Raw genomic sequence first — 91,461 nt, forward strand, 5'->3', positions numbered from 1 at the left:
GGAATCAACAAGGAGGTTTCCGGAGAGGCCGCGCCCGGCAAAAACGCGATGGATGCCGTCTCGCGGAGAGCCGCCCCGTTTACCGTTGCCGTTACTGTTCCACTTCCGGCTGTCCGGGGAGCCGTCAACACCGCGGTGTAAACGCCATTCCCCAGATCGGCGATTTGGCTGACGCCGCCGGCCGTCGTTTGAAAAGCAACGTGATCGCCGCCTTTGACTAAAGCATTACCATAGGCATCCTTCAATCGAACGGTGAGGGCGGTGGAGCTGATCCCATCGGCCGTCAGCGCGGCAGTTCCGACGGACAATTCCGATGTCGCCGAGGAAGCCTGGCCGGCCACGAACGTGACTTCCGCCACTTGCGATACCTTCGTACCGTTCAGCACGGCGCTTACGGTCGCCTTGCCCGCTTGCGTGGATGACGTCAAGGTCGCCGTATAAGTTCCGTCCCCGTGGTCCGTTACTTTGGACAACGTCCCACCGGTGGTTTCCAAGGCAACCCTGTCGCCTCCTTGCGTAATCGGGTTGCCGTACGCGTCCCTGGCTTGGACCGTCACCGTCGCCGAGCTTACGCCGTCCGCGGTAATGGCGTCCGGGCCCGACAACACGGACGTGGCGGCGGGCGAAGCCGAGCCGGGCACGAAGGAGACGGTGGCCTTGCTTGCCAAAGCCCTCCCCCCGATGCTGCCCGTCACCGTTGCCGCTCCGGCCGCCGTCGGCGCCGTCCAGGTCGCGGAATAAGTTCCGTCGCCCCGATCGGTCACCGCGCTTAGCGTTCCGGCCGTCGCAGACAGCAGGACTTTCCCCGCCGAAGCCGTCAACGGATTGCCGTACGCGTCCTTCAGACAGACGGTGACGGTGGCCTTACTCGTCCCGTTGGCCGGAAGTGTCCCCGCGTCAACGTTGATTACGGACGTCGCTTCCGACACGGGGCCGGGAACGACGCTCAACTCCACCGTTTGCCGAAGCTTCACGCCGTTGACCGCTCCGGAGACCGAGACGGTGCCGGCGTTCCGGGGGGCGGTCAGGGCGGCCGTATAGGTCCCGTCGCCTTTATCGGCCACAGCGCCAAGCGTGCCGCCGGTCGTCTGCAAAGTGACCGCGTCCCCGCCGGTGGTCAAAGCATTACCGTGGGTATCTTTCAGCTTCACGGTCAACATGGTTTTTCCCGTTCCTGCCGCAAGGGTGCTGCTGTCGGCGGACAGTACGGATTGGTCGGCCGACGCGGCTCCCGGTATAAACGCGACTTGAACGGTTTGCTTAAAGCTCAACCCCATCCTGGCGGATACGGTAGCCGCGCCTGTAACGGAGCTCGAAAATAGCCTAGCCGTATAGCTTCCGTTCCCGTGGTCCGTTACCGCCGAAAGAGCGCCGGCTGTAGTGGATAATGTTGGTTTTCCGGCACGGTTTGACAGGAAATTTCCATATTGATCCTTGAGCGTCAGCGTGATATTCGTCCAACTGCCGCCGTCCGCAACAATGGTGGAATCGTCCGCGGTCAACGTCGAAATCTCGTACGATACCTCGTCCGCCGTGATGGTTACCTCCGCCGTCCGCTGCAAAACGGCGCCATTGACCGTCGCGCCGACCTTCCCGGTTCCGGCGGTCGTTCCGGCCTTGAACACGGCGGTATACGTGCCGTTTCCAAGATCGTTCACTTTGCCTATAGTGCCGTTCGCGCTTTGAATAACGACCGTATCCCCGCCTTGGGTCAAAGGATTCCCATTGGCATCCCTTAGCCGTACGGTCGCCGTTGCGGTCCCCTTACCGGCTTGCAACTGGCTCGCATCGAGCGAAATCTCCGATGCGGACGCCGACGCGGCTCCCGGTACAAACTGTACCGTCGCGGTTTGCGCGATGGTCTGCCCGCCCAGCTTGGCCGTAACCACGGCTGAGCCTACCGCGACCGGCGCCTTCAAAACGGCGGTGTACGTGCCGTTCTTATGATCGGTGACCGGCGTCAGCGTCCCGGCGGTCGTACTCATTTGAACGGTTCCTCCGCTCGCGGTCAAGGCGTTTCCGTTGTCATCGATCAGTTGTAAACTCAGAGTCGAAGAACTGGCGCCGTCCGCCGGAACCGACAAAGGATTGGCCGTCAGCGTCGACTTGGACAGCGAGGGACCCAGCGGTTTAATCGTCACCTTTCCGGGCGCGGTCAACGGATAACCGTTAATCGTTCCGGTGATCGTAGCCGTACCGGAAGTCTTTGACGCGGTTAGTTCAGCCGTATACGTTCCGTTCCCGTGATCGGTCACCGGTCCCAATGTGCCTAACGTAGTGTTCAGTTGAACGCTTCCTTCACTTTTGCCGATGTTATAGCCGCTCCCCTCCTTTAAGGTAACGGTGACCGTGGTCTTCCCGGTTCCGTCCGCCAAGAGGGTCGGCGGGTCGGCGCTGATATTCGTTCGGGCGGGATAGACTTGGATCGGGCTGGTGTAGTAAATGTAAGTCGTTTCGTAAGACGTCCCCAACTCCCCTTTGCTTGTCCAGCCTCCTCCCCATACGGTACCGTCCGCTTTCATGACGAGTCCGTGGTTGTCTCCGGCGTAAATCTCACGGGCGTCGCTCAGAAATTTCGTTGCGACTTGCAGGTTGCGATTTTGCATGCCCCACCACCAGACCGTTCCGTCACTCTTCAGCGCCATGCTTAAACGGCCGCCTCCGGAGATCTTGGATACCCCGGTAAGGGGGACCGATCCCGTTTGTAATACCTGAATGGCCCGATTGGATGACGTTACCCCGGGATTGCCCAGATTGTAGTTTTCATTGTAACCCCAAGACCAGACGGTACCGTCCTCCTTAAGAACCATTCCCCCGAGCCGGTTGCCCTTGAGGTCGGTGATTCCCGTCAATGGCGCTCCGCTGGAATCCGTAACTTGCACGGGATATACAGAATCCGCCGTCGAACCGTTACCGAGCGCGCCAAAGCCGCCATATCCCCAAGCCCAGACGGTGCCGTCCTCTTTGAGGGCCATGGAATGGTAATCCCCGCCGCCGACCGCCTTCACATCGGTCAAGTAGGACCCGTTCGAGGCTTTGATCCGTACGGCCCGCTGGATACTGATGTCATAATAATCCGTTAACTGGTTGGATGAATTCGAACCCCAACCCCAAACCGACCCGTCATCTTTTAACGCCAATGTATGGTCGTAGGCCGAGGCGATGCTGTGAACTTGAGTTAAAGGACTGCCGTCCGACTGGATAACCTGGACGGCCCGATACTGGTTGTCCGATGCCCCGTTGCCCAATTTCCCATAGGCTCCTCTGCCCCATGTCCAGACGGTACCGTCGTTCAAAAGCGCGACCGAGAAGTATCCCCCGCCCGCGACGGCCGCGGCATTGGTAAGCGGGCTTCCGTCGGCTTTCATCACCTGGACGGGCCGAAACGAGTTGGTCGTCGTGCCGTCGCCCAACGCTCCCGCGCTGTTGTCTCCCATTCCCCAAACCGTCCCGTCTTCCACGATGAGCAAGGTATGGAGATAACCCGCCCCAAATGCCTTAACGCCCGATGGCGCGGCGGAAGCCGCATAAACGCGAGGAGCAAATGCGGGAATGGCCAGGACCAGGGCAAGCGCCAATACGCCGATTTTCTTCAGTCTGTGCAAGTATAACCTCCCCTTCGCTAATTTGAATGACCTTAACAGGGGTATAGGCCTGGATTTTAATAACCGGACTTTATGCCTATACCTCGACGGTCATTCTAACAGAGGAAGTTGCGACAGACGATTAACGAAAGTTAATTTTTAAAATATTTTCTCCTTCTCTAAAAATGGGATTTGACATAATCCCCGCTCGGCAGTAATATTTGACCTGTTGGTTTTATGTAAAACTCATTGGTCATTTTAGCGAACTACCCGTTTTTTTTCAATGCATTTCACTCGGGAGTTTGCGTCCCAAATTATTTTACGAAAGCAGGTTATGCAAGATGTCCAGTCCATCCGTTTCATCCCAAAGCACCGCACAGTCACTGTCGAAGGACTTTTCCATCAAACAGTTGTTCGCTCCTCTGATGGCTGTAATTATCGGGACGTTTATGGTCATTCTCGACAGTACCGCTGTAAATGTCGCCGTTCCCACACTGGTCCATTATTTTGATACGTCACTTCAAGTGATTCAATGGTCCGTCACCGCCTATACTCTCGCCCTTTCTGCGGTAATCCCGCTGGCAGGCTGGATGTCGGATAAGTTTCAACCCAAACGCGTGTTTCTGATGTCCATTGGTTTATTCACGTTGGGCTCCATTCTGTGCAGCCTTGCCAGAACACCTGAACAGCTGATTCTTTTCCGGGTCATCCAGGGACTTGGCGGAGGCATGGTGTCGCCGATCGGGACCGCCATGGTATACCGGCTGGCGCCCCCCGATAAAAGAGGGGCGGTCATCGGCATGTTCGGGATCCCCATGCTTCTGGCTCCCGCCCTTGGCCCGGTGCTATCCGGTTGGCTGGTTGAATACGTGAACTGGCAGTGGATATTTCTGATCAATCTCCCCATCGGGATTATGGGCATTCTGATCGGCGCGAAACACCTGCCTTCTTTCCCGGGGAATACGGCATCTTCTTTGGACATTCGAGGGATGGTCCTGGGGCCGCTGGCTTTCGCCATGATCACATTCGGAGTCAGCGAAGGCGGGGTAAGCTGGACCTCCCCCCGGACACTGACGGGCCTCGCGGTGGGAGGAGCCGCGCTGCTTTTATTTATCGCAAACTGCCTCCGGCACCCTCAGCCTCTGATGGAACTGCGGGTATTCAAAACGGCGGATTTTACGCGGGGAATTATTAATTTGTGGATCATGCAGACCGCTTTGTTCGGCACCGTACTGCTGTTTCCGCTTCTCCTTCAGCAGATCAAATTTTATTCTCCATTTCAGACGGGGCTGATCATGCTGCCGCAAGCGATCGGAGCGATGATTTTTATGCCGATGGCGGGCAAGCTCTTCGACAAGGTCGGGGCGCGTCCTCCTTTGATCGTCGGGATGACGCTGATCTCGGCGGCGCTTTTCGCGATGTCGTTCCTGAAGATGGACACCCCGCTCGTGATGATTCTGCTGGCTTTATTCTTTTTGGGATCCGGGATGGGACTTTCCATGATGTCGCTGAATACCCATGTGCTCAACGCGACTCCTCCCGCCCTGGTCAGTAGAGTCACCCCGCTCACGAGCGCAACCCAACAGGTGGTCTCTTCCTTTGCCATCGCCGGTTTCACAGGCGTCCTCTCGTCCAGGTTAACGGCGAATCAGGCACAAAGTTCGGATGCCGCCGGTCTGTTGCAGGGAAGTATGGCCGCCTACGGCGAAACCTTTTTACTGGCCGCCTGTATCGCGTTGGTCGGATTGGCGTTAAGCTTCTTTTTAAGAAGGCCGCAACTCCCTTCTTCGGAAACCGGCAAGCCATGACCCTCCAGCCCCGTATCGTCGGCGGCAAGCAAAAAGAAAGAACCTCCTTCCGCGGAGGTTCTTTTGCGTTTTTACAATTGTTCCAGCACCAAAGGACGGAGCTGATGGACATAGAAAGCCAGCTCGTTTTCCGCGGCCAAGTCCTTCAGTAAGGCGTGAACAAGGAAGGTGCGGGGCTGCTCCGCCTTGATTTCGACCGCTAGCATTTCCAGAACGCCGAGCAAATCTTTTTTTCGGGAATTGGGTATGATCAAATCGGGAATTAGAGAGGTCAAGGCATCGAAAAGTCCCGCTTTCCGCTCTTCGTGAAGGTCATGTAAAGACTTCATCTCAACTCTCGCGTATTCCGCCATCCGTTCATCCGAGAGTAAGGGAACAGGCTGCTTCGCCGTGATCCCGGTTACCAGATCATCCATCCTGTCCGCGATAAAAGCGGCAAGAACGAGCGGTTCCAACGGCTTACTGCCGAAAAGCACATGAAAAGTGTACTCCCGAATCATGCCGCTTAATAAAGCGGTGGCATCCCACGTCCAAGCGGAAATGGCTTCTCCATAGTTCCGCTCCAGAATATCCCGATAATATCGGAACATCTCGACCCGCAGCCGGTTCATGACACCGCCGATCCGGTCATTATTGATCATCGTAAGTTCATTGTGATCCCTGGCGATGTAATAGCCATGCTCGATATAAAAATGAATCTGGCAAGCGATTTCCTCCAGAAACGTCTCCCTTGCCCCCAATCCTTTCTGTCTGATCCGTTCCACCGCGAGCATCATTTCCTGCTGCCGTGTCTCAAGGATCCGAATATATAGTTCGTCCTTGGATACAAAAAATTTGTACAGTGAACCTTTTGCGATACTGCAATCGTCTGCGATATCCTGAATGGACGTGGCCTGGTACCCCTTCTCCGCAAACAGCCGGATCGCGGATCGGATAATCTTTTCCTTTAAAACGCTCATACAGAAGCCCCCGATATTCCGTTCTTTTCAGTGTCAAATATAAAATAGTACAACCGAATCAAGAATGCAAACGATTTTAAGCTTGTCATCATCCGTATCCGCGGCAAAGAAAAAGCCGCCGAAACTTCGGCAGCCATGCATCCATCCCTAGATGAGTTCAAAATAGACATGATAGCTTTCATGATGTACATCCGCAAGCGGAACAAAAAGGAGATCCGCCTTGTTATAGCGAAAAGCCAACCCTGGGGAACCCGTTTCCTTCGTAAATTGCTCTTCCAGCCTCTCCGTCCGTAACGGCAGCCGCAAAAACTCCTTGACGTCCGAAAGCGCGGCCAAAACATATGGCCCATAGGCCAGCGACACCCGTTCCTTCCGGTCCGGAGCGGCCTCCAAACGGAGACTGCAGCCGAAGCCAAGTTTGACCGTATCTCCATCCCGCCATTCCCGGCGAATGGACAAGTAGCCGTTGTCGTTTGCGACATCGTCCATTTCTTGATCGTTCACCATCACCTTATAATTCCCCGAGGCCCAATGAGGCAGGCGAATCTTCAAGTCCAGCGTGCCGCTCCCCTCAAATTTTAATGTCACATTTCCCGGATGGCGCTTATCCGCTTCTTGCGTAATCTTAAGTTTCCGCTCCGGCCAATCCAAGGTGGAAGACACAAACAGATTGACATACAAGGTGTCCGCCTTGTGAAAATAAATGCCCTCCGCATATTTAAAATGATTTTCCAATCCGGTTCCGTGACAGCAGGTGTTCTCGGTGCTATCGAACGACTTCGTCCATCCCGGCCCGAGCGGCATAAAATATGTGCTTCCCCCGGTCGGTTCGCTGTCGCAGCTGGCGAGAATGTGGTTGAACATCGTCCGTTCGTAGTAATCCATCATTGCCGCTTCCGGCCGGTAGGCAAACAGTTCCTTCGTAAGCTTCAGCATGTTATAGGAAGCGCAGGTCTCGGCGGTTTTATCGCTAAGATAGTCGCCGATTCTTCCCGGCTGCCTGAACATCTCGCCTTCGCCGGTTCCGCCGATCGAGTAGATATGGGCCTCCGTGACGGCCCGCCAGAAAAAACTCGCGAGCTCATAATACCTCTTTTCCCCGGTCACCTGGAAAATCTTCAAAGCGCCGAGGACCTGGGGGATATGCTGGTTGGCATGAAGCCCGCCCAGGGCGTCGATTCCTTCAAACATCGGAACGAACAGGCGGTCGTTGTCGAACAGTTTGGCCGCCGCGAGATGTTCCAGTTTTCCGGTAATGGAGTGGAGCTCCGCCAGCGATTCGTTCATGCCGCCGTACTCACCGGCGATATACATGCTCCACATCTTGTTCAGCACAGGCTTCGGCAGTCGGCTTAACCTACGGTACACCCAGTCCCCGAGTTTGTCCGCGACGGTCAGCGCTGTCCCATTTTGCAGATAACGGTATCCGTCGAGCAATCCGGCGAAAATTTTGTGCAAGGTATAATAGGGCGCCCAAATTTCCGGGTAACGCGTAAACCGCTCCAGCAAATCGAATTGCTCCTCCGAGTATCCGCTCAGGAAGCCCTCCCGGAATCCGGGCTTGCCGCTAAAGGCCCGCTGGCATTCCGCAAGCGAGTCGATGATATACTCCGCTTTTCGCTTGATCTCCCCGTCCCCTGTAGCCGCATAGCACAAGGCCAGCGCGGATAAGTAGTGCCCCGTTGTGTGCCCGCGGAGCAGGCATTCCGGCGAATCCCAGCCGGTCATTTCCGGAACTCCCAGCGTATCCAGCCCGGCGGCGGCTCTGAAATTAAACAGCATCTGGTCATCGTCGACGGTTTTCAGGAACTTCAGGCTCCGGTCCTGCGCCGCCTTAAACTCGGTTCCGTCTTTTAGCCGAATCCGGTGGGCGGGAAAACCGTGCACGGTTGGAGCGGTCGACACGATTTCCTTGTTGCGTTCGCCGGATACCTGTACTTCCGCATATACCGGGATCGACGTATCCCGAAGAACGCCATGAACTTGAAAGGTTCCCGTTTGACTGAATAAGCGCTCCTCCCCTTCCTCCCAATCCACGGGATGGGAAAGGACCTCTTGTTCCTCCGTTTCGACCACCGCCACGGAAGGCAGATGATAGACCGCGCCTGTTTCCGCCTGCAAGTGAAGAGGATATATCCGGGTGACTTGAATGTTGTTCGGCTCCTCCAATATGGTAACCTCATAGATCTTCTCCTTGACGCAATCGCCATACTGAAAGGACGCCCGCAACCGAACCGTTCGCTTGCCGATTCCGTACTTGGGTCTGAACACGCTGCCGTCAGGTCTTAGGAAGCGCGTATCTTCCGATTGCCAGGTGATGCTCGATCCGTACTTTCCTTCCCGAGGCAAGTTGAGGTTGAACTCGACCGTACCGAGATTGCCCAAATACAGGGCTTCCATGTCTTTTAATACGATGATTTCATCTTCCGTCACTGTCCCCATGTCATCCCCTCCTTTATCCCTGTTTCATAAATGAACGCTCCATTTCGGATTTGATTTAGGATTCCCCCGCGGCCCGGCTAACGGCTTCCCGAACGCGCTCCACCACTTTGGGGTTGAAAATACTGGGAATAATATAGCCTTCATGCAGTTCGTGCTCCTCCACCACGGAAGCGATCGCTTCGGCGGCGGACAGCTTCATCTTGTCCGTGATCGAGATAGCCCGGCAGTCCAATATACCCCGGAACAAGCCGGGAAAACAGAGGACGTTATTGATTTGATTGGGATAATCGGACCGCCCGGTAGCCATGACGCGAACGAGCCCCGTCGCCTCTTCCGGATAAATTTCCGGTACGGGATTGGCCAAGGCGAATACAATGGGGTCGTTCCGCATGTTTCGGATATCTTCGGCCTTTAACGCCCCCGGTCCCGACAAGCCGACGAAAATGTCCGCGTCCTTGATGACGTTTGCCAGCCCCCTTTTTTCCAGGTCGGGATTCGTATTTTGGGCATACCAGTTCCAGATTTCCCGTTCGTAAACCTGCTCCCGGACAATGGCGCCTTGGCGATCGACACCGATAATCTGTTTCGCGCCGGCGGATAGCAGCATTTTCGTGCAAGCTACCCCGGCCGCTCCGATGCCGCAGATCACGATCTTGCAATCTTTCAGGGTTTTGCCGACAACCTTTACCGCATTCATCAACCCCGCCAGCAGAACGACGGCAGTGCCATGCTGATCGTCGTGAAATACGGGAATATCCAGCTCTTCCGTCAGCCTTCTCTCGATTTCAAAACAACGCGGCGATGATATATCCTCCAGATTGATGCCGCCGAACGCAGGCGAGATTCTTTTGACGGTTTCAACGATTTCGTCCGGATCCCGGGTATTCAAGCAAATCGGAAAAGCGTCCACCCCGGCGAGCTGTTTGAACAGCATCGCTTTCCCCTCCATCACCGGCATGGCCGCAAGCGGGCCGATATCGCCCAAACCTAGCACGGCGGAGCCGTCGGTGACGATGGCGACCGTATTTCTTTTGATCGTAAAAGAGTAGGCCAGGGAAGGGTTCCGGTGAATCGCCGTACTGATTCGGGCTACTCCCGGGGTATAGGCACACGACAGGTCTTCCCGGCTGCGAATCGGCGTTTTGGGAACCACTTCAATCTTCCCGTCCAGGTGAAGCCGTAATACCGGGTCCGAAACGAGAGCCTGCTTGACGGTATCCCATTTGCTTAATGCGTCGGCAACTTGCGGATAACCCGACTCGCTGACCGTGATGTCCATATAACTGCGGCCGCCTTCGTCCCATTCGGCCAGCACGGATAGCGTATTTTCGCCGGTGGCTGCCAGCTGCGCGGTTATTGTATTCCATGGTACTCCAGCATCCGTTTCCAGACGCAGCACCTTATACTTATCCTTGTACTCATCCTTCTCGGCTTCAACAGACATGACTAGTTCACACTCCAGCTTTCCCGCATTTGATATAACCGACTCCGGGCCTCGGGGATGTCCGGATGAAATTGGATCAGAGCTCCGGCCCGGACGCGCCGGACATGTTCCATGGCGGCGGTCAGCTTCGCTTCCCGGCGCTCTCCCAAGACTCCCGCGTCCGCACAGACGCTGACGCCGGCAAGCTGTCCCTGCGCCATGGCGACTTGCGCCCCTTCGATTCCCGTAATATTCCCGGCCACATACAAGCCTTCCACAGGCGTCTGCATTTTCTCATTGTGCAGCGGAAGATGGCCGCCCAGTTCTTTGGCGTAAACGAATGGACAACCCGCAATCGAAGCCAGCTCGGCCAAAGGGTAAAGCCCTCCAGCCAGGGCGACGAAGTCCACCGCCTCCTCCCGTTCGCTGCCGGAAATCAGTTCTCCGCGGCCGTTAATATCAGCCAAGGTCACGGACTCCGCACGATTTGCCCCATTAATAGATAGGGCCGCCGTGCGAAGCTTTAAAGGGATATCCCAAATCTTCACCCCCCGCTTAGGGAAAAATCGTGCCACAAGTCCGCTCATCCCGAGCGCGAATGCTGCCCTGCCCCCCATCCTTAGCAGCGGGGAAGGGGCCATATGGGAGAGGCGCATCAGCCGCTCCATATTTTCCTTCGGCCCCGCCTCTTTACCGGTAAGCGGGCCTGGGCCGGGCAGCACGATCCCCGCGATCGTCACCCCGCTCACCGCCAGTTCGCGGGCGATGGCCAGGGCGAGCGGATTGACGCCTATGAGCAACCCCCGATGGCCGGGTTTCACGTAATGGACATTGGCCATGACTTGGGCGGCGCCGATCGACATGACGCCGGGCAGCGTCCATCCCGGGCACGGCTGCGGGATTTCGGCCGCTCCCGTCGCGAGCAGGACGCTATGGGCCGTCAGCGGCCCGCACGAGGTTCTGACGACCCAATGGCTGTCGACCCTCTGCATGCCATAGACGGAAACCCCGCTGCGGATCTCCACTCCAAGCTTCCTGCATGTCGCAATCAGTTGTTCCGCCGCTCTTCTGCCAACCCACCACTTTCCTTTCTCCTCGTGAAACTGTCCCAACATGCGCCCGCCGGGTTCCGGGAATTCATCGATAACCAGAATTCCAAGGCCCTGGGCCGCCGCTTCCGCGGCCGCCGATAATCCCGCCGGACCGGCGCCGACGATCAGCAGGTCGAATCCGCCCCTCTTCATGGCGGCAGCCTCCTCCCGGTGATTTCATTCGGGAGCTGCGGGCCTTCGGTGATCCGCATCCCCTCCGCAAGCGGGGTCAGGCAGGAACGCACCGGTCCTTCCCCGTTCACGATGAGCCGGCACTCCATGCAATGGCCGATACCGCAATACAACCCGCGTACCGTTCCGGACTCTTCATGCTTGCGCAGTGTACGGATTCCGGAAGCGAGCAGAGCGGCCGCGATCGGCTCCCCTTGGAGCCCGCTCAATTCTTGCCCGTTGAACGTAAATCTTACCCTTTCACGCGTGGGGGACATTGAACCAAGAATGGGATGATGAACTATTCGGTCCATAAAGCCTCTTCCTTTGCCAGCTGCCCGAAGGTGACAGGCCGGATCGGCGGCCGGGAGGGCAGCATTTCGGGGTCGGGGATGGACTGCGGGTTTTTCGTCTGAACCCATGTCTCCAGCAGGTACCGGCATACCCGTCCCTGGCAGGCGCCCATGGTCGCGCGCGTTTTCATTTTAAGCTGCCGGGAGGTGCGGCACCCCGATTCGTAAGCTTCCTCCAATTGCTTCAGCGTGACTTCCTCGCAGCGGCAAATCGTCAATGGGTGCATGAAACCCCTCCTATACGTAGCGGATCGCACAGGTTTTCGTCTCGGTGTAGAAATCCAGCGCCGCCTGCCCCTGTTCGCGAGTGTGCGAGCTCGACAGCTTCATGCCCCCAAAAGGAGCCTGATACTCGACTCCGGCCGTCTCCTGGTTAACGCGGACCATCCCGGCCTGAGCCTCATCCAGAAACCGGTGGGCATAGGACAAATTCTCGGTAAAGAGAGAAGCGCTCAAGCCGTAAACGGACTGGTTGCACAAGCTGACCGCTTCGTCAAAGTCGGAGGCTTGCAGCACCGCGGCAACCGGACCAAATACCTCTTCCCGAACGAGCGGATGCTGCACATTCAAGCCGGCGGCCACGATCGGACGGATAAAATAGCCCTGCTCCCCGCCGGTCGCCGGCGGTGGACCCTCCGCCAAAATTTCGGCTTCCTTCCGGGCCAGTTGGACGAAAGACGTTACCGCCCCGTACTGGCTCGAGGAGGCGACGGGACCGAGATAAGCCGAAGGGTCCAGGGCGGGAGCCAGTTTAAGCTCCGCTACGGCCCTTTGCAAAGCGGAGGCAAAGGCATCGTAGATCCCCGATTCGACAATGATCCGGCTGGTCGCCGTACATTTCTGGCCGGCCGAGCGAAAGGCCCCGCTCACCACCATGGGGACAATCTTCTCCAGATCGGCATCGTTTAAAACGATGGCGGCGTTCTTGCCGCCCATCTCCGTCTGGTACTTGATATTGCGCTTGGCGCAGAGTTGAGCGATTCGCGTCCCCGTAGCCGTGGAGCCCGTGAAACTGACCGCATCGAGCGAAATTTTCTCAAGCAGAACGTCGCCGATCTGGCTCCCTTTGCCGACCACCAAATTCAGAACCCCGGGAGGAAGCCCGGCCTCCGCGAAGATTTCCACGAGCCGCGTAGCGGTCAGCGAAGCGATTTCGGCCGGTTTCCAAATCACCGTATTGCCGCAGATCAAAGCCGGCGCGATTTTCCAGATCGGAATGGCCACGGGAAAATTCCAGGGCGTAATCACCCCCACGACGCCTAACGGCACCTTCTTGGTATATTGAAGAACATCCCTCTCGCTGGAAGGAATGACCGCGCCGACGGCCCGGACCCCCTCCGCGGCATAATAGCGCAGGAGATGGACGCCCCGCATCACCTCGCCGCGCATCTCCGCAATCGGCTTGCCCATTTCCAGGCACGCCAGCCGCACCACTTCCTCCGCGTTGGATTCCAGCGAGCCGGCCAATCGATACAGATGCTCCGCTCTTGCGGCACCCGTTAGCCGGGACCAGGAAGCCAACGCCGACCGTGCCGCTTCCTCCGCCTGAATGACTTGGGAAGCATCGGATAAATGCAGCACCCCTACCTGTTCTTGAACACAAGAAGGGTTATTTACGGCGCAGGTTCCGGCTGACGGTGTGATCCACTCCCCGCCGATCCAATTTCGGCTGTTCCACATTTCCCATCCCTCCTGTTTCGAACTGTTTCGAACTGATTCGATAAGCCTGCAAAAAGACGTCATGTCGCCGGTTGAACCCGTCCACGGTTAACCGCAAGGTCGTACGCGTGTTTAATCGCTTCGTAATCGGCTTCCGGCAGAGGCAGACGGGGCGGCCGGGTCGGGCCCGCGGGGAACCCGGCCAGCTCCATCATGTATTTGATGGACTGAACAAGCTGTGGACTCGCATCGAAATGGAACAGCGGAAGCAAGTTCCGGTACAGGTCCGTCGCCTCCTTTACTTTGCCTTGTCTTGCCAGCCCGAACAATTCAACCCCCTCCTTCGGCAGAGCATTCGGAACGCCGGAAATCCACCCCGTCGCTCCGAACAGCGGACCTTCCATCGACAGGTCGTCAACCCCGATCATCACCTCCAAATCCGTATAGGTCAAAATGTCGTGCACGCGGCGGATATCCCCCGAAAATTCTTTGACGGCCACGATATTTTCCAGCTTGGATAGCAGGGCAAGCAGCTGCGGGGTCAGGTCGACTTTGTAATCATGCGGGTTATTGTAAGCGATGATCGGCAGCCCCACTTCATTTATCGCTTCATAGTGAGCGATCACCTCATGCTCAAGCGGCCGGTAATTGATCGGAGGAAGCGCCATCACCCCGGCGGCCCCCGCTTCCTTCGCGTGTTTCACCCAGGCGACGGCCTGCTTCGTGGACGGAGCCGCGGAACCCGCTACGACCGGGACCCGGCCGGCCGCGGCCGCGATGACGGTCTCGACCACCCTGGCGCGCTCTTCCTCCGTCATCGTTGCGTATTCCCCCAGGGAGCCCGCGGGCACCAGACCGTGAACCCCTTGGGAGATAAGCCATTCGCACAGCTCGCCCAATCGCTTGTAATCCACCTCGTAATCCGCCGTAAACGGCGTCACCAAAGCCACATAGACACCTTCGAATCTTGGCATGATCCTACCTGCCCTTCACTTAATATAATTAATAATTCATCTAATAAACAACAAAACCATCAGCCAGCGGATCGGACGGATCCAGAACCAAATTCATAAATCCCAGGATATGGCCGCTTCCCGTTATCCGCGGAACCACTGCGGATTTATTCCCGTAAGCTTCCGTTTCTTTTAGGATCATGGCGTGGACTTCCGTTCCCGTGATTCCGATGTAGGTGACCCTCTCGCCTTGAGCCAGCAGGCCGCGTGACCACAATACCGCCATATGGGCGCAGGCCCCCGCCCCTCCGGGGGAGCGGTCCAACTGCTCGCCCGCAAACACCGCCGTGCTGCGGTATAACCGGCCGCCGGAATCGGGATTTTCCCGGCGGTAGAAGAACACGCCGTACATTCCTGAACCCCAGTCCAAACGCGAATGCTCCATGTTCAGCCGATTCGTCACGGCCTCAAGAATCAGGCTGCCCCATTCCTGTATTTTGTGGAGCGCTGCTTCTCCTGCGAAATCCAAGCCGATCTCGTCGGCATCGACCACCGCGTAACATTCGCCGCTAAAAGCGAGATCCGCTTTCACTTCCACCCCCTGCACGGTCAGCATCAGTTGCTCCGCCAGAACAAAGCAGGGCACGCATTCGACGGATACCGCGCGCAGCTCCTCTTCTTCCCATTCCGCATAAGCCCGAACCGTCCCGGCCGGACAATCGATCCGAATGCCCTTCGCCGCTTCCGCGGGGTCCAGCTGACCGGTGTCAAGCCATGCCGTCACCGCGGAAATGATACCGGGGACATTTATGGAAGAATGGCCCTCTTGGTGCAGAAACAAAAGTCCGAATCGGGCTTCCTTCGTCACCGGGGCCGTCACGACCGCCCCTCTCAGCCCGAAATGTCCCCGGGGTTCGGTTAAGAGCCATTTTCTGGCGGAAGCGAAATGCCATTCGAAAAACAGCGATTTGTCCCGCATCGTCGCGCCTTCCATCGGCGGCAAGCCCCCGGTGATGATGCGCAGCGGCTCCCCGCAGCAGTGGGTGTCGATCGCCGCATACCATTTTGTGATGTCCATGTCCAGCCTCCGAACCATAATCAATCGTAAAGAAAAAAACCGCGGTATAGCGGGTCTTGCTCCCGCATCACGAATTGATGAAATCCCATTATCCAAGCCGATCCGGTAATTTGGGGAATGACGGCCGTCAGACCGCCGACCGCGGTTTCCTCCAGAACTTTGGCGTGAAACAGCGATCCGACGATGCTCTCATGAACGAACTCCTCCCCTATGGCCAGTTCTCCTTTCTTATATAGAGCCGCCACTTTCGCCGAGGTCCCTGTTCCGCAGGGCGAGCGATCGATGCCTCCCGGAGGCACGACCACCGTGTTTCGACAGTGAGCCGACGGAGACACCGGATCGCTGAAAAATTCGATATGCGTTAGTCCCTGGATGACCGGAATTTCGGGATGGACGATTTCCATCTCCCGATTCACCGCCTCCCGGATCCGGACGGCCAGGCGCACGATATCCCGGGCCCGGGACGGAACGAGCGGCAGTTGCAGCGAACGCGCATCGACAAGCCCGTAAAAATTGCCGCCGTAAGCGATGTCCAAGGAAATTTCGCCCGCCTCCCCGACCGTAACCCGAACATTCTCCCTGTATAAAAAAGAAGCGATATTGGTGAAGGTCACCTGCTTCACCTTGCCTTTTTCGATTTCGAGCCTGGCCTCGACCAGACCCGCCGGGGTATCCAGCCGGATGACGTCTTTGCTTACGGGATAGATCCCTCCCTCTACCAGCGCCGTACAGAGGCCGATCGTATCATGACCGCACATCGGCAAATAACCGCCGGTCTCGATGAACACCACGCCCAGGTCGGCCCTGGCGTCGCAGGGTGCGGTCAGAATGCACCCGGACATCACCTCATGCCCTCGGGGCTCCAGCATCAGCGCCTGACGAAAATGGTCGTAATGTTCGGACATATAGACCATCTTCTCCGTCATCGTGCGGCCGATCAGCTCCGGCGCTCCAGAGGTAACCGTTCGCGTCGGATTTCCGCCCGTGTGTGTATCGATGGTTGTTACGATTTTGGACCCTTTCAATAAATCGCCTCCCCTGTTACGGAAATCCCCTGGCGGAATCGGTCATAGCGCAGCGGCTCCACCGGAATGCAGGTCGACGTTCCGCTCAGCATCTCGCTGACCACTTTCCCCGTAACCGCGGCCAGGCTGATCCCGTCCCCTTCATGTCCCGCCGCCACATAAAACCCCGGCACCTCGTCAACGGGTGAAACGATCGGCAGATGATCCGGCGTCCAGGGCCTGAGCCCGGCGTATGTCCGCAGCAGCGGGATGTGCTCCAGAACGGGGAAAAAGCGGATCGCCCTTTCCGCGATTAGCCGGATCACTTCCTGGTCCACCCGGCTATCCAGTCCGACAAATTGCCGGCTTGAGCCGATCAGGAAGTTTTGCGAGGCGGTCGGTTCAAAAACAAGAGCGACCCCATATCGTTCGAATCTCGGATCCACCTGCCGCTTCCCGCCGAATTTGCTGATCAAGTACCCAAACTCCATCACTTTCCGTTTGCCGATATTCGCCCACCGGGAAGCGACGAGAATATGCCCTTTCCGGGGCTCTATCGGGAGGGGGATCCCGGCCATTTGCCCGATTTGCCCGGCCCAGACCCCGGCCGCGTTGATGACGATTTTTGAATGGATCGTGCCCTCCGCCGTCTCAACGCCGCGAATCCGCTTTTTCTCATCCAGCAGAAGGCCGGTTACCGGTGTATGGGTTCGTAACCTCGCCCCGTACCGGCGGGCCGTCGAAGCTAACGCATAGGTCAGCAAAACCGGGTTGACCGTAGAATCCGTGGCGCATTCCAGGCCGCCCGGGAGGTCCTGGGCCAAATAGGGCCACTCCCCGCGCAACTCTTTGCGGTCCAGCATGCGAAACGGGAGACCGGCCTCCCTTTGGCGGGACACCCAACTCTCGGCGGCGAGCATCTCTTCATCGGTTTCGCAGACGAGGATGCTCCCGGGGGCGCGGTACTCGAATTCTTCATCCAGGTCCTTCACCCATTCCGCTACCAGTTCCTGTGATTTCAAGGACATTTGACTGTCAAATCCGGGATCCTTGTCGATGGCCAGAATATTCCCGTCGCATTTGGAAGAGGTGCCTCCCGCGATCTCTCCGCGCTCCAGAACAAGGACGTCCATTCCCGCTTTTGCCGTATAGTAGGCGATCGACATGCCGATAATTCCCCCGCCGATGATCACGACTTCCGCTGATTCCGCGTTCATGAACCTCTCCCTCGATTCCGTCCTAGAGAACTATCAGTTCTTTGGTCGATGTCGTCAGCACGTCGATCCCCGTCTCCGTCACGACAATATCGTCTTCGATCCGGACGCCGCAGAAGCCGGGAATATAGATGCCGGGCTCCACCGTCATGATCATGCCGGGCTCCAACCGGTCTTCCGTCCGCTGGGAAAACCGCATCAACTCATGGATCTCCAGCCCGAACGCATGCCCGAGGCCGTGGCCGAAATACTCCCCGTATCCATGGCCGGCAATGATATCCCGCGCCAGCGCGTCCCCTTCTTTCCCCGTCATACCCGGCTTTAAACCGTTTAATGTCGCTTCGTTGGCCTCCAGAACAATCCTGTAAATTTCCTTCTGGCGATCGCTCGGGCTCCCGATAAATACCGTCCGGGTCAAATCGGAACAGTAACCTTCGTAGTTCGCGCCAAAATCCAGAGTTACGAACTCATTCGGACCCAGCAGCTTATCGCTCGCCAGCCCGTGCGGCAGCGCCGAACGTTCGCCGGAAGCGACGATCGTGGCGTAAGCCGATGAGACGGCGCCGTTCTTGCGCATAAAATACTCCAGTTCCGCGGACACCTCCCTCTCGGAAACGCCGGGCTTCAAATAATCCAGAATATGGGCAAAGGCCAGGTCTGTAATTTCAACCGCTCTGCGGATGCAGGCTTGCTCCTTGTCATCCTTGATGCCTCTCAGCTTTTCGACCAGATGTTCCGTCGGGACAAGTTCGATCCCCTGAAATGCTTCCTTATATGACCCGTAGGTGGCGTAGGAGACGTGATTCTTTTCAAAACCGAGCCTTTTGACGCCCGTACCTTCCAGCTTGTCACGAATGAGTTCCAGCAGTTGTCCCGTATCCTGGATCACCTCAAAGGCTTTGGCCTGCTGCGAGGCTTGACTTGTATAGCGAAAATCGGTCATCAGCCATGCCTGGTCCCGCGTAATGACCACCGTGCCCGCGGTCCCCGTAAAACCGGTTATATATCTGCGGTTAAACGGACTGGCGATGAGAAGGCCGTCGAGGCCTAGTTCTTCCAAGGCCTTCCTCACGTTGTCGAGTCGCTTAGCTTCCATGTTTGCTTCACACACCTTTTCGTTTTTTCCCTACCCTTTCATTCCGGTTAACGTGATCCCCTCGATGAAATAACGCTGTCCGATAAAAAACACGACGATCACCGGCAGAATCACCACGGTGGACGCAGCCATCAACAGATGCCACTGGGCACTGTGGAGGGACTGAAACATCTGGAGCCCCAGCGCCATCGTAAATTTGCTTTCCTCGTTCAAATAGACCAGCGGCCCCATAAAATCGTTCCAGGAATTCATAAAGGAGAATAAGCCGATGACGATGAGCGGCGGTTTGGACAAGGGGATGATAATCCGGGAAAATATCGTCCACGGCCCCGCCCCATCTACATAAGCGGCTTCATCCATATCTCTCGGAATACTGCTGTAAAACTGCCTCAGCAGGAATATATCGAAGGCTGAGCCAAACCAGACAGGAAGAATTAACGGCACATAGGTGTTGATGAGCTCAGCAAGCCTCCAGCCGATGAACGTCGGAATTAACGTGACCGCACCGGGAAGCATCATGCTGGCGAGCAGCAGCCCGAAGAAAAACTTCTTCCCCGGCCAATCCAGCCGCGCATAGCTGTAGGCGCCCAGCGAGCTGCTGATCAGCGCGCCGATCAAGCAGCTGACGGTAATGGTCAACGTGTTCCGAAAGAATCGGAAGAAATCGATCGTGGTCAGCGCCTCTACGTAATTTTCCAGGTGAAATGGAGAAGGAATCCACTTCGGCGGCATCTCAAAAATTTGCAGCGAGCTCATCATCGAGCTGCGGACCAGCCAGAACAGCGGCAACAAACAAAAACAAGCGCCCAGGATGAGAATCAAATATACGGTCCACTGCGAGATTCGCCGTTTTCTGCTCACGGAAGCTACACCTCGCTTTCATAGAACACCCACGATTTGGATGTCCGGAAGAAGATCACGGTAACCAGAAGGATGATCATAAAGAGAATCCAGGCGATGGCCGAAGCCTGCCCCATTTCCCCGAACTGGAAGGCCTGGCGGTAGATGTAGTAGTTATAGAATAGGCTCGCATTATTCGGTCCGCCCTGCGTCATAATTAACGCCTCGGTAAATACTTGGAAGGCGCCGATCGAACCCATAATCAAATTGAAGAAAATGATCGGCGTCATCATCGGGATGGTAATATGCCGGAATTTCCGCAAAGCTCCCGCGCCGTCGACGATCGCCGCCTCATATAGGGATCTCGGTACGCCTTGCAGACCCGCCAGGAAAATAATGATCGTGCTCCCCATGCCCCACAGGCTCATCATCACAATGGAAGGAACCACGGTCTCTTCCGCGTACAGCCAATCCAGCGTGGGCAGGTTTAAAGCTCCCAAAAAGCTGTTAAACAATCCGAGGTCCGGGCTGAACAGCCAAATCCAGATCATGGAAGACGCGACGGCCGGGACGATGGACGGCAGATAAAATATCGTGCGGAAGACGGATTTGCCGCGGATAAAGTCCATGTTAAGCACAAAAGCGATAATAAAAGAGAAAACCAAGCCTAGCGGGACGCGGAGAATCACATATTTGAAAGTGACCCACAGCGAGTTGTAAAAGTATTGATCCGTCCCGTCGAACAGCCGGGTGTAATTCTCAAATCCGATAAATTTGGGAGTGTTGACGATCCGGTAATCCGTAAAACTGAGCAGCAAACTGGTGATCATCGGCAAAATGACGAACAGCATCAGCCCCAAGATGCTGGGCAGGGCGAAAAGTATACCGGCTAGTGCGATACGGCGTTTATGAAGAATAGGAATCCCCCCTGTCTAGATCAAATTCGGACACCCGAATTACCTTCCGTAGTAACCCTGAATCAGCGGCTGAACTTTGGGTTCGACCTCCTTAAGCGCTTGTTCCGCGGTCGTTTTGCCGGTCCAAACCAGATCGAGAGCCGGGGTGACCAGCGCGTTGATTTTGTCCAGATTCTTCACTTCGAAACCCGGAGTGCGAATGCCGTTCTCAATCGTCTGTTTCATATAGGCTTCCGTATATCCTTCCGGATGCGCCTTGTTTCCGGCGGCCCATTTGTTGATCAGTTCGGGGTTGGTGTACCATTCTTTCTTCAGAGGCATCCACAGCCCCCCTTCGATTAGCGGCAGCACCGACTCGGGATCCGCCATGTATTTGTACAGCAGCCAGGCTTCCTCAGGGTGTTTGGTCGATTGGAAAATAACCGTCGGCGCTCCGTCAAGCAGCGTGTTGCTCTCTTTCAGTTTCGGCAGGACGCCGACGCCCAGATTGAAATCCTGTTCCGCGAAAGCTTGCAGCGCCCAGTTGCCGGACACCGTCATGGCGACTTTTTTCGTTTGCAGCGCCGTATCCGGCAGGTTTTTGGTTTGCAGCGGAGTCGGCGATACATGGTGGACGTACATGAGATCGGCCAGCTTTTGGATCGCTTCGATCGCTTCCGGCCGGGCCAGACCGAAGCCTTTTCCGTCCTCCGTCAGGAAGTTGCCGCCGTTGGAAACGACCGCGGCCATCATATTGTAAGGATCGTATTGAAGGCCGAACTGCCTGATCTTTTCCGGGTTAAAATCGGGATCCAACGCGTTTCTTCCCTGGTCGTCCAGCGTCAGTTTTTTCGCATATTCCACAAAGGTGTCCCAATCCCAAGCCTTAGCCGCCTCGGTGGGAGGCAGCTCGACGCCCGCTTCCAGCAGTAGATCTTTGTTGTACATGAGTCCGTATCCTTCGACGGCGGTGCTCATCCCGATGACATTGCCCGGGGCGATTTCGTACCAGACTTGATCGAGATAGTCCTCCTTCTTGAAATCCGGATCCTTCTCGATCAGCGGAGCGAGATTTAACAGCTTTCCGTCCGCCCCCCAGCTTAAGGCGGCTCCGGAGGACAAATATCCCAAGTCCGGCGCCACATTCCCAGCGACCATCGTCGTCAGCTTCGTTAAATAGTCCGCCGGAACGTGCATCGGTTCCACCTCGATGCCGGTCTTCTCTTCGAAGCGTTTAAGCGCTTCCGTAACGGTCTTTTTCTCGATCGTGTCTCCCCAAAAGGAGAACTTGAGCTTAACCGGTTCCTCCTTCCCGCCGGCTCCGTTCGTTTGACTTTGCGAGGAGCCTCCACTGTCCGAGCACGCCGTGAGCGAGAACGTTAAAGCCAATACCGCCGACAACACCCATCCCGCAAAACGTTTCCCCTTTCTCATCATCCAACCTCCATTCGTAGACAAACGATTTGTATATTTATTGTAAAAAATAGCGCTTCCAAAAAAAATTCGAACATTTTTGGAATGGTGGAGTATTTTTATGCGTTTGCCAACGGCAGCTTAATGTTCACCAAAGTTCCCTCTCCCTCCACGGAATGAAGGGATACACCATAACCGTCGCCGTAGATCAGCTTGATTCTTTGATCCACGTTTCGAATGCCGACAGATTCTCCTTCCGTCTTCCGGATCTCGGCCAATCTGCTTTCGGGGATTCCGATGCCGTTGTCCTCGACCGTAAAAATCCGCGCCTCCCCTTCCAACCGGCCGCGTATGACAATCCTTCCCCCGCTATGCAGGCGGGCGAATCCATGGACGATCGCATTTTCCACAAACGGCTGCAGAAAAAGCTTGGGCACTTTATAGTCATATAGTTCGGGTGCGATGTCGAAGGTGACCCGGAACTTGTCCTCAAACCGCTGCTCGGTGATGAAGATGTAATGGCGAAGCCAGTTCATATCCTCTTTCAAGTCGCCGATATCCTGACGGTTTTCGGTGGTGTACTGCAGCATCGAGGATAAACTGACGATCATCCGGCTCAATTCTTTTTGGTTGTTCTCCAGTGCCGTCCAATTCATAATGTTCAGCGTGTTGTACAAAAAATGCGGATTTAGCTGAATGTTCAGCGCCATCATTTGCATTTCTTTCTCCCGAAGCTTGACCTTGTAATTCTCCTCGATCAGATGGCTGACTTTCTTGTTCATCTGATTGAATTTGTGAATCAACAAACCCATTTCGTTATAGGAATCGACCGGAACCCGGGTGTCGAACTCGCCCTCCCCCGTCTTTTTGATCGCACGGAGCAATTGGTGGATCGGCCTGGTGATGGAACTGGAGAAGATGAACGCCAACAGAAGCGATATCATCAACAGAAGCAGGGTCAGGTTGAATGTGGTGGATTTAATTTCCGGCAAAAAAGCGGCCCCCAGGGCGTCTGGTGATATGGTCACCGCCGAAATCCAGCCCGTCACCTCCGAGGTGTCGAAGCAAACGATCTGCGGCTTTCCGTCTTGCATCACCGACAGCGTTCCGCTCCTCATTTTCACCGCTTTATCCAGCCATTCGGGCTTCGCCAGCGCTCCTTCCCGCACCTGATCCGTACCGGACACAAGCCTCCCTTCGGGAGTGAAGATAAAAAAAGAAGCTCCGGTGGAAGGGAGCGTCCGGGTGAAACGGGAACGGTAGATTTCCGGGCGGTACGTGATAACCAGTATCGGCGGCTCGACCTTTTCATTCAGCTCGATCACTTCGCTGTTGTTGATTTTAAACAGTTTCATCAGACGTACTCCCGCCAGCAGTCGGGCATGTTCCGGCGGGTTGGCCTGACTGATTTCCCGTTGAAACATTCGTTCGTAGGAAAAGGTGGGAAACCAGGCCATGCCGCCGTCAGCTTGCAAAGCCGCCCGGTATAGCGGGGTTTGGTGGAAATTTTCATAAGGGATAAGGTTGGAGGAACCCGTTGATCCGATGTTGGAATAACGGGTCATTAAGTGGATGGAGAACATTTGATCCATCTCGGGAAAATATTTGTTTAATACCCGGCTCACCTTTTTTTCCATATTGATCATACTGTATTCATCTCGCGGGTTCGCTTGTAAGTACTGCTCGAACAGCACCTGCTCCCCGATCATGGCCAGGCTGCTTTCTTCCGCCCGGGAGAGCTCGGCGTCCAGAATTTCATTGTTCTGCCGCACGATCGAATACAGATTCTCCCGGGCGAATTCCGAGACGAATTCGGTGCTGGCGTAGTAATTTTTCCAACTCAGAATGGCGAGCGGGATCGTGGCGATCAACGTGTAGGTCAACAATAGCTTGGTCCTGTAACTGAGATCATTTAAGCGCTGCCAAACATGACGTCTTCTCAAAGGCATCCCTTCCTTATTTAACGTGTGGCGGACAAATGACGGTATTCTTCCGGGCTTGTGCCGAATTCCTTGCGAAACAGGCGGATAAAATACTTCGGATCTTTATATCCGACGTTCTCGGCGATTTGGTAAACCCGCAGGGAAGTTTGCAGCAGCAAATCGGCCGCGGCCCTCATTCGGGTTCGGGTTATATACTGGTGCAGTGTCATCCGGGTCTGATTTTTAAAAAGGATACAAAAATATGAAGGATTAAAATGAAATTTCGCGGCAAGCGTGCTGAGCGAGAGGTCTTCTTCGGCATAGTGCCGTTCAATATAGGCTTTGCAGCTATCGATAATCGACTCCGTTTTATGCTGCCTTTGTTGGTCCAGGCGGTCCGTTAACTCAAGGATCCACGAAATGGCCGCTGTTTTGAGTTCATCCACATCTTTGCACTTCAGCAGAGCTTCTTCGTAAGCGGCGCTATGCAGAGGGCTGTGGCCCTTTTCGGCGAAACAGGAAGTGAGGTGATGGATGGCGGCGGCCGTCGCAAACTTTAATTTTTCCGGGTCGGGAAGTCTTTCATCCATCGCCCGGTTTACGGCCAACTCCACAAAGTTGGAAATTTCCGGCCTGTTCCCGCTCAGTACGGCCTTCGTCAACCCATCCACGTCGAGTTTCACGACGGCCGGAAATACCCCCGCATTCATCTCGTCTTCCGCATCGTACAACCTCCCTCCCCCGTTAAAAAATTGAATACGAAGCGCGCCGCAGGCTTGTTTACAGGCCCTTCGCGCTTCATTCGGCCATTCGCTAAAAGAAGGCCCCAAACCGATCGTTAATTCCGTTCCGTATTCCTGTGCGAAGTAAATGATCATTTGTTCAAGCTTGCTCTCCAAGCCCTTTGTCAGAATCGGAGAAAAATCGGGGCTTAGAATTAAAGTGATCAACGTATGGTCGGCAACGTAAAAAGCGGGGACATAGCCGTCCTCATTTAAAATGGCACCTAGCATGGCTTTGAGACCGCGCAGCAAAAATTTTCGATCCGCGGCGGATTTGAAGGCGATAGCGAGAAATTTGCCTTGCTTGAAATCCGGAAAGCAGGCGTTAAGCGAAATGGCGGCGTCTCCCGCGGCATTATTCTCCCCTGCGAGCAGCTCGGCGATCGACGATTCAATGGAGGCAAGACGCCTAGCTCTTCTCTGCTGTTCCGCTTTGGCGAGCAAGTGCCTCACCTTTTGTTCATCCACCGGTTTTAACAAATAATCGTTCGCCCCCAGTTGCAGGGCCCGCTGAGCATAGGCAAAATCCGAGTAGGCGCTCATGATGACGATGCTTTCGCTTCCGCCGCGTCGTGTTAAATGATCCACGAATTCAAGACCGTCCATCACTGGCATCTGGATATCGGTGAACACCAAATCGATCGAATGGACGCCTACCCTTTCCAAGGCCTCCGCCCCGTCCCTGGCGTCAAAAATGTTATATTCCGGCTTCAACTCCTTAAGCATCCGGGACAATCCCTTTCGGTGCTTGGGTTCGTCATCCACAACCAAAATATTCAGCATCTGTCATTCCCCCTTTGCCGCATTTGAAAAAATGCCCATGAAGGGATTCAAGTAAATTGGAAGTTTAAACTGCCACGTTTTACAAGATTTCCTGCATGAGCATCATCGAGAGACTGTATTAGGCTTTTGAGTTGGAGCAGAACACGGATAAATATTTGACTTCGTCCGTTACGAGCACATACTTATGATTTTCAACCGAATCAAAATACAAGCTGTCGCCGGCGTTCAATGTATATTCTTCTTTTCCGACGTAATAAATCATGGTACCTTCAAGCACATAAATAAACTCTTGACCGACATGGGAAACGGTTCTTTTTCCGGTTTTCCCTTTTCTGGCGACGAAATAGAAGGGCTGCATCCACTTCTCCGGGCGCTCCGCCGCGATCGCGGAAAAGGCATATCCTTTATCCGTCTGGACCATTTTATCCAGACTCATCCGGTGCGTGGTGAATACCGTTCCGTTTATGTCTTGATCGTCCAGCAGGATGGAAATTTTGGTCCCGAGCGCTTCGGCTATTTTAATCAGCGTTCCGATCGGGGGGACCGTCTTCCCGTTTTCGATTTTGGACAGCAAGCTCTTGGTGAACCCGCAGGCCTTGGCGATATCATCCAGACTCCGGTTCTGTGCCTTGCGTATCTTTCGTATTTTACTGCCTAGTTCCACAAGCGCGTTCTCCTAAATTGAAATGAATTCAACAACGTTTACTAAAATGAAACACGATTAAATTCAAATTGTCAATAAATTTTAACATTTTCCCATAGACAATTTAATTTTTCCGTGAAACTTTCCCTTCGCAAGGGTTAAAAAAACAAGGCTGCCGATTTAGGCAACCTTGTCATCTTCACGATCCTATTTCAGCCTGCCACAACCCGCCGCCGGGCAAAGGGCAAGAACGCTCCTTCAGCCAAGCCACTACCGGAATGATGCAGCCGCAGGACATGCAGGTCCCGCCGTCCATGAATTTCGGACATTCCCCGCAAATTCGCAGCCGTTCCTCATAGCTTTCTTGGCTGACCCGGCGTTCGGGAGCGAACATGGTGGTCTTGAGCAGCCGTTCCATCTGGGCTTCCGTGACTTTATAATCGTCCCGGCAAGCCTTGCAAGACGTATCCGCCATGCCGAATCAACCTTTCACCGCCAGTTTTAAAGTCGTAACCGACATCGGTGGAAGCGTTACGGCCAGCTTGCCGTCCTCTTCCGCAAAATCGTCAAATGTCCGGGGCTTTACGTTTTCCGGCTGGTCAAACGTGTTGTGCGCATCCCATTTGTCGCCCGTCAGCGTCGTTCCCGTGATGGCGACATCGCCTGAAACCAGGCCGCGCAGGGCGAGTTCCACCTTTCCTTCCGCCTGATGCTGCAAATTACAGAAGCTGATATGGATATTACCTGCCGCGTCTCGCGATGCTGTAGCCGTCACCGCGGGAATTTCTTCGCCACCCATCCGGTAACTTCCGGTCTCCAAGGCGAGATCAAGCGATTCGGCATCCTGATGCACTTTGTACATGTCGAACACGTGATACGTCGGCGTCAGAATCATTTTCTCGCCTTCCGTCAAGATGACGGCCTGCAGGACATTCACCGTTTGGGCGATGTTCGCCATTCTTACGCGGCCGCTGTGCTTATGAAAAATGTTAAACGTCAGTCCGGCGACCAGCGCGTCCCGGATCGTATTCTGCTGATACAAAAATCCGGGGTTGGTGCCGGGCTCGACGTTATACCAGGTCCCCCATTCATCCACGATCAATCCGACCCGGCCCTCGGGATCATATTTGTCCATAATCGTGCTGTGCCGGGTAATCAGCTCGTCCATGCGAAGCGCCTTTTTCAGAGTTGAGAACCAGGCGTTCTCGTCGAATCCCGTCGCCGCCCCCTTATCCTGCCAATTGTCGTTCGGCAGCGTATAATAGTGGAGCGTGATCGCATCCATGAATCTTCCCGCCTCGCGCATCAGCACTTCCATCCAGTTGTAATCGTCCACATTCGGACCGCAGGCGATTCGGTGAATCTTATTGCCGTCATAATTACGGACATAAGTTTGATAACGGCGGTAGAGATCCGCGTAATATTCGGGACGCATGTTCCCGCCGCAGCCCCAGTTTTCGTTCCCGACGCCGAAATAAGTTACCGACCAAGGCTCCTTGCGGCCGTTCTGAGCCCGCAGTTCCGACATCGGCGAAACGCCGCCGAACGTCAAATATTCGACCCACTCCGACATTTCTTGTACGGTACCGCTTCCCACATTTCCGTTGATGTAAGGTTCGCACTCCAATTGGGCGCAGAGCTCCATGAACTCATGGGTGCCGAAATGGTTGTTTTCGACCACACCGCCCCAGTGGGTGTTGATCATCCGCTTGCGGTTCTCTTTCGGACCGATGCCGTCTTTCCAGTGGTATTCGTCCGCAAAACAGCCTCCCGGCCAGCGGAGAACGGGAATTTTTATATTCTTAAGCGCTTTCACTACATCGTTGCGAATACCGTTTGTATTTGGAATGGAGGAATCTTCGCCAACCCAAATTCCCTCGTAAATGCATCTGCCCAAGTGTTCGGAAAAATGTCCATAAATATGGCGGTTGATTTTTCCTCGTCCTTGATCGGCGTTTAAAATTCCTTTTAAAGTCACGATCATCACTCCCTCATAATTAATATATTTATTAATTAATTCACATTTACATAAATATTATATCCATGGAAAACCATCCTCGTCAATTCCCTTTCAGGTTATATTCGAGCATTTTTGTTTTATCTTGCAAACCCGTGAGCACTTGAGTAATATAAACATTAATCATATTTAAAAGGCGGATGTTACATGAAATTAGACCTCTCACCGGATTCGCTTCCTGTATACGAAGCGCTTGCCAGCCCGGTACGCTTGCACGTATTGCGGCTATTGGCCGAACGGCCGATGAACGTGAAAGAATTGGCCGCCAGTACGGGCCTTTCCAGCGCCATCATGACGATGCATGTCCGCAAGTTGTCCGAAGCGGGACTGATTGCGACACAAATGATGCCCGGCAAAAGCGGGCTGCAAAAAATGTGCTCGCTTGGCGTCTCGGCCGCGGAAATCCGTTTACTCGGAAACGCTCTACCGCCCCGCCAAAGTCATCGCGTTGAAATCCCGGTCGGCCACTATTCCGATTTCTACATTGAACCGACCTGCGGTCTGGCGACGACCGACAAAATTATCGGCACTTTCGACGATCCCCGCTATTTTTGGGAGCCGGAACGGATTGACGCCGCCGTGTTATGGTTCAATAAAGGATTCATCGAATATAAAGCCCCGAATTATCTGCTGTCGAGCCAGCAGCCTACGGAGCTTGTGTTGACGATGGAAATCGCCTCGGAAGCCCCCGGTACCAATAATAATTATCCGTCCGATATCACTTTCCGGTTTAACGGCGTCACGCTGGGCACCTGGACGAGTCCGGGGGATTATGGGGACAAGCGCGGCAAGTTTACCCCCGACTGGTGGCCTTCCCAAACGAATCAGTACGGGTTGTTGAAGCGGCTGCGGATTACCGGCGAGGGGACGTTTATGGATGGATTGCGGCTGTCGGACGTGACGCTGGAGGACATCGACATTCGCCGTAGACAGTGGACCTTCGGGTTATCCGTGGAGGACGATTCGCTGCATATCGGCGGATTGACCTTGTTCGGAAAAGGTTTCGGCAACTACAACGAACATTTGATCCTGGAGCTGTTCTATACGGAAACCATTTTCGCCAAAGCCTGATTTGGGCAGTTCCTCCTTAATTTCCGGATACGTCATATCCTCACTCATCTCTCTCATAAGATAGTCTCGGAGACAAATCTCGAGGGAGGCAAAAGAATGCAAATCCATGCCGTTCAACGCAACCAAACCCTCTACAGTATCGCCCGGGCTTACGGGGTATCCGTTAATCAAATCGCCGAAGCGAACGCGCTTCCGAATCCCGACCGGTTAGTGGTCGGGCAGACTTTGGTCGTACCGATCGAAGGCAGCTACTATTGGGTTCAACCCGGTGAAAGCTTATGGTCGATTGCCCTATTGTATGACATACCGTATCAGCGGCTGGCTGAAATCAACCGCATCAATCCGAATCAAACGCTTTCGATAGGGACCCGTCTGTATATCCCCCCGAGGCCGAAGTATCGAGCCGAGTTCAATGCTTACGTCGAACCACGTGGAACCGTCGTATCGGCGGAACTCGAGAGCAGTGCACGAAACGCCGCTCCTTATTTGACCTACCTGGCTCCGTTCAGTTTTCAGGCTCGGCGTGACGGTTCGTTAAAAGAGCCGCCTCTAAATGACTTTCCCGCCATCGCGGCTGCGAATCAGGCTGTGCTGATGATGGTGATTACGAACCAGGAGAACGATCGCTTCAGCGACGAACTGGGCCGAATCCTGCTTAACGACATCCCCGTTCAAGACACATTTTTGAATACGATCGTCCGGACGGCACGGACCTACGGCTTCCGGGATATCCACTTTGATTTTGAATTTTTAAGGCCGGCTGACCGCGAAGCTTACAACACCTTTTTACGCAAAGCCAAATCGCTTTTTGCGCAAGAGGGTTGGCTGATATCCACCGCGTTAGCGCCAAAAACAAGCCGGCAGCAGCAGGGGCAATGGTATGAAGCACACGATTATCGAGCTCATGGGGAGATTGTGGATTTCGTGGTCATTATGACTTATGAGTGGGGGTATAGCGGCGGGCCGGCTCAAGCGGTCTCCCCCATCGGGCCGGTCAGAAGAGTGCTCCGGTATGCCCTGAGTGAGATTCCGGCTTCCAAAATCATGATGGGCCAAAATCTTTACGGTTATGATTGGACCCTTCCCTTCACTCCGGGAAGCACGGCCAGAGCCGTCAGTCCGCAGCAGGCGATACGGATCGCGGCGCAGTACGGGGCGGAAATCCAATATAATTGGAATGCTCAGGCTCCCTTTTTCCACTATACCGATGCCGAGGGAAAACGCCATGAGGTCTGGTTTGAAGATGCCCGGTCCATTCAGGCCAAGTTTGATCTAATGAAGGAGTTAAGGCTCCGCGGCATGAGTTACTGGAAGTTGGGCCTTCCGTTTCCGCAGAATTGGCTGCTCATTACGGACAATTTCGAAGTGGTCAAAAGAGCATGAACGGAAATTCCTCCTCCGCTCATGCCCTCTCGATTTAACCGACTTATTTCATCTTCACCGCCACTTTTCCTTTGGCCCGACCGGTTTTGAGATACGCCAGGGCCTCTTCCGTTTGCTGAAAATCATAAACCCGATCGATGACGGGCCTGATTTGATTCCGTTCAATCAAGTTGCTCAGATACGACAATTGGTTACCGCTAGGTTTCATAAAAAGAAAAGAATATTCCGCCTGGAACTTCGTTTCCAAGGCCGTTATTTTTCTTGCGGCGAAGGCGAGCAGCAGATTTTTCCACCACGCCAGCCCATATTCCCTTCCGAAACTGGCGTTGGGAACTCCCGCTACCGATACGATTCTTCCAAACGGTTTAAGAACTTGAAAAGACCGTTCCAAGACCGCTCCTCCCAACGTGTCATATACGGCGTCATAGTCGCGAAGCAAATCCGCGAAATCGTCCTGCCTGTAATTGATGATGCGATCCGCTCCCAAAGATTTCACCAATTCATAGCCGCTTTCGCTAACGGTTGTGGCGACATAAGCGCCCATCACCTTGGCCAATTGAATAGCGAAAGTGCCTACTCCGCCCGCCCCCGCGTGAATCAATATCTTCTGCCCCATCTCCAGGTCCAACTTCTCGGTAAAGGCCTGAAGCGTGGTAAGCCCCACCAACGGAATCGTAGCGGCCTCGGCAAAGCTTAGATTCACGGGCTTTACGGCGACCTCCTCCTCATTCACCGCAATATACTCGGCAAACGTTCCGATCCGGCTTTTTCGCGGTCTGCCGTAAACTTCGTCACCGGGCCCCAAAGCGGTGACCTTGGAGCCGACTTTTACGATGACGCCCGAGAAATCGTTGCCCAGGATCAGTGGAAAGCGATAGGGAAGAAGAAATTTCATCTTCCCTTCCTTAATCTTGTAATCGATGGGATTCAGGCTCGCGGCATGGATCTCGACAAGCACATCATGCTCCCCGATTTCAGGGAGGGGCTGGTTGGTCATGCGCAAAAGCGAATTTTCCCCATATTGATCAATCGTAAACGCTCTCAATCGATTCCCTTCCTCCTACTTTATTTGTACGTTTATAAAAGAAGCCCGGCGGTAGCCGGGCTGTGCTGTCCTGTCAGCTTCAGTTTGCGCTGAGAACGATATGGCAAGCGGTCAGTTTCGGAATCGTGTAAGTAAACCGATTATCCTCTATATTGTTAACCGGCTGACGCTCCGTGATCGCTGCGTTCTCGCCGTCAAACGCCCAGACGCGGGCCGACTTGTAAGTGGTTCCGCCGGCGATGTTAAAGCTCGCGTTCATTTCGAAATCATTGTTTTTGTTCAGCACGATCAGATGCAGATTATCGTCACTGTCCCGGTATACGGACCCGTAGACCGAACTGTTTTCGATATCGGAAGTTTCGGCTTTAACCTTTGTGTCGCCGAATTTGGAATTGTTGCCGTCATAGTCGTTGTACAGTCTCATCGCCAGAGTGATATACGTGGAAGGTTCGACCCCGCCCGTCATTCTCCAGAAATGAGCCATATATACGCCGTACTTGCCGTAGATCCCGAGGACGTCCGCCTGGGCAATCCCGCCGTATACGTTGTTTTCCGCGCCGTAGTTATATTCCGTAAACGCGAGCTTGGTTCCTGGATTGTACGTATCGATCGACTGCTGCAGTTTCGGAATCAGCGGGAAAAACTGACTGTGAAACAGGAAGAAACGGCTGTTCGATTCGGAATAGCTCGGATCCCATAGCTGGCGCGGGGCCTGCATGCGGGCCAGATTCGTCGCCAGCACGTTGTTGCCATCTTTATCTTGAATCCGGTGTCCTCCCGCGGAGGTCTCCGGATACCAGTGGAGATCCAACACGTCGAGCAGACGCTTGCCCCCGAGCTTCTGGCCTTCCACCCGGAAATTGTCGAGATAGTAATCGACATACCATTCGTAATTGCCTTGCAATTGCGGCCAATCCGGAGCTGCTTGCATACTGTACAGGTCGTCGAAACCAAAGGTGGCCGGCCCGAAAATTTCAGCTTGCGGGTCCACCTTTTTGACCGCTTTGGCTGTCGCCAAACCCTTGCTCAAAACTTCTTCCGCGCCAGCCGGTCCCGGATGAATGTACTTGTGGTTATCAACCCACAATCCCGGCTCATTATCGAGCTCGTAACCGCGAATCCCCGTGGCCGTCGAAGCGTCCCCGTGTTTTTTCACCAAGTAATTGACCATTTCATCCATGTATACCGCATCGTCGTTCGGATTTGGAGCCGCATCGAACGGCCCGCCTTTCTCCGGCTTCACTTCCACCCATCTGGATGAAGGCGCCTGTTCGCCATCACGCACATAACCGTTCGCATCCTTTGCCGCATATCCGGCAATCTGCAGCGAAGCGAGCGTGTATGCGCCGTATTGCAGCGATTTGTTGTGGAAGCCGCTGATCCCGATTCCCGGCTCCGTCGGTTTCTCGCTCCACGGCACACCGCCGTAGTAGTGAGCGACGTAATAATCGCTGTGGTAATTTTCGTCGGCGCCGGAATTCGAAGCGTTATTCTCCCAATTGTAAGTAGTTAGACGGTTTCCTCCCACACGGCGGGACGTCCATTTCTCCGTATCGGTCAAATCGTCGTTCGTCCCGTAAATGTAAGGACTGATCGGCGCTCGGTCTTTTGATGTATCCACGTCGATCCGCACGTCGAACGCTCCCGTCGGCGTCTTTGTCGTGTTTTGCGTCAAAAGCTCGGTCCACGCGCCGAGCGTCGCGTTCTCCTTGGCACGTACCCGGTAGGTATGCACGGAACCCGGTGCCAGGTTTTCGTGCGCATAGGACTTTTCCAGTCCATTGTCCTTAACTTGGCCGTCGACTTCAATGTCGTAACCGGTAATTTCCGCGTCCGGCGGAGCCCCCCAAGTCAATTTAATGGACGTATCCGTCTTTGTCACCCGAAGGTTCACAGGTGCCGGAATCACTTGCTCCCCGGTTGTTTTGACCGTAAGAAGGCCGCTCCATGCGCTTTCCTGGCTCGCCGTTTTGGTCTTCACTTTGTACGTGTGGCGGCTTCCCGTTCTCAGCCATTTGTGGGTAAAGGAGGTCCCATTTACCTCGTGAGGGATGCCATCGGCTTTAACCACGTAGGAAACCGCGCCATCCACAGGCTGCCAGGACAATGTGATTGTCGTATCCGCGGGACTTGCTGTGATCCCGGTTGGAGAAGACGGCATATCCAACAGCTCCGGTTCTTCGCCCCAAACTCGCTTACCGTCCAAATAGGCGGTCACTTTTGTAGTAGCCACGGAGCTATTCGAGTCCGTAAACGAATAATCATTGCTTTGATCGAATGAAGGATAATCTTTTTTATAGATCCAGGTACCGATCGTAGCCGATCCGCCCGGACTCAAATTGCCGGCGTCCGGTTTAAAACCGAGTTCCAAATACGTGTCGGCTTTGGCGGAGGGAATCGGCATCGTGATAAATTGCGGAACTACGCTTTCTTTCGGTACCGTACTCCAAAAGCCGATGTACAGCGGAATATCTTCGTCATCCACCGTAAAATAGTACCGGACCTTCAAATCGCTCAGTTTTATCGCCCGGCTGCCTGTATTCGTAATTTTAAAATTCGGCCCCAGCGTGGATGTCGACAACTCCGTCGGGTTCCAGGAGACTTCCAGCTTAATGTCGGAAACCGGAGTAATGACATCGGATAGCGTTCGCGCCGTGACAACCGGACTCCAGTCGCTGGTCATTTCGGCATTCTTCGCCCGGATGCGGTAACTATGCTGCGTATCCGGCTCCAATCCCGCATGCTTATAGGTTGTAACCGCTCCTAACTGAAGGACGGCTCCGTCCGCTTCCAACTCATAATACGTCGCGCCGGTGACGGAATTCCACTGCAAGGCGACCGAGTCTTTTTGCGGCACGGCCGTCAAACCGGTTGGAACCGGCAGCGTTACCGGCCCTGTCCCGCCGCCTCCGACCGCAAACTTCGCCGCGCCGGCGAACCATTCGTTCACGCTCGAGCTCCAGCCCGAACCGAACACGCCGAAACTAACCCAATATTTCCCCTTGGCCAGTGTCCCCGGAACGTTCCAGACGACCGGCACCGTTTTCGGTTCACCGGCCACAACGTGTACCGGATCGATAATGATTCGGTCGACCGGCTGCAGGGAAGCGTCATAGATCCCCACATCGAGCATAAGCGCGCTCGACTCGGAGGATGTGACATGAACTTGAATCGTTGTGCTTGAACCCGGCTGGACTTCCCCGCTCTCGGCGGTCGCCGTTGCGGTAATTTCCGCTTTCGCCAAAGCCGTCCCCGGTTCAGCAGCGAAAAAGACGCTGCCAAACAGCATCAAGAACGCCAAGGTTACCGCAGTCCAACGCTTACTTGCAGACCATGCAATTTCTTTCTTCAACTCCTAACCCACTCCTGTTCCTCTTTGGTTTCTTTTGCGTTGCCGCGAGGAACATCTTAGCACGTTCGAATTTTGAATTTTGTATGGCAGGTAACAGATTTCCAAATTAGTACATGAACTCCATCGGCGTAAATCGGATTCCGTTAACCGTCCTCTCCTTGTCGGTCTCCGTAAAACCAAGACGACGATAAAACGGAACGGCAAAGCGCGAGGAATTTACCGTCATCCGTTTGATATCCGGCAAGCACCGGTAACGCTCCTCCACGGTACGGAACAACCGGTTCGCTATCCCTTGCCGGTGGTGCTCTCGTTTTACGAATAACAAGAATATATGACTTTCTCCCATCGTGGCGATAACGCCGTTCCATTCCCCGTTTTCCTTTTCCTTACTCCCCCAAAAGTGGATCTCCCCCCGTCTGAACCGCTCTAACACCGTCTCGTACGAGATGACCTGTTTAAATGCCTTCACACCCTCGTCGGTATACTCCGGAGCTTCGAATTCCTGGAATACGCTCCAGACCAGCTCGAGCGCTGGACGGATATCTTTTTCCTGCAGCTTGACGATTTCCATGTTCAACCTCCCCAAAATATTACTCCTATCATCCAGGGTTGAAGAAAAAAATGCAATAAAAAAGAGGCGATGGCTAAGTCGCAGCCTCCGCCTCATATTCCTATACCGCCGCGGTTCTCAAATCGAAACAACCTTGAAGGGATACGGTTTTTTGGTTTCGCGGTCCGCGATGCTTACCATTACCGACTCCGGCTTAACCCTTGCGATCAATCCCATCGCTTCAATGCGACCCACCATTTCGGCCAGGTAGGCTGCGGTTTTGTTTTTCGGCCCGCTCCCGCCGTCAATATCCACGATAAACCGGATATCCGCGCCTTGTTCCATGTGCGGCAAAATGATATTTTCAAGGACGGCTCGTTCTTCATAACCAAACTGAGCAGCAATTTCTTGACTGAAAGAGGTCTCCAAGGACAGCTTTTCTTGAACGGAATAGATTTCCCGGGGCAGGATCACCTGACGGCTGCATAACCAAGCTCCTTTTCCGACACGGTACACCACAATGTAACTGACGAATTTGGTATGCCCCGGATGCGTCTGTGCGTCGGTCGTGATCACGAGATCATAAACTCCCCTTGGATCGGCCGTGACGAAACGGGAAATCCGATTCAGCACATCGCTAAATTCCAGATCCTGCTCCGTCGTATTCCGGAATGTCGTTTCATGAATAAATGGGTATTGACGTGTTTTTCTTTTCATGGGATTCACCTGTACTGCAAGGCTGGCTTCTTCCTTTCGCTTTGGATTTGACGGTCCTTGGATCGGACCGGATTTGCCCATCTAGCGGCAATGTTGGTTTTTTTATTCTTATGTTATTGTGGCCGCCAAGTGAACAGAAATGTACCGAGCCGGATTCGAACCAGCGCGCTTTTTACGGACCAGATTTACAGTCTGGCGGTTTCAACCTCTCACCCATCGGTACATGTTAAAATTGGCAGGGGCCGTGGGCATCGAACCCACCTCAGTCTGCTTTGGAGGCAGACTCGCCGCCGAGGACATGGACCCCTATTTGGAGAAAAATGACGTGGACGGGGCTCGAACCCACAAATCCCAGCGTGAAAGGCCGGTGTGTTCTCCAATTTCACCACCACGCCATGAAAACTGTGTGGATGGACTACGGTAAATCGTGGCTTGGAGCGGGCTTGACTCCCGCTGATTTTTTACAGCTTGTGTTTCGTTCGGCCACCGTAACTAACCCGGCAAGTGACCGACTCACACTTTGCGAACCGTATGTTATGTACTTTTGGTGCGGCCGGTTGGACTTGAACCCACAACCGAAGCTGACGCTTCACGGGTTTTTAAGACCCGCATGTCTGCCATTCCATCACAACCGCACGGTAAGGATTCCCAATTATCGCACATACGTTCCCTTATAGGGGATCAAAAAAGACTACTCCCCTTCCAAGCGTTCCATTGAACCGGCCTCATTCAACTTCATGAGCTGACGAAGGCAAGCACAAATGGACCACTTGCGAAGGTGCAAGCAGCCTTTTACGTACAAAACTATGGATCTACGGATCTGGATTCAGAACGGTCCGCGATTCACAATCACGTTAGTACCGTTCCTCCTCCCTTCAGGATGATACGGACTAAACGCGGTACGTAAAAGCTACTCATAATCGGCTCGAGATAGGCCTCGTATAAGCCGGCCAACAACTCGTTATTCTCGCATTCGCGCCAATCCTGGCTGGACGGATGCGTCTCGTTGAACATGGTCTCGGCATAATAAGACGTAAAAAGTGTTTTCATAACCTATCCCTTCCTTTCTTCGTAAATTTGTCGTACTTTCGTTATCCGATATTACTTTCATGCATTATCGCTTTAATGTTTTACCGTTTTACTGATTTGATGTTATCACGGCTTTTTTTGGGTGTCAACCCTTTTTTTACTTTTTTTCGATAACATAGATGCAAAAAAGCCGCCGAGTTTCCTCAGCGGCCTTATATCCAAAACGTATAGACATATTTTTGAATGCCTACGCAGTACCTATACGAATACAGAAGGATATTTCGAGCACTCCGCGTGAAGAGGATGAAGATCTATTCCGGGCACGAAGAAATAAGCGGCTCTCCTCATAAAGGGACCACTGTTCCAAGTTTGGAATTTCAACGAAAAACATCCGTGTTTTCATCCTGGTTCACATCCTTTCCTGCACAGCTTCCATAATTTTTACCAGATTAAAGCAAGAGCCTGTTTTTTGTCAAGCAAAAAATAAAAATCCCCACTCTTCCTAGCTCATCATTTGAGCCACAATAATGCGATGGCCGTCGGGATCCAGCAGAGCCGCTTCCTTCAAGTCGGGAAAATAGCCGGGCTCCCCCGTCAGTTGAAACCCCTGACGCGAGATATATTCCAGCGCCACATCAAAGTGTTCCGTTTCGAAATATAAAGGCTCTGTGAATGCACCGCCATTCATAAAGCCGTTCCGATCAAGCAAAAGTGCGGCGCCATCTGCCATGGGAACCGAGTATATCGCTCCGCCTGCCGCGGAAGCATCATACGGGACGCCCAGCAGATCGGAATACCAGCGCGCCGTCTCCGGGATATGCTTCACATCCACAAACACCCCGCCTATTTTCGGCAAAATCGGACTTTCCGTTATGAATTCGGTATCCTCGGCCGGAGAAGCGCTCCAGCAAACCATCTGCGCATTTCCTTCGGGGTCGCGGAAATTGAAATACGCCATTGTTCCGTGATATTCCGGCTCAAGGATGGTCTCACCCTTCTCTAGGACGTATCGGTAAGCTTCCTCCAAATTTGAGGTTTTGAACATGATCCTTGGCTTCATGCTTTCATCCCACTCCGGGTTTTGCCGGTTTGCCGTATTCGAATCAAGGATCAGATGAGTTCCCTTAAACTCAAACCAATACACGGGCCCGCCGTTAAGCCGCTCCTCAAAAACCGGAAGGCCTAACAAACGGCTGTACCATTCCGCGGATTTCCTTAAATCCGTTACATGGACGAATACACTGGCAATCCGGTTCTCCAACGGGGAAATCGATGCGGATTCAAAGATGGCGCTTTCACGGTTCTTCAGTGGAAATCAACTCCTTCGGCTTATTTCATTAAGCTGATAAAATCCTATAAATTTGATCTAATTCTATCACAACTAAACCAAACCTTCCATGACTCCCCTCTTGGATCAGCACGATTGTCCGCAAATAAAAAAAGCCGCAAGAAAGGATATTCTTGCAGCTTTGATAGGTTGGATCTTACCACCTGCGGCACAAAACTCAGCCCAATCAGGACAAAGTCCGGACCAGTTGACGGAGCGCATCGTCCAGCGACGTTAGCGGACGGCCAAGCACTTTCTCGAAATCGTCGCTCCGGATTTCCAAATCCCCTTCCCGAATGCCCTGTTGAATGCTGACCAGCATCGGGATAACGAAATCGGGAACGCCGGCATTTTTCATGATTTCCGCGTAAGTCGCATCATCGACCTGCTGTACGGGAACCTCTTTCCCCAGCACCTTGCCGACTGCGGATGCCAATTCCTCTTGACTGAGCAGTTTGCCGGATAGCTCATAAATCGTATTTTCGTGGCCTGTTCCGGACAAAACCGCCGCCGCGGCTTCGGCGTAATCCTGCTGTGAAGCCCATCCGACTTTACCGCTCCCCGCCGAGGTTACCCACGGTGCTCCCGCGAGGACGCCTTGAACGCTTGAGATTTCATTCTCAAGGTACCAGTTGTTGCGCAAAAAAGCGTAGGGAATGCCCGTCTTCATAATCGCCTTCTCTGTCTCTTGATGAGTAGGAGCCAGGAAGAGCTTGCTGTCCTGAGCATTGGCCAGGCTGGTGTAGGCAATAAAGCCCACCTTTGCCCGGACGGCCGCCTCAACGGCGTTGGTATGCTGACGGATTCGTGTTTCGTTATCCCCGTCCGCGGAAATCAGCAGCATGCGGTCGACTCCCGCAAAAGCCGAATCAAGACTTTCGGGAACATCAAAGTCGCCTTGACGAACATCCACACCCAAGGCCCGCAAGTTTTCCGCCTTTTCCGGATTGCGCACGCTAACGGCCAACTGGCTGGCCGGCACGGTTTTCAGCAGATGTTCCACCACTTTCTTGCCCAGTTTCCCTGTCGCTCCAGTTACTAGCATCTTCATATCCCATACCTCCATATGTGTTGTAATGTTTATTGTTATAACTATTTATGTTACAACAAATGTATAAAATAAAGCCTCTTCAAGAGGCTTATTTTCAATTGAATCGGTGGATCAGTTGATCCAGTGTCGTTTGTGCCAATCTTTGCTCCATAGCGGTTTGGGCCTCGGCCAATTCCTCCTGCAGAACCTTCTCGATATTCCGGCCCACCTGACATTGAATGTTGGAATTCTCATGAATTCGGAACAGCCGGTTCTCTTCCGTCACATGGACGGCGCGATATATATCGAGAAGCGTGATTTGAGCCGGGTCCCGGACCAATGTAGCTCCACCTACTCCCGGACGGACATCCACCAGCCCCGCTTTTTTTAACATGCTCATAATTCTGCGGATCACTACCGGATTCGTATTTACGCTCCCTGCGATAAAATCTCCGGTACAGTCCACAGGGCTTATGGCAATCAGGGAAAGGGTATGCACCGCTATAGAAAAACGAGTGCTAATTTGTTTCAAGTAATCACCCTCCAGTTGTAACTATTATAGTTACTACTATCGATTATGTCAATTTTTTTCGCAACGAATCCAACTATGACAAAACCTGTCACTATCTGAGGGTATACTGATTACAAACCTAGACCGATAAATCGCCGGACGGGTTAACCTTACTATTCGAGGAGCTGAATTTAACATGTCATTTCAAATCACCCCCTTCATTATGCTGAACGGCCAAGCCGAGGAAGCTATCGACTTCTATGAGACGGCACTAGGGGCCAAGACGCTGTTTAAGCAAACTTACGGGGAAGCGCCGGATGCCTCCGGGGACGCCCTCCCCCCTGGGTTACGAAGCAGGTTAGCCCATTCCGTGTTAAAAATCGGAGAAGCCGATCTTTTTGTTGCGGATTCTCTGGAAACCACCGCATCCACGGATCGGAGCGAAACCGTCCAAGTCTGCATTACGACGCCTGACGCCGAAACGACCCGGCGTTTCTTCGACGCCTTGTCTGAGGGCGGTCAGACCGTTTTTCCTTTGCAGCAAGTTCACTTCAGCGAAGCTTACGGCATGGTCAAAGACCGGTTCGGCGTCACCTTCCATCTGTTTACGCAGCGCCGTCAGTAAAGAGAAGCTCGGCCGGGCAATGGCGCCCGGCTCTTTCTTTAGAGGTTCCCCGCATCGCGAAGCAATATCATTTCTTGTAAAAACCGTTCCGGCTCTTCGTAATGGGGCATATGAGCCGACTGCTCAAACACGATCAGCTTTTTGGCCGGTGCGTCCAGCTTCTCAAGGTACCGGGCCGCCTGATCGCTTGGCGTGGCCTGATCGTAAGCGCCCAGCAGGAAATAAACGGGCACCTCGACCCGGGGAACCACCTTCTCCAAATGATGCGTCAGCAGCTGCCGGTGCAAATGCTTGACACTAAACGTGACTCCCCGAACATAACGGAGTTTATCGAACACCGTATACTCTGGCGCGGACCAAATGGCTCTGAAAATCTCCCACCCCTTTTTGCCATGAACCTTGCCGCCGTATTTTTGTAAAATAACCGAGTACTTCCACAACCCTTTTGTAAAATGGCGAAACGGCGGCTCACCGATGGATCGCAGTTCCCGCACCGCTTTCTCGTCCCCTCTTTTCGCCGCTTCCTCCAGTAAATACCGATACGAGCCGGTTAAACAATCCAAGAGTCCTACGGCCTGACAAAGTCCGATGTAAGCTCGAATGTGCCTCGGATACCGCTGAGCGATCAACATGCCGAGGATCGTTCCGAAGGAGTGGCCCAGGACAAACAACCGCTCGATCCCCAGCCTCCTTTTGACATAGGTGATGACCTCGCCCGCATCCTGAACCAGTTGCTCCAGATTCATTTTGGACGGATCCCGTTTACCCGCCCGAAATGACTTGCCCGCCCCCCGTTGATCCCAATGGATTATCGTAAAATGCTTCTCCAATTCCGTGTCCAAAAGATGTGACAAATACATGTGGCTTTGCCCAGGCCCGCCATGAACGAACAACAGCGCGGGATTCGTCCGTTTCTCTCCCCGGATCAATATCCACTGGTCTACGTCTCCGATAGGTACAGCCTTCAATTCCGCAACACTTTCGCGTTCCTCTTCCCCTACATGATTCAAAAAGGGCGGTGTTTTGCCTGTTAACCAGCTCATCCCAATTCCTCCTCCAACTCAAATAGTCAACGTTGGCTATTTGCCCATATCTTATATTAGACAATATTGTTTAGTCAATATTGGATATTTTCTCAGACAAACGAAAAAAGCAACGCCCTTTTATGAAAGGACGTTGCTTTGAAAACTAGGCCGTTTACTGTCATCCTAATTGTCCCGGACGATGATATAGTTCAATAAGTGCTTTAAAAAACCGGTAGTCAACGGAAGCTCCTTCACCGCTTCCATCGCGAGGCAATAGTGCTCCCACATCGCCTGAGCGGCCCCGTCCCGCCCAAGAATCGTCACAAAGGTGGAATTGTTGTTTTCGACATCTTTGCCGGTAGGCTTCCCCAGCAATTCAAGATCGCCTTCCCCGTCCAGCAAATCATCCTTGATTTGAAAAGCGATTCCTGCGTGGTAGGCCACCTTTTTGAGCCATGCAATGTCCGATTCTTGCACTTGTGCAAGCATTGCGGGGGCGACGAGCGAGACTTCAAAAGCGATCCCCGTTTTATAGAAGCAAAGTGTGTTTAATTCCTCCAAAGTCAGCACTTTTCCTTTTGAGTTCAAATCCATCGCTTGACCCATACAAATTTCCCCCGCCTTGCGGGATAAATATCGCAATACACTCAGCACGGTTTTGCTGTCAAACCCATCCAGGGAGGCCTGCTCTTCAATCGCTTTCTGAATGAGATAAATCCCCGTCAATTCGGCGATGGCACTATTGTGTACCTGATGGAGGGTCGGTCTCCCCCGCCGCGTCGCCGAATTGTCCTGCGTCGGCAGATCGTCGAAGATCAAGGAAGCCGTGTGCATATACTCCAGCGCATTCAATAACGGCTTTAAGGCGGAAGCTTCCAGTCCGTATTCCTTAACCCCCATCACCCATGCGAGTACGGGGCGGATTCGCTTGCCGCTGCCCTCCAGACTGTAGTTGGCCGTATCGATGAGCAGCCCGTTTGCGGCAGGTGAAGCATCAGGTTTCTCGATCTTCAACCATTCATTAATCTGAGCGCGGGCGGTTTGGATCGTTGTATAGAACTCTTCCTTTTCCTTGTGATTGTTTCTCATCGTTAAAAGCAGTTGATCCCGGAGCAGCTTGTCAAAAAAGTCCACATCTTCCGCTTTTCGGACCATGAACTGGATCACTTGGTTCAATTCCGGGATTCCGGCGGCGAAGATCTCCATGATTTCGTTATATTTATCCCGGCCGACACGTTGTTGGTATCGTTTCAGGCCATTGATGGCCCGGTCCAGCATAATTTCGCGCGATAACGGGTCCGATTGATAAACATGGTGTATCAGATGAGATATGACGGTCCAATACAATTCAAACGGGTTGATTAAATCGGGCCGTTCATGGCGATAGGTTAAATAATAGGTATACGGGGTAACCGCTCCGTCCTCTAAGTCGTCGAACATATCGGCAAAATCATCGGCCAGCTGATTATACAGCCCGTAGTAAAACACTCGCTGGTTAAAGTCTTCATCCAGCGGAGCGCTAAGAACGGACCGGACGATGAGCCGGGAGGAAGCGGATTTGATGATGATGGGCAAATACAACTCTTCATTGCTGTAATCCGGCTTTTTTAAGTCCTTGAGCCGGTCCATGTCCTGGGAGTGAAAAAAAACATAGGAATGTTCATAAAAAAGATTCCGGGTCTCCTGACTTTGGTAATTTTTGATGTATTCATAAGCTTCCCGCAGCTCATCATGAACGTAACGTACCAATTCGGGGTTACCGCCGGTCCAATCTTCCAGCTCAGGTACGGCTCCATTCGTTAATGTGGCCCGGATCATCGCGGAATAACGCTCTTTCTCTTCGTCTTGCAACGCCCCGGAGTCCAGCAGATCATCGATAAACGGGTAAGTTAGTCCATAATAATAACCGAGCCGGATCGCTTCGTCCAACCTCCGGGAGCGTTCCTTGGAAGAAATCTCCCCTTCGTCCATTTCATCCAACGCGTGCATCACGACGCCGACGATAATCTTGATTAATTTCCGCTTTGCTTCCTCCGCGTTCATTTCTTTGGGGATTCGGGGGGATACGCCTTTGATTTTGTGAATCACCCAAATGGCCGCATTCTCCACGGATTCCTTTTGCGCCCAACGGTAAAACGCGGCTAAACTGATGAAATCCGGTTGGCGCTCTTTATTTTCATCGAAAGGATGGATCAGCAGCGTCTTGATCTCGGTGACTAATCGGTCGACTTTGAACTTCGTCCGCCCGGAGTTCAAATCTTTTCCCAAATCCCGCAAATAGATATAGGAAATGCTGCGTTCCAGGTAACTGTCCAGTTTTCCGGCATAGTTCAACCAGGCGATATATCGATGGAAATCCGTCGAGTCCGGCTGCTTCCTGTTGAAGCGAGAAAAAAAGGACAGGATCGAACCGGCCCGGACATGCTTCTTCTGCCACTTTTGAAAGTCCTCGATTAGCGCGGGGAGATAAGACCCTTCTTTTACATCCGCCCGCAATTTCGAAAAATACTCAGCGGCCTTTAGCTCCGCCCGCCTGTACCAAGCGTCCGCTTGCTGGTTCTCTGCTTTGTTCATCCGATGTTATACCTCAACTTATGTATCGAGAATTTAAATGTTTTGAATCTAAAGTTGTTATTATTCTAGATTATTATACACGAACCTCTATGAAAAACCGACTACGGACCGTTTTTTACCCGGACTAAAGTCTGGGATTTCGCGAGGGACCCCGGTATGCGATATAATTTACCTTAAATCGGGATAACGCTCCCTGCGAACGTAAGGACGGTGATATCGACAAACATGCGCTTCCTGTTAAACTTTAAGTCGTTTATGAAAGCTTGGCGCGATTACCCTTTGGAAACCAACAAAACGCTGGCCGAACGGTATATCGTCCAAGAGTTGATTGGTGAGGGAAGCTACGGATTAATATATAAATGTACGGATCGGATCAGCGGGTCCTCCGTCGCGGTGAAGCAAGCGAGACCCAGCAAAGGCTCCCGCGCCGAGAACTTTTTGAAAAGAGAAGCGGACATCTTGAAAACCGTCGGACATCCGCAAATTCCCGAATACATCGACTTGTTTAAAGATAAGAACGGCGCTTATTTGGTCATGTCTTTTTTGCACGGCGATACGTTCGAGGATTTGATTTTTGACCAAGGGAAGCGGTTGACCGAAGAGGATTGCGTCCGTTATACGCTGGATTTGCTCGACCTGGTGGAACATATTCATCAAAAAGGGTTGGTGCATCTGGATCTGCGAATTCCGAACGTGTTTATACATGATGGCCGGTTGTATCTGATCGATTTCGGGCTGGCCCGAAAAATCGGAGAACCCCCTCCCCGGGAACGGCCTCCAGGAATGGGATTTCCATTTATCCGTTCCTCCTCAGGTCGGTTCAAAACCGCGGAAATTCAGACCGACCTTTTCGACATCGGGCATTTTATGCTGTTTCTGCTGTATTCCTCCTTTGAGCCCGACGATTCCCCCTCCTCTAAGGCAAACGATCGGATCTGGCAGGAAGAACTGGACCTGTCCGACGAGCTTCGACAAATTCTGGAACGCTTGCTGGAGCTGCGGAAGCCGTATGCCGGCATTCATCACCTGAAGGAAGATTTGCTTCGCCTCCGACGCCTCCACGATGAATACGGCGAATCTACCGAAAGTTGAAGGTGCCGTTCCTTTTGTGATAATATCCGAATAAAGTTAAAGTAAATATTACCATCTAGAAAGGTGGAATAGGGATGTTAAGAAAATGGATCGACAAGTTTCTGCACTCCTCCTCTCATAGTCGTCATCGAAGGCGTTACAGCAGCTCCGCGAAACACTACGGCAAAAGATACAGCAGCAGCCATGGATATGCCCGTCACCGGGGCTCATCCTCCGACTTTCATCACCGTGACGGAAATCTGGGGCACGGCTATTATAAATCTAGAAGGGGCAGTTCGAGTTAATGATGATAAATACTTTACTATTGGACGAACAATTCCGGGATCAGCGGTTAACTGAGGGGCTCGCCTGGCATGGCGAGCCTCGAAGCTGGTTTATTGATACGGAACTTAGCCAGCTTGTGCTGCATACCGAAGAGAACACGGATTTTTGGCAAAAGACGCACTACGGTTTTCAAGCCGATAGCGGGCATTTCTTATATACGGCTACTCCGAAAAATTTCAGAATGACAACCAAAGTCATCGCCCGGCCGAAATCGCGATACGATCAGGCCGGGTTAATGATCCGGTTCTCCGAGGAGCTATGGATCAAAACCTCAGTGGAATACATAGCGGAAGGGACCGGAAAACTCGGAGCGGTGGTGACAAACCGGGGCTATTCGGATTGGTCGACCCAATCCGTAGCGCTTCCCGGCGGCGAAATCGAGATGTTCTTCCGGCTTTCCAAAATCGGTCAAAATAGTTATGCCGATTATTCCTGGGATGGGGAGCATTGGTCGCAAATCCGTGTCGCTCACCTGGATCTTCCTCCGGGTGCCCCGGTTTATGCCGGATTGTACGCCTGCAGTCCCCAAGGCAAAGAACTGGAGGTCAGATTTGACTTTTTGACCCTCGAAGAGCTCGGCGACGACCCGAATGAGGCGTACCTTTAATAAAAACAATCCGGACCGAGTCGATTCTTCGGCAAAAGTTAAGCAAGATGATAAAAAAATGGCCTCCGTTAGCGTTAGCGGAGGCCATTTTTTTATTACTTATTCGATTAACATGCTGGATTAATAAGGAACCTTGAACATGTAACGTCTTGTTTCCAGCGCGTGTCCCGTTGCGGCCGCAAGCTCGACGGCGTAAACGCGAAGGACAAAGTTCAGCAGCAGCGGCGCAAGATATCCTTTCAGTTCTTCATCGATTCCGCTCATGTCGAATTCCTTGGCATCCAGAATCAACAGCTTCTCGCCATGCTCTTTAAGGAATTTATGCGCTCTTTCTTCCATCGGACGGGTTTCGTCCAGCCCTTTCAACAGGATAAACGGTACGTCCTTATCCAGAATTTCGAACGGTCCGTGGAAGAATTCACCGGCATGAATCGCATGGGAATGTTTCCACTGCATTTCCATCAGAATGCAAATCGCGAAGGAGTAGGCGATTCCGTAGTTTACTCCGCTTGCCATCGTGTAGATGACGGACTCATTTTTAAAAGCTTGGGCATAGGCTTTGGCGCTCTCCAAGGATTGCTCCTTCGCTTTCTTCAGCACTTGACCGAAGTTGTCCAAGCTGCTTAGCAGCTTCTCGTACTTCTTGTTCCCTTCCTTAACGGCCAACAGACCCATGGTCAAACGATACAATACCGCATAGTTGGCGATTTCCGGATGCGGGTCCAGTTGTCCCGGCGGCGCCCAGCTGTAATTTACAATAAAGTCGGACTCTTCGGCCAAGGGAGCGGTCTCAACATACATCAGCGAAACGGTAAGCGCTCCTTTTCCTTTGGCAAATTTGGCCGCTTCGGTCGTTTCCGGTGTTTTTCCCTTGTGGGAACAAAGGATAACCAATGAATCGGAACCCAACGTCGCGGGATTGCGGTAAATAAATTCGTTGGAGTTGTATACTTCCGCCGTGATTTGGGTCGATTCCCGGTCAATAAAGTATTTGCTCGGATACATCAAAGCGGAGGACCCGCCGCAAGCCACCAGAAATACCCGGCGGATTTCTCTTTCTTTGTAGGCCTCAATGATTTGATTCACTTGCTCCTGCGCTGTAGTCAATACATTTGCTACGCTCATGATCTCGCCTCCATGGTTTAGTTGTTATATGTTGTATTATATATACTTATACAATTTATCGCATACAATGTCAACTTTTTATTCCGTTTTTCTCTCTCCAGCTATCCCGGGACTTGTCATTCGATAGGGATCCAGGATCGTTTCCAGCTGTTTTTGGTCGATTAAATGGTGGGCGAGCAACAGCTCGCGCACCGTTTTTCCCGAGTTTATCGCTTCCTTGACGATTCGGGACGATGTCTCATAGCCGATATAAGGATTCAGCGCGGTAATCAGGCCGGTGCTTGAATTCACATGGTTGCTGCAGCGTTCCTCGTTGGCCGTTATTCCCTCAAGGCAGTGGGTCTTAAATACGCCGAAGGCGTTTTTCATAATGTCCAGCGATTGCAGCAAATTAAAAACAAGCACCGGCTCCATCACGTTAAGCTCCAACTGGCCGGCTTCGGAGGCCAGGCAGATCGTAAGATCGTTGCCAAAGACCTGAAATGCCACCTGGTTGATGACCTCGCACATCACGGGATTTATTTTCCCGGGCATGATCGAGGAACCCGGCTGACGGGGCGGCAGATGAATCTCGCCAAAACCCGAGCTCGGTCCCGAAGCCATGAGGCGCAAGTCATTGCAGATTTTAGACATGTTCAGCATGCAGATTTTTAGCGCGGCGGACAATTCCGTGAATCTGTCCGTATTTTGAGTCGCATCCGGCATATGCTCCGCAAGACGGAGCGGCAAACCGCTAATCTTGCCCAGCGCTTCGACTACCCGCTCGATATACCTCGGATCCGCGTTGAGACCGGTACCTACCGCAGTCGCCCCCATGTTAATCGTCAGCAAATGCTCCCTAGCGCGTGCAATTCGCCCGATATCCCGGGATAATACTCTGGCGTAAGCCCCAAACTCTTGGCCTAACCGGATCGGCACCGCATCTTGAAGGTGGGTCCGCCCCATTTTGATCACGGCATCGAATTCCTCGGCCTTGGCATGAAACACCGCAGACATGGATTCCATCTCGCTTAATAGATCCTCCATTAAACCAAGTATCGCGATTTGCGAAGCCGTCGGAAAACAGTCATTGGTAGATTGCGACATATTGACATGCGTATTGGGGCTTACCCGGGTATAATCCCCTTTGACTCCACCGAGAAGCTCAATCGCCCGATTGGCCAGCACCTCATTGGCATTCATGTTTATCGAAGTTCCCGCTCCTCCTTGAATCGGATCGACGACAAACTGGTCGTGGAAGCGGCCTGCCCGGATCTCCCCGGCAGCCTGCTCGATGGCCGCGCCTATTTCGGGCTTCAGCCTTCCCGTCTCGCGATTTGCCTTCGCGGCGGCTTCTTTCACCATGGCCAGGGCACAGATCAACCGTTCATGAATGCGGTAACCTGTGATAGGGAAATTTTCCACGGAACGCATCGTCTGAATTCCATAATAGGCATCAAGGGGCACCTGTTTCTCTCCCAAAAAATCCTTCTCAATTCTATGTGATTCCGGCAGCATGAACCCTCTCTCCTTCCTCCGGCAGCGATGCGCTAAAATCGGAAGGGATCCTCTTGGCCACGCCCGTTCTGAGCGCAGCCCGGATTACGGCTTCCCTGACCTTAACGACGACCCTCTCGTTAAAAATGCTCGGCACGATGTATCGTTCATTCAACTCGGATTCGCATATGACATCCGCAATCGCTTTGGCCGCCTCCAGTTTCATGGCTTCGTTGATCAGACTCGCTCCACAATCCAGCGCACCGCGAAAAACGCCGGGAAAGACCAGCACATTGTTGATTTGATTCGGATAGTCGCTGCGTCCGGTTGCAAAAATCCGCACATGCGGCATCGCTTCTTCAGGGGAAATTTCCGGCTCGGGATTGGCCATGGCGAAGACGATCGGATTCTCGGCCATAGCTTGGATATGGGAAACCGACAACACGCCGGCCCGGGAAACACCGATAAACACATCCACCCCTTCTATCACGTCCGATAGCTGACCCGTCCGATCACCCACCTGAGGCTGATTCGCCAGCCAGCTCCACATCGGATGCGCATAGCTGCCGCCGCGGACGATCGCTCCGCTCCGGTCCACGGGGATCAGATGCTTGACACCGGCGGTAATCAGCATTTTGCAGATGGATACGCCGGCAGCGCCGACGCCGTTCACGACGACCTTTATCTCTTCCATCCGCTTTCCGATCACCTTCAGGGCATTCATTAAACCGCCGATCACCACAATGGCCGTGCCGTGCTGATCATCGTGAAAAACCGGGATGTCCAGCTCTTCCTGAAGTCTGCGCTCGATCTCAAAACAGCGCGGCGAACTGATATCCTCCAGGTTGATACCGCCAAAAATAGGACTTATCGCCTTGACCGTACGGATAATCTCCTCCGTATCCTTCGTATCCAAACAAATCGGAAAAGCATCCACGTTCGCAAGCTGTTTGAAAAGCATGGACTTGCCCTCCATCACGGGAGCCGCGGCACTAGGCCCGATATCTCCCAACCCCAGCACCGCGGTGCCGTCGGTCACGACCGCCACTGTATTCCTCTTCAACGTCAGGGAATACGCCCTTTGGGGATCTTGAGCTATCGCGGCACATACTCTGGCTACGCCCGGTGTGTAGACCCGGGATAAATCCATAGTGGTCTTGATCTGCATGGTGGGCTGAATGGAAATTTTCCCGCCCAGATGGGCCACAAAGACGCGATCGGAAACCTCAACGATCCGGATCCCGTTCAACAATTCCAGTTCTTTCAAGATCCCTTCGTAACCATCCCGTTCCAGTTGAATGTCAACATCGCGGATGGAGGTACCGATATCCGAGCGAATCGTCTCCACGGACACGATATCACCGCCGAACCGGTTGACGATCTCCGCCACATCGCCGAAGCCGACTTTGGCGTGCAGCAGTTCCAATCGAAGCCTCAGATTTTCATATCCCATTCGCCTCTCCCCTATCCCAGAGATCTGCTAATATTATTAGGTTGAATTGTTCAGCTTTTTGGGCTTGAAACGGCCAAGCATGGAAAAGCCCGCGGCCCCCAGCAAACTGAGCGCCGCCGCTCCTCCGAACAGAAGAGGATAACCGCCCGCTTCAATGACGAAGCCGCCGATATTGCTGGCCACAATGCCCGCAATATTCGTGTACACCACGATAAATAAGGAATGGGCCGTCGTCTTGGTGTGCGTCGGACTGTTATCGTAGGCATAGTTAATACCGGTTGCCAGGAATAGGGCATAAGTTACACCCGATAGAATCTGATTGAACATAAGCACCTCAAACCCGGGCTCCAGTGCGAGGATATACCATCGAAGCGCTCCCGCCGCCGAGACGAAGGTAAGCGTCCTGACATACCCCAATTTGCCGATGATGTAGCCGGAGAATAAGAAAACGGGAATTTCAGCGATAGAGGAAACCGTATAAAGCATGCCGATTTTGCCGGAAGCTTCGCCTCCAAAATGACTGATATACACGGAATAAAACGCATTGTTTAACTGCGGACCGATCGCCGCAAGGAAAACCGGGATAAGAAATAAGGAGAAGCTTCCTACTTTTAATAAAGGAATCATTTCCTTATAGATCCTTTTGCGCGGAACTTGTCCACTCTCCACTCCCGCTTTCTTCCCGTCCCTTTTTTCCGGCTTCAGAAAGAAACTGAGTAAACACATGATCATCATAAAGAAAAGATAGACCGGGAAGAGCAGCGCCAGGCCAAACCGGTCGTACAGCATCCCGAATACCGTAACGCAGAGGCCGAAGCTTACGGAACCCAACACCCGTATGGCCCCATAACTCAGCGCGTTTTTCTTCGCATGCCTGACGGTGACGGCGTCGACCACAGGCTGTGTGGCGGATGCGAATACCGCCAACACAACCGATATGGCTACATAAACAGCGAAGCTGTGATCGGCCAAACGGTACATGAACATGATCCAGGGGGTGATCCCCATGCTTAGGATCAGGACTGGTCTCTCAATCCCGTAATAATCGATCAGCATCCCCCAAACCGGCTGGGTCAGCAGCCCAACCAAAGGGCCGATCGAGAAAATAAAACCGATTTGCTGCGCGGATAACCCCTCCTCCGCGAACCAGTAGCTCAAGAAAGGGAGATAAGACGCATAGGCAATGTAAAAGAAGTAGTTGTACAGATGCATCGAATATTTCCGCAGCGCCTCCGACATATAGATGCCTCCAAATTTTTAGCGGTACACCCGTTCCATCCTTTTGGCCAATAGGGAAAGCGGATAACAGATCAGGAAATACACGGCAAGCACCAGGGTATACATCTGCGTAGCGATCGACAATCCTTCCATGAGCTCAACCCGCTCAATAACGAGCTGTACCGACTTCAGGAAATCCAGATTGCCGATCAGAACGGATAGTGAGGTCGATTGAATAAGATTGGACATCAGTCCGATGACGGAGGGAAGCATCCGCCGTATAGCTTGCGGCAATATTACATAACGCATCGTCTGAGCGGAACTTAGCCCGATCGCCAGCCCCGCCTCCGTTTGCGTGGGAGGTATGGATTGAATGGCCCCGCGCACCGCAACGGAAATATTGGCGCTGCTCCATAGGCTGAGTGCGATCATCGCGGAAATGTAACTGTTGACTTGAATGCCCATTTCCGGCAGGAGAAAGAACACAAGGAACAACGTAATCACGATCGGCAGACCGCGAAATAACTCCGCGTATCCCTTCATGATCCTGACGACAACTTTGGAATTTGCGGTCTGCAGCACACCGACGATCATACCGAGCAGCAAGGCAATACCGAGGCAGCTGAGGCTTAATAAGATCGTATTAATCAACCCGTCGAGGAGAAAGTTTAAATTTTTCGATAATACTTCCATTTAGCCCCCTGCCTTTCTTTGCTTTTTTGTAATCCAGCTTGCGCTCGATCCGCCCGAACAAATACGAGGTGCCCCAAACCAGCAGGAGATAGATAACCGCTATTGTAATCAGCATTTCATAGGTTTTAAAATCATAGGCGATCCGATCCATCGCCGCAAAAGTCAGCTCCGCAACGCCAATACTTGTCATATAGGCGGAGTTTTTAATCACCGAAACAGCGGTGTTGCTGAAAGCGGGAAAGCTGATCCGAAAGCCCAACGGGACGATAATATGACGCACGATCTGCCAGGTGCTTAGTCCGAGCGACTGACCGGATTCAATCAACGCATGCGGTACGGCGTCGGTTCCTCCGCGAAAGTTCTCCGCCGCAAACGCCCCGCCCCACAAAGACAGGGCGATGATGCCTACCGCAACCGCAGACAGCTTCACTCCGAAAGCCGGCAGGCCGAAATACAGGAAGAAGACGTGCACCAATAACGGAGTGTTCCGGATCACGTCCACATAGACGCCGATCACTTGGGAGAGAACCGGTATTTTCAAGGTGCGGACAACGGCGCCGCTCATTCCTATAACCAGCGATAAGGCGATGCTTATCACGCTGATAAAAAGGGTCATTTTGAGTCCCGTAAGCAAGAGCGGCAATGCATCGATGATATAGCCGAAATCAAAACTCATGCCTCAGCACCTCCTCATGGTGTCATCTTACATGGCATTTTTAAGAAATTGCCGGGTTCGTTCTTCCTGCGGGTTGCCAAACACCTGCTCCGGCGGTCCTTGTTCCACGATCACGCCTTGGTCCATAAAGATAATCCGATCGCCGACATCGCGGCCGAAGCCCATTTCATGTGTGACGATCAGCATCGTTGTGCCCCGGGCGGCCAAGTCCTTCATAACATCCAGCACATCGCGTACCCGTTCCGGATCCAGCGCAGACGTCACTTCATCGAACAGAAGCACTTCGGGATTCATGACTAGCGACCTTGCGATCGCTACGCGTTGCTGCTGGCCTCCGGAGAGCTGTGCGGGATAACTGTTCGCTTTATCCAGAAGTCCGACTTGATCGAGCAGTTCGCTGGCCTGGGGCAGCACTTCGCTCTTGGCCCGTTTTTGCACCTTCATCGGAGCAAGCAGCAGGTTTTCCATGACCGTCAGGTGAGGAAAAAGATTGTAGCTTTGAAAAACCATGCCGATCCTTTGCCGGACTTTTTGCAGGGAAGACGGGGTGTAATCGATTTTTTGGTCGTCGATGTAGATCTCCCCGTCGTTTATGCTCTCCAAACCGTTAATGCAGCGCAGCAGCGTACTTTTGCCCGAGCCGCTCGGCCCGATAATCACGATCACTTCCTGGGAATGGACGTCGATATCGACACCGCGAAGAATGAGGTTATCTCCATACTGTTTCTTCAGATTACGGATGGATAATTTCGGTTGCTTCGTTTCCATGCTGTCCCCTCCCTGATTTTGTGCTGGCGTTATGGTCTCGGGATCATTTGCATCGGATCCAAATCGCCGGCTTTCGGCATATATTCTTCAATCAGCGATTTAAAATAGTCCTCTTGTCTCATCTGCTCAAGCGAGTCGTTCACCAGTTTCAGCATGGCCGCGTCGCCTTTACGGACGCCGATCGCCATCGGCGCAAAGGCCACCTGCTCCCCTACAATCGTGTAGTCCGTGGATGTTTTTACGAATTCGGACATGAGCACGGCATCATGGAACATCGCGTCGGCCCGGCCATCCTTTAATGCGCGGAACGCATCGGCATTGCTCTCAATCTTGATCTGCTCGGCCGTCGGCACATTTTCATCAAGATAGGTCGACCCTGTGGATCCCTTGATGACGATGACCTTCTTGCCCGCAAGATCGGAAATCGCGTTAATGCCGCTGTCCTTCTTGACGACCGTAACGACACCGCCGTCAAAAAATGTCGTTGAGAAGTCAAGCTGCTTCTTGCGTTCCTCGGTTACCCCCAAGGTGGCGGCGATAAAGTCGATTTTGTTGGAATCCAGATAAGGTATCCGGTTTGTGGCGTTAACCGGGACGAATTCAACCGCATTTTTATCACCAAAAGCGTATTCGGCCATTTTTTGGACCACGCCGATTTCATAACCCGCGTTCTTACCGGTCTCGTCCAAATAACCCAGCGGAGGATAGTCGACTTTGACGCCAACGCGAAGCTTTCCGCGCTGTTTTACCGCCTCGGGCAAGTTTTCCGCCTGCGCGGCGGACGCCGTATTGGCGGTTTTACCGTCCGCTCCTTTCGTACCGGAGCCGGCACCCGCTTCGTTCTTTCCGCATCCGGACAGCACAACCGCCATACTCAGCGAAATCATCAGCACCCAATGGCCCACCAAGTTCTTGCGTCTTTTGTTCTTCATTTTCCATCCTCGCTTTCACTTTTGAGATTTTATTTGAAATGTAGGGTCTAACTCATCCCGCGGCTTGTCCTACTCGCCGATGACTTGAATATAAACTTTCCGGCTCTTGGGACCGTCGAATTCGGCAAGATACACGTCCTGGGCGTCGCCGGCAATCATCCGGCCATTCTCCACGACGAACAAGCAGCTATTGCCCGAAAGCATCGACTTCAAGTGAGAAGGTGAATTGCTGCCGGTTGCTCCGTAGGAAGGCAGGAAGTGCGCATGCGCATAAGGGAAATCTTTCGGAACCAGTCGCTCCAGCAGTTCCTCAATATCCGTCTCCACACATTCAAGTCCTTCATTAATCATGATCCCTGTCGTGGTATGCGCCGAGATCACGGCCGCGATCCCGTTTTGAACCCCGCATTCTTCAACAAAGCTGCGGATTGTATCGGTAATTTTGATCATTTGAAATTCGGCCGTCGAACGCAATACGATCGTTTTTAGTTTAACCATGGCCGATCATTCCTCCTTTCGCCTAAAAAGACTTGTGCATTGCCGCCCAGTATTTTTTGCAGCGTTTTTGGCCTGAACTCCATCGCTTCCAGCGCCGGCAGCAGCCTTTTCGCCTTAAAGCGTGGGCTGTTCGTGCCGAACATGACCTTGTCGTTCAAATTCCGCTCGATCCAGAGGGGGCCCATGTTCGTTTTGAATACCTGCCGGTAAAAATCGAGGGCGTTATCCATGTGAAGAAGCGAAGTATCGGTAAACACGTTCGGGTACTTCAACAGCAGCATGACGGTTTCGTGAACCCAAGGCCAGCCGAAGTGCGCCAGACAGATGCGCAGTTCCGGATAGGCTATGGCTACCTCTTCAAAGTTCACGGGCTGGGCATATTTCGCAGGCGCGTCCGGTTCCCAGCTCATGCCGGCATGAAACAGAATCGGCTTGTCGAACTCCAGGCATTTTTCGTAAATCGGCTTCAGTTTATCGTCACCCGGATAAAACTTCTGCTTGGACGGGTGGAGTTTCAACCCCTTTAAACCCAGTTCCCGGAAAGCGTAGTCAAGGACCTCTACAGCGTCATTCCGGTGCGGATCCACACTGGCAAATCCAATGAAACGATCCGGCGCCAAATCGACCAATTGCTTGACCTCTTCGTTGGATACGATCCATCCGGCGCTCTGGGTGGTCAGATCCAGGGGCAGCAGAACCGACCGGCTGATATTCATGTAGTCCATCTCTTGCAGCACCGACTCAAGCGGGCTGGGAGACTGCTTGAAAATGCCGAACTCCTTCTTGCGGTAGTCCAAAACTTGCTTGTCGTCGCTGATCGCTTTGTGAAAAATAGGGTGTGTGTGTACATCGATAATCAATTTATCATCCGCCTTTCCGCCTGTCCGGCTGTTTTTTAATAAGGTTCGAATCGGGAAACGACGCCTGCGGCGACAACCGCACCTTGCCTAAGCGATTCGGGAATCGGCCATCCCTTCAACTGCCCGTACATAAAGCCCGCGCAGAACGAGTCTCCCGCCCCGACCGTGTTGACGACTTCGGTTTTGACGATATCGCCGCGGTGAAACGTCTCACCGTCGTAAGCAAGGCTTCCGTGTTCCCCCAAAGTCACGACCACCAAACCGGGTCCTTGGTTGTACGCCCATTTCATAAAATCGATAATGTAGTCGTCTTCCCGGTCGTAGGAGAAGAACACATAATCGGTATCCGGCAGGACCGGTCCGGCGATTTCCTTCCGGGTCCTGGTGGAAAAATCGTAAATGACCTTAATCCCCTGACTGCGGAAGTACGAAAGATGTTCATTGATCCGGCCGGACAGGTTGGTGTGAATGGCTTGATGTTGGAGAATAAATTCTATATCCTGTCCGGTTAAAGCAAACTCGGCCATTACGCCTTCGATCTTTTCTTTATGCACCCGGTCATTTCCATTCAAGTCCATCTTGAAAATCGCGGTTTTGCCTGGACGTACATGCATACACGTCACGTCCACCTCTTCCTCCCTAAGCTTTTCCATCATCATCGACCCGTACAAATCATTGCCGACGACACTTACCATGGAGACATCCACGCCCAATCGGCTTAGATGAATGACAAAATCAACGCTGTTCCCGGTCGGATAGTATTTACCTAAATTTTCATACTTGTCAATGCAACTGAATCCAACTCCCGCTACGCGCATACCGGCCTCCTTTGTCAATGAGTCATGGTCTTTTAAAGTAGATTGTATATGTTGTTATATTATAAGATATACCATCTCTATACAACACCAGTCAACGATAAATTTCAATGTAAGTGTTTTCTCTATGTTACATAATCTTTCATAAACCCATTTATTGGGATGTTTCCTCAAAAAAAGAAGGAACAATGTTAGATATACTAACATTGTTCCTTGTAATCATTCCTATTTTCTAATTCCGTAACCAAATGCGCCGTAGTTTTCACATGTCCTGGCTGCCGAACGTGCCGCCTTCTGAAGGGCCTCTTCCATCTTCCATTTTCCATGATAGGCGGACAAAAACGCTCCGATAAACGAATCCCCCGCCCCCATTGTATCAATCACGTTGGCGGCTAGCGGAACTTGCTCAAACCGAACTCCCTCCGCCGAGAAATGAGCAGCCTCGCTCCCGCGTGTCACTCCGATGACCTTGACTCCATATCCGTGCACACAGGCCATCAGATCCCCGATCTCTGCAAGGGTCAACTCGCTCCCCGAGAAAAAAGCATAGTCGATATGCGGACATACCTGTTTTAAGTAAAGCTCATTCCAACGCTTGGGCGTGGAAAAGTCAAAGGCGACGGGCAGATGGGACAAGCCCTCGAGCTCGTGCTCGATATCACTGTTTACACTCGCATGAATCAAATCGTAACCGCCGATATAAGAAATATCGTCCTCCGTGAGCTTAAGCTGGAGCAGGGAAGTTATGCGCTCATTACGATTTGTGCCCATAAAAATTCGATCCCTTTCCTCGTTCAGCGTGACTCTCGCTTCTCCGTTAGGTCCATAGGCGCGGCGGATTCGGGAGGTGTCGATATCCTCCCGGCGCATACAGTCAAAGACATGCGCAGCAGCCCGGTCATCTCCCAGAATGCCTATATACGCACAAGATTCCGCCCCGTTTCTTTTTGCGGCCACAGCTACGTTGAGGGCGTTTCCTCCTGGATAAATCAAGCCTTGGTCCTGATAATAATCGACCACATTATCTCCGATTGCAACGAGTCTCATTCGGCACCACCCCAACTTGTTATTTGTTGTATTATAATAATTAATACAGAGAACACAAGACCACGTCAAGAAAAAAAGCCCCCCATCTCTGCTCCTCGCCTGGAAGGAGTAAAGATAGAGAGCCCACTGGGATTGCTCGTCTACTTGCGTTTTCCCGAATTGATTGTAAAAATGACCTTGCTGGACATATAAACGGATTGCGAATAGTGCACCGGTCTGTCCTGTTGATCATAAGTAATTTTTCCGAGTAAATAAAGAGGCGTTCCCCTGTCGCAATGGAACAAGCTTGACTCGTATTCCGTCGCGAGAATAACCTCCAGCGTTTTTTCCGAGAAGGCAGGTTCAACTCCATAACGTTCTTTTAATATGTGGTAAGTGGAGGGTGACTCGCCAATATGTTTTTCCAGGTCCGGCAGGATATCCAGCGGAAAAAAGGAGGTTTCGATAATAAAAGGTTGATTATCGATGAACAGAAGGCGATGCAGCTTAAGCACCGGGTCGTTCAACTGGATTTTAAAAGTGCTTGCCAGTTTGTCGTCCGCTTCAATGACGAGATTCGAAAGGATCTGCGAGCTTGGTGTTTTTCCGGACATAGTCGTCATATCGGAGAAGCTTCCCACCGAAATCAACTCTCGCTTCTCCTTCAGTTCACGCACGTAACTGCCTTTGCCCTGTTGACTATGCAAAACCCCCTCTTCCACCAAATCCGTAATGGCTCGTCGAACGGTAATGCGGCTCACTCCGTAGGTCTTTCCGATTTCCGCTTCAGGGGGCAGCTTTTGACCCGCTTTGTAAACGCCTCTGGAAATATCGTCTTTAATGATTTGTTTTAATTGAAGATAGAGTGGACTTTGGCTAGACACATTCAATTTCATCTGTTTTCTTTCTCCTTCGGAAATAAACTAGGCCCGATTCTGCAAGTCATTATCATATCATATGTTATCATATGACTTGCGACTTATTTGTTATTATAGTAACATACCCCAAGTTGATAATAAAGCGAGTTGAGAAAAGGCGGCGCCTCCGCGACTGTCCGACTAAAAAACCGTCCTAAGACCATTAGTCTTCAGACGGCGGCTTCCGGTATACGTTTATAAAGACACAAACTCCCCTGAATGTGACTTCCAGCCGCTAACTCCCAACTGCGGCAAATAGCCGATCCCGATTGGATGAATCTTAGAGGAAGCGGTGTTCAGGCGCGCCATCCAAGCAGCATTTTCACTTCAGATTTCTCATCAGCCAGGGCGTAATCAGGGGTAACACCGCTGCCGGCTGCATCGCTTTGGTGTGATCCATTCCTTTTCCCTGCAGGATTTCAATATTCCATCCAAGCATTTCCAAATATGTCCTGTTCTTTTTTATGAGACCGGCCATATCTACCGTAACATTCCCGAATCTTTCACCATACACGATCGTGTCTTCCTCCCCGGCAAACGCCAGCCTAGGAATCTTGAGCTCTCCCTGAATAAGCCGATCGTCAAAACCGCTGAAGCTCCGGTAAAGCGTAAGAAATTGTTTCGCGGATCGCGGATCCATGGATACCTCGATTTGGTCCCAATCCGTCTCTTCCGGACTCTGATACGGCTCTGAAGCCGCATGATCCGCATGGAACATTTCCGCCAGACGGTAGGTTTTTTCGGTCACAATCCGCATTTCCTCATAAGGCCCTTCATAAGGGGGGAAACCGCCCATGATCAGACTCTCCAGCCGGTCCGTCCTTAACGCCAGTTGAAGCCCGATCAACCCTAACCAGGAATAACCGTAATAGCTGAAGCTCCGGATTCCCATCTCATCCGCAATTTGCAACAAATCGCAAGCGATATGATCCGCGGTAAGACGGTCGGGTTCCGGATGCTGAAATAAATGACCTTCGTAATCAAAGTACAACACTTGAAACTGTCCGGACAGCCCGTCCACAAAGCGTTTACCCAACTCCGGGTCGACTCCCCACTGCTTTAATATTTCAGCTTCTTCCCCTGTGGCCGACTTTTTGGCGATCGGCAGCATGATTGTTTTATTTTTGGGATCGCCGGCCAATCCCGCCTCGATTTCGGAATGGTTGTTTAATCGCACCGTTTTCGTCATCATTTACACTCCTTTAATCCCGTAGATACTACCATCATATAACATTCAAGCAATCTTTCGGTTTGACGCTCAGCTCCCCTTGATTTTCCGGGAATCTTCATTTTAAATGTTGGTATAGCACTTGAAGGTTATACTTTAAGTTTGAGGTGACTCTTATGAGTATCGTGTTTACCCCTTCCCAAGTTGCCCACGAATTGCATGTGAGCACGACCACCTTGCGAAGATACGAAGGTTTAGGGTTGATCCCCGATGTGCCCCGCACGCCCAGCAACCGAAGATGCTACGGTCTTGTTCATGTACAAGCCTTCAAGGCGGTCAGAGCTTTATTAAAGGGATTCGAGATTCCCGTAGCTTATGAGGCAATGAGGAAAATGAAGCACGGGGAAACAGAGGCGGCTTTTTGGCTGCTCAACCGGCAATTGTATCAGCTTCAGACGGAAAAGCAGCGAATGGAAGACATCATGGGCATGATCCGAACCGCAGATTTCACCAATTCAAGGGCGTAAAGGTTACGGAAGCGATGACGATCGGGGAAGTGGCCGAAATTGCCGGGGTCAACCCTTCGGCGATCCGGCATTGGGAACAAGAAGGGCTCATCGTTTCGAAACGGAGCGGGGAGAACGGATATCGGCTCTTTTCCCTGGCTGAATTGAGGAAAATTATCGTCATCAGCAGCTTGAGGAAAACGATCTATTACATGGACCACATGAAACAGTTGTTGAATGAATTGGAAACGCAGGATTTTGCCAAGGTCGAACGTTCCTTTCAACTGGCTTCGCATAAGTTAAACAGCCGGTTAACCCTGCAGTTCCAGGGTATCGCTCAGCTTATGAAATATGTTGATTTATATTCGGAGATAAGCTTGTTATAGATCATCTCCGCATCGTCTCCCACGCCGCCAATAAGCGCAGATTTCCGGCTGGTAAGCCATGGCAGGCCAAGGTAATACAGTCCTTTGACCGGACTGATCCCCCGGTGATGAACAGGTCGCCCATGTCCATCGAGAACGCCCGGAATGTGGAGCCAACCGTAATCCGGTACAAATCCCGTGGCCCAAATGATATTATCAACCCGGAGCTGCGTCGAATCCATAAAAGTCACTGTATTCGAGTCAATGGAGATCGTTCGGGGCCTAATCCGCACACCATTCATTCCAATGGCCCGCTTCAATTCCGTCCCGAATATCGGGTCTTTTTGACGGCTCAAAAAATCCCCCAGCCTGCTCCCCTTCTCCCGATCGAGGATTCCCAGCATCCGAAACCACCAAAAGATATTTTTCCCCGCAAGTCGCAAAGGGAAGAAATGAAGCGGATGTCCGGCGGATAAATGAACTTCCCGATCCCCGGCGAGCTCGACGGCGATTTGCGCTCCCGAATTGCCGGCGCCGACAACCAATACATTTCCCGGGTGCAATTGCCCGACATTCCTGTAACTTGAAGTATGTATCTGGAAGATTTCCGGTGAAAGCCCGTCAGCCATCTGCGGAATATGAGGTTTGCTGAAAGGTCCCGTCGCGATGACTAAATTCAGGACTTTATAGGGGCCTTTATTCGTTTTTACGATATAAAATTCGTTATCTTTTTCAACGGACAGCACTTGTGTCTCCAGCTTAACGGGCAGTTCAAAATGCTCCGCGTATTTCTCCAGGTAATCCGCCATTTCATCCTTGCTTGCCAATCCTTGAGGGTCCCCCGCCAAGGAAACCCCAGGGAGCGCACTGTACCAGCGGGGAGTAAACAGAATCAGGGAATCGTATCGGTTTCTCCAGGTATCCCCGATCCTTTTTTCCATGCCCAATATCTCAAACGAAAGCTCCGATTTTTTCAAGTAGTACCCCATAGCAAGCCCGGCTTGTCCTGCCCCGATCACCAAAACGTCCAATTCGCGCATATCTGTCTGCTCCTTCTGCTAGCAATTTAGCTTACCGTGATGTATTTTAGCCGTCTCCACTTGGATGGTGGAATGCTCAATATGAAATTGTTCTTCCAGAATGTGAATCGCCTTTTGCAGAATGATCTGGTTATCTTCACCGTCTCGAATCAGCACGTGACCGCTCAAGGAATCGAAGCCTGATGTGATCGTCCAGATATGAAGGTCATGGACATCCTCCACCCCTTCAATGGCAAGCAGCGCGTTCTTCACTTCGGTCTGATCGATGGCGGCAGGCGCCCCCTCCATCAGAATGTGAATCGTATGGGAAATGACTCCCCACGCGCTTTTCAAAATTAACAACGCCACAAGAATCGAAATGATCGGATCCGCCAGATACCATTTGAAGACCATCATCACGATCCCGGCCACAATAGCTCCCACCGATCCCAAGGCGTCGCCGATAACATGGATGTATGCACTGCGGAGATTCAGATTGTTCTTTACATCCCCTTTTCGCATCAAAGCGATGGCGCTGCCGATATTCGCAAGCAGCCCGACCGAGGCGATAAGCATCATGGACCCGCTGGCTACTTCGGGCGGATGATCAAAACGCTGTACAGCCTCCCATACGATAACGCCGGCAATGATGAACAGGACGATTCCGTTGAATAACGCCGTCAAAATTTCAAATCGATGAAACCCGAACGTCCGCTTCGCTGAAGACGGCTTGGATGAGAACCATAAAGCGATCAGGCTTAAAAGAAGCGCGCTGGCATCGCTTAACATGTGCCCGGAGTCGGACAGCAGCGCAAGACTGTTGGTGACAAGTCCGCCGAAGAATTCCAGGAACATAATGCCGAAGGTAATCGTCAGGGCAATAGCCAGCCCTTTTTTGTTTCCTTCCCTGGCGAGATCGTGTTGATGGCCATGATGATCGTGGCCGTGGTGACTGTGCCCGTGGTGGGAATGGTTATGCATAGTGGTTGCCCCCTTCTCTAATGCTCACAATGGTTGATCGCCTGATGCAAAAGTGAAATGACGTGCTCGTCATCGCAGCTGTAAAACAGCATATTGCCTTCACGCCGCTTCTTGACCAGCCGTCTGTTCCGCAAGAAACTTAGCTGATGGGATACCGCCGATTGCGACATGTCCAGCACCTCGGCAATATGGTTGACGGAGCATTCCTCCTGCGAAAGCAAATACAGTAGCCTGATCCGTGTCGGATCCGACAAGGCCTTAAAAATTTGCGAAACCGACTCGACTTCTTCTTCCGTTAAAAATGCATGTTCCTTCGCTTCCAATCTCATCACATCCTTATTATTTATATATGATCATGTGCTCATATATGCATTATGATTCGTTCGCCATGATTTGTCAAGGCTTTGTTCCACAAAAAAACCTTCCGTGTCGGAAGGTCGCCTTTCGCTATTATAGAGATACCGGGACCGATTCCGACACGTTGAAGCTGGTCTAGGGTCAGTTAAGCTATATCCCGTTTTATAAAACTACGTAAACCATATATCAGTAAACCTATGAAAATTCCAATCACTAGTGTATAAAATAAAAAATAGGATTGAATAGGTGATTCATCTTCAGGTGACATCGCTAGCATAGGCTGTGTCCAAGGATAAATCTGTCCTAAAGGTGTGCTGGCAACAATAATAGCCGGGAGAGTAAAAACAATACTAACCGCTAAGGGTATACCGAATGTTTTTGCTCTTATGGATATAATTAGTTGTAGTAGAATCAATGGGAAGCACGCTAAAATGCCTCTAATCACGAATCCAATTATTGTAAATATTGGAAGACTCCCTTCCATTCCTTTTATATAACCAAAACCCACAAAAAAGATGAATAAGATTAGCATTGTAAAAATCACCATTTTTACTACCGTTACAAATTTCCCTAAAAATATTTCTGAGTGTTTAATCGGTAGGGCCAACAGTTGTTTCCACCCACCCCCGATATGTTCACTCCTGCACACAACGGCTGCGTATATCCCTACCATGATCGGTAGTACAAAAGGACCCATAAATAGCGCTACTTGTGTCCACGCTTCAAGCCATTCATTATCTCCCGGCTGCATAAAAAGATCATAGTTTTTAAAGAAATTAATATAAGCCAGAAATACGCCTAAAAGGGGACCTATGAAGTGAAGTAGCCACAACTTGGAGCGTTTTAATTTTAACCGTTCTACATATAAGACGTTTTTCAAAGTAATCTCCCCTTACTGGACATTCCGTTTAGCAAAATGCTTAGAACCTATAAACATAAGGATTATACCTAATATCAGGTTGATGACGAGAAAAGCTGAAAAATCCGGATTATTTCCTATGCCCTCATATTGCAAAATAACCGTTGATGATTGGATTGGATAAGCTAAAGGGAACCACCTTGTCGTTTGAGCAGCAGCTGAAAATAGACCCATAATAGCCGAAACGGATCCAATAAGAATGGAGAACGCCTGATTTTTAATCGTCATGGATAACCAAAATTGAAAGGCCATAATTGGTAATACTGTAATCAACATACCGTAACAGTCGCCGATTAATAAGCCCCATGGTATATCTCCTTCAAATGCTAGTCCTTTTCCTAGTAAAACCATACCAATCAGAAAAATAGTGGTGGAAAAGAACAGACTAATTGCTAGCCAAACAAATTTACTCAAATAAATTTTTCCTCTTGATATAGGCATGGAAAGGGTTTGTTTCCATCCATTCGCCTGGTGTTCAATATTTGCTATCACTGAGGCAGCCAGTGTAACGGCCAACGGGAAGCCTAGACCAAATAACAAACTATTGTCATACAATAAATACATCCACATAGAACCTGCACCGAACATCTCAACCTGTTGTTCAACAAGCTCAGAACGATAGGTGATATTCACCAGCTCATAGGCCAAGATCAGTAACGGGATCAATAAAACAATAGTGAATAACGATGAGCGTTTTAATTTTAATCTATCTGCCCGTAATATATTTTTCATAAGCTTCCCTCGGTACCCGTTAATTCTAAGAAGATATCTTCAAGTGTTCTTTTCACCTCTTCAAGTCGATATACAGATAGACCCGAATAAACTAGAATTGAGTTGATTTCTGAAACAAATGCTGGTTCGGTTTGAGATAACCACAAGAAATCACCTTGTAAATCAGTCTTCAAGTTTCGCTCTTTTAATAATTCATTCGCTTTCATTACATCACTAACTCCAACTTTAAGTAGCGGTTTCCGTTTTTGCCTTAAGCGTTCAATCGAATCTTGGAATATCATTTTCCCATTATTAATGATCCCTACTTGTGTTGCCATTTGATCTATTTCACTCAACAAGTGGCTAGATACAAGGACACTCATTCCTGCCCCCGGCAATTCTTTAATCAGCTCCCTGATCTCTTGGATACCAGACGGATCTAGACCGTTAGTCGGTTCGTCCAGTATTAATAAATCCGGATTACTAAGCAATGCTGCGGCAATCCCTAGACGCTGCTTCATTCCAAGCGAATATTCCTTGGCCAGCCTGTTAGCCACCTTGGTTAATCTAACGATTTCCAACACTTCATTTACGCGTTTTTCCGGGAGATTCCGTAACCGGCGAACGGCTTCCAAATTTTCACGACCGGTTAAGTTTCCATAGTAAGTTGGGGACTCCACCAACGATCCAATCCGTTGTAAAATTTGTAGGCGGTTATTGTTCAGGTTTTGACCAAAAATTTCAATATCCCCCTTTGTTGGCTTTATCAATCCCAGCAGCATCCGAATCGTTGTTGTTTTTCCAGCCCCATTGGGTCCAAGAAATCCATAAATTTGGCCACGTTCGATCCGCAAATTTAATCCATCTACCGACGTGTGCTTTTTATACTTTTTGGTTAGATCATTTGTCAGTAAAATTTGATCATTCATCTGTTCCTCACCTCGTTTCTATCGTAAATGAAATTAACTAAACAAGAATGAAACTTTTCCTAAACATCCGCTTAACGGATTGTCCCCGTTAATTTCCCCGAAACGATTTACATTCTTAGAACACCAAGCGTTATATAAGTATTTTGATTATTATGAAATCTAAACGGAGTCTTAATTCTTATCTCAATAGCTTTTTTTAATCGGCTTTCATGTAAAATAATCATAGAGATCGGAAGGAGAGTTAAATGTGACTTTTAAACTTGAGGATCATAAAATTTTGATGGTGGATGATGATCAACACATTTTGGATTTATTACTAACCGTTTTTGAAAAGGAAGGTTTTCAAAACTGCCTAACTGCTACTAATGGAGCAGAGGCGCATTTCATAACAACGCAAAACAACCCGCACATTATCTTGTTAGATGTCATGTTACCTGATACAGATGGCTTTACGCTATGTAACAAAATTCGTTCGGAGACCGATGTACCTATACTGTTCCTTACAGCTAAAACCGCAGATTTAGATAAATTGCAGGGGTTTAGTTTCGGAGGAGATGACTATATTACAAAGCCTTTTAATCCATTGGAAGTGGTTGCTCGAGTAAAAGCACAATTAAAACGTTCTACTAAAATTCCATCCCCGTATTCGCGAAAAAAGATTTATGATTTCGGCTTTTTTAAAATAGATCCTAATACAGGAAAACTTACTGTGAATGGGGAAAGAGTAGAATGTCCTACTCAGGAAATGAAACTTTTACTTTATTTTTGCGAACACCCTAACCAAATTTTGAGTAAACATCAAATCTATAAGGATGTATGGGGAGAATTTTTTGGTGGGGATAGTACAGTGATGGTACATATACGACGTTTACGTGAAAAAATAGAAGAAGATCCTAGCACACCAAAATGGATAAAAACAGTTCGCGGACTTGGCTATATATTTGAGGTAGCTACAGATGAGGATGTATCGTGAAATTAAGAAATCGTGTCGCCCATTACTTCGTCTCACGTCTTTTCTGGTTAATGCTGACTTGGGGTTTATTTATCGTGATCAGCATTCTTCTTTTCAGTTTCTTTCTTGGTCATAACAAAATTGAAACTCCACGATTATCTATTAGTAAAATAGTGGACAATACGAATATCATTGATCAAGGAGTTTCAGTAGACTCGAAGATAAAAGAAGATTTAAGAAAAAATAAAATGTGGGTACAAGTTCTGGATGATAAGGGGGATGAGATCTTTTCTTTTAATAAACCCCAAAGTATACCAATTCATTATATTCCTGGCGAACTAGTATCTGATTACTTGTATCCTGCTAAAAAGGGCTATCAGCTATCTACTTGGTATAAAACGATTGATGCTCGGGAGTTAACGTGGGTTTTAGGGAAACCGATGACAGATAATAATCCTTTTCTATACTGGGCGAATAATCTATGGATTCTTGCCATTATTGTAGTTGGTATTTTAATTGCTCTATTTTTTGGAAGACAATTAGGTGCTCCTCTACTCTATATTGTTTCTTGGATTGAAAATCTTTCTAAAGGAAAATATGAAGAACCTTTTAATCGTAATTGGAATTTAAAATCCAAGAGACGCTGGAGAAATAAAACCGAATATAAAATATATGAGGAATTGATGCTAGCCCTTTCTGAGCTTACATCCCATCTTCAGAGAAATACGGAGGAACGAAAGTTATTAGAAAAAACAAGGGAAGAATGGCTTACAGGGGTTTCACATGATCTTAAGACCCCTTTGTCTGTAATCAAGGGATATACGGTACTACTATCTTCACAAGAATATGATTGGGAACAAGATAAGGTGCGTCAATTTTCCAAAATCATGGAAGAACGAGTAGCGTATTTGGAACAACTAATTGAAGACTTCAACTTAACTTTTCAGTTGAAAAATGATGCTGTTCCGATGCAACTCGAGCAAAAAAACCTTGTAAATGTCCTTAAAGATATCTTGGAACAACTGAAGAGCTTACCAGAATCAAAAGACAAGGCGTTTTTATTTGAAACGAATAGAGAACAAATGTACCTTAAGATGGAATCAAAATACTTAAATCGAGCATTTGAAAACTTAATTGCCAATAGTATCAAGCATAACCCACCCGGAACTAAAATTAAGATCATGCTTCATGAAGACCTGTCTCATCCCGGACAAATTCTCGTAGTAATTGAAGATGATGGAGTCGGTATGGATCAAGAAACTTTGGAACACTTATTTGACCGATACTTCCGGGGGACAAACGCAACTGTCAATAATTCCGGAACAGGATTAGGAATGGCGATTGCAAAGCAAATCATTATAGCTCATGGTGGAGATATTAAAATAAACAGTAAGCTTCATCAAGGAACCCGGTATAAAATTACTTTCTCACTTGAATAAGCTTTATAGATGCATCTTTTTCAAGTAAGTGTTCAACCTTACAGAGCGTTTAAGGAAATTGTAATCTGGATCAATAGTATCAACCTGGCTGCTCCTGTATACTGATTCTGTCCATCGATGGGATTTGTTTTTAGGGGGAGTTGACGTGAGGCTTTTTGAAATGCTGCTATTCTTTACGAGCGCTTGTTTGTTGGCGCTCCTGTTCATTGTCAATCCACGTATCCGCAGATCGGCTCTGCTCCTGACAAGCGGAGCAGGCTCCTTTTTATTAGGGATACATTTACTTGTTGAAGGATACAGGGTTCAGCTTTTATTTTTATACGGATTTACGATTCTAATGCTTATACTTTCGCTAATCGACGTTTTCAAGAAGCAGAAAGCCGTTCGGACTTCCTCGCGAATTCGCAGGGTGCTGGGCCGCCTTTTTATTGGGATGGGGTTAATCGGGACGGCGTGCTTCCAGTATGTGTTCCCCGTATTCGACCTTCCGGCGCCAACCGGCGAATTTAAGGTAGGCACGCAAGTTTTTCATTTCGTCGATTCAAACAGGGAGGAGACATTTGGCTCAACCGCGACAGGTAAGAGAGAATTGATGGTTCAGGTATGGTATCCGGCTCAAACCGGAACCGGCCAGTACGCCTCCTTTATCCCCGATACCCGGATTTTAAGTTATATGGCGGCGAACTACGGCCTTCCCGGCTTTACTTTTCAACACCTGAAATACGTACCCAGTCATGCTTATTCGGGGGCCGAAGTCTCTTCGTCACAGACTTCATACCCGCTGATCCTTGCGAATCCCGGCTTCGGCTCTTCCAGGTTCCTTCATACGTCGCAAGCCGAAAATCTTGCGAGTCACGGATATATCGTGGCCGTGATCGATCATACCTTCAATACATTCGCAACCGAATTTCCGGACGGTCGAATCACGACCAGCACAACCAACGACTTATTTTCGCCAGACCACGATTATCGGACCGAAAACGGAAATCGCGATAAATTGGGAAAAGTGTTAACCGATGATGTGGCTTTTGCGCTAGACCAGTTTGAGCTTATTCAATCGGGGCAGATTCCAAGTCGTTTTAAAGGGAAAATGGATCTCAAGCATGTCGGGGTGTTCGGTCATTCCATCGGCGGAGCGACGGCCTATGACGCCGCTTACGATCCGCGAATCACGGCTGGAATCGACTTGGACGGAGGGCTTTACCGTCTGCGTGACAGAGAGGGTCTGCAAAAGCCGTTTTTATTCATCCACTCCGCAACCGAATATGAACGATTAAAAATGGTGAGGGACAACCGGGTTTACACGGATGAAGAGCTTGAACGGACGGGTTCAACAAGAGAGTGGATGGATCAAGTAACGGAAGATAAAAAGCTGGAGCTTGAACGGATGCGCGAAGCGGTCGGCGCAGGGGGGCAAGTCCTCTATATCGACAATGCGGAGCATTTGAATTTTACCGATGTCCAGTTCATTTCTCCTATTTTCAAAATGCTGGGCGTTACAGGAAAGATTGCACCCGAAAGAGCGAACGCCGTCATCAATGCCTATATGCTGGATTTCTTCGATATGCATCTTAAAAATCAAGGCGGAAACTTAATGAAGGGACCGGATAGCCGCTTTCCCGAAATGAAGTTCGCCACCTCACTGTTATAATAAAGCGAAAGGCACCTTGTAAGGTGCCTTTGCCCTTCAAGCCTATTTCACCGCCCCCTGCGTCACCCCATTAATAATCCACTTCTGCGCAAATACGTAGACCAGGATCATCGGGAGCATCGCAAGCAAATAGGAGGCGAACGCCAGATTGAATTCCGTATTGAACTGTCCCTGGAAAATATACTGGACCAAGGGCAGCGTGTACTTATCCTGGTCGCTGATAATAATGAGCGGAAGCAGAAAGTCATTGTACGTGGACAGACAGATCAGAATCCCCACGGTGGCGTTGATCGGCATCATCAGCGGAAAAATAATCCGCCAAAACGTTCCCCAGGTGGAAGCGCCGTCGACCTTGGCCGCCTCCTCCAGCGCGGTCGGGATGGATCGGATATAACCTACATACACAAAAACGTTAAACGCGAGACCGTATACAGTGTGCAGAATGGTCAGTCCGACCAGATTCGTCATCCCCAATCCGGAGGTCAGCTTCACGATCGGGAGCATGATGATCGGAAAGGGAATGAACATGGCGCTGATAAAGTAGAAGTATAACCCCTTAAAAAACTTCCGATCCATATTTCGTGCTATCGCATAGGACACTAACGAGTTGGTCAACAGGGTCAATACCGCCGTTGCTATGGTAACGAACGCGCTGTTTCCGAGAGCTTGAAAAAAATTCGTCATCTTGATCGCTTCCGCATAATTCTCAAACCGCCAGTGGGTCGGCAAACCGAACACGGAGCCCAGCATATCTTCCTGGTTTTTCAGAGAAATCGTGATCGCCATGTACAGGGGAAACAGGATAAATAAAGTGCCCAGCGCCACCAGAATCGTTACGGTCCAATTGATGCGTCTGCTTCTCATGACATCTCCGTCTCCCTTCTCTGCAAAAATCGGATTTGAACAATGGAAATGAGCGCAATCACGATAAAATAGATCACCGAGTTTGCGGATTGGTATGCAAATTCGCCGCCCTGGAATCCGCCAGTATATATCAAATGGGATATGGATTGCGTGGCTCGCCCCGGTCCTCCGTTGGTCAGGGCGACGATCAAATCGAACACCATCAGCGAGTTTTTCATGGCCAGCACCATATTGATGGTAAAAAACGGAGCGATCATCGGAAATGTGATTCTCCAGAATTCCTGCCAGCGGCTCGCCCCGTCCAGATTGGAAGCCTCATAAATATCGGTGGGTATCGTTTGAAGCCCGGATAAGTACAAAATGGTGTTAAAAGCGATTCCCTGCCAAACCGCAACGAGCGTTACACCGATCCATGCCAACTTCCCGCTCCCGAGAATATTGCCCGCCAGTGTTTCGCTTCCCAGATTCGCCCCCCAAATCGGAAACACGTTGGAGAACAAATAATTGAAGATGTATCCCACGATCAGTACGCTTAAAATATTCGGCAGAAAATAAACCGCACGGAAGAAGTTGCGCGACTTAATCCTGGCGTTTAATCCAAGCGCAATCAACAAGCTGATCACATTAATCAGGATCATGGTCACTATGGAAAACTTAAAGGTGAACCAATAGGAATTCCACACATTCCCGTCCTGAAACAGGTAGAAATAGTTCTTCAAACCGATGAAATCGTAACTATGTCCATAGCCGTTCCAATTCGTAAACGAATAATATACCCCTTGCAGGGCCGGAAACGTGTGAAATAGGAAAAAGAGCAGTACAGCCGGTATGGTCATCCAGTAAAAAACCGAATTACGTCTCGTCATCCTCCATCCTCCTCTTTGTTCTAGCTTGACTCAAGCGAAGTCGGACCCTTAATGGGTTTGCCGGCGGTTCGCCACTTTATCCCATTCCCGGTCCAGCGTGCCGAGAAAATCATCGATATTGCCGTTTTGCAAGAACGACTGGACGATCGAGTTCAGTTGAACGGCTTGCGGAATAAAGTGATCGGCAAAATCGACAAATCGCCCTTGCTCGAAATAAGGCTGAAGCTCGGCGACCGCCGGGTCCTTCTGCTCCACGCCTTCCACCGCGGAAAAAGCGGTTTGCTCCTCAATGTATTGGCCAATATTTTCGGGCTTGAGCAGGAATTCGATAAATTGGGCCGCCTCTTCTTTATGCTCCGAGGATTTCGTGATCGTTAACAAAGTATCCACCCCGGAAACCAGATGGACTTGGTCCGCGTTATTACCGGTTGGAAACGGAAAGAAGCCAAGCTCCAGGTTCGGATTCGTTTTACGCAGTTCCGGGATCGCCCAGGTTCCCTGGATGTACATGGCCGCTTCCCCTCGCGCGAAGGCCCGGTTTCCGTCGGCATACGTTTTGCCGAAATTGTCATTATGGCCATAATCGAGCAGGGCCAGCATTTTCTCGGCCACTTCCCGGAAGTTTTCTTTGAAGGTGGTTTCACCGGACCGTCGAGCTTGAAAAAAATCATTCCCTACGAGGTTGGGACCGAGCGCGTTAAAAGGCAAATTCGTCTGCCAATCATCCTTATATGTAAAATAGAAAGGTATGATGCCCGCCTCTTTAACCGCTTTCGCCGTGGCAATGAGCTCATCCCAGGTTTTCGGAACCTGCAGGTTCAACTCGCGGAAAATTTGCTTGTTGTACATAATGCCGTTGGCATTGGTCGCATACGGAACGCCGGTAATTTCGCGCATACCGGAAACGTCGGTAAGCTGCTTGACGTATACGGGGTTTACACCCTCCAATAGGGGCTGATTCGTCAAATCCTCGAAGATCCCGCTTTGCGACAAAACCGAAAATGTATCCGTGGCCCCCATCCCGACGATGTCAGGCTCATCATTTTTAACGACGCGGGTTAATAAAACGGTTTCAGCATCCGGCGGATTGACCTGGGTGACCTCAATGCCGGGGTTCTCGGCATTGAACTTCGCGATCAGTTTGTCGAAGGAGGCTTTAGCCTCGGGTTTATTTTGAAAAAACTCGATCCGCACTTTCCCGGCATCGGATTCTCCTCCGCCACAGGATGTCAGAAGCGACCCCGGAAGCAACAAGGCCATCGCCAGGCAAAGCGTCTTGCGCAACCTTCTCAATTGGAATTCCTCCTTTGTGTTTCGTCGGATTGAAGCATGTCAGCAAGAAACCTCTAGTCTATGATTAGTACCCTTTTCCATACTTACGCTAAACACGGAAATTAAATAAGGGCCTTGGGGCAGATGACAAAACGCCCGCGGTCAACCGCGAGCGTTTCAGATACGGTTTTCTTCCGACAAGCATCGGGCGGCTAAGGGAGTTTGGACTCGGCCGCTTTCAGATAACCTTCGATTTGTTTCTCCCAAGCATGGATTTTCTTTTGCGATTGGTTCACCTTGCCGAGTTCGGCGTACATGATCGTCATCTGCGCCGCCGCCATCACCGCGTTTCCTTTCTTAATCGCGGCACGGTATAGTTTCTCCGCCGCCGACTTGTTTTTGTTCGTCCGGTTAATCAGCTTGTTCTCGGCTGCAATCTGTTTCTTAAGAGGCTGAATTGAGGCCAAGGACGTTCTGATTTCTTTAGCCTTGGCCGCCGCCTGCTTCTTGGCCGTCGTCAGCGCCGATTTCCGGTTCGCGATGTCCAGCTTGGCCGCGTCGACCGCAGGCTTAAGATTGTTCCGCTTCAAGTCAAGCAGCGCGGCTTTCTTCGCGTCCTTCGTTTTTCTTGCGGCCGCGGCCTGTTTCGTCAACGTCTTGTATTGTTCCAGTGATGGAGCGTGTTTCTTTAGCGCCTGATCATAGCTTGCCTTGAATTGCTCAAGTTTACCCTTATCGATATTTTTGATTTTGGTCTGAATCGCCTTCAATCGGTCGTTGTTTTGCTTCCGAAGGGTCTGGGTATCCAGCTTCTCCAGCTTGATCAGGCTCTCCAGCGCGGAGAAGCTGTCATGCAGCGTGTCCACGGTCAGCAGCGCCTCCTCCCAACCGTCCGCTCTCGCCGTCGACATGCCGACAACCGGCATGACGGCTGTTAATAAGACCAATGTTAGCAGGAACTTCAGGGTCCACCGGCATAATCCTTTGTTCAAATTCATCCGAAACACTCCTTCTTCAAATGTGGATTCATTCATTTCACAACAGGGCCCAAAACGCAAAAACACCCCGCAAGACAGGCTGATTCAGCCAATCCTGCGAGGTGCTTCTCTCGCTCGTTCCGTTATGATTTATAGCTAATATACCTGAAAAGGGAATTGATGTCAATTCTATTCACGAACATACATTCTATGATTTACCGTAGCCGAGTTCCTTCAACTGTTCCAAAGCGGAATCCATATAATTTTTATAACTAAAGGTGCTCTCAAGGGTATTGAGGAATTGATCGTACTGGTCCAAGCCGCTTTTGCCGTATACGAATTTGATCATTTCCTCCTCCACGAAGCGGTTGGCATCCGCCGCATTGTACCCCGGCGGGCTTTGGACATAACCATCGAGCGTCTGAATTCTGGGCAGGTTTGCCTCAAATTCGATGTACTCGGCTTGGGCGGCGAACTTCGTTTTTAAATACTCCGTCTCCTCCCGCCCGGCAAATTGGTACAACCACGTAAACCCGGCCTCCTGCTTTCCTTTGTCCGTGATGACCACTTGCTCGCCGTTCAACGTATAATGAACATCCTGCAAGCCGAATTGCACGAGACGTCCGCCTTCCGGCGTTGCAAGGTAATTGATCAGCTCCAAAATTTTGTCGAGCTTCTCCGGCTCCTTCTCCAGCCGTTTCGGAATGGCCCACAAACCGCCGGTAGCCCCGATGTTGATGGAATTGGAATTCTGCGTTCCGTCCGGTCCTTTCGGCGGACTGAGCTGAATCCACTCTGCTTTGGGATTGGCCCCCTTCCATACCGCAACCTGATCGTCCTTAATGATCTGCGCCCAGTCCAGGTTGATAATCCCCACTTTGCCTTGGAACGCCTTATCCTTCGCCATCGTCCCTTTGTTGCTCACGACCTCCGGATCAACGACTCCGGCATCCACAAATTTTTTAATCGTCGCCAGCGCCTCTTTCATTTTCGGGTGATACAGCGTATTCGTTACTTTGCCGTCTTCCACAAACAGCTTGGAACCCTCATAAATATTAGTAATGCCATAGGCGCCGAAAATGGGATCAAAGGTTTGAAAATTGGTGCCCGTGATGCCGAAAGTGTCATTTTTTCCGTTTTGGTCCGGATCCTGCTCCGTGAACGCTTTCGCTACAGCAAGCAATTCATCCACGGTTGCAGGCGGCTGAAGCTTCAAATTGTCGAGCCAGTCCTTGCGGATCCAATAGGTGTACGAGACGGCCTGCCCCGCCTTCGGCAGCGCATATTGTTTATCCGAAACGAGCCCTTTTTTGATCACATCGTTGCCGGCAAACTTGGTGTAATCGGGCATTTTTTCAAGGTATGGCGTCAAATCGAGCAGGCTGCCCGATTCCGCCAGTTTCTGCAGGTGAGGCTTACCGGTCACCATAAACAAGTCAGGCAAGTTGTTGGAAGCGGCAAGCACATTGATTTTGTTCTCGTAATCCGCCTGGTCCCCCACTAAGGTTTGCAACAAATCGATGCCCATTTTGGCATCAAGCTCTTTTTTTACAAAATCGCCGGCCGGCAGATTCGTTCCCCAGCTGACTTGGGATACATTGATCTTAACGGAGCCGGACGCTTTAGCTCCTTCGGAGCCGTTATCTTTCGTTTCCTCCTTTCCTCCACATGCGCTTAGCAGCGTCGCCGCCAAAACGACAACCAAAGATACTGACCAAATTCGATTTCTTTTCATGGATCGTCCCACCTCTATAGTTTTAAAATACCGCAACCCGGTTTCAATTCCAACAGCCCTTGTTTAACCTTTCACTGCCCCCAGCAGCATGCCCTTTGTGAAATGCTTCTGGATGAAAGGATACACCGCTATGATCGGAAGGCTGCCGGCAATGACCGCCGCCATTTGCATCGCGGCTGTAGGAACGGTAATTTCCGCCTGCAGCTCACTGGACTGCGTCAGCAGCAGCATATTTCGGATCACGACCTGAAGCGGATTCAAGTCCGTGTCCGTGATGTACAACACCGCCGAGAAAAAAGAATTCCAGTGCCCGACCATATAGAACAAACCGACGGTCATCATCGAGGGCAGCGACAGCGGAATGGCCACCTGCCACAGGATGCGGAATTCCCTGGCTCCGTCAATCCGTGCGGATTCGAATAGTTCTTCCGGCAATGTCTCAAAGAAACTTTTTAAAATGAGCACGTTAAACGTAGCGATCGCGCCCGGGATGATCAAGGCCCACAGCGTGTTGATCATGCCCAGGGACTGGATGACCAGATAAGTTGGAATCAAACCGCCGCTGAACAACATAGTGAATACCATGTACAGCAGAAAAAAAGTGCGTCCCGGCAAATTTCGGCGGCTTAGTGGATAAGCGGCCAACGTGGTAAAAATCATATTGACGAGCGTGCCGCCAACCGTAACGATTACGGTCACTAACATCGAGCGTCCCAATGCAGGGTCCGCAAAGATACGTTCGTAAGCCTCAAAAGAGATTTTACGGGGCAGTACGATAAAACCGCCGTTTTTAACCACCTCACTGTAGGGGGTCAGCGACATCGAGATCACATAAAGCAACGGAAATACAGCGGCTACGGCAATCAGAACCAAGATGACATATATAACGGCATTGAACCATTTATCCGACCGGCTGGTTACCATATGCTTCCCCCCCATCTTTTGGCCAGCTTGTTTGCTCCAAGCACCAGAACGAACCCGATCGCCGATTTGAACAGGCCGACGGTCGCGCCGAGGCTAAAATTCATTTGCTCCAGGCCGGTCCGATACACCCAGGTATCGATAATATCGCCGACCTCGTACACCCTTGGATGATAGAAAACAAAAACCTGTTCAAACCCCGCGTCCAAAATGCTCCCTATCCGAAGAATGAGCAGTAATATAATGACGTTACGGATTCCGGGCAGCGTAATATGCCAAATCATTCTCAACCGGCTGGCTCCGTCCACTTTGGCGGCCTCAAACAGCGTAGGATCAATACTGCTGATCGCAGCCAGATAAATGATCGCCCCCCAACCGAGATCCTTCCAGATTTCCGTCAAAACCAGGATGCTGCGGAACCACTCCGTCCCGTTCAGAAACGGAATGGCGCTTCCTCCCGTCTCCGTGATCCATCGGTTAAGGAGTCCTGTAGTCTCCGACAAAAAGGCGATGGAGATACCGTAAATGACGATCCAGGACAGAAAATGCGGCATGTAACTCAAGGTTTGAACCCAGCGTTTTAACCAGCCCACCCGGCATTCGAAAAAGACGATGGCCAGAATAATCGATGGAAATACCCCGAACAATAGCTTGTAAAGACTGATTAACAGCGTGTTGGTCAACAGTTGGGAGAAATAGGGGGATTCAAAGAACATCTTGAAATGCTTGTTCCATGGATCCGCCCATGGGCTCCCGAATATCCCCTCCGCAAAATTGTAATCCTTAAATGAAATCACAACCCCGTACATGGGAAGATATTTAAAAATAAAATACCAAATCAGACAGGGCAACAACATGATATACAGCGCTCTCATTTTCCAAATCTCCGCCGAGAGCCTGCGCAGCCGCTGTCCGGGCATGTTCCCGGCGGACCGGGGTGAATGTGCGTGTAAATTGACGTGCTGTTTCATACTCACCATCTTCCTCTCCGTTATATACTCCCATCATAACGAAAGAGGGATCAGCGCCGATATTGTCATTTCTCAGCAGTGTCATGCACATATTTCTGTTTTTAGCGGAATTCGCCTTCTATTTGTTTATCGCGCATGGGTTTCTCCAAAAGGATCATGCGCGGCGAGAGAGAATTTGACGGCATCCGCAATCGTCGTTTCGTCACCGGCGGTTCGGATGGTGACGGAGCCGCCCGTCCCTTCTCCAAACCGATATTTCCCGAGCCATACCCACTGATTATCGTTATTCATCTGGTTTACGGTTAACCCGGTTTCACTTCCTTCTTGATGCGAAATCTCCACGGCTGCTTTGGACGTCCGATTCGGTGAGGCGTTCCAAAGCATGTAGACATTGTACTCCCCGGCCTGTGGCAGGTTAGGGACCCATGTGGCCCGCTTTCCGGCCGCTTTTCCGTCATGCAAATAATCCTCTCCGTATCTGGAGGCCGAATACGTGCTGCTCTGCCAAAGACCGTCCACGGAAAAGCCGGAATCCCGATTATCGACGATGATGTCAACCCGTTGATCCGCCGGCGTTTCCACCCGAATCTCTCCGGAAGGCGCCGATTCATTCCCGGACAAATCCACGGCGGTCAATTGATAGAAATAGGCCGTCTCCGCCTCCACCCCATCCGTATCCAAATGGGTGTCGCCCTGCAGCATGTAAGCGATCCGGTTCGCGGGCCCGGGTACGAATGCGGGCTCGGTCGAGCGGTACAAATGATAGCCCGCGATAGCTACATCTCCAGGGGCGTTCCAGGTCAGTTTTATTTTGGCGTAAGACAGAGCCTCCGCCTGAAAACCACGCGGCGTCCGCGGCGGGGTAACGTCCATGGATTCGGTCTTGGCGGTAATTTTGGAAGCTTGTGATAAATTGCCGGCCAAATCTACCGCCTGGACGAAATAGGTATACTTAGTATCGGGCTCCAGGCCGGAAAAGCTATATGAGGTTCCATAAGTTTCAGCCAGGGTTTGACCCGCCGCATTGGAAATACGGTAGCCGCGAATCCCTGATTCCGAGTCCACACTTGTGTCCCAACTTAAATCCAGATACGTGGTTCCTTTAGCTTTAACTTCCAGGCGCTTTGGCGGTTTTGGCGCCTTATCGTCGTTAAATTCCGGAAGCTGAATAGGCTTGCTCGGTTCACCATACAAAATTCCGGTCCCGTTGGTACCGACATATACCCGGCCATGGACCTGCATGTCTCCAGCCATACTGTTCGGCTCATTGCCGGGGAAGGGATCGGAAACGCTAACCTTAACCCAAGTGGCTCCCATATCATCGGATCGGTAAATCGCCTCGTCCGGAAAGCCCGAGACTTTACCGTATACAAATACCGCCGGATTCAACCGACCTGGAGCCGCTTTCCCCAAGCTGAAGAGATAAGCCTGCTCCACCTTGTCCACTCGCTCAAATCGGTCTCCGCCATCGCCGGATCGAAACAAGCCCTTGTCATTCAGGCTTATCCAAACCTCGCCCATAACCCCTGGAGCTGCCTGAACATTATGCCATGGGGTTTGTTGGGAAGATAAATTGGAAACCGTTTCAAAAGATCTCCCCCCATTTGCACTGCGAAAGAACTTCCCGCTCTTGTAGTCGTAAGCATAGAAAACTCCATCCTTCACCTTGTCGGAAGCCAGCGGTTGATAATAACCGGCAAAAATATGGTCTCCTGTAATCATGCCTTCCGGTAGTCCCGCGCTCTTGGTCCAGGAGTTGCCGAGGTCCAGCGTATAATGTACCGAGCCTTTCTGCGGCATCCACACTGCATTATTGGAGTAGGTAGCCGAAACCGCGGTTTTTCCGCCCTGAACTCCCTTGAAGGGAAGGGTTTTAAACGCCGTATAAGTGTTGCCTCCATCGGTTGAATACCCGCCGCCGCCCGGATCGCTCCTGCCGTCTCCGTTCCATCCATACGTGCCGACACGAACCACAAAGTCAGGCCGGGATGCGGAAACGTCAATCCCCGTGGTGGTCAGCTCCTTGATGCCGCCGGATGACGTAAAGTAAGTGGACTCCGGAAAGCTCTCCAGCGAACGATGGTCGAAGCCCCCGTTATCCGCGATCCCGCTGTGCAGAACCCGGTTACCGAGCGGAGGGCTCACGAGATTCGCCACATTGACTACCGTCTCAAGCCCCTTGGCGGGGTTGCTCCATTGGGAAGGAACTTCGTTGACGTTCTCCGTCCTCCACGCATAATACCAATCCGTCATCCAAACCCGGCCTTGATGAAAAGGGTCGAAAGCCAGCGCGGACGTGGCGGACGACCAGTGCCAGGAGGGCATCCAGGGGACCAGCGAATTCCGGCTGACCTGCAATTTGGCCCAATGGGCCCCGCCGTCGGTCGAGCGATAAATCGGATTGCCGTGCGCGTCCTGCCGGCGAGCCGACAGCAGCGTGCTCGAATCCGCCGGATCCACGGCGATAGAGCCGAACGGTTGGCCTTTCTCCTCCGTCGGCGTAATGTCCGTCCATGCCCCATTTTCAAATTTGGACAATCCCTGTCCATGTGCCACATATAAGGTTCCCTCTTTCGTAACGGCGGCACGGTTCGGTTTTTGCGGACTGCCGGGCAGCAGCGTCCAGGTTTCCCCCGAATCACGACTAACATAGACCCCGTAATTGTACGCACCCGCGTACAGGACGGAACTCCCCGTCCCTCCGCTGCCCGAAGACGGGTCAAACTGCACAAAGCTGATTCCATACGGCTGATTGTTCAAAGAAGGAAATGAATCAACCCGTGCCCAGCTTCCAGGCTCAGCCGCCTTCCTGCTTCGGAACAAACCGTCATAACGGGAACCGAAATAAACGATGTCGCCGTTGTCCGGATCCACGGCCAACCGTTCGCCGGCCGCCCGATTTTGGCCGTTGGACGACATTTTTACGTCTTTGCCTCCGGCTTTCAGACCGGTGGGGGTCCAGGTTTCGCCCCGATCGGTCGACTTGTAAACATCGCTGGGCGTCAGGTAATCGTACCTTCCCAAAGCGGCATAAACAACATCGGGATTGGAGGGATCCAAGGCAAGGCTCTCCCCACCGTACAAATTGGCATGTTGACGGTCCGCTTCACCAATCAGCTGCTTCCAGCTGCGGGTTTCTTCATTCCACCGAAAAATCCCGCCTACATCCGAACGGATATAGACCAGATCCGGCTCCTGCGGATGAATCGTGATCCCGGTAATATAACCTCCTCCGCCGATCGGTACTTGCCCCCATGTATATCCCCCTTCTTCCGAATCCTCCTTGCCCGCCGCGGCGATTAGAGGCGGGTCGATTAAACCGCCTGAACACCACGTGAAAATCACCATAAACACCAGCAGCACCGTTATTCGCCTTGATCCGTCGTTTCGCCGCATAAGATGCGCCTCCTTTTTCTAAAATAATATAAAGCGCTTACAAAACGCATGATATCAGACCCTCTTCCGGTCCATAATCAACAAATCTGTTTTGCTGAATGAACGAATTACACTATTCTCCCTGCTGCCGATCGCGGTAAAGACGTGAAAACCGGGCTCATAGCCCGGCTTCCTCACGCTTTAGAGCTAGACGGTATTCACTCGGCCGCAGCCCCGTCCACCTCTTGAATATTTTAAAAAAATAACTGGGGTTGGCAAATCCGCATCTCTCGCCAATTTCGGCCACCGTCAGGTCCGTTTGCTCCAAATATCCCTTGGCCTCCTGCACCCGAACCTGCTGAAGGTAACCGATGAACGTCTGGCCGGTCTTCTTTTTAAACAGTCCGCTCAAGTAATTCTCATCCATGTTCACTCGTTGGGCCATGGCTTGCAGCGAGATATCCTCGTCGAAATGCTCGAGTACATAATGGATCACCCGGTTAATTTCTTTATGGTCCGTCTCCTCCAATGCCGGCCTGGTCCTTCCCTTGGAATACCGGATCATCCGTTCCGAAAGCCACTCGAACAAGGCTTGATGACGGGTACACAGCAACATCTCTTCCGCGCCGGAAAGTAACGGTTTGCGGCTAATGCGGGCAAAAAGTCTGTCCAGCCGCTCGGCCGTTTCCTTTACTTGTACCATAGGCAGCAAATGGGTCTCCATGAAGGACCATAACTCTTTAAGCTTCTCCGCGCATTCGTTGACAGCAGCCTTGGCAAAACGGTGCAGGATCTCTTGCTCCAATTCCCAAGGAATCGCGGGGTATTCGTCCTGCAGATCGATCGGATATCCGCCGTTAACCGCCGTACGGCACCCGAAATAATAATAGCGGTCGAGCTCCCGCAACATTTGAGCCCATTCCCCTGCGACATCGTCCGCCGTTTTTTGCTCCAGGTAGACCGTACGGCACAGCGGCGTAAAGTTTGGAGTACGGCCATTCAACTTTTGGGTCAAAGCGGAAGAAGCGGCCGCATCGCCGGGACAAATGAGCAAGGTGTTGACCCCCATCGCCCTGTAGGCCATGATGCGGTATGAACCCGGCCTTTCGTCAGCCAGCATCTCCCCCGCCTGTTCGCAAGATAACTCCTTTTCACGCTCCAGCCAGGTCAGAAGGATAAGTTTGTTCCCGATCTCATGCATGTTTAACTCGGCTAGTTTTCCCGCCTCCATCGGGGATAGCTTTTTACCGCAAGCTTTTTTCCATAAGTAAGGAAGGCGTTCCTCCAGATACTCCCACTTCAACTTCGCCCTTTCCTCGACCTGTCGCTGAAGTCGGCTCTTCACCTTGTTCAAAGCTTCCAGCAGCTTGTCGTCATCCATCGACAATTTCAAAATATAGCTGGAGGCCCCATACTCCAACGCCATCCTGGCATATTCAAATTCACCGGCACAGGTTAGCATAATAAACGCCGCTTCATTCCCTCGTTTTCTCGCCTGCTGAAGCAGCTCGATACCGTCCATATAGGGCATAAGCACATCGCTGATCACAATATCCGGCGACACCGTCTCCATTTGCTCCAGTGCCTCCAAGCCGTGGGCGGCCTCGGCCGCTATGGTAAATCCGTGTTGTTCCCACGGGATCGTGTTGCGGATCGCTCTTCTCACAAACGGTTCGTCTTCAACGAGCAGGATACTCCACATGTCGGGCTTCCTCCTTATCATAGGGTGAGGATATCAGCAAGGGAATTTCAAGCGCCGCAAGCATTCCCGGGTTGGCGGGAACCAGCTCCAAGCTAGCTTCGCCTTTGTACAACAGGGCTAGACGTTCCTTGAGATTGCTGATTCCGATTCCCCTCCGCCTTCCCGGTGGACGCATGGCTTCCGTAGCTGCGGGACCTTGTCCGTTGTCCAGAATTTCTACTCTCAATTTACGCGATTCCTTGGCGACCCGTATGAAAATGCGGCCGCCTTCGCGCATATGAATCAAACCGTGGTGCAGTGAATTCTCCACCAGCGGTTGCAAGCTGAGTTTCGGAATTAACGCGTAATCCAGCCCTTCCTCCATCTCGATCTCCGACTGAAAGGTATGGTCGTAACGGAAGGATTGGATATAAAGATAGGACTCCACCAGGCGGATTTCCTCCTTCAAATGAACCAGATCCACCTCGGTATTCAGACCGCATTCCAGCAGTCTGCCGAGATTTTGGCAAATCTCGTAGGTTCCCGCATCCCCTTGGCTCCGCGCGTTCCATTTCAGGGTGTTTAAAGTATTCAGCAAAAAGTGAGGATTCATTTGCGACATCAGGATTTGAAAGCGCAAAGCTTCTTTTTGTCGCTCCTCCGCCCGTAAAGTGGCGATCAGCTTGCGAATGTCGTCCGTCATTTGATTGAAGGATCTCGCCAGCTCCCGCGTCTCGCCTTTATATTTGGACTCCTGCAGGTGAAGATGCATATACTGATCCGCCATTTGCGTCATTTTGCGCTGTAACTGACGTAACGGCCGCAGAATGGAAGACACGATCGCATAGGTAACCAGCATAAATACGATAACCGTCAACAGGAAAGAAAAAATAACCTGCCGTTTCATGGACCACACATTCCCTGATAACGCTTCCAGAGGAAAGCGATTCAACATGTACCAATTCATATTCGGCATGTAAACACCGTTATACATATATTGATCCTGAGCATCGGTGAAATACCGGCTCGGATTTTTCTTAAATGCGGGAAGCATCGTTTGCAAACGATTCGCCTCCGATTCGTCCGCCTCCAATAGAATCGGCTTGCCTTGTCCGTCCAGCAAATAATAATTCTGCTTGATCAAAAAGCCGCCCGTAATCGAATTCATCCAGGATTTGATATCCAAGCTGATGCGGATATAGCCAAAGGTATCCCCCTGCGGGGTTTGCAGTTTTCCGTAAAGGGAAAAGAGCTCGGAGGGCGGAAATGTGCTCTCATATCTGTCTTCGGGCGCATGGACCGTCCAGAAGTAAGGTTCCTCCGTAGACAGCAACCGCCGAAAAGTACCTCCGTCAAAAAGCGAATCGGTCGCCTCCGAACTCCCGTTAGGATTTATCTCCGCCGCTTCCATTCTTTCGGTCCCCTCCTCAAGAGAAGTATAAACATGCCCCGACAGATCGGCTAATGTGATATTAACCGGGATAACGGCATTCATGAGACCTTGTTTAACGCTCAATAAGCGGTTTTGCAAAAAAAGCCGGCGGTCCTCCTCTTTCGTGTGTCCCGGAGTCCGAAGCATCCGAACTACTTCGGGGTCGCGTTCCAATTGGAGCATCGATCCGAGAACACCGAGCCGGAGATTTTCCAGGCTATTCTTCAACGAATCCAGCTGTCCGATATTTTGCTCCGCGATATTATCCTTCATCATCGTCTCCAGCCGGGTAATGCTATGGATTTGCACGATGGTTGCCGGAATCAGCACGAAGAGCAAGATGGAAATAAACAAGCGATGTTTTAAACTGAGACGGTTAAAAATGGCCGAAATCCAGTTCCAGTTCAAGCTCAGACTCCTCTCCCCTGTCTAGTTATGACCTGCTGCGGTTAGCCCTAGTGTATCACAGGCAGGTATTACGGGAAGAACGTATTTTTTACATTACGGGCCATAACAACGAATTTCATACACCCCTGCGGCCGGATCCCCCCAGGTTGCCAGAATGCTGAGTCTCCATTTATTGGCACAAATCGCCTCATCCAGTTTATGACGAACTTTGCATTGGACGTTTCCCTCCACACGCACCACTTCCCTCCAACCATCGCCGTTCCAAACCTCGATACAGTAGTCCTTCGCCGTTTGAGGATCGCGATAGAACGGTGGATAGTTATGGTATTCACGCAACAGGTGGCCCGGAAAAGTCACCTCGATAATGCTGATGGTTTGCGCTTCTTTCCATTCCATCTCCATCCACGGTTGCACGGAATCCGCAGGGTCGGAACGCCAAAGGTTCGTATAATCGTAGGGACGAGTGATTCCCGAAAGCACGTTTTCCGCCGAAAAGCAGCTTTGCGGCGGGGTTACCCGGTAGCTGAGCGTGCCGCCGTCCCGATATCTTCGCATGCGGCCGCCGCCCATTTCGTAAGCGGAGGTATGCCCGGGAATGACGGTTCCCGCGATGTGCCACTCCACCGAAGGACAGGGCAGCAAATCAAGACGGATATAACGCCCCGGCCGCATGAGCGCGGTTTCATCGGGAGATAACTCCCATCGGATCCATTGTTTTTTTCCCGGAGGAACGACCAACTCCGCTTGGGCGAGCCTGGCCGATCCCCGGCTGCGATAATCCCATATGTGCTCCACGTCCACAAGCTCCGCGGCCACGGTTTGTTCTGAGCCCGAGTCATTGGTTAAGCATACCGATAGAGAGCGGATTCTTTCCGGACCGACGGCAATCCATTGACCGCGCCGGTGATTCAGCGGCTCTTTCGACCGCCGCCTTTCTTCCCTGTCGCCAAGAATAAAGCCTCCGGTCGGATCGAGACTGTCCGGCCCCGCCCCTTGCACCGGTTCCGAACTGCTGGCCGTCACGCGGGCCCGCCTTGCCAGATCCTCGGGATCACAGCCCCGGACATTCGGAAGAAAGCAGCCGTCGCGGAGTAATTGCTGCTGCACCTCGCCGATACATCGCTCCGTTACTTCCGCCACGCCGATCCCTTGACGTAGGGCAATAGCCACCGCCGTTCCGGCAGCTTGCCCCATCAGAGCCGTGGTGGCCATGACTCGCACCGTTCCCAATGCGGCGTGGGTGACGCTGACGTTCCGCCCCGCCATCATCAAATTGTCCACATCCTTGGCGAGCAAGATGCGCAGCGGTATGCCGTAGGGACCACAATAGCTTTTGACCGCGTATTCCGTCGTTTCTTTGTAGCCCTCCGCACTGGAAGGCTCCGCGCTCCCCGCTAACAGTCCCCCGGCCGTATGTAAGTCGATAAACCATCCGCCGTAAGCAATTTCATCCGGGAACACCGTTTTGCCGGCCGGATCGTGTTCGGTCATGAGATAACGTCCCATGATTCTCCGGCTTTCCCGTTTGCCCGGAACCTGGCCGATCCAGTCCAACGCCAGATGAGCGGCACGCTCCTTCAAGATCGGATCCCGATTCTTGATATAATCCCAAATGCCCAGCGTATGGCGAGTCAACTCGTGACGGATTTTTTCTTGGTCGTACACCGTATTCCACGGCACGCCGATCTCAATCCACCAATAGCCCGATTCCAATTCGTAAAAATGCCTTCCCTGACCGGCAAAAAATGCGGGATCCTCGTACCGCACCGTCCATTCCGGCGCCTTGAACGGAACCGGCCTGCCTATATCTCGGGCCTTAAAATGAATGGAACTGCCCATGGTGTCGTTGCTTGCCGCCAGCGGCGCGTGCGGTTCCTCAAACTCCTCCCTACTTTCACTGCCCCATCTCCATTCGCAACCGGCCGCATCGGCGACAACCCCATCACCCGTGCAGTCCATAAAAATTTGGCCGCCGATCCTAAGTTCGGTCTCCGCTCCGGTCATCCTCGCCGTCACGCTTCGAATCGTTCGCGATCCGTCCATCTGCACCCCGGTTACGGAGGTGTTCAGATAAAACGTCAAATTTGGCGTGCTGACAGCCATATGATATAAAGTCATATCCCAAACACTGTTCGTCCACCCGTTCTCCCGAATCGTTTCGTGATTGACAGACCGTTCCTCGATCAACAGCTCGGAAATAATCCCCGTCTCCCGGGCATATGCATGGAAAGCCGCCGCACCATGCGGCGTGACGCGAATTTCAGATGAACTGTTACCCCCGAACACGGGACGATCCCCGATCAGACATACCGTAGAGCCGAGCCTTGCGGCTGCCACGGCCGCGCAAAATCCGGCCAAACCTCCGCCGCAAACCACAATATCGTAATGTTCCTGTCTGGTTTGTACCACCGATTTCCCTCCATCCTCACTTAACCGTCTGTTCCTTCTATGAGTGTAGTCCATGGGGGAGAAAACATCCGTCAACAAATCTATTCGATAGGGTGAACAAATTTAGTTAAACTTTGTAGGACCGCCGATACTCCGAGGGACGAACCCCCTTTTGCTTCAAAAAAACCCGGCTCAAATAAAAACCGCTCTCATATCCGCACTTTTCCGCGATCGTATCAAGCGTATCCTCCGTCTCTTCCAGCAGGAGACAGGCTTTGCCGATTCGTAAATCCGTCACGTACTCAAGGGGAGTCTGGCCTGTGGCGTTACGGAAGCGCCTGATAAACTGAACCGGCGACATTCCGTAGCGCGCGGCAACCTGCCGGATTTCCAGGGGGGCGCCGGCTAGTTTTTTCAGTTCGGTTATGGCTTCCTCTATTTGCGTATCGGTCGAGATCGGCTTGTTATTTTTTATAAAACTCTGGTAAAAGACCTGCATACCCAAATCGGCAAATCCATAATGGCGCCATCGTGCCGCCTCGTTCTTCCCCAGTTTGTCCGCCTCTCTCATCAAGCGCAAATTCGAAAAAAACCGCTCCCTGTCCATAAAACGGATATGACACCTCGATGTTAAAGCCCGAAGCATGTCATCCCCCTCTTGAGCCGGTGTCGAAGCCTGGTCGGACAGCCCGTTTAACCGGAATGATACATAATGAAAAGAGACCGGTTTCAACACTTTGCGTTTTAACCATACCCCTGGCGGGCAGATGATTGCTTCCCCTCCTCCGGCTTCACCTGAGTCTGAACCGACCGCATAGGAAATGCTCCCGCTTTCCAAGGCAAACATCACCCAGTCTTCATTCCGATCCTGCTCCAAAGCAAACTGACGCTTGAAATCCCAGTAACGGTAGCCCGTAATTGAAACGGATGCGCCTCCTTGCCCCACCTTCCATTTCACCCCTTTTTGAAATTTTGGATATGTTTATTGTAATTTAAGCCATTTTTATAGTAAACACAATTTATTACTATGAAATTAAAGACAATTAACTATTGTCATACAGCGGTGATCGATCGTAAAAAAGGAGTTGTTCGCCATGAAAAATGAGACTGTCACCTCGGATATCACCGTAGTCGGTGGCGGCCTTGCCGGTATATGTGCCGCCATTGCCGCGGCCAGGCTGGGGAAGAGCGTAGCGTTGGTTCATAATCGACCGGTTTTAGGGGGAAATTCCAGCAGTGAAGTGAGAGTGTGGGTTTGCGGCGCGACCGGACACGGAGTCAACCGGTATGCCCGGGAAACGGGCATCATGGGGGAACTGTTCCTCGAAAATCAGTTCCGGAACATGGAGGGCAATCCATACCTGTGGGATCTTACACTTCTGGAGGCCGTGAAGGCGGAGCCTCATCTTTCGCTGTACTTGAATACGGACGTTCATGAGGTGCATGCCGAAGGGCCGGAGGAGGACCGGAACATTCAGAGTGTGACGGGCTGGATGATGGGCTCCGAACGAAAAATTGAGTTTCGCAGCCGTTTGTTTCTCGATTGTACCGGGGATGGGCTGGTTGGTGCGCTAGCCGGGGCCAAGTACCGAATCGGCCGGGAGTCCACGTCCGAGTTCGGTGAACCGTGGGCGCCGGAAAAGGCGGATACGATCACCTTGGGCAGTACGCTGCTGTTCTATACGAAGGACGCCGGTGAACCGGTTCGCTTTATCCCCCCTTCGTTCGCCAAGGATATTACGCAAACCTCCATTCCGCTTCGGCGAATTATTCGCAGCGGCGATAACGGTTGTGCTTATTGGTGGATCGAATGGGGCGGCGAATTGGATACGGTCCACGATAACGAACGGATCCGGGATGAACTTTGGGCTGTTATCTATGGGATCTGGGATTACATCAAAAATTCAGGAAACTTCGCAGCCGAGAACCTGACGCTGGAGTGGGTCGGCAGCCTCCCCGGTAAACGCGAATACCGCCGATTTATTGGCGATTATACGTTGACACAGCACGACATTTTGGCTCAGCGGCCTTTCGAGGACCGCATCGCGTTTGGCGGCTGGTCGATCGATCTCCATCCTCCCGGCGGCGTTTACGCGGAGGAACAGGGCTCCAAGCACTGGTTTGCGGATGGCATTTATCATATCCCCTTCCGTTCGATTTATTCCGTCAACGTCAATAATTTACTGTTTGCAGGAAGGAATATCAGCGCCTCCCACGTTGCATTCGGCACAACGCGCGTAATGGCCACCTGCGCCATTTTGGGAGAGGCGGCCGGAACGGCCGCGGCATTATGTGAGACCAAATCAGTAACGCCGCGGAAACTGGGGAGGCTCCATCTGGCCGAGCTGCAGCGGATGCTGCTTCGCCAGGACGCGTCGATCATCGGGTTGAAGGCGGATGACCCGGCTGACCTGGCCTCTCAAGCCGCCGTTCGCGCCTCTTCCACACTCGCTGTCTATGCGCCTTCCGGACCCTTTGAACGCATTTTACTAGAGGCGGATTTCGGGATCCTTGTTCCCGTTGATGGCCGCTTAACGGACTTGCAGCTTTTGACGGAGTGTTCCGCAGCCACCATATTGATTGCGGAACTCTATACGACGGGCAGGAAAGAAAACTATGTTCCTCATACGGCGGTGCAACACGTTGAGATCCCACTTCGCCCCGGCGAGCCGGAATGGGTTCAAGTTCCGCTGGATTGGACGCCGGAGGAAGCATCCAACGCTTTTATCGTCATTAAAGCTAATCCGCATGTTGCCTTGTTTACATCGTCGCATCCTTTAACCGGCGTGCTTTGTTTCCAAAAAGGAGAGCCCCCCGTCGTGTCCGCCGAATACGGTGATCGTCAGCCTCCCCAGCCTGTCCAGCAATGGAGTGCGGGGCCCTTTTCCCGGCGTCCCCTCTGCTTTCGGTTGCCGACTGGCCGCGCTCTTGATCCCGACAAAGTGATTGACGGGTTTAACCGCCCCTATGGCGGACCGCACTGTTGGGTATCCGAACCGTTGGCGGAGGGAGAGGCCGCTTGGATCGAGCTTCAATGGGAACAGGAAGTTTCAATACGGGAAATTCATCTGACCTTCCAGGATGATGTCAATGAGGATTTAATCAACCTCCATCATCATCGTACACCGTTTCAGGTCATCCCCGAACTTGTGAAGGACTACCGGATCGAAGCCCACACGCCCTTGGGGACCATAGAAATCGTTAACCGCAAAAACAACAGGAGACGGAAAAACATCCATCGGCTTGACCACCCGATCTCGGCATCCTCCCTGAGACTGATTGTGGAGTCGACCAACGGCTCCCCGCGGGCGGAGGTCGTCGAAATCCGCGTCTACCCCACATCATCGTTCGGCAGGTAATTTTCCCTAACAAATGACGAACCTAAACAACTCCCAAAGAATGGATAGCATCGCTTGTATCCTTTCCTGGGAGTTGCTTCTGTTATTTTATATTTTTATACTTAAGCCAACTGAATTTCTTTTTCCATCACGTAATCATCCATCACATAACCATTTCCGATATCCGCCACCTGTGTGCGAACCGGTTTGAAGCCTTTTCTGGTGTAAACCGCTATTGTGTCGTCATTATACCGATTTACCGTAAGCCAAATGTGCCCAAGCCCCCGTTGTTTGCATACCTCCCCGAGAAATTCCATTCCTTTGCTGGCGTAGCCTTTCCCGCGATGTTCTTTACGTACATATAGCTTGCTTAAAAACAGCTTTCCCTCCTCTTCCTTAACACCTATATAACCGGCAGGTTCCCCTTTATCTTTCAAGAAAAAGTATTCATACCCTTGATTTTGGATTTGATCCGTAATGGCGGGCGTAGATTGGAACTTGTCCACCATGTAATCGATCTGTTCCTCGGATAAAATACTAACGTAATATTCATGCCATATTTCCGAGGCCAACTCCGCCAATACTGAAATTTCAGCCGCCGTACTTACTTTCTCGATAACTAACTCCATATGATCTACCATCCTTCATCCGTAATTCCTCTGCACCTTTAAGACCTAACCATTCTAGCACAATGATTAAACTCTAACAAATGAAGCGGGTCGCAACGTGCCTGCCAAGTAGATGCTACGTGGTTTTAGTGAGCAGCGTTGAATTCCTGCAAATGTGCAGGCTTTTTTGCTGTAGGAGCCCGATTCGGCCGTACGGGCCGAAAATTCCTGCACTTTTGCATCTTTTTCGAATTTCGAGGCAATAACGCTCGGAAATACCTGCAGATTTGCAGGTATTTCGCTTTTAACAAACAAAAAAAGCACTACCGCATCATACGGTAGTGCTCTTTCTCAGTTGCTTGGCGGCGTCCTACTCTCCCAGGACCCTTCGGTCCAAGTACCATCGGCGCTGGAGGGCTTAACGGTCGTGTTCGGGATGGGTACGCGTGGAACCCCTCCGCCATCGCCACCAAACATGATTTTTCGGAGCATCCGCTCCTCGAAATCGCTGCGAGAAAATATCAGCCCTTAGAAAAGGCATGCAGCTTCATTCAGATGTTTGATCACCTGAAAACTGAATACGAAACGAATTTGCGAATTAGCCCCTACTTGGTTTTCGGGGTCCCCGCAAAGTAATCGGAATCAGCATCGAAGCTGTTCTTCACTTTGTGGGGTGATTTTTTGGATAAGCCCTCGACCGATTAGTACCTGTCAGCTCCATACATTGCTGCACTTCCACCTCAGGCCTATCAACCTCGTCGTCTTCAAGGGGTCTTAC

Annotated in this window: 76 protein-coding genes, 4 tRNA genes and 1 rRNA gene (1 of these 81 cut by a window edge); 12 read left to right on the top strand and 69 right to left on the bottom strand. The window is 51.6% G+C overall.

All coding sequences use genetic code 11. From position 1 onward, the window contains the following. A protein-coding gene (locus tag FRY98_RS26695) for an invasin domain 3-containing protein (RefSeq protein ID WP_148457748.1) crosses the window boundary here: on the bottom strand, nucleotides 1–3,605 show its 5' portion. The gene continues 3,223 nt to the left of window position 1, outside the view; only the first 3,605 of its 6,828 coding nucleotides appear in the window; the start codon lies at nucleotides 3,603–3,605; the stop codon falls past the left edge of the window. Between the two features lie 320 nt (nucleotides 3,606–3,925). Between FRY98_RS26695 and FRY98_RS26700 the strand changes: the two genes are divergently transcribed. Beyond that, nucleotides 3,926–5,392, top strand: a complete 1,467-nt coding sequence (locus FRY98_RS26700; RefSeq protein WP_148457749.1) for an MDR family MFS transporter — start codon at nucleotides 3,926–3,928, stop codon at nucleotides 5,390–5,392. A gap of 71 nt (nucleotides 5,393–5,463) precedes the next feature. Here the strand turns inward: FRY98_RS26700 and FRY98_RS26705 are convergent, their stop codons facing one another. From FRY98_RS26705 to FRY98_RS26800, 20 genes are all read right to left on the bottom strand, one after another. Next, the gene (locus FRY98_RS26705) at nucleotides 5,464–6,351 is read right to left on the bottom strand and encodes a TetR/AcrR family transcriptional regulator (protein ID WP_148457750.1); all 888 of its coding nucleotides are present in this window, start codon (nucleotides 6,349–6,351) and stop codon (nucleotides 5,464–5,466) included. A 147-nt stretch (nucleotides 6,352–6,498) separates the two neighbouring features. Beyond that, nucleotides 6,499–8,793 carry a beta-L-arabinofuranosidase domain-containing protein gene (locus FRY98_RS26710; protein WP_148457751.1) on the bottom strand — a complete coding sequence of 765 codons (2,295 nt, stop codon included), beginning with the start codon at nucleotides 8,791–8,793 and terminating at the stop codon, nucleotides 6,499–6,501. Between the two features lie 55 nt (nucleotides 8,794–8,848). Beyond that, nucleotides 8,849–10,237, bottom strand: coding sequence for an NAD(P)-dependent malic enzyme (locus tag FRY98_RS26715; protein WP_148457752.1), 1,389 nt, complete (start codon nucleotides 10,235–10,237; stop codon nucleotides 8,849–8,851). A 2-nt stretch (nucleotides 10,238–10,239) separates the two neighbouring features. Further along, nucleotides 10,240–11,460 carry an NAD(P)/FAD-dependent oxidoreductase gene (locus FRY98_RS26720; RefSeq protein WP_148457753.1) on the bottom strand — a complete coding sequence of 407 codons (1,221 nt, stop codon included), beginning with the start codon at nucleotides 11,458–11,460 and terminating at the stop codon, nucleotides 10,240–10,242. Further along, complete coding sequence (locus FRY98_RS26725) at nucleotides 11,457–11,792, bottom strand: (2Fe-2S)-binding protein (protein WP_148457754.1); 336 nt, start codon at nucleotides 11,790–11,792, stop codon at nucleotides 11,457–11,459. Before FRY98_RS26725 ends, FRY98_RS26720 begins: the two co-directional genes overlap by 4 nt. After that, entirely contained in the window at nucleotides 11,780–12,058 is a 279-nt protein-coding gene (locus FRY98_RS26730) for a (2Fe-2S)-binding protein (RefSeq protein WP_148457755.1), read from the bottom strand. Before FRY98_RS26730 ends, FRY98_RS26725 begins: the two co-directional genes overlap by 13 nt. A gap of 10 nt (nucleotides 12,059–12,068) precedes the next feature. Further along, the gene (locus FRY98_RS26735; protein ID WP_148457756.1) at nucleotides 12,069–13,511 is read right to left on the bottom strand and encodes an aldehyde dehydrogenase family protein; all 1,443 of its coding nucleotides are present in this window, start codon (nucleotides 13,509–13,511) and stop codon (nucleotides 12,069–12,071) included. A 59-nt stretch (nucleotides 13,512–13,570) separates the two neighbouring features. Then, the gene (locus FRY98_RS26740; protein ID WP_148457757.1) at nucleotides 13,571–14,464 is read right to left on the bottom strand and encodes a dihydrodipicolinate synthase family protein; all 894 of its coding nucleotides are present in this window, start codon (nucleotides 14,462–14,464) and stop codon (nucleotides 13,571–13,573) included. A 40-nt stretch (nucleotides 14,465–14,504) separates the two neighbouring features. After that, complete coding sequence (locus tag FRY98_RS26745) at nucleotides 14,505–15,521, bottom strand: proline racemase family protein (protein ID WP_170287200.1); 1,017 nt, start codon at nucleotides 15,519–15,521, stop codon at nucleotides 14,505–14,507. Nucleotides 15,522–15,541: 20 nt separating this feature from the next. Further along, complete coding sequence (locus tag FRY98_RS26750; RefSeq protein WP_148457759.1) at nucleotides 15,542–16,546, bottom strand: proline racemase family protein; 1,005 nt, start codon at nucleotides 16,544–16,546, stop codon at nucleotides 15,542–15,544. Further along, nucleotides 16,543–17,742, bottom strand: a complete 1,200-nt coding sequence (locus tag FRY98_RS26755) for an NAD(P)/FAD-dependent oxidoreductase (protein ID WP_148457760.1) — start codon at nucleotides 17,740–17,742, stop codon at nucleotides 16,543–16,545. The genes FRY98_RS26750 and FRY98_RS26755 overlap by 4 nt, the downstream gene beginning before the upstream one ends. Before the next feature lie 22 nt (nucleotides 17,743–17,764). Then, nucleotides 17,765–18,835 carry an aminopeptidase P family protein gene (locus FRY98_RS26760; RefSeq protein WP_148457761.1) on the bottom strand — a complete coding sequence of 357 codons (1,071 nt, stop codon included), beginning with the start codon at nucleotides 18,833–18,835 and terminating at the stop codon, nucleotides 17,765–17,767. Between the two features lie 30 nt (nucleotides 18,836–18,865). Beyond that, on the bottom strand, nucleotides 18,866–19,696 hold the full coding sequence (locus tag FRY98_RS26765; protein ID WP_148457762.1) for a carbohydrate ABC transporter permease: 831 nt from the start codon (nucleotides 19,694–19,696) through the stop codon (nucleotides 18,866–18,868). 5 nt (nucleotides 19,697–19,701) lie between these two features. Beyond that, nucleotides 19,702–20,526, bottom strand: coding sequence for a carbohydrate ABC transporter permease (locus tag FRY98_RS26770; protein ID WP_211373373.1), 825 nt, complete (start codon nucleotides 20,524–20,526; stop codon nucleotides 19,702–19,704). 105 nt (nucleotides 20,527–20,631) lie between these two features. After that, the gene (locus FRY98_RS26775; protein WP_148457763.1) at nucleotides 20,632–22,005 is read right to left on the bottom strand and encodes an ABC transporter substrate-binding protein; all 1,374 of its coding nucleotides are present in this window, start codon (nucleotides 22,003–22,005) and stop codon (nucleotides 20,632–20,634) included. Nucleotides 22,006–22,103: 98 nt separating this feature from the next. After that, nucleotides 22,104–23,927 carry a sensor histidine kinase gene (locus tag FRY98_RS26780; RefSeq protein ID WP_170287201.1) on the bottom strand — a complete coding sequence of 608 codons (1,824 nt, stop codon included), beginning with the start codon at nucleotides 23,925–23,927 and terminating at the stop codon, nucleotides 22,104–22,106. A gap of 17 nt (nucleotides 23,928–23,944) precedes the next feature. After that, a complete protein-coding gene (locus tag FRY98_RS26785; RefSeq protein ID WP_148457765.1) occupies nucleotides 23,945–25,471 on the bottom strand; it encodes a response regulator transcription factor in 1,527 nt (508 codons plus the stop codon). A 118-nt stretch (nucleotides 25,472–25,589) separates the two neighbouring features. Beyond that, nucleotides 25,590–26,135, bottom strand: a complete 546-nt coding sequence (locus FRY98_RS26790; RefSeq protein WP_148457766.1) for a helix-turn-helix domain-containing protein — start codon at nucleotides 26,133–26,135, stop codon at nucleotides 25,590–25,592. Nucleotides 26,136–26,313: 178 nt separating this feature from the next. Beyond that, a complete protein-coding gene (locus tag FRY98_RS26795; protein WP_148457767.1) occupies nucleotides 26,314–26,589 on the bottom strand; it encodes a DUF6171 family protein in 276 nt (91 codons plus the stop codon). Between the two features lie 6 nt (nucleotides 26,590–26,595). Continuing rightward, nucleotides 26,596–28,098 (bottom strand): alpha-N-arabinofuranosidase, encoded by a 1,503-nt coding sequence (locus tag FRY98_RS26800; RefSeq protein WP_148457768.1) that lies wholly within the window; start codon nucleotides 28,096–28,098, stop codon nucleotides 26,596–26,598. A gap of 180 nt (nucleotides 28,099–28,278) precedes the next feature. Here FRY98_RS26800 and FRY98_RS26805 point away from each other — a divergent pair, with 180 nt between their 5' ends. Beyond that, nucleotides 28,279–29,202, top strand: coding sequence for an ArsR/SmtB family transcription factor (locus FRY98_RS26805; RefSeq protein ID WP_148457769.1), 924 nt, complete (start codon nucleotides 28,279–28,281; stop codon nucleotides 29,200–29,202). 96 nt (nucleotides 29,203–29,298) lie between these two features. Then, complete coding sequence (locus FRY98_RS26810; protein WP_148457770.1) at nucleotides 29,299–30,585, top strand: LysM peptidoglycan-binding domain-containing protein; 1,287 nt, start codon at nucleotides 29,299–29,301, stop codon at nucleotides 30,583–30,585. Between the two features lie 43 nt (nucleotides 30,586–30,628). Here the strand turns inward: FRY98_RS26810 and FRY98_RS26815 are convergent, their stop codons facing one another. The 12 genes from FRY98_RS26815 to FRY98_RS26870 form a co-directional block, all read right to left on the bottom strand. Continuing rightward, on the bottom strand, nucleotides 30,629–31,630 hold the full coding sequence (locus FRY98_RS26815) for an NADP-dependent oxidoreductase (RefSeq protein ID WP_148457771.1): 1,002 nt from the start codon (nucleotides 31,628–31,630) through the stop codon (nucleotides 30,629–30,631). A 79-nt stretch (nucleotides 31,631–31,709) separates the two neighbouring features. Then, a complete protein-coding gene (locus tag FRY98_RS26820) occupies nucleotides 31,710–34,982 on the bottom strand; it encodes a glycoside hydrolase family 44 protein (protein WP_148457772.1) in 3,273 nt (1,090 codons plus the stop codon). 106 nt (nucleotides 34,983–35,088) lie between these two features. Next, a complete protein-coding gene (locus tag FRY98_RS26825) occupies nucleotides 35,089–35,553 on the bottom strand; it encodes a GNAT family N-acetyltransferase (RefSeq protein WP_170287202.1) in 465 nt (154 codons plus the stop codon). A 117-nt stretch (nucleotides 35,554–35,670) separates the two neighbouring features. Next, nucleotides 35,671–36,249: a ribonuclease H-like YkuK family protein gene (locus FRY98_RS26830; RefSeq protein WP_148457774.1), complete on the bottom strand. Its 579-nt coding sequence runs from the start codon at nucleotides 36,247–36,249 to the stop codon at nucleotides 35,671–35,673. 140 nt (nucleotides 36,250–36,389) lie between these two features. Further along, a tRNA-Tyr gene (locus FRY98_RS26835) sits at nucleotides 36,390–36,472 on the bottom strand. 10 nt (nucleotides 36,473–36,482) lie between these two features. After that, a tRNA-Trp gene (locus FRY98_RS26840) sits at nucleotides 36,483–36,557 on the bottom strand. A 13-nt stretch (nucleotides 36,558–36,570) separates the two neighbouring features. After that, nucleotides 36,571–36,644 (bottom strand) — tRNA-Glu (locus FRY98_RS26845). A gap of 150 nt (nucleotides 36,645–36,794) precedes the next feature. Then, nucleotides 36,795–36,884: transfer RNA gene (locus tag FRY98_RS26850), tRNA-Leu, on the bottom strand. A gap of 214 nt (nucleotides 36,885–37,098) precedes the next feature. Beyond that, a complete protein-coding gene (locus FRY98_RS26855) occupies nucleotides 37,099–37,299 on the bottom strand; it encodes a hypothetical protein (protein WP_148457775.1) in 201 nt (66 codons plus the stop codon). Between the two features lie 481 nt (nucleotides 37,300–37,780). Next, nucleotides 37,781–38,539 carry a VOC family protein gene (locus tag FRY98_RS26860; protein ID WP_170287203.1) on the bottom strand — a complete coding sequence of 253 codons (759 nt, stop codon included), beginning with the start codon at nucleotides 38,537–38,539 and terminating at the stop codon, nucleotides 37,781–37,783. 253 nt (nucleotides 38,540–38,792) lie between these two features. Beyond that, nucleotides 38,793–39,656 (bottom strand): SDR family oxidoreductase, encoded by an 864-nt coding sequence (locus tag FRY98_RS26865; RefSeq protein WP_148457777.1) that lies wholly within the window; start codon nucleotides 39,654–39,656, stop codon nucleotides 38,793–38,795. A 94-nt stretch (nucleotides 39,657–39,750) separates the two neighbouring features. Further along, complete coding sequence (locus FRY98_RS26870) at nucleotides 39,751–40,167, bottom strand: Rrf2 family transcriptional regulator (protein WP_148457778.1); 417 nt, start codon at nucleotides 40,165–40,167, stop codon at nucleotides 39,751–39,753. Between the two features lie 175 nt (nucleotides 40,168–40,342). On the opposite strand from FRY98_RS26870, the gene FRY98_RS26875 reads away from it, so the two are divergent. Further along, entirely contained in the window at nucleotides 40,343–40,771 is a 429-nt protein-coding gene (locus FRY98_RS26875) for a VOC family protein (RefSeq protein ID WP_148457779.1), read from the top strand. A 38-nt stretch (nucleotides 40,772–40,809) separates the two neighbouring features. Here the strand turns inward: FRY98_RS26875 and FRY98_RS26880 are convergent, their stop codons facing one another. Both FRY98_RS26880 and FRY98_RS26885 read right to left on the bottom strand, forming a co-directional pair. After that, complete coding sequence (locus tag FRY98_RS26880) at nucleotides 40,810–41,814, bottom strand: alpha/beta fold hydrolase (RefSeq protein WP_148457780.1); 1,005 nt, start codon at nucleotides 41,812–41,814, stop codon at nucleotides 40,810–40,812. Between the two features lie 165 nt (nucleotides 41,815–41,979). Continuing rightward, nucleotides 41,980–44,370: a polyprenyl synthetase family protein gene (locus tag FRY98_RS26885; RefSeq protein ID WP_148457781.1), complete on the bottom strand. Its 2,391-nt coding sequence runs from the start codon at nucleotides 44,368–44,370 to the stop codon at nucleotides 41,980–41,982. Between the two features lie 225 nt (nucleotides 44,371–44,595). Here FRY98_RS26885 and FRY98_RS26890 point away from each other — a divergent pair, with 225 nt between their 5' ends. Next, entirely contained in the window at nucleotides 44,596–45,462 is an 867-nt protein-coding gene (locus FRY98_RS26890) for a serine/threonine protein kinase (RefSeq protein WP_148457782.1), read from the top strand. Nucleotides 45,463–45,745: 283 nt separating this feature from the next. Next, on the top strand, nucleotides 45,746–46,393 hold the full coding sequence (locus tag FRY98_RS26900) for a DUF1349 domain-containing protein (RefSeq protein WP_246565373.1): 648 nt from the start codon (nucleotides 45,746–45,748) through the stop codon (nucleotides 46,391–46,393). 120 nt (nucleotides 46,394–46,513) lie between these two features. Here FRY98_RS26900 and FRY98_RS26905 read toward each other — a convergent pair whose 3' ends face one another. The 14 genes from FRY98_RS26905 to FRY98_RS26970 form a co-directional block, all read right to left on the bottom strand. Further along, a complete protein-coding gene (locus FRY98_RS26905) occupies nucleotides 46,514–47,500 on the bottom strand; it encodes an SIS domain-containing protein (RefSeq protein ID WP_211373382.1) in 987 nt (328 codons plus the stop codon). A 96-nt stretch (nucleotides 47,501–47,596) separates the two neighbouring features. After that, on the bottom strand, nucleotides 47,597–49,015 hold the full coding sequence (aspA, locus tag FRY98_RS26910) for an aspartate ammonia-lyase (RefSeq protein WP_148457785.1): 1,419 nt from the start codon (nucleotides 49,013–49,015) through the stop codon (nucleotides 47,597–47,599). Next, nucleotides 48,996–50,447: an NAD-dependent malic enzyme gene (locus tag FRY98_RS26915; RefSeq protein ID WP_148457786.1), complete on the bottom strand. Its 1,452-nt coding sequence runs from the start codon at nucleotides 50,445–50,447 to the stop codon at nucleotides 48,996–48,998. Before FRY98_RS26915 ends, aspA begins: the two co-directional genes overlap by 20 nt. Before the next feature lie 36 nt (nucleotides 50,448–50,483). Then, entirely contained in the window at nucleotides 50,484–51,686 is a 1,203-nt protein-coding gene (locus tag FRY98_RS26920; RefSeq protein ID WP_148457787.1) for an MFS transporter, read from the bottom strand. Between the two features lie 18 nt (nucleotides 51,687–51,704). Beyond that, nucleotides 51,705–52,358 (bottom strand): amino acid ABC transporter permease, encoded by a 654-nt coding sequence (locus FRY98_RS26925; protein WP_148457788.1) that lies wholly within the window; start codon nucleotides 52,356–52,358, stop codon nucleotides 51,705–51,707. After that, nucleotides 52,309–53,034, bottom strand: a complete 726-nt coding sequence (locus FRY98_RS26930) for an amino acid ABC transporter permease (protein ID WP_148457789.1) — start codon at nucleotides 53,032–53,034, stop codon at nucleotides 52,309–52,311. The genes FRY98_RS26925 and FRY98_RS26930 overlap by 50 nt, the downstream gene beginning before the upstream one ends. A gap of 27 nt (nucleotides 53,035–53,061) precedes the next feature. Next, nucleotides 53,062–53,802 carry an amino acid ABC transporter ATP-binding protein gene (locus tag FRY98_RS26935; RefSeq protein WP_148457790.1) on the bottom strand — a complete coding sequence of 247 codons (741 nt, stop codon included), beginning with the start codon at nucleotides 53,800–53,802 and terminating at the stop codon, nucleotides 53,062–53,064. 29 nt (nucleotides 53,803–53,831) lie between these two features. Then, the gene (locus FRY98_RS26940; RefSeq protein WP_148457791.1) at nucleotides 53,832–54,734 is read right to left on the bottom strand and encodes a transporter substrate-binding domain-containing protein; all 903 of its coding nucleotides are present in this window, start codon (nucleotides 54,732–54,734) and stop codon (nucleotides 53,832–53,834) included. Nucleotides 54,735–54,803: 69 nt separating this feature from the next. After that, a complete protein-coding gene (locus FRY98_RS26945) occupies nucleotides 54,804–55,232 on the bottom strand; it encodes a secondary thiamine-phosphate synthase enzyme YjbQ (RefSeq protein WP_148457792.1) in 429 nt (142 codons plus the stop codon). After that, nucleotides 55,220–56,092 carry an amidohydrolase family protein gene (locus FRY98_RS26950; RefSeq protein WP_148457793.1) on the bottom strand — a complete coding sequence of 291 codons (873 nt, stop codon included), beginning with the start codon at nucleotides 56,090–56,092 and terminating at the stop codon, nucleotides 55,220–55,222. The genes FRY98_RS26945 and FRY98_RS26950 overlap by 13 nt, the downstream gene beginning before the upstream one ends. 35 nt (nucleotides 56,093–56,127) lie before the next feature. Then, nucleotides 56,128–56,910: a fructoselysine 6-kinase gene (gene frlD / locus FRY98_RS26955; protein WP_148457794.1), complete on the bottom strand. Its 783-nt coding sequence runs from the start codon at nucleotides 56,908–56,910 to the stop codon at nucleotides 56,128–56,130. A 222-nt stretch (nucleotides 56,911–57,132) separates the two neighbouring features. Further along, a complete protein-coding gene (locus tag FRY98_RS26960) occupies nucleotides 57,133–57,969 on the bottom strand; it encodes a PfkB family carbohydrate kinase (protein WP_263639245.1) in 837 nt (278 codons plus the stop codon). A gap of 125 nt (nucleotides 57,970–58,094) precedes the next feature. Further along, nucleotides 58,095–58,829 carry a UTRA domain-containing protein gene (locus FRY98_RS26965; protein WP_148457796.1) on the bottom strand — a complete coding sequence of 245 codons (735 nt, stop codon included), beginning with the start codon at nucleotides 58,827–58,829 and terminating at the stop codon, nucleotides 58,095–58,097. 343 nt (nucleotides 58,830–59,172) lie between these two features. Further along, nucleotides 59,173–60,039, bottom strand: a complete 867-nt coding sequence (locus tag FRY98_RS26970) for an alpha/beta fold hydrolase (protein WP_148457797.1) — start codon at nucleotides 60,037–60,039, stop codon at nucleotides 59,173–59,175. Between the two features lie 155 nt (nucleotides 60,040–60,194). On the opposite strand from FRY98_RS26970, the gene FRY98_RS29365 reads away from it, so the two are divergent. Both FRY98_RS29365 and FRY98_RS29370 read left to right on the top strand, forming a co-directional pair. Further along, nucleotides 60,195–60,545, top strand: coding sequence for a MerR family DNA-binding transcriptional regulator (locus tag FRY98_RS29365; protein ID WP_338114628.1), 351 nt, complete (start codon nucleotides 60,195–60,197; stop codon nucleotides 60,543–60,545). 14 nt (nucleotides 60,546–60,559) lie between these two features. Next, nucleotides 60,560–60,910, top strand: a complete 351-nt coding sequence (locus FRY98_RS29370) for a MerR family transcriptional regulator (protein WP_338114629.1) — start codon at nucleotides 60,560–60,562, stop codon at nucleotides 60,908–60,910. On the opposite strand, the gene FRY98_RS26980 is transcribed toward FRY98_RS29370, so the two are convergent. The 6 genes from FRY98_RS26980 to FRY98_RS27005 all read right to left on the bottom strand — a co-directional run bounded on the left by FRY98_RS26980 (nucleotide 60,862) and on the right by FRY98_RS27005 (nucleotide 65,805). Next, the gene (locus FRY98_RS26980) at nucleotides 60,862–61,929 is read right to left on the bottom strand and encodes a flavin-containing monooxygenase (protein WP_148457798.1); all 1,068 of its coding nucleotides are present in this window, start codon (nucleotides 61,927–61,929) and stop codon (nucleotides 60,862–60,864) included. The genes FRY98_RS29370 and FRY98_RS26980 overlap by 49 nt on opposite strands. A gap of 18 nt (nucleotides 61,930–61,947) precedes the next feature. Then, a complete protein-coding gene (locus FRY98_RS26985; RefSeq protein WP_148457799.1) occupies nucleotides 61,948–62,889 on the bottom strand; it encodes a cation diffusion facilitator family transporter in 942 nt (313 codons plus the stop codon). A gap of 17 nt (nucleotides 62,890–62,906) precedes the next feature. After that, nucleotides 62,907–63,218: an ArsR/SmtB family transcription factor gene (locus FRY98_RS26990; RefSeq protein ID WP_211373374.1), complete on the bottom strand. Its 312-nt coding sequence runs from the start codon at nucleotides 63,216–63,218 to the stop codon at nucleotides 62,907–62,909. A gap of 173 nt (nucleotides 63,219–63,391) precedes the next feature. Continuing rightward, the gene (locus FRY98_RS26995) at nucleotides 63,392–64,126 is read right to left on the bottom strand and encodes an ABC transporter permease (RefSeq protein ID WP_148457801.1); all 735 of its coding nucleotides are present in this window, start codon (nucleotides 64,124–64,126) and stop codon (nucleotides 63,392–63,394) included. Nucleotides 64,127–64,138: 12 nt separating this feature from the next. Beyond that, complete coding sequence (locus FRY98_RS27000; protein WP_148457802.1) at nucleotides 64,139–64,897, bottom strand: ABC transporter permease; 759 nt, start codon at nucleotides 64,895–64,897, stop codon at nucleotides 64,139–64,141. Next, nucleotides 64,894–65,805, bottom strand: coding sequence for an ABC transporter ATP-binding protein (locus tag FRY98_RS27005; RefSeq protein WP_148457803.1), 912 nt, complete (start codon nucleotides 65,803–65,805; stop codon nucleotides 64,894–64,896). Before FRY98_RS27005 ends, FRY98_RS27000 begins: the two co-directional genes overlap by 4 nt. 280 nt (nucleotides 65,806–66,085) lie before the next feature. On the opposite strand from FRY98_RS27005, the gene FRY98_RS27010 reads away from it, so the two are divergent. From FRY98_RS27010 to FRY98_RS27020, 3 genes are all read left to right on the top strand, one after another. Further along, nucleotides 66,086–66,778: a response regulator transcription factor gene (locus FRY98_RS27010; protein WP_148457983.1), complete on the top strand. Its 693-nt coding sequence runs from the start codon at nucleotides 66,086–66,088 to the stop codon at nucleotides 66,776–66,778. Next, nucleotides 66,775–68,196 (top strand): sensor histidine kinase, encoded by a 1,422-nt coding sequence (locus tag FRY98_RS27015; RefSeq protein ID WP_148457804.1) that lies wholly within the window; start codon nucleotides 66,775–66,777, stop codon nucleotides 68,194–68,196. The genes FRY98_RS27010 and FRY98_RS27015 overlap by 4 nt, the downstream gene beginning before the upstream one ends. A 145-nt stretch (nucleotides 68,197–68,341) precedes the next feature. Then, entirely contained in the window at nucleotides 68,342–69,847 is a 1,506-nt protein-coding gene (locus FRY98_RS27020) for an alpha/beta hydrolase family protein (RefSeq protein WP_148457805.1), read from the top strand. A gap of 42 nt (nucleotides 69,848–69,889) precedes the next feature. On the opposite strand, the gene FRY98_RS27025 is transcribed toward FRY98_RS27020, so the two are convergent. The 12 genes from FRY98_RS27025 to FRY98_RS27080 all read right to left on the bottom strand — a co-directional run bounded on the left by FRY98_RS27025 (nucleotide 69,890) and on the right by FRY98_RS27080 (nucleotide 87,683). Further along, entirely contained in the window at nucleotides 69,890–70,711 is an 822-nt protein-coding gene (locus FRY98_RS27025; RefSeq protein WP_148457806.1) for a carbohydrate ABC transporter permease, read from the bottom strand. Beyond that, nucleotides 70,708–71,577, bottom strand: a complete 870-nt coding sequence (locus FRY98_RS27030) for a carbohydrate ABC transporter permease (RefSeq protein WP_148457807.1) — start codon at nucleotides 71,575–71,577, stop codon at nucleotides 70,708–70,710. Before FRY98_RS27030 ends, FRY98_RS27025 begins: the two co-directional genes overlap by 4 nt. 48 nt (nucleotides 71,578–71,625) lie before the next feature. Beyond that, nucleotides 71,626–72,837, bottom strand: a complete 1,212-nt coding sequence (locus FRY98_RS27035; protein ID WP_148457984.1) for an ABC transporter substrate-binding protein — start codon at nucleotides 72,835–72,837, stop codon at nucleotides 71,626–71,628. 224 nt (nucleotides 72,838–73,061) lie between these two features. Continuing rightward, nucleotides 73,062–73,847 carry a hypothetical protein gene (locus FRY98_RS27040; protein ID WP_148457808.1) on the bottom strand — a complete coding sequence of 262 codons (786 nt, stop codon included), beginning with the start codon at nucleotides 73,845–73,847 and terminating at the stop codon, nucleotides 73,062–73,064. A gap of 187 nt (nucleotides 73,848–74,034) precedes the next feature. Continuing rightward, nucleotides 74,035–75,561 carry an extracellular solute-binding protein gene (locus tag FRY98_RS27045; protein ID WP_148457809.1) on the bottom strand — a complete coding sequence of 509 codons (1,527 nt, stop codon included), beginning with the start codon at nucleotides 75,559–75,561 and terminating at the stop codon, nucleotides 74,035–74,037. Between the two features lie 63 nt (nucleotides 75,562–75,624). After that, nucleotides 75,625–76,485, bottom strand: coding sequence for a carbohydrate ABC transporter permease (locus FRY98_RS27050; protein WP_148457810.1), 861 nt, complete (start codon nucleotides 76,483–76,485; stop codon nucleotides 75,625–75,627). Then, on the bottom strand, nucleotides 76,479–77,402 hold the full coding sequence (locus FRY98_RS27055) for an ABC transporter permease (protein WP_148457985.1): 924 nt from the start codon (nucleotides 77,400–77,402) through the stop codon (nucleotides 76,479–76,481). The genes FRY98_RS27050 and FRY98_RS27055 overlap by 7 nt, the downstream gene beginning before the upstream one ends. 177 nt (nucleotides 77,403–77,579) lie before the next feature. Next, the gene (locus tag FRY98_RS27060; protein WP_148457811.1) at nucleotides 77,580–80,849 is read right to left on the bottom strand and encodes a golvesin C-terminal-like domain-containing protein; all 3,270 of its coding nucleotides are present in this window, start codon (nucleotides 80,847–80,849) and stop codon (nucleotides 77,580–77,582) included. Nucleotides 80,850–81,006: 157 nt separating this feature from the next. Next, nucleotides 81,007–82,530, bottom strand: coding sequence for a helix-turn-helix domain-containing protein (locus FRY98_RS27065; RefSeq protein ID WP_170287204.1), 1,524 nt, complete (start codon nucleotides 82,528–82,530; stop codon nucleotides 81,007–81,009). Continuing rightward, nucleotides 82,508–84,349 (bottom strand): sensor histidine kinase, encoded by a 1,842-nt coding sequence (locus tag FRY98_RS27070; RefSeq protein ID WP_148457813.1) that lies wholly within the window; start codon nucleotides 84,347–84,349, stop codon nucleotides 82,508–82,510. The genes FRY98_RS27065 and FRY98_RS27070 overlap by 23 nt, the downstream gene beginning before the upstream one ends. A 93-nt stretch (nucleotides 84,350–84,442) precedes the next feature. Then, complete coding sequence (locus FRY98_RS27075) at nucleotides 84,443–86,758, bottom strand: FAD-dependent oxidoreductase (protein WP_249043543.1); 2,316 nt, start codon at nucleotides 86,756–86,758, stop codon at nucleotides 84,443–84,445. Between the two features lie 106 nt (nucleotides 86,759–86,864). After that, nucleotides 86,865–87,683, bottom strand: a complete 819-nt coding sequence (locus tag FRY98_RS27080; protein WP_148457815.1) for a helix-turn-helix domain-containing protein — start codon at nucleotides 87,681–87,683, stop codon at nucleotides 86,865–86,867. Nucleotides 87,684–87,831: 148 nt separating this feature from the next. On the opposite strand from FRY98_RS27080, the gene FRY98_RS27085 reads away from it, so the two are divergent. Next, nucleotides 87,832–90,096 (top strand): FAD-dependent oxidoreductase, encoded by a 2,265-nt coding sequence (locus FRY98_RS27085; protein ID WP_148457816.1) that lies wholly within the window; start codon nucleotides 87,832–87,834, stop codon nucleotides 90,094–90,096. Between the two features lie 101 nt (nucleotides 90,097–90,197). On the opposite strand, the gene FRY98_RS27090 is transcribed toward FRY98_RS27085, so the two are convergent. Continuing rightward, nucleotides 90,198–90,704, bottom strand: a complete 507-nt coding sequence (locus tag FRY98_RS27090) for a GNAT family N-acetyltransferase (protein ID WP_148457817.1) — start codon at nucleotides 90,702–90,704, stop codon at nucleotides 90,198–90,200. Nucleotides 90,705–91,040: 336 nt separating this feature from the next. After that, nucleotides 91,041–91,157 (bottom strand): 5S ribosomal RNA (gene rrf, locus FRY98_RS27095). Between the last annotated feature and the right edge of the window lie 304 nt (nucleotides 91,158–91,461).

It is taken from the genome of Paenibacillus faecis, assembly GCF_008084145.1.
Taxonomy (GTDB): domain Bacteria; phylum Bacillota; class Bacilli; order Paenibacillales; family Paenibacillaceae; genus Fontibacillus; species Fontibacillus faecis.

Excerpts from the sequence above, each read along its gene's own strand:
- FRY98_RS26875 (WP_148457779.1), top strand. The coding sequence starts at position 40,343 with ATGTCATTTCAAATCACCCCCTTCATTATGCTGAACGGCCAAGCCGAG.
- FRY98_RS27025 (WP_148457806.1), bottom strand. The coding sequence starts at position 70,711 with ATGAGAAGCAGACGCATCAATTGGACCGTAACGATTCTGGTGGCGCTG.
- FRY98_RS27060 (WP_148457811.1), bottom strand. The coding sequence starts at position 80,849 with ATGCGGCGAAACGACGGATCAAGGCGAATAACGGTGCTGCTGGTGTTT.
- FRY98_RS26810 (WP_148457770.1), top strand. The coding sequence starts at position 29,299 with ATGCAAATCCATGCCGTTCAACGCAACCAAACCCTCTACAGTATCGCC.
- FRY98_RS27010 (WP_148457983.1), top strand. The coding sequence starts at position 66,086 with ATGGTGGATGATGATCAACACATTTTGGATTTATTACTAACCGTTTTT.
- FRY98_RS27035 (WP_148457984.1), bottom strand. The coding sequence starts at position 72,837 with ATGGCCTTGTTGCTTCCGGGGTCGCTTCTGACATCCTGTGGCGGAGGA.
- FRY98_RS26710 (WP_148457751.1), bottom strand. The coding sequence starts at position 8,793 with ATGGGGACAGTGACGGAAGATGAAATCATCGTATTAAAAGACATGGAA.
- FRY98_RS26760 (WP_148457761.1), bottom strand. The coding sequence starts at position 18,835 with ATGGAAGCTAAGCGACTCGACAACGTGAGGAAGGCCTTGGAAGAACTA.
- FRY98_RS27055 (WP_148457985.1), bottom strand. The coding sequence starts at position 77,402 with ATGCCCGGACAGCGGCTGCGCAGGCTCTCGGCGGAGATTTGGAAAATG.
- FRY98_RS27050 (WP_148457810.1), bottom strand. The coding sequence starts at position 76,485 with ATGGTAACCAGCCGGTCGGATAAATGGTTCAATGCCGTTATATATGTC.
- FRY98_RS26755 (WP_148457760.1), bottom strand. The coding sequence starts at position 17,742 with ATGAACGCGGAATCAGCGGAAGTCGTGATCATCGGCGGGGGAATTATC.
- FRY98_RS26700 (WP_148457749.1), top strand. The coding sequence starts at position 3,926 with ATGTCCAGTCCATCCGTTTCATCCCAAAGCACCGCACAGTCACTGTCG.
- FRY98_RS26805 (WP_148457769.1), top strand. The coding sequence starts at position 28,279 with ATGAAATTAGACCTCTCACCGGATTCGCTTCCTGTATACGAAGCGCTT.
- FRY98_RS26885 (WP_148457781.1), bottom strand. The coding sequence starts at position 44,370 with ATGAACAAAGCAGAGAACCAGCAAGCGGACGCTTGGTACAGGCGGGCG.
- aspA (WP_148457785.1), bottom strand. The coding sequence starts at position 49,015 with ATGCTGCCGGAATCACATAGAATTGAGAAGGATTTTTTGGGAGAGAAA.
- FRY98_RS26945 (WP_148457792.1), bottom strand. The coding sequence starts at position 55,232 with ATGGTTAAACTAAAAACGATCGTATTGCGTTCGACGGCCGAATTTCAA.
- FRY98_RS27000 (WP_148457802.1), bottom strand. The coding sequence starts at position 64,897 with ATGAAAAATATATTACGGGCAGATAGATTAAAATTAAAACGCTCATCG.
- FRY98_RS26935 (WP_148457790.1), bottom strand. The coding sequence starts at position 53,802 with ATGGAAACGAAGCAACCGAAATTATCCATCCGTAATCTGAAGAAACAG.
- FRY98_RS26830 (WP_148457774.1), bottom strand. The coding sequence starts at position 36,249 with ATGAAAAGAAAAACACGTCAATACCCATTTATTCATGAAACGACATTC.
- FRY98_RS26800 (WP_148457768.1), bottom strand. The coding sequence starts at position 28,098 with ATGATCGTGACTTTAAAAGGAATTTTAAACGCCGATCAAGGACGAGGA.
- FRY98_RS26825 (WP_170287202.1), bottom strand. The coding sequence starts at position 35,553 with ATGGAAATCGTCAAGCTGCAGGAAAAAGATATCCGTCCAGCGCTCGAG.
- FRY98_RS26985 (WP_148457799.1), bottom strand. The coding sequence starts at position 62,889 with ATGCATAACCATTCCCACCACGGGCACAGTCACCACGGCCACGATCAT.
- FRY98_RS26730 (WP_148457755.1), bottom strand. The coding sequence starts at position 12,058 with ATGCACCCATTGACGATTTGCCGCTGCGAGGAAGTCACGCTGAAGCAA.
- FRY98_RS26930 (WP_148457789.1), bottom strand. The coding sequence starts at position 53,034 with ATGAGTTTTGATTTCGGCTATATCATCGATGCATTGCCGCTCTTGCTT.
- FRY98_RS26900 (WP_246565373.1), top strand. The coding sequence starts at position 45,746 with ATGATGATAAATACTTTACTATTGGACGAACAATTCCGGGATCAGCGG.
- FRY98_RS26740 (WP_148457757.1), bottom strand. The coding sequence starts at position 14,464 with ATGCCAAGATTCGAAGGTGTCTATGTGGCTTTGGTGACGCCGTTTACG.
- FRY98_RS26855 (WP_148457775.1), bottom strand. The coding sequence starts at position 37,299 with ATGAAAACACTTTTTACGTCTTATTATGCCGAGACCATGTTCAACGAG.
- FRY98_RS27005 (WP_148457803.1), bottom strand. The coding sequence starts at position 65,805 with ATGAATGATCAAATTTTACTGACAAATGATCTAACCAAAAAGTATAAA.
- FRY98_RS27090 (WP_148457817.1), bottom strand. The coding sequence starts at position 90,704 with ATGGAGTTAGTTATCGAGAAAGTAAGTACGGCGGCTGAAATTTCAGTA.
- FRY98_RS26965 (WP_148457796.1), bottom strand. The coding sequence starts at position 58,829 with ATGAAATTGAATGTGTCTAGCCAAAGTCCACTCTATCTTCAATTAAAA.
- FRY98_RS26915 (WP_148457786.1), bottom strand. The coding sequence starts at position 50,447 with ATGGGATATGAAAATCTGAGGCTTCGATTGGAACTGCTGCACGCCAAA.
- FRY98_RS26920 (WP_148457787.1), bottom strand. The coding sequence starts at position 51,686 with ATGTCGGAGGCGCTGCGGAAATATTCGATGCATCTGTACAACTACTTC.
- FRY98_RS26705 (WP_148457750.1), bottom strand. The coding sequence starts at position 6,351 with ATGAGCGTTTTAAAGGAAAAGATTATCCGATCCGCGATCCGGCTGTTT.
- FRY98_RS27065 (WP_170287204.1), bottom strand. The coding sequence starts at position 82,530 with ATGTGGAGTATCCTGCTCGTTGAAGACGAACCGTTTGTGAGAAGAGCG.
- FRY98_RS27085 (WP_148457816.1), top strand. The coding sequence starts at position 87,832 with ATGAAAAATGAGACTGTCACCTCGGATATCACCGTAGTCGGTGGCGGC.
- FRY98_RS26880 (WP_148457780.1), bottom strand. The coding sequence starts at position 41,814 with ATGAGCTGGTTAACAGGCAAAACACCGCCCTTTTTGAATCATGTAGGG.
- FRY98_RS26785 (WP_148457765.1), bottom strand. The coding sequence starts at position 25,471 with ATGCTGAATATTTTGGTTGTGGATGACGAACCCAAGCACCGAAAGGGA.
- FRY98_RS27045 (WP_148457809.1), bottom strand. The coding sequence starts at position 75,561 with ATGAAAAGAAATCGAATTTGGTCAGTATCTTTGGTTGTCGTTTTGGCG.
- FRY98_RS26715 (WP_148457752.1), bottom strand. The coding sequence starts at position 10,237 with ATGTCTGTTGAAGCCGAGAAGGATGAGTACAAGGATAAGTATAAGGTG.
- FRY98_RS26890 (WP_148457782.1), top strand. The coding sequence starts at position 44,596 with ATGCGCTTCCTGTTAAACTTTAAGTCGTTTATGAAAGCTTGGCGCGAT.
- FRY98_RS26745 (WP_170287200.1), bottom strand. The coding sequence starts at position 15,521 with ATGGACATCACAAAATGGTATGCGGCGATCGACACCCACTGCTGCGGG.
- FRY98_RS26990 (WP_211373374.1), bottom strand. The coding sequence starts at position 63,218 with ATGAGATTGGAAGCGAAGGAACATGCATTTTTAACGGAAGAAGAAGTC.
- FRY98_RS27030 (WP_148457807.1), bottom strand. The coding sequence starts at position 71,577 with ATGACGAGACGTAATTCGGTTTTTTACTGGATGACCATACCGGCTGTA.
- FRY98_RS26970 (WP_148457797.1), bottom strand. The coding sequence starts at position 60,039 with ATGACGAAAACGGTGCGATTAAACAACCATTCCGAAATCGAGGCGGGA.
- FRY98_RS26775 (WP_148457763.1), bottom strand. The coding sequence starts at position 22,005 with ATGAGAAAGGGGAAACGTTTTGCGGGATGGGTGTTGTCGGCGGTATTG.
- FRY98_RS26940 (WP_148457791.1), bottom strand. The coding sequence starts at position 54,734 with ATGAAGAACAAAAGACGCAAGAACTTGGTGGGCCATTGGGTGCTGATG.
- FRY98_RS26720 (WP_148457753.1), bottom strand. The coding sequence starts at position 11,460 with ATGAAGAGGGGCGGATTCGACCTGCTGATCGTCGGCGCCGGTCCGGCG.
- FRY98_RS29370 (WP_338114629.1), top strand. The coding sequence starts at position 60,560 with ATGACGATCGGGGAAGTGGCCGAAATTGCCGGGGTCAACCCTTCGGCG.
- FRY98_RS26735 (WP_148457756.1), bottom strand. The coding sequence starts at position 13,511 with ATGTGGAACAGCCGAAATTGGATCGGCGGGGAGTGGATCACACCGTCA.
- FRY98_RS26770 (WP_211373373.1), bottom strand. The coding sequence starts at position 20,526 with ATGCTGTTCGTCATTTTGCCGATGATCACCAGTTTGCTGCTCAGTTTT.
- FRY98_RS27040 (WP_148457808.1), bottom strand. The coding sequence starts at position 73,847 with ATGAATTTGAACAAAGGATTATGCCGGTGGACCCTGAAGTTCCTGCTA.
- FRY98_RS26925 (WP_148457788.1), bottom strand. The coding sequence starts at position 52,358 with ATGGAAGTATTATCGAAAAATTTAAACTTTCTCCTCGACGGGTTGATT.
- FRY98_RS26795 (WP_148457767.1), bottom strand. The coding sequence starts at position 26,589 with ATGGCGGATACGTCTTGCAAGGCTTGCCGGGACGATTATAAAGTCACG.
- FRY98_RS26725 (WP_148457754.1), bottom strand. The coding sequence starts at position 11,792 with ATGGACCGAATAGTTCATCATCCCATTCTTGGTTCAATGTCCCCCACG.
- FRY98_RS29365 (WP_338114628.1), top strand. The coding sequence starts at position 60,195 with ATGAGTATCGTGTTTACCCCTTCCCAAGTTGCCCACGAATTGCATGTG.
- FRY98_RS26865 (WP_148457777.1), bottom strand. The coding sequence starts at position 39,656 with ATGAAGATGCTAGTAACTGGAGCGACAGGGAAACTGGGCAAGAAAGTG.
- FRY98_RS26980 (WP_148457798.1), bottom strand. The coding sequence starts at position 61,929 with ATGCGCGAATTGGACGTTTTGGTGATCGGGGCAGGACAAGCCGGGCTT.
- frlD (WP_148457794.1), bottom strand. The coding sequence starts at position 56,910 with ATGCGCGTAGCGGGAGTTGGATTCAGTTGCATTGACAAGTATGAAAAT.